The 111,482-nt window shown below is 74.2% G+C and carries 109 protein-coding genes (2 of these 109 running past the window's edge); 50 read left to right on the top strand and 59 right to left on the bottom strand.

Going from position 1 to position 111,482, the window contains the following annotated elements:
- A protein-coding gene (locus tag KYT88_RS00545; protein WP_043582879.1) for a hypothetical protein crosses the window boundary here: on the top strand, positions 1-405 show its 3' portion. The gene continues 96 nt to the left of window position 1, outside the view; only the last 405 of its 501 coding nucleotides appear in the window; the start codon falls outside the window, past its left edge; the stop codon is at positions 403-405.
- Positions 406-438: 33 nt separating this feature from the next.
- Here KYT88_RS00545 and KYT88_RS00550 read toward each other — a convergent pair whose 3' ends face one another.
- The 3 genes from KYT88_RS00550 to KYT88_RS00560 form a co-directional block, all read right to left on the bottom strand.
- A complete protein-coding gene (locus KYT88_RS00550) occupies positions 439-1,299 on the bottom strand; it encodes a helix-turn-helix transcriptional regulator (RefSeq protein ID WP_043582881.1) in 861 nt (286 codons plus the stop codon).
- 135 nt (positions 1,300-1,434) lie between these two features.
- The gene (locus KYT88_RS00555) at positions 1,435-2,118 is read right to left on the bottom strand and encodes a Fic/DOC family protein (protein WP_043582882.1); all 684 of its coding nucleotides are present in this window, start codon (positions 2,116-2,118) and stop codon (positions 1,435-1,437) included.
- Positions 2,119-2,128: 10 nt separating this feature from the next.
- Complete coding sequence (locus KYT88_RS00560) at positions 2,129-2,320, bottom strand: antitoxin VbhA family protein (RefSeq protein WP_043582883.1); 192 nt, start codon at positions 2,318-2,320, stop codon at positions 2,129-2,131.
- 114 nt (positions 2,321-2,434) lie between these two features.
- Here KYT88_RS00560 and KYT88_RS00565 point away from each other — a divergent pair, with 114 nt between their 5' ends.
- Positions 2,435-3,814, top strand: a complete 1,380-nt coding sequence (locus KYT88_RS00565) for an NAD-dependent succinate-semialdehyde dehydrogenase (protein ID WP_043582885.1) — start codon at positions 2,435-2,437, stop codon at positions 3,812-3,814.
- An 82-nt stretch (positions 3,815-3,896) separates the two neighbouring features.
- Positions 3,897-4,253, top strand: coding sequence for a hypothetical protein (locus KYT88_RS00570; protein ID WP_043582891.1), 357 nt, complete (start codon positions 3,897-3,899; stop codon positions 4,251-4,253).
- Positions 4,254-4,303: 50 nt separating this feature from the next.
- Here KYT88_RS00570 and KYT88_RS00575 read toward each other — a convergent pair whose 3' ends face one another.
- Positions 4,304-5,644: a glycosyltransferase gene (locus tag KYT88_RS00575; protein WP_043582892.1), complete on the bottom strand. Its 1,341-nt coding sequence runs from the start codon at positions 5,642-5,644 to the stop codon at positions 4,304-4,306.
- A 93-nt stretch (positions 5,645-5,737) separates the two neighbouring features.
- Positions 5,738-5,914 carry a hypothetical protein gene (locus KYT88_RS00580; RefSeq protein WP_156032161.1) on the bottom strand — a complete coding sequence of 59 codons (177 nt, stop codon included), beginning with the start codon at positions 5,912-5,914 and terminating at the stop codon, positions 5,738-5,740.
- 197 nt (positions 5,915-6,111) lie between these two features.
- Between KYT88_RS00580 and KYT88_RS00585 the strand changes: the two genes are divergently transcribed.
- From KYT88_RS00585 to KYT88_RS00605, 5 genes are all read left to right on the top strand, one after another.
- Entirely contained in the window at positions 6,112-7,413 is a 1,302-nt protein-coding gene (locus KYT88_RS00585; protein ID WP_081840870.1) for a MalY/PatB family protein, read from the top strand.
- Complete coding sequence (locus KYT88_RS00590; RefSeq protein ID WP_237583720.1) at positions 7,410-8,597, top strand: cobalamin-independent methionine synthase II family protein; 1,188 nt, start codon at positions 7,410-7,412, stop codon at positions 8,595-8,597. Before KYT88_RS00585 ends, KYT88_RS00590 begins: the two co-directional genes overlap by 4 nt.
- Positions 8,598-8,599: 2 nt before the next feature.
- Positions 8,600-9,958 carry an O-acetylhomoserine aminocarboxypropyltransferase/cysteine synthase family protein gene (locus KYT88_RS00595; RefSeq protein ID WP_119374113.1) on the top strand — a complete coding sequence of 453 codons (1,359 nt, stop codon included), beginning with the start codon at positions 8,600-8,602 and terminating at the stop codon, positions 9,956-9,958.
- Between the two features lie 2 nt (positions 9,959-9,960).
- On the top strand, positions 9,961-11,268 hold the full coding sequence (locus KYT88_RS00600) for an LLM class flavin-dependent oxidoreductase (protein WP_043582895.1): 1,308 nt from the start codon (positions 9,961-9,963) through the stop codon (positions 11,266-11,268).
- Positions 11,269-11,359: 91 nt separating this feature from the next.
- On the top strand, positions 11,360-12,646 hold the full coding sequence (locus KYT88_RS00605; RefSeq protein WP_043582896.1) for a Fic family protein: 1,287 nt from the start codon (positions 11,360-11,362) through the stop codon (positions 12,644-12,646).
- 18 nt (positions 12,647-12,664) lie between these two features.
- Here KYT88_RS00605 and KYT88_RS00610 read toward each other — a convergent pair whose 3' ends face one another.
- The gene (locus KYT88_RS00610) at positions 12,665-13,420 is read right to left on the bottom strand and encodes a TetR/AcrR family transcriptional regulator (RefSeq protein WP_237583721.1); all 756 of its coding nucleotides are present in this window, start codon (positions 13,418-13,420) and stop codon (positions 12,665-12,667) included.
- Between the two features lie 80 nt (positions 13,421-13,500).
- Here KYT88_RS00610 and KYT88_RS00615 point away from each other — a divergent pair, with 80 nt between their 5' ends.
- From KYT88_RS00615 to KYT88_RS00630, 4 genes are all read left to right on the top strand, one after another.
- Positions 13,501-15,039, top strand: a complete 1,539-nt coding sequence (locus tag KYT88_RS00615; RefSeq protein WP_182480779.1) for a DHA2 family efflux MFS transporter permease subunit — start codon at positions 13,501-13,503, stop codon at positions 15,037-15,039.
- Between the two features lie 84 nt (positions 15,040-15,123).
- Entirely contained in the window at positions 15,124-15,978 is an 855-nt protein-coding gene (locus KYT88_RS00620; RefSeq protein ID WP_043582898.1) for an alpha/beta fold hydrolase, read from the top strand.
- Positions 15,971-16,555, top strand: a complete 585-nt coding sequence (locus KYT88_RS00625; RefSeq protein ID WP_043582899.1) for a TetR/AcrR family transcriptional regulator — start codon at positions 15,971-15,973, stop codon at positions 16,553-16,555. The genes KYT88_RS00620 and KYT88_RS00625 overlap by 8 nt, the downstream gene beginning before the upstream one ends.
- Positions 16,552-16,989 (top strand): hypothetical protein, encoded by a 438-nt coding sequence (locus tag KYT88_RS00630; RefSeq protein ID WP_043582900.1) that lies wholly within the window; start codon positions 16,552-16,554, stop codon positions 16,987-16,989. Before KYT88_RS00625 ends, KYT88_RS00630 begins: the two co-directional genes overlap by 4 nt.
- On the opposite strand, the gene KYT88_RS00635 is transcribed toward KYT88_RS00630, so the two are convergent.
- Together KYT88_RS00635 and KYT88_RS00640 are read right to left on the bottom strand one after the other, a co-directional pair.
- Positions 16,986-17,381 carry a hypothetical protein gene (locus tag KYT88_RS00635; RefSeq protein WP_147362442.1) on the bottom strand — a complete coding sequence of 132 codons (396 nt, stop codon included), beginning with the start codon at positions 17,379-17,381 and terminating at the stop codon, positions 16,986-16,988. The two genes, KYT88_RS00630 and KYT88_RS00635, sit on opposite strands and share 4 nt — an antisense overlap.
- Positions 17,382-17,391: 10 nt before the next feature.
- Positions 17,392-18,141 (bottom strand): TetR/AcrR family transcriptional regulator, encoded by a 750-nt coding sequence (locus KYT88_RS00640; RefSeq protein ID WP_043582902.1) that lies wholly within the window; start codon positions 18,139-18,141, stop codon positions 17,392-17,394.
- Between the two features lie 111 nt (positions 18,142-18,252).
- Between KYT88_RS00640 and KYT88_RS00645 the strand changes: the two genes are divergently transcribed.
- From KYT88_RS00645 to KYT88_RS00665, 5 genes are read left to right on the top strand one after another with little or no spacing between them, the layout of a single operon-like run.
- A complete protein-coding gene (locus KYT88_RS00645; RefSeq protein WP_043582904.1) occupies positions 18,253-19,341 on the top strand; it encodes a Gfo/Idh/MocA family protein in 1,089 nt (362 codons plus the stop codon).
- Positions 19,338-20,150: a hypothetical protein gene (locus KYT88_RS00650; RefSeq protein ID WP_043582906.1), complete on the top strand. Its 813-nt coding sequence runs from the start codon at positions 19,338-19,340 to the stop codon at positions 20,148-20,150. Before KYT88_RS00645 ends, KYT88_RS00650 begins: the two co-directional genes overlap by 4 nt.
- Positions 20,151-20,204: 54 nt before the next feature.
- Positions 20,205-21,527 carry an ABC transporter substrate-binding protein gene (locus KYT88_RS00655; RefSeq protein ID WP_043582908.1) on the top strand — a complete coding sequence of 441 codons (1,323 nt, stop codon included), beginning with the start codon at positions 20,205-20,207 and terminating at the stop codon, positions 21,525-21,527.
- A 42-nt stretch (positions 21,528-21,569) separates the two neighbouring features.
- A complete protein-coding gene (locus tag KYT88_RS00660) occupies positions 21,570-22,565 on the top strand; it encodes a carbohydrate ABC transporter permease (RefSeq protein WP_043582910.1) in 996 nt (331 codons plus the stop codon).
- Entirely contained in the window at positions 22,562-23,443 is an 882-nt protein-coding gene (locus KYT88_RS00665; RefSeq protein WP_043582912.1) for a carbohydrate ABC transporter permease, read from the top strand. Before KYT88_RS00660 ends, KYT88_RS00665 begins: the two co-directional genes overlap by 4 nt.
- A gap of 101 nt (positions 23,444-23,544) precedes the next feature.
- On the opposite strand, the gene KYT88_RS00670 is transcribed toward KYT88_RS00665, so the two are convergent.
- From KYT88_RS00670 to KYT88_RS00680, 3 genes are all read right to left on the bottom strand, one after another.
- Complete coding sequence (locus KYT88_RS00670) at positions 23,545-25,410, bottom strand: glycoside hydrolase family 2 protein (RefSeq protein WP_051629171.1); 1,866 nt, start codon at positions 25,408-25,410, stop codon at positions 23,545-23,547.
- Positions 25,411-25,508: 98 nt separating this feature from the next.
- Positions 25,509-26,699 carry a Gfo/Idh/MocA family protein gene (locus KYT88_RS00675; RefSeq protein ID WP_043582914.1) on the bottom strand — a complete coding sequence of 397 codons (1,191 nt, stop codon included), beginning with the start codon at positions 26,697-26,699 and terminating at the stop codon, positions 25,509-25,511.
- Between the two features lie 56 nt (positions 26,700-26,755).
- Complete coding sequence (locus KYT88_RS00680) at positions 26,756-29,377, bottom strand: MMPL family transporter (protein WP_043582916.1); 2,622 nt, start codon at positions 29,375-29,377, stop codon at positions 26,756-26,758.
- Between the two features lie 67 nt (positions 29,378-29,444).
- On the opposite strand from KYT88_RS00680, the gene KYT88_RS00685 reads away from it, so the two are divergent.
- Positions 29,445-30,023: a TetR/AcrR family transcriptional regulator gene (locus KYT88_RS00685; RefSeq protein ID WP_237583722.1), complete on the top strand. Its 579-nt coding sequence runs from the start codon at positions 29,445-29,447 to the stop codon at positions 30,021-30,023.
- On the opposite strand, the gene KYT88_RS00690 is transcribed toward KYT88_RS00685, so the two are convergent.
- Together KYT88_RS00690 and KYT88_RS00695 are read right to left on the bottom strand one after the other, a co-directional pair.
- The gene (locus KYT88_RS00690; protein WP_043582919.1) at positions 30,020-30,658 is read right to left on the bottom strand and encodes a LysE family translocator; all 639 of its coding nucleotides are present in this window, start codon (positions 30,656-30,658) and stop codon (positions 30,020-30,022) included. The two genes, KYT88_RS00685 and KYT88_RS00690, sit on opposite strands and share 4 nt — an antisense overlap.
- A gap of 96 nt (positions 30,659-30,754) precedes the next feature.
- A complete protein-coding gene (locus KYT88_RS00695) occupies positions 30,755-31,612 on the bottom strand; it encodes a 3-hydroxyacyl-CoA dehydrogenase (protein WP_043582921.1) in 858 nt (285 codons plus the stop codon).
- 204 nt (positions 31,613-31,816) lie between these two features.
- Here KYT88_RS00695 and KYT88_RS00700 point away from each other — a divergent pair, with 204 nt between their 5' ends.
- Genes KYT88_RS00700 through arfB form a run of 3 tightly spaced genes read left to right on the top strand, consistent with a single transcriptional unit; the run spans position 31,817 to position 33,404 of the window.
- Positions 31,817-32,674: a phosphatase PAP2 family protein gene (locus KYT88_RS00700; RefSeq protein ID WP_043582923.1), complete on the top strand. Its 858-nt coding sequence runs from the start codon at positions 31,817-31,819 to the stop codon at positions 32,672-32,674.
- A gap of 28 nt (positions 32,675-32,702) precedes the next feature.
- A complete protein-coding gene (locus KYT88_RS00705; RefSeq protein WP_043582925.1) occupies positions 32,703-32,942 on the top strand; it encodes a hypothetical protein in 240 nt (79 codons plus the stop codon).
- 39 nt (positions 32,943-32,981) lie between these two features.
- Positions 32,982-33,404 carry an alternative ribosome rescue aminoacyl-tRNA hydrolase ArfB gene (gene arfB, locus KYT88_RS00710; protein WP_043582927.1) on the top strand — a complete coding sequence of 141 codons (423 nt, stop codon included), beginning with the start codon at positions 32,982-32,984 and terminating at the stop codon, positions 33,402-33,404.
- Between the two features lie 27 nt (positions 33,405-33,431).
- Here arfB and KYT88_RS00715 read toward each other — a convergent pair whose 3' ends face one another.
- A complete protein-coding gene (locus tag KYT88_RS00715; protein WP_043582929.1) occupies positions 33,432-34,481 on the bottom strand; it encodes an LLM class flavin-dependent oxidoreductase in 1,050 nt (349 codons plus the stop codon).
- Between the two features lie 135 nt (positions 34,482-34,616).
- Here KYT88_RS00715 and KYT88_RS00720 point away from each other — a divergent pair, with 135 nt between their 5' ends.
- Both KYT88_RS00720 and KYT88_RS00725 read left to right on the top strand, forming a co-directional pair.
- The gene (locus KYT88_RS00720; protein ID WP_043582931.1) at positions 34,617-34,958 is read left to right on the top strand and encodes a DUF2200 domain-containing protein; all 342 of its coding nucleotides are present in this window, start codon (positions 34,617-34,619) and stop codon (positions 34,956-34,958) included.
- A gap of 201 nt (positions 34,959-35,159) precedes the next feature.
- Complete coding sequence (locus KYT88_RS00725) at positions 35,160-35,465, top strand: hypothetical protein (protein WP_200871128.1); 306 nt, start codon at positions 35,160-35,162, stop codon at positions 35,463-35,465.
- Between the two features lie 108 nt (positions 35,466-35,573).
- On the opposite strand, the gene KYT88_RS00730 is transcribed toward KYT88_RS00725, so the two are convergent.
- From KYT88_RS00730 to KYT88_RS00745, 4 genes are all read right to left on the bottom strand, one after another.
- The gene (locus KYT88_RS00730) at positions 35,574-35,834 is read right to left on the bottom strand and encodes a Txe/YoeB family addiction module toxin (protein ID WP_043582935.1); all 261 of its coding nucleotides are present in this window, start codon (positions 35,832-35,834) and stop codon (positions 35,574-35,576) included.
- A complete protein-coding gene (locus KYT88_RS00735; RefSeq protein WP_043582937.1) occupies positions 35,831-36,082 on the bottom strand; it encodes a type II toxin-antitoxin system Phd/YefM family antitoxin in 252 nt (83 codons plus the stop codon). The genes KYT88_RS00730 and KYT88_RS00735 overlap by 4 nt, the downstream gene beginning before the upstream one ends.
- Positions 36,083-36,145: 63 nt before the next feature.
- Positions 36,146-36,373: a DUF2283 domain-containing protein gene (locus KYT88_RS00740; protein ID WP_043582939.1), complete on the bottom strand. Its 228-nt coding sequence runs from the start codon at positions 36,371-36,373 to the stop codon at positions 36,146-36,148.
- A complete protein-coding gene (locus KYT88_RS00745) occupies positions 36,373-36,948 on the bottom strand; it encodes a TetR family transcriptional regulator (protein WP_043582941.1) in 576 nt (191 codons plus the stop codon). The genes KYT88_RS00740 and KYT88_RS00745 overlap by 1 nt, the downstream gene beginning before the upstream one ends.
- Positions 36,949-37,044: 96 nt before the next feature.
- Between KYT88_RS00745 and KYT88_RS00750 the strand changes: the two genes are divergently transcribed.
- A complete protein-coding gene (locus KYT88_RS00750) occupies positions 37,045-38,166 on the top strand; it encodes a zinc-binding alcohol dehydrogenase family protein (protein WP_043582943.1) in 1,122 nt (373 codons plus the stop codon).
- A 32-nt stretch (positions 38,167-38,198) separates the two neighbouring features.
- Here KYT88_RS00750 and KYT88_RS00755 read toward each other — a convergent pair whose 3' ends face one another.
- Complete coding sequence (locus tag KYT88_RS00755) at positions 38,199-39,389, bottom strand: sensor histidine kinase (RefSeq protein ID WP_147362324.1); 1,191 nt, start codon at positions 39,387-39,389, stop codon at positions 38,199-38,201.
- A gap of 246 nt (positions 39,390-39,635) precedes the next feature.
- Between KYT88_RS00755 and KYT88_RS00760 the strand changes: the two genes are divergently transcribed.
- From KYT88_RS00760 to KYT88_RS00770, 3 genes are all read left to right on the top strand, one after another.
- Complete coding sequence (locus tag KYT88_RS00760) at positions 39,636-40,328, top strand: response regulator (protein WP_051629158.1); 693 nt, start codon at positions 39,636-39,638, stop codon at positions 40,326-40,328.
- A 107-nt stretch (positions 40,329-40,435) separates the two neighbouring features.
- Positions 40,436-40,735, top strand: coding sequence for a rhodanese-like domain-containing protein (locus KYT88_RS00765; protein WP_043582947.1), 300 nt, complete (start codon positions 40,436-40,438; stop codon positions 40,733-40,735).
- Between the two features lie 8 nt (positions 40,736-40,743).
- Complete coding sequence (locus tag KYT88_RS00770) at positions 40,744-41,328, top strand: YdeI/OmpD-associated family protein (protein ID WP_043582949.1); 585 nt, start codon at positions 40,744-40,746, stop codon at positions 41,326-41,328.
- Positions 41,329-41,340: 12 nt separating this feature from the next.
- Here the strand turns inward: KYT88_RS00770 and KYT88_RS00775 are convergent, their stop codons facing one another.
- From KYT88_RS00775 to KYT88_RS00785, 3 genes are all read right to left on the bottom strand, one after another.
- Positions 41,341-41,925: a GNAT family N-acetyltransferase gene (locus tag KYT88_RS00775; RefSeq protein ID WP_043582953.1), complete on the bottom strand. Its 585-nt coding sequence runs from the start codon at positions 41,923-41,925 to the stop codon at positions 41,341-41,343.
- A 169-nt stretch (positions 41,926-42,094) separates the two neighbouring features.
- Complete coding sequence (locus KYT88_RS00780) at positions 42,095-42,802, bottom strand: hypothetical protein (RefSeq protein WP_147362461.1); 708 nt, start codon at positions 42,800-42,802, stop codon at positions 42,095-42,097.
- A gap of 131 nt (positions 42,803-42,933) precedes the next feature.
- Entirely contained in the window at positions 42,934-43,596 is a 663-nt protein-coding gene (locus KYT88_RS00785; RefSeq protein WP_043582957.1) for an HAD-IA family hydrolase, read from the bottom strand.
- A gap of 84 nt (positions 43,597-43,680) precedes the next feature.
- Between KYT88_RS00785 and KYT88_RS00790 the strand changes: the two genes are divergently transcribed.
- The 4 genes from KYT88_RS00790 to KYT88_RS00805 all read left to right on the top strand — a co-directional run bounded on the left by KYT88_RS00790 (position 43,681) and on the right by KYT88_RS00805 (position 46,617).
- Positions 43,681-44,865, top strand: a complete 1,185-nt coding sequence (locus tag KYT88_RS00790; protein ID WP_043582960.1) for a glycosyltransferase — start codon at positions 43,681-43,683, stop codon at positions 44,863-44,865.
- 86 nt (positions 44,866-44,951) lie between these two features.
- Entirely contained in the window at positions 44,952-45,188 is a 237-nt protein-coding gene (locus KYT88_RS00795) for a hypothetical protein (RefSeq protein ID WP_043582962.1), read from the top strand.
- Positions 45,181-45,375: a hypothetical protein gene (locus KYT88_RS00800; protein ID WP_043582963.1), complete on the top strand. Its 195-nt coding sequence runs from the start codon at positions 45,181-45,183 to the stop codon at positions 45,373-45,375. Before KYT88_RS00795 ends, KYT88_RS00800 begins: the two co-directional genes overlap by 8 nt.
- Positions 45,376-45,471: 96 nt before the next feature.
- A complete protein-coding gene (locus KYT88_RS00805; RefSeq protein WP_043582964.1) occupies positions 45,472-46,617 on the top strand; it encodes an FAD-dependent oxidoreductase in 1,146 nt (381 codons plus the stop codon).
- A gap of 37 nt (positions 46,618-46,654) precedes the next feature.
- On the opposite strand, the gene KYT88_RS00810 is transcribed toward KYT88_RS00805, so the two are convergent.
- From KYT88_RS00810 to KYT88_RS00880, 15 genes are all read right to left on the bottom strand, one after another.
- Positions 46,655-47,332 (bottom strand): hypothetical protein, encoded by a 678-nt coding sequence (locus KYT88_RS00810; RefSeq protein ID WP_237583723.1) that lies wholly within the window; start codon positions 47,330-47,332, stop codon positions 46,655-46,657.
- Between the two features lie 134 nt (positions 47,333-47,466).
- Positions 47,467-48,426, bottom strand: a complete 960-nt coding sequence (locus tag KYT88_RS00815) for an acetylxylan esterase (protein WP_043582966.1) — start codon at positions 48,424-48,426, stop codon at positions 47,467-47,469.
- Positions 48,427-48,506: 80 nt separating this feature from the next.
- Positions 48,507-49,190: a TetR/AcrR family transcriptional regulator gene (locus tag KYT88_RS00820; protein ID WP_043582967.1), complete on the bottom strand. Its 684-nt coding sequence runs from the start codon at positions 49,188-49,190 to the stop codon at positions 48,507-48,509.
- Complete coding sequence (locus tag KYT88_RS00825; protein ID WP_051629159.1) at positions 49,187-51,247, bottom strand: CocE/NonD family hydrolase; 2,061 nt, start codon at positions 51,245-51,247, stop codon at positions 49,187-49,189. Before KYT88_RS00825 ends, KYT88_RS00820 begins: the two co-directional genes overlap by 4 nt.
- A complete protein-coding gene (locus KYT88_RS00830) occupies positions 51,244-52,983 on the bottom strand; it encodes a dipeptide ABC transporter ATP-binding protein (protein WP_043582968.1) in 1,740 nt (579 codons plus the stop codon). Before KYT88_RS00830 ends, KYT88_RS00825 begins: the two co-directional genes overlap by 4 nt.
- On the bottom strand, positions 52,980-53,810 hold the full coding sequence (locus tag KYT88_RS00835) for an ABC transporter permease (protein ID WP_237583724.1): 831 nt from the start codon (positions 53,808-53,810) through the stop codon (positions 52,980-52,982). Before KYT88_RS00835 ends, KYT88_RS00830 begins: the two co-directional genes overlap by 4 nt.
- A gap of 47 nt (positions 53,811-53,857) precedes the next feature.
- Positions 53,858-54,877 carry an ABC transporter permease gene (locus tag KYT88_RS00840; RefSeq protein WP_043582972.1) on the bottom strand — a complete coding sequence of 340 codons (1,020 nt, stop codon included), beginning with the start codon at positions 54,875-54,877 and terminating at the stop codon, positions 53,858-53,860.
- The gene (locus KYT88_RS00845) at positions 54,874-56,529 is read right to left on the bottom strand and encodes an ABC transporter substrate-binding protein (RefSeq protein WP_182480730.1); all 1,656 of its coding nucleotides are present in this window, start codon (positions 56,527-56,529) and stop codon (positions 54,874-54,876) included. Before KYT88_RS00845 ends, KYT88_RS00840 begins: the two co-directional genes overlap by 4 nt.
- Before the next feature lie 100 nt (positions 56,530-56,629).
- On the bottom strand, positions 56,630-57,229 hold the full coding sequence (locus tag KYT88_RS00850; RefSeq protein ID WP_234424822.1) for a hypothetical protein: 600 nt from the start codon (positions 57,227-57,229) through the stop codon (positions 56,630-56,632).
- Complete coding sequence (locus tag KYT88_RS00855) at positions 57,226-58,125, bottom strand: hypothetical protein (RefSeq protein ID WP_043582973.1); 900 nt, start codon at positions 58,123-58,125, stop codon at positions 57,226-57,228. The genes KYT88_RS00850 and KYT88_RS00855 overlap by 4 nt, the downstream gene beginning before the upstream one ends.
- A gap of 97 nt (positions 58,126-58,222) precedes the next feature.
- Positions 58,223-60,211: an APC family permease gene (locus KYT88_RS00860; protein WP_043582974.1), complete on the bottom strand. Its 1,989-nt coding sequence runs from the start codon at positions 60,209-60,211 to the stop codon at positions 58,223-58,225.
- A gap of 222 nt (positions 60,212-60,433) precedes the next feature.
- Positions 60,434-60,787, bottom strand: a complete 354-nt coding sequence (locus KYT88_RS00865; RefSeq protein WP_043582975.1) for a hypothetical protein — start codon at positions 60,785-60,787, stop codon at positions 60,434-60,436.
- Positions 60,788-60,876: 89 nt separating this feature from the next.
- Positions 60,877-61,347, bottom strand: a complete 471-nt coding sequence (locus KYT88_RS00870) for a GNAT family N-acetyltransferase (RefSeq protein ID WP_051629160.1) — start codon at positions 61,345-61,347, stop codon at positions 60,877-60,879.
- 35 nt (positions 61,348-61,382) lie between these two features.
- Positions 61,383-62,042, bottom strand: coding sequence for an HAD family hydrolase (locus KYT88_RS00875; protein ID WP_043582980.1), 660 nt, complete (start codon positions 62,040-62,042; stop codon positions 61,383-61,385).
- A gap of 190 nt (positions 62,043-62,232) precedes the next feature.
- Positions 62,233-63,462 (bottom strand): multidrug effflux MFS transporter, encoded by a 1,230-nt coding sequence (locus KYT88_RS00880; protein WP_043582984.1) that lies wholly within the window; start codon positions 63,460-63,462, stop codon positions 62,233-62,235.
- A 153-nt stretch (positions 63,463-63,615) separates the two neighbouring features.
- Between KYT88_RS00880 and KYT88_RS00885 the strand changes: the two genes are divergently transcribed.
- Together KYT88_RS00885 and KYT88_RS00890 are read left to right on the top strand one after the other, a co-directional pair.
- Positions 63,616-64,446, top strand: a complete 831-nt coding sequence (locus KYT88_RS00885) for an oxidoreductase (RefSeq protein ID WP_043582986.1) — start codon at positions 63,616-63,618, stop codon at positions 64,444-64,446.
- Between the two features lie 20 nt (positions 64,447-64,466).
- Positions 64,467-65,000: an isochorismatase family protein gene (locus tag KYT88_RS00890; protein WP_051629161.1), complete on the top strand. Its 534-nt coding sequence runs from the start codon at positions 64,467-64,469 to the stop codon at positions 64,998-65,000.
- Here the strand turns inward: KYT88_RS00890 and KYT88_RS00895 are convergent.
- The 5 genes from KYT88_RS00895 to KYT88_RS00915 all read right to left on the bottom strand — a co-directional run bounded on the left by KYT88_RS00895 (position 64,997) and on the right by KYT88_RS00915 (position 67,652).
- The gene (locus KYT88_RS00895) at positions 64,997-65,440 is read right to left on the bottom strand and encodes a VOC family protein (protein ID WP_043582990.1); all 444 of its coding nucleotides are present in this window, start codon (positions 65,438-65,440) and stop codon (positions 64,997-64,999) included. The genes KYT88_RS00890 and KYT88_RS00895 overlap by 4 nt on opposite strands.
- Before the next feature lie 8 nt (positions 65,441-65,448).
- A complete protein-coding gene (locus KYT88_RS00900; protein ID WP_043582991.1) occupies positions 65,449-65,709 on the bottom strand; it encodes a hypothetical protein in 261 nt (86 codons plus the stop codon).
- Between the two features lie 70 nt (positions 65,710-65,779).
- Complete coding sequence (locus tag KYT88_RS00905) at positions 65,780-66,028, bottom strand: hypothetical protein (RefSeq protein WP_043582996.1); 249 nt, start codon at positions 66,026-66,028, stop codon at positions 65,780-65,782.
- Between the two features lie 440 nt (positions 66,029-66,468).
- Entirely contained in the window at positions 66,469-67,095 is a 627-nt protein-coding gene (locus tag KYT88_RS00910) for a methylated-DNA--[protein]-cysteine S-methyltransferase (RefSeq protein WP_043583001.1), read from the bottom strand.
- The gene (locus tag KYT88_RS00915; protein ID WP_081840874.1) at positions 67,092-67,652 is read right to left on the bottom strand and encodes an RNA polymerase sigma factor; all 561 of its coding nucleotides are present in this window, start codon (positions 67,650-67,652) and stop codon (positions 67,092-67,094) included. The genes KYT88_RS00910 and KYT88_RS00915 overlap by 4 nt, the downstream gene beginning before the upstream one ends.
- Positions 67,653-67,998: 346 nt before the next feature.
- Between KYT88_RS00915 and KYT88_RS00920 the strand changes: the two genes are divergently transcribed.
- From KYT88_RS00920 to KYT88_RS00955, 8 genes are all read left to right on the top strand, one after another.
- Entirely contained in the window at positions 67,999-68,736 is a 738-nt protein-coding gene (locus KYT88_RS00920; protein WP_043583006.1) for a response regulator transcription factor, read from the top strand.
- A 288-nt stretch (positions 68,737-69,024) separates the two neighbouring features.
- A complete protein-coding gene (locus KYT88_RS00925; RefSeq protein WP_043583008.1) occupies positions 69,025-70,314 on the top strand; it encodes a hypothetical protein in 1,290 nt (429 codons plus the stop codon).
- Positions 70,315-70,489: 175 nt separating this feature from the next.
- Positions 70,490-71,704, top strand: coding sequence for a Gfo/Idh/MocA family protein (locus KYT88_RS00930; protein ID WP_182480780.1), 1,215 nt, complete (start codon positions 70,490-70,492; stop codon positions 71,702-71,704).
- 162 nt (positions 71,705-71,866) lie between these two features.
- A complete protein-coding gene (locus tag KYT88_RS00935) occupies positions 71,867-72,430 on the top strand; it encodes a matrixin family metalloprotease (protein ID WP_043583014.1) in 564 nt (187 codons plus the stop codon).
- Positions 72,431-72,441: 11 nt separating this feature from the next.
- Complete coding sequence (locus tag KYT88_RS00940) at positions 72,442-73,104, top strand: hypothetical protein (protein ID WP_147362431.1); 663 nt, start codon at positions 72,442-72,444, stop codon at positions 73,102-73,104.
- A 90-nt stretch (positions 73,105-73,194) separates the two neighbouring features.
- Positions 73,195-73,905 (top strand): hypothetical protein, encoded by a 711-nt coding sequence (locus KYT88_RS00945; RefSeq protein ID WP_237583725.1) that lies wholly within the window; start codon positions 73,195-73,197, stop codon positions 73,903-73,905.
- A 175-nt stretch (positions 73,906-74,080) separates the two neighbouring features.
- Positions 74,081-74,764, top strand: coding sequence for a YcnI family protein (locus KYT88_RS00950; RefSeq protein ID WP_043583016.1), 684 nt, complete (start codon positions 74,081-74,083; stop codon positions 74,762-74,764).
- Entirely contained in the window at positions 74,761-76,233 is a 1,473-nt protein-coding gene (locus tag KYT88_RS00955) for a PepSY-associated TM helix domain-containing protein (RefSeq protein ID WP_043583017.1), read from the top strand. Before KYT88_RS00950 ends, KYT88_RS00955 begins: the two co-directional genes overlap by 4 nt.
- A gap of 49 nt (positions 76,234-76,282) precedes the next feature.
- Here KYT88_RS00955 and KYT88_RS00960 read toward each other — a convergent pair whose 3' ends face one another.
- From KYT88_RS00960 to KYT88_RS00975, 4 genes are all read right to left on the bottom strand, one after another.
- Positions 76,283-77,296 (bottom strand): LacI family DNA-binding transcriptional regulator, encoded by a 1,014-nt coding sequence (locus KYT88_RS00960; RefSeq protein ID WP_043583018.1) that lies wholly within the window; start codon positions 77,294-77,296, stop codon positions 76,283-76,285.
- Between the two features lie 62 nt (positions 77,297-77,358).
- A complete protein-coding gene (locus tag KYT88_RS00965) occupies positions 77,359-78,135 on the bottom strand; it encodes a Pr6Pr family membrane protein (RefSeq protein WP_237583726.1) in 777 nt (258 codons plus the stop codon).
- Entirely contained in the window at positions 78,132-79,331 is a 1,200-nt protein-coding gene (locus KYT88_RS00970) for a glycosyltransferase family 4 protein (protein WP_043583028.1), read from the bottom strand. Before KYT88_RS00970 ends, KYT88_RS00965 begins: the two co-directional genes overlap by 4 nt.
- Positions 79,332-79,557: 226 nt before the next feature.
- A complete protein-coding gene (locus KYT88_RS00975) occupies positions 79,558-79,809 on the bottom strand; it encodes a DUF4287 domain-containing protein (protein WP_043583032.1) in 252 nt (83 codons plus the stop codon).
- A gap of 146 nt (positions 79,810-79,955) precedes the next feature.
- Between KYT88_RS00975 and KYT88_RS00980 the strand changes: the two genes are divergently transcribed.
- A complete protein-coding gene (locus tag KYT88_RS00980) occupies positions 79,956-81,425 on the top strand; it encodes an MFS transporter (protein WP_043583034.1) in 1,470 nt (489 codons plus the stop codon).
- A gap of 13 nt (positions 81,426-81,438) precedes the next feature.
- The gene (locus KYT88_RS00985) at positions 81,439-81,858 is read left to right on the top strand and encodes a hypothetical protein (RefSeq protein ID WP_043583035.1); all 420 of its coding nucleotides are present in this window, start codon (positions 81,439-81,441) and stop codon (positions 81,856-81,858) included.
- A gap of 67 nt (positions 81,859-81,925) precedes the next feature.
- Here KYT88_RS00985 and KYT88_RS00990 read toward each other — a convergent pair whose 3' ends face one another.
- The 11 genes from KYT88_RS00990 to KYT88_RS01040 all read right to left on the bottom strand — a co-directional run bounded on the left by KYT88_RS00990 (position 81,926) and on the right by KYT88_RS01040 (position 105,376).
- Complete coding sequence (locus tag KYT88_RS00990) at positions 81,926-83,239, bottom strand: NAD(P)/FAD-dependent oxidoreductase (RefSeq protein ID WP_043583038.1); 1,314 nt, start codon at positions 83,237-83,239, stop codon at positions 81,926-81,928.
- Positions 83,236-84,015, bottom strand: a complete 780-nt coding sequence (locus tag KYT88_RS00995) for a 4'-phosphopantetheinyl transferase family protein (RefSeq protein ID WP_237583728.1) — start codon at positions 84,013-84,015, stop codon at positions 83,236-83,238. The genes KYT88_RS00990 and KYT88_RS00995 overlap by 4 nt, the downstream gene beginning before the upstream one ends.
- Positions 84,006-85,943, bottom strand: a complete 1,938-nt coding sequence (locus tag KYT88_RS01000; RefSeq protein ID WP_237583729.1) for an acyl-CoA dehydrogenase family protein — start codon at positions 85,941-85,943, stop codon at positions 84,006-84,008. Before KYT88_RS01000 ends, KYT88_RS00995 begins: the two co-directional genes overlap by 10 nt.
- Positions 85,936-87,606, bottom strand: coding sequence for an acyl-CoA dehydrogenase family protein (locus tag KYT88_RS01005; protein ID WP_237583730.1), 1,671 nt, complete (start codon positions 87,604-87,606; stop codon positions 85,936-85,938). Before KYT88_RS01005 ends, KYT88_RS01000 begins: the two co-directional genes overlap by 8 nt.
- Positions 87,603-89,252, bottom strand: coding sequence for a PfaD family polyunsaturated fatty acid/polyketide biosynthesis protein (locus tag KYT88_RS01010; RefSeq protein WP_081840871.1), 1,650 nt, complete (start codon positions 89,250-89,252; stop codon positions 87,603-87,605). Before KYT88_RS01010 ends, KYT88_RS01005 begins: the two co-directional genes overlap by 4 nt.
- Positions 89,249-96,094, bottom strand: coding sequence for a beta-ketoacyl synthase N-terminal-like domain-containing protein (locus KYT88_RS01015; RefSeq protein ID WP_051629163.1), 6,846 nt, complete (start codon positions 96,092-96,094; stop codon positions 89,249-89,251). Before KYT88_RS01015 ends, KYT88_RS01010 begins: the two co-directional genes overlap by 4 nt.
- Positions 96,091-102,399, bottom strand: a complete 6,309-nt coding sequence (locus KYT88_RS01020; protein ID WP_051629164.1) for a type I polyketide synthase — start codon at positions 102,397-102,399, stop codon at positions 96,091-96,093. Before KYT88_RS01020 ends, KYT88_RS01015 begins: the two co-directional genes overlap by 4 nt.
- Entirely contained in the window at positions 102,396-103,271 is an 876-nt protein-coding gene (locus KYT88_RS01025; RefSeq protein ID WP_043583048.1) for a thioesterase domain-containing protein, read from the bottom strand. The genes KYT88_RS01020 and KYT88_RS01025 overlap by 4 nt, the downstream gene beginning before the upstream one ends.
- Before the next feature lie 4 nt (positions 103,272-103,275).
- Positions 103,276-103,536, bottom strand: a complete 261-nt coding sequence (locus KYT88_RS01030; protein WP_043583231.1) for an acyl carrier protein — start codon at positions 103,534-103,536, stop codon at positions 103,276-103,278.
- 402 nt (positions 103,537-103,938) lie between these two features.
- Entirely contained in the window at positions 103,939-104,586 is a 648-nt protein-coding gene (locus KYT88_RS01035; RefSeq protein ID WP_051629165.1) for a MerR family transcriptional regulator, read from the bottom strand.
- Between the two features lie 196 nt (positions 104,587-104,782).
- The gene (locus tag KYT88_RS01040; protein WP_182480767.1) at positions 104,783-105,376 is read right to left on the bottom strand and encodes a YdcF family protein; all 594 of its coding nucleotides are present in this window, start codon (positions 105,374-105,376) and stop codon (positions 104,783-104,785) included.
- A 179-nt stretch (positions 105,377-105,555) separates the two neighbouring features.
- Here KYT88_RS01040 and KYT88_RS01045 point away from each other — a divergent pair, with 179 nt between their 5' ends.
- Genes KYT88_RS01045 through KYT88_RS01065 form a run of 5 tightly spaced genes read left to right on the top strand, consistent with a single transcriptional unit; the run spans position 105,556 to position 108,171 of the window.
- A complete protein-coding gene (locus tag KYT88_RS01045; RefSeq protein WP_043583049.1) occupies positions 105,556-106,095 on the top strand; it encodes a fluoride efflux transporter FluC in 540 nt (179 codons plus the stop codon).
- The gene (locus tag KYT88_RS01050) at positions 106,092-106,472 is read left to right on the top strand and encodes a fluoride efflux transporter FluC (RefSeq protein ID WP_043583053.1); all 381 of its coding nucleotides are present in this window, start codon (positions 106,092-106,094) and stop codon (positions 106,470-106,472) included. The genes KYT88_RS01045 and KYT88_RS01050 overlap by 4 nt, the downstream gene beginning before the upstream one ends.
- A complete protein-coding gene (locus tag KYT88_RS01055; protein WP_043583055.1) occupies positions 106,469-106,954 on the top strand; it encodes a GNAT family N-acetyltransferase in 486 nt (161 codons plus the stop codon). The genes KYT88_RS01050 and KYT88_RS01055 overlap by 4 nt, the downstream gene beginning before the upstream one ends.
- Positions 106,951-107,574, top strand: coding sequence for a class I SAM-dependent methyltransferase (locus KYT88_RS01060; RefSeq protein ID WP_043583235.1), 624 nt, complete (start codon positions 106,951-106,953; stop codon positions 107,572-107,574). The genes KYT88_RS01055 and KYT88_RS01060 overlap by 4 nt, the downstream gene beginning before the upstream one ends.
- A gap of 9 nt (positions 107,575-107,583) precedes the next feature.
- Positions 107,584-108,171, top strand: a complete 588-nt coding sequence (locus tag KYT88_RS01065) for an NUDIX hydrolase (RefSeq protein WP_043583057.1) — start codon at positions 107,584-107,586, stop codon at positions 108,169-108,171.
- A gap of 9 nt (positions 108,172-108,180) precedes the next feature.
- Here KYT88_RS01065 and KYT88_RS01070 read toward each other — a convergent pair whose 3' ends face one another.
- Positions 108,181-109,188: a D-alanine--D-alanine ligase family protein gene (locus KYT88_RS01070; protein WP_043583059.1), complete on the bottom strand. Its 1,008-nt coding sequence runs from the start codon at positions 109,186-109,188 to the stop codon at positions 108,181-108,183.
- A 176-nt stretch (positions 109,189-109,364) separates the two neighbouring features.
- On the opposite strand from KYT88_RS01070, the gene KYT88_RS01075 reads away from it, so the two are divergent.
- Positions 109,365-109,898 carry a hypothetical protein gene (locus tag KYT88_RS01075; protein WP_043583061.1) on the top strand — a complete coding sequence of 178 codons (534 nt, stop codon included), beginning with the start codon at positions 109,365-109,367 and terminating at the stop codon, positions 109,896-109,898.
- 83 nt (positions 109,899-109,981) lie between these two features.
- On the opposite strand, the gene KYT88_RS01080 is transcribed toward KYT88_RS01075, so the two are convergent.
- A complete protein-coding gene (locus tag KYT88_RS01080; RefSeq protein WP_043583063.1) occupies positions 109,982-110,533 on the bottom strand; it encodes a dihydrofolate reductase family protein in 552 nt (183 codons plus the stop codon).
- A gap of 228 nt (positions 110,534-110,761) precedes the next feature.
- Here KYT88_RS01080 and KYT88_RS01085 point away from each other — a divergent pair, with 228 nt between their 5' ends.
- A protein-coding gene (locus KYT88_RS01085; protein WP_043583065.1) for a sugar ABC transporter substrate-binding protein crosses the window boundary here: on the top strand, positions 110,762-111,482 show its 5' portion. The gene runs 521 nt beyond the window's last position; 721 of the gene's 1,242 nt are visible here — the first part of the coding sequence; its start codon is at positions 110,762-110,764; its stop codon lies off the right edge, out of view.

Raw genomic sequence — 111,482 nt, forward strand, 5'->3', positions numbered from 1 at the left:
GCCCAGGCCGCTGAGCCGGCGCCCGCTGCGTCCAGCGAGGTGAACAGCCCCATCACGGGCAGCGTCAACCTCGATCCCGTCGCCATCATCGCCGCGGTCAGCGCCGCGGTGAACGACCAGGGCGACCGCAACGGCGCCGTGCTCGCCGCGCTCGACGTGGGCTACTACAACGCGGGCAACCCCGACCGCCTCACGGTCGCGGTCGTCAACAAGAACCAGCCCATCGACGTCACCGGCGCGATCGTCGATGCGCAGCCCATCGACATCAAGGGCGGCAGCTACGTCATCTACTGGTTCGACGGGCCCGGTCGCGTCACCAACAACGGCGACGGCGGCTTCCTGAACTGGGGCGTGCTCGGCAACCAGGTGAAGACGGACAACGTCATCAGCATCAACGGCGGCTGATCCCCTCGAGAGCGCTGCACCGCGACCGCCCCGTCATCCTCCTGGGATGGCGGGGCGGTCGTCCGTCGTGCCCGTGATGGCCCGGGGCTGCGCCGCCGCGCCGCGGGGTCGCCGCACGCGCCGCGACCGGATCACCCCGCGCACGAACGCGACCGACACCAGCGCCGTGCGGTTCGGCGCGTTCCAGCTGCGCATCAGCCGGCCGAGGTGCCAGGCGACGGCCTGCCTGCTGTACGAGGTGGCCCGCGCGATCTCGTCGTTCGACATGCCGTACGCGGTGAGCGCGAGCATCCGCTCCTCCACGTCGTCGAGGTCGGGGGCGCGGGCCACGAGGTCGAGCTCGGGCTCCGCTGCCGGATCCGCGGCGGCCGGCCCGGGCACGGTCACGACGACCGGCACGGCGGCCGGCACCGCAGGCCGGGCGGCGTCCTCCGCGCGGTGCTGCGCCCACGCCTCCACCCAGCACGTGCCGAGCTCGTGCGCCACGTGCGAGGCCCGGGCCATCGCGACGATGAGCATCCCGTTCCGCTCGGCGACGGCAGCCTGCATCACTAGCGCGAAGACGCGGAGCGCGGGCAGGGCCCCGCGGAGGGCGACGGAGAGGTCCACGTCGGGCTCGGCGGCGCTCCGCCGGGCGACCTCGCGCAGGTCGTCGAGGCAGGCGGCGGGGAGCGGGCGGCCGTGCTCGACGGACGAGAGCGCGGATCCGAGCACCAGCGGCACGATCTCCTCGTATCGCAGCCGCAGCCAGTCACGGCCGGCGGGCCGGACCTCGTCGAGCGGGCACTGCAGCAGCAGCGCGTGGAACTCGTCGACGCGGGCGTCGAGCCGGAGCCCCAGCGGCTGTCCCGGGCGCATGGCCCTCGTCTGCTCGGCACCCCGGACGTCGCTCATCGGATCCCCCCCCAGGAATGCGCGCGGGGCGACGACGATGCGTCCTCCCCTCCATGAACGTCCCACAGACCCGGGCCCGGCTCAAGGGCAGGGACGTGAACGGGGCGGTGGGGGTTCCCCGTTCCCGCACCCGGGTCAGCGCCCGCGGTCGGTGTCCCGAGCCGGGCCCCGGCCACCCGGCCTGCTCCGATCCCGAGCAGCGGCGGCCGCTCGGGGCCGGGGAGCTGCAGGGACGACCACCGTCTCGAGCATCGCGCACAGGGGACCGAGGTCACGGCTCTCGGACGCGATGCGCGACGCCCGGTCGTTCTCCGCGCCGGACACGCGACGCCAGTCCAGCTGCCACCCGGCATCCCGAGCCACGCGATCCCAGAAGAGCCTCTGAGTCCGCCCGTTCCCCTCGCGGAAGGGGTGGATGTAGTTGAGCTGGTCGTAGTGATGCGCGAGCCTCTGCACGAACCGCTGGCGGTCGAGTCCCCGGAGCATGCCGTCCGCGCGGAGCTCCTCCGCCGTGAAGGAGGCCGCCCGGTCGATCATCGAGACCGGGAGGAAGAACTCCGCGCCCTCCGCGTCCTTGCGGATGTCGACGGTGCGGATCTCCCCGGCCCAGTCGTACACGTCGGCGAACAGACCCCGGTGGATGGCGCGGAGCTCCGTGAGGTCTCCCGTCGGACGCGGCGGTCGGGTCAGGAGCTCGATCATCGCGGCGAAGGAGAGGTCGCCCTCCGCCCGGTCGAGCTCGGCGCGCGTCCGCGCGCCCACGCGGTTGCGGAGGATCCCCGTCGCCGGGTCCACGTACGGATCGACGAAGCCGTCCATCGCGCGTGGGTCAGCCGATGCCGTATCGGGCGCGGACGCGCTCGCGCAGCTCCGCGGCGTCGATGCGCCCCGCGACGTACTCGCCGGCGTCCTCCGACGTGCCGGGGGTGAGGTGCAGCCCCTCCATCTCGCCGCTGTGCGCGGCGTCCTCCACACGACGGCGGCGTTCCTCGCGCCCGGCGCCATCCCGATCCTCCGGCATCCGCACTCCGATCCTCGATGCCCGATCGTACCGGCGCGACCCCGGCGGAACCGGGGCCGCTCGATATCGTGGGCCCACCCGCGTGACCCGCGCGGCGTTCGAGGAGGAGCCCCCATGAGCAGCTACGCCGTCACCGATCCGACCACCGGCGAGACCGTCGCCGAGCATCCCGAGATCACCGACCAGGAGCTGCAGGAGGCCATCGGCGCGGCCGAGGGCGCGTACCGCGGCTGGTCGCGCCGCACCACGATCGCCGAGCGCGCCGCCCTCGTCGCGCGCGTCGCCGAGCTGCACATGGAGCGCCGCGACGAGCTCGCCCGGATCATCGTGCGCGAGATGGGCAAGCCGCTCGACCAGGCCCTCGGCGAGGTCGACTTCGCCGCCGACATCCTCGGCTACTACGCGCGCAACGCCGAGGAGTTCCTCGCGGACGAGGCCATCGAGCTCGCCGACGGCACCGGATCCGCGTTCGTGCGCCGCTCGGGCCTCGGCGTGCTGCTGGGGATCATGCCGTGGAACTTCCCCTACTACCAGGTGGCCCGGTTCGTCGGACCCGCGATCGTGACCGGCAACGCGATCCTGCTCAAGCACGCGCCGCAGTGCCCCGAGTCGGCCGCGGCGATCCAGAGGATGTACCGCGACGCGGCCGCCGAGCTCGGCGCCGACGCGGGCGTCTACGTGAGCGTGCTCGCGTCGAACGCGCAGATCGAGGGCGTCATCGCCGACGCGCGCGTGCAGGGCGTCTCCGTCACGGGATCCGAGCGGGCGGGCGCCGCCGTCGCGGAGATCGCCGGCCGGCACCTCAAGAAGGTCGTGCTCGAGCTCGGCGGATCCGACCCCTTCATCCTGCTGTCGACCGACGACCTGGACGCGGCCGTCACGGACGCCGTCAACGCGCGCCTCGACAACAACGGCCAGTCCTGCAACGGCGCCAAGCGCTTCATCGTGATCGACCACCTCTACGACGAGTTCGCGGCGCGATTCACGGCGCAGCTCACGGCGGCCCAGCCCGCGGATCCGATGGCCGACGGCACCCTGCTCGGCCCGCTCTCCTCGCGCGCCGCGACCGAGCGCCTCACGGAGCAGCTGTCCCGCGCGGTGGCGCAGGGCGCGACCTTCCTCGCGAGCGGCGAGCCCGTCGGCAACCTCTTCCCGCCGGCCGTGCTCGCCGACGTGACCCCCGAGATGGACGCCTATCGCGAGGAGTTCTTCGGCCCGGTCGCCGCGCTCTACCGCGTGCGCTCCGAGGAGGAGGCGGTCGCGCTCGCCAACGACACCCCGTTCGGTCTCGGCTCGTACGTCTACACGACGGATCCGGAGCAGGCGCTGCGGGTGGCCGACGGCATCGACGCGGGCATGGTCTGGGTCAACCTCGTGCTGGGCGACGCGGCCGAGCTGCCCTTCGGCGGAGTCAAGCGCTCGGGCTCGGGCCGCGAGCTCGGCCGCCACGCGGTCGACGAGTTCGCGAACCGGAAGCTGATCCGCATCGCGTGAGGCGCGGGCGGGCGTCGGCGCACGGGCCGCGGCGGGGGCGCGCAGCCGTCCGTGAGGCGCGGGCGGCGAATACCCTTCACCCGTGACGGATCCGCACGACGCTGCTCTCCGCCCCCGATCCCGTGCCTGGCGGCTCGACTGGCTCAGCCTCATCGGGCCGGCGGGGGTCGCCGCGTCGATCACGGGCGCCTGGCTGGTCCCCCAACCGCAGCTCCTGATCGGGGCGGTGCTGTTCGCTGCCGTGTCGATCGCCACGTTCGTGATCGGGATCGTGGGCGTCAGGCGGGGGATCGGCGAGGCGCGACGGCATCCGGCGGAGCGGCCGCGTCTCATCGGGGGCGGCATCGCGGTGTCCTCCGTCGGGCTGCTCGCGTCCGGTGCCGTGGTGCTCGCGATCGGCGGGATCCTCTACGCGCTCTCGCAGTACCGGCCGTACTAGCCAGCTAGCCAGCTAGCCGGCCAGTCAGCTCGCAGCTGCGCCCGGCCCGCTCACGCGCCGTGCGTCGCCGACGGGCCCCGCCGCGCCGCCACGGCCGCGTCCAGCCCGGCGGCGATGACGTCCAGCGGATCCGGGAGCGCGGCGATCGCGGTGGCGAGCTCCCGGCTGCGCGCGCGGTACGACGGCGTGGTCAGGACGTCGCGCACCGCGCTCCGGATGGCGCTCGGGCGAGGCTTCCCCGTGCGCAGGTCCCTGCCGCACCCGGCCCAGGCGACGCGTGCCGCGACCTCGGGCTTGTCCTCCGTGGATCCCGCGACCACGAGCGGCAGGCCGTGCGCGAGCACCCGCTGCACGCCGCCGAACCCGCCGTTCGTCACGACCGCGTCGCACAGGGGCAGCAGGAGGTCGTAGGGGAGGAACTCCGCCACGCGCGCGTTGGCGAGGAGCGGGCCGCCGAACGCGCGCTCCACCTCCTCGACCGGCCGACCGCCCGTGGCCGCGACCACGAGCACGTCCTCGTCGGCGAGCGCGCGCAGCGTCGGGACGATGAGCCGGCCGAGGTCGACGTTGTCGATGGTGCCCTGGGTGACGTGCACGACAGGGCGGTCGCCGACCAGGTCGGGCCACCAGTCCGGCAGCTCCGCGTCGTGCGCGCCGCCGGTCGTCGGGCGGAGCGGCCCCACGAAGCGCACCGTGTCGGGCAGCTCGCGGCGCGGGTACTCGAGTTCGGCGACGCTCAGCTGGAAGACGCCGTCGTAGGAGAGGTAGGCGAAGTCGAAGGTGTCCGTCTGGGCGGGCGGGGCGCCGATCTCGGCCATCACGACGTCGACCGCCTGACGGAGCGGGCGGGTGAGGCCCGGGCGGATCGCCGCGTTCAGGGCCCGGTCGCGGAGGTGGCCGAGCGGGCCGCGGCCAGGTGGGAGGGCCGCGCCGAACGGCGCCGCGTCGACGCTCGTGAGCGTCACGGGCGTGGTCGCCAGCCCCAGGACGGGGAGCCGCTCGGCCCGCGGCAGGGCCAGGTAGGGAGAGAGCCCGGTGAACGCCGACTCGCTGAGCACCGCGTCGAAGCGGCCCGCATCCAGGAGGGCTCGGAGGGCACGGTGCTGCCCGGGGATGACCCGTACGAACATCGCCAGCATGCCCTCCCGGATCGCCGCGACGCCTCGCGCGGCCGAGGCCTCCGAGAGCAGGCCCTCGAGCTGCGCGTCGTCGAAGTCGACGTCGGCGGGCAGCGGGGCGAAGGTGAGGCCGGCGTCGGTGACCAGCTCGCGGTACTTCTCCCCGGTGAGCAGGGTGACGTCGGCCCCGCGGGCGACGAGTCCTCGTCCCACGGTGACGAGCGGCGCCACGTGGCCGTAGATGGGCGGGGCGCAGAGCAGGTAGGAGGGCATGTCGGGGCTTCCGTTCGAAGGCGGCGCGCGCCGGTCGGGCACGTCGTCGTGGCGTGGCGTGGCGGGGCAGGTGGAGGTGGGCGGTACCGCGACTCAGGTGCAGGCGGCCAGGACGGGCTCGGGCTCGACCGGATCCGCGAGCAGGAGCCGATGCAGCCCGACCGTGCCCGACACGAGGGACGTGCCGACGACCAGGGCGGCCACGCACCCGGCACCGAGGGTGGCGGCCGCGCAGACGAGCGGCAGCCGGCGGTGCAGGGGACGACGCATGCGGGGACTCCTCGGTCGGGTGCGCGGGGAGACCGCGGTCAGGTGGTGCACCGTAGCGAGCGGTCCCGGGATGTCAGCGGATCTGTCCACACGCAGCGCACCGCGGCGTGACCGGGAGGCGGCGCCGACGCCGGCGCGTGTCGTCGTGTGACGCGCTCGCTGGCGGCCGCTGCCCCGCGGGCGTCACCATGGCCGCCATGGTGGAGGTCACGACGGCGCCGATCGACGAGATCCGGGGCCAGCGCACGAGCATCAAGTGGACGCGGTTCCCCGCGGACGTGCTGCCCCTGTTCGTGGCCGAGATGGACTACGCGATCGCCGAGCCCGTCGTCGAGGAGCTGGTGCGCCGCGTGCGCGCGTCCGACGTCGGCTACCTCGACGGGCCCGGCCCGCTCGCCCCCGCCTTCGCCCGGTTCGCCCGCGAGCGCTGGGGGTGGATCGTCGACGAGTCGCGCGTGCGCATCGCCACCGACGTGAGCGTCGGCATCGTCGAGACGCTGCGGCTCGCGGTGCCGCGCGGCGGACGCGTGGTCGTGACGCCGCCCGTGTACCCGCCGTTCTTCGAGCTGGTGGAGGAGGCCGGAGCACGTGTCGAGGAGGTGCCGATGCTCGTCGCGGACGGCCGCGCGTCCCTCGACCTCGCGGGGCTCGAGCGCGCGTTCGCGTCCGGGGTCGACGCGTTCCTCCTCTGCAACCCGCACAACCCGATGGGGCTCGTGCACGATGCCTCGACCCTCGCGGCCGTCGCGCGGCTCGCCGCCCGCCACGACGTGCTCGTGATCAGCGACGAGGTGCACGCGCCGCTCACGCTCCCGGGCGCGACCTTCACGCCGTTCGCGCCGCTGGCCGAGGCGCTCGGCGCGAGCTCCGTGTGCGTCACCTCGGCGAGCAAGGGCTGGAACCTCGCGGGCGCCAAGTGCTCGCTCGTCATCGCGGGGGATCCGCGCACCCACGCCCTGCTCGACGGCCTCGTCGAGGAGGTGGCGTGTCGCACGAGCATCCTCGGGCTGCACGCGAACGTCGTCGCGTTCTCCTGTACCGACTGGCTCGACGATGCCATCGCCCGAATCGTCGCGAACGACCAGCTCCTCGCCTCCCTCCTCGCCGAGCACCTGCCCGGCGTCGTCCACCACCGCCCCGCCGCCGGCTACCTCGCCTGGCTCGACCTCCGCCCGCTCGACCTCGGCGCCGATCCCGCCGAGGTGCTGCTCAAGAGGGCTCGAGTCGCCCTCAACGCCGGCCACTGCTACGGCACCGGAGGCGCCGGCCACGCCCGCCTCAACCTCGCCTGCGATCCCGACGTGCTGCGGGAGGCCGTGCGGCGGATCTCGGCGGTCGTCGGGTCCGGGGCCGCTCCGGATCCTGGCTCCGCGCCCGCTGGCGCCGCGCCCCTCGTCGCTGCCGCGCCCGCGCCCGACGCCCCGCCCGACCCCCTGTGCGCATCCGCCCCCGCCCGCATCCCCGCCCACGTCGCCACCCACCGAGGAGCACCCGCATGACCGACCGCATCCTGACCACGCACGCCGGCAGCCTCCCGCGCACGCCCGAGCTGACCCGGCTGCTCGTCGCCCGCGACCAGCGGCGCGCGTTCGACGCGGACGAGCTCGCGGAGGTCGCCGCGTCCGCCGTCGCCGACACCGTGCGTCGGCAGCTCGAGACGGGGCTCGACATCGTGAACGACGGCGAGGTGCCGCGCGTCGGCTTCTCGACCTACGTGCTCGAGCGCATCGACGGGTTCGGCGGCGCCGGGCACCGGAAGCCCACGCTCGACTCGATCAAGTTCCCCGAGTACGCCGCGTTCCAGGCGAAGCAGATCGTGGAGGGCGCGGATGTGGCGCGGGTGTGGGATCCGCCGGTCGCCCAGGGCCTCCTCGAGTACGACCCCGCGCTCGCCGGGATCACGGAGGACCTCGACGGCTTCGACCGCGAGCTGGCCGTGCAGGCCGGGCACGGACTCCGGCCCGCGGGCACCTTCTTCTCCGCGGCGACCCCGGGGATCGTCTCGACGACGCTGCTGCTGGACGCCGCGAACCCGCACTACGGCGACGACCGCGCCTACGTCTTCGCGCTCGCCGACCAGCTCAAGCTCGAGTACGACGCCATCGTCGCGCGCGGCCACACCCTGCAGCTCGACGCGCCCGACCTCGCGATGGAGCGGGTGATCCAGTTCGGCGACGCCACCCTCGAGGAGTTCCTCGCGGCGGTCGACCTGCACGTCGACGCGCTCAACCACGCGATCCGGGACATCCCGCGCGAGAGGGTGCGCCTGCACGTCTGCTGGGGCAACTGGCAGGGCCCGCACCAGGATGACGTGCCCGTCGACGTGCTGCTCCCGCACCTGTACCGGGCGAACGTCGGCGCGTTCAGCTTCCCGCTCGGCAACCCCGCGCACCAGCACGAGGCGCCGTCGTTCCGCGCGCACCCGCTGCCGGAGGGCGCGGTGCTCATCCCGGGCGTGGTGGACGTGACCACCAACTACCTGGAGCACCCGCAGGTGATCGCCAACCGGATCCTCGAGGTCGTCGACGCCGTGGGCGACCCGACCCGCGTGATCGCCGGCACCGACTGCGGCCTCTCGACCTTCGCGAGCTACGAGTTCGTCGCCACCGACGTGGCGTGGGCGAAGCTCGGCGCGCTCGTCGAGGGCGCGGCCATCGCCTCGCGTCGGGCGTTCGGCGCATGAGCGTGCTGGACGGGATCCGCGCCGCCGCGCCGGTCGACGCCGCCGCCCCGGTCGCCGAGGCCCCGGCCGCCGCCGGCTTCACCACGCGCCAGGTGCACGCCGGATCCGCGATCGACGGCGACCACGGCGCCCGCGTCTCGCCCGTGCACCTCAGCGCCGGCTTCGTCTTCGACAGCTTCGCCGAGGCCCGCGACCGCTTCGCCGGGGTCGACGAGGGCTACCTCTACACGCGCAACGGCAACCCGACCACCGACGAGGTCGAGAAGCGGCTGGCCGAGCTCGAGGGCGGCACCGAGGCGATCCTCCTGGCGAGCGGCCAGGCGGCGACCACCACGGCGCTGCTGTCGATCCTGCAGGCCGGCGACCGGATCCTCTCCTCGAGCAGCATCTACGAGGGCAACCGCGGCCTCTTCCGCCAGAACCTCGGTCGGCTCGGCATCGGGGTCGACTTCGTGGACGACCACGGCGACCTCGACGAGTGGGCCAGCCGGATCACGCCGGAGACGCGCGTGCTCTTCGGCGAGCCCATCCCGAACCCCAAGAACGACCTGCTCGACCTGGCGGGCATCGCCGACGTCGCGCACCGCCACGGCCTGCCGTTCGTGGTCGACGACACGCTCGCGACCCCGTACCTGCTGCGGCCGATCGAGCACGGCGCCGACGTCGTCGTGCACTCGACGAGCAAGTTCCTCGCGGGCCACGGCTCGGTGCTCGGCGGCGTGGTGGTGGACGGCGGATCCTTCGACTGGGCCGCCCGTCCCGACCTCTTCCCGCACCTGAACCAGCCCGAGCGCTCCTTCGGCGGCGCGAGCTGGGCCGACCGCTTCGGCCGCGGCGCGCTCATCGCGTACGCCCGTGAGATCGTGGCCTCCCGCTTCGGCCCGACGCCCGCGCCGTTCAGCTCCTTCCTGCTGCGTCAGGGGATCGAGACGCTGTCGCTGCGGGTCGAGCGCCACTCCGCCAACGCGCTCGCGGTGGCGCGCTTCCTGGAGGCGCGGCCCGAGGTGTCGTCGGTCGACTACGCGGGGCTGGAGTCGAGCCCGTCGCACGACCTGGCGCTCACGTACCTGCCCGACGGGCAGGGATCCGTGTTCTCGTTCACGCTCGCGGGCGGCGAGCCCGCGGCGGAGGCCTTCACCGACGCCGTGCGGCTGTTCAGCCGCATGACGCACCTCGGCGACGTGCGCTCGCTCGTGCTGCACCCGGCGTCGACCACGCACGCCGGCCGCACGCCCGAGGAGCGCGACGCCGCGGGGATCTGGCCGGGGCTGCTGCGCGTGTCCATCGGCATCGAGGACATCGCCGACATCCTCCGGGACCTCGAGCGCGGCCTCGACGCCGCGCGCGCGATCGGATCCTGACAGTGGCCCGCCGCCAGCACCTCGGCTGGTTCCTGTCCCGCGGCTTCGGCCCGCAGGGCTGGGGCCACCCGTACCGCGAGTGGAACCACGACTGGACCCGCCCGGATCTCTACCAGCAGTCCGCGCGCGAGCTGGAGCAGGCCGGCTTCGAGCTCATCGTGATGGAGGACGCCGTCTCCCTCGGCTCACCCGAGACGCTCGACCTCCGGGTCCGCGGCGCGTACGGCGGCCCCAAGCACGACCCGCTGCTGCTCGCGCCGTGGCTCTTCGCGGCGACCTCGCGAATCGGCCTCGTGCCGACGGTCAACGCCGGGATCACGCCGCCGTACCTCGCGGCCCGGCAGGCGCAGACGCTGCAGCACCTGAGCGCGGGGCGGTTCGGGATCAACCTCGTCACCGACGTCGGCAGCGCCCGGCACGTGGGCCTCGCGCCGCTCCCGCACGACGGCGCGTACGACCGCGCCGACGAGTGGATGGAGGTGGTCCGCCGCCTCTGGCACAGCTGGGACGGCGGCGCGCTCGTCGAGGATCCGGCCACCGACCGCTTCGCCGACGGATCCCTGCTCGACGCGTTCCAGCACCGCGGCGCGCACTTCTCCGTCGACGGGCCGCTCAACGCCGTGCCGTCCGAGTTCGGCGACCCCGTGATCGTCTCGCCCGGCGGATCCCCGCGCGGCCTGTCCTTCGCCGGCACCCAGTCCGACGTGCAGCTCGGCCTCGCGCCCCTCGAGCCGGCGAAGCTCCTCGCCTACCGCGCGAAGGTGCTCGACGCGGCGGCCGCGCACGGGCGCGGGCCGGGCGACATGCGGATCCTCTTCGTCGTGAAGCCCGAGATCGTGGCGAGCGAGGAGGAGGCGCGCCGGGTCGTGGACGCGTCGCGCCACCCGACCGACGCGCAGCTGCGGGCGATCGCGCTCGGCTGGTCGAGCGATCTCGAGACCGACCTCACGGGCCTCGACCTCGACCGGCCGGTGGACCGCGGCGTCTTCGGCGAGCACGTCTCGCACGGCACCATCGCGGGCCTCTACGGCGGCACCGAGGATGCGCCGCTCCGCGAGCTGCTCACCCGCAAGGCGCGCAAGGGCCTCGTCGCGGAGCGCGCCGGGTTCGTCGGCACGGCCGAGGCGTTCGCCGACTTCGTCGAGGAGCTCGGCGACGACGCCGACAACGACGGCCTGCTCTTCTCGGGCGACCTGCACCCGGTCACGCTGCACCGCATGCTCGACGACCTCGTGCCCGTGCTCCGCCGCCGCGGCATCCTCCGCGACGAGCTGGCGTCGGGCGGCCTGCGGGCGAACCTCTTCGGCTGAGGCGGTAGGCATGCATCGCGTCGGCTGCTGATACTTCTATTAGTACTAAAGTTAATAACCACGACGAGGGGGAGACGGAAGGGGGCCGCAGGTGTCGTACGTCGAGCTCGTCTGGGATCCGCAGGACTCCGCCCACCTCAGCCGCCGTGATCGCGCGCGGGGCGTCTATCGGGCGTTCGTGCCCGAGGAGCTCCCCACTTCCCTCCCGCAGCTCGGGCGCGAAGCGGAGGATGCCGCGACCGACGCCCTCGCGGTGTTGGCGAGAGCCGACGAGCGGATCGGTCGCCGAGCCGGCTACCTCAACCACCTGCTCATCCGGTCGGAGAGCATCTCCTCGTCATGGATCGAGGGGAACCGCGTCACTCCGAAGCGACTCGCGATCGCCGAGCTGCTGCAGCAGGGCACGCGGGTCGCCCTCGACGTCATCGCCAACGTGCGGGCCACCGAGGACGCGATCGCCGCCCTCGCGGATCGACAGCGCAGGATCACCGTCCCGGACTTCGAGGCGCTCCAGCACGTCATCGAGCCCTCGCTCGCCGAGGGGATCCGGACGGAGCAGAACTGGGTCGGGGGATCCGGCTGGTCCCCGCTGCGTGCGGACTTCGTGCCGCCGCCGGAGGGCGAGGTCCGCCGTCTCCTCCAGAATCTCGCCCGCTTCTGCACGTCCACGGAGGGGAACCCGGTCGTGCGGGCGGCCATCGCGCACGCCCAGTTCGAGACGATCCACCCCTTCATCGACGGGAACGGCCGCACGGGTCGCGCGCTCATCCACACGGTCCTGCGGCGGGGTGACGCGGTGCGGGACATCCTGATCCCCATCTCGACGGTCCTCTCCGCGGACGCGGGCGCCTACATCGCGGGGCTCACCGCCTTCCGAGCGGGCCGCGTCGACGAGTGGGTGCGTGCCTTCGCCGAGGCTGCGGAGCTGGCCGCCGGCACCGCGGTGCGCCTCGCGGAGGACGTCGCCCGGCTCGACCGGGAGAGCGTGGAGCGACTCGTGGAGCATCGGCGCCAGGAGGGCCGGGCCCCTGCGCGACCTCGAGCGGACGCGGTCGTCCTGCGCATCCTCGGTCGGCTGGCCACCGACCCGGTCCTCACGGAGGAGAGCGCCGCACGCACCCATGGTGTGTCACGAGTCGCCGCGCACCGGGCGCTCACCCAACTGGCCGACGCGGGTGTCCTCGCGCGGAACAAGGACCAGAAGGGGCGCCTCGTCTGCTGGACGGCGGATCGCCATCTCGCGCTCGTGGCCCTCAGTGAGCGGAGCAACCGCGTCGGTGGTGTCGATACGGCGGTGCGACGCCCACATGAGGGCCCGCCTGCCCCGGACGAAACCGTGCTCGGTCGATTCCGCGATGGCGATCCGGCAGGGGACTGAGCAGTCGGGATCGGCCGATCAGGCCGCGCCCGTGCCCGCGATGTCGCGCAGCCGGCGGCGCACCGCGGCATAGGACGCGACGAGGGTCGCGTCGAGGCCGGCCGTGCGCGCATCCGCCCACTCGTCGAAGGCCGCGCGCACGGCGACGCCGGCGAGCTCCGTCACGAGGCGGGCCTCCTGCGCCGTGATGCGGCCGCCGAACGCCGTCGTGATCCGCTCGGCCAGCTCCCACGAGCGCGTCGCGTCGAGGGAGACCGCGGTCGACCGCAGCTGCGGCTCCGCGGCCATGAGCCGGCGCACGCGCAGCTGCTGGTGGGCGATGGCGGAGAGGTCGCCGTCGAGGCTCGCGAGCACCTGCTCGTAGACGGCCTCGAGCTGGGGGAGCGGCGCGGATCCGCGGTCGACCTCGGCGAGCCAGGCGTCGAGCGGCGCGTCGAAGACGGGGTGCAGCGTGAGGACCGACTCCTCCTTGCTCGGGAAGTAGCGGAAGCACGTGCGGTCGGAGACGCCCGCGGCCTGCGCGATGTCGTGGATCGTCGTGGCCGCCATGCCGCGCTGCTCGAAGAGCGCGAGCGCCGCCTCGCTGATCTCGGTGGTCGTCGCCATGCGCCGCCGCTCGCGGAGGCCGGTCGCGGCGCCGGTCGCGCCGTCAGCCGTGCCGCCCGCGCTCTCGGCGTCCGCCGTGTCCGCCGTCTCGCTCACCGTGCCCATGCCGTCGTCCGCCTCCCGCGGATCCGACCTGCCGGATCCGCCGTTCGTGTCATAGACTGCCACATGGTCCGAGTCTGACATCTGGATCGTCCCCGCTCCGCAGCGTCGCGTGCGCCCCGCCATCCACTCCCCGGAGACACCCCATGACCACGCCGCCCACCGCCGACACCCGGCGCGACGCCACCTCTCGCGACGAGACGCTGCCCGCCGCGTCCCGTGCCGCGTCCGATCGCGCCGTCTCCCCCGAGGACGAGCGCCTGCCGCACGGCGCCCCGCTCGTCATCGGCCTGCTCGTCGTCGCCGCCTTCGTCGTGATCCTCAACGAGACGATCATGAGCGTGGCGCTGCCGAGCCTCATGGCCGACCTCGACATCACCACCGCGACCGCGCAGTGGCTCACCACCGGCTTCATGCTGACGATGGCCGTCGTGATCCCCGCGACCGGCTTCATCCTGCAGCGCTTCTCCACCCGCCAGGTCTTCGGCGCCGCCATGACGCTGTTCTCGCTCGGCACGCTCATCGCCGCGATCGCGCCCGGCTTCGGGATCCTGCTCGTGGGCCGCATCGTGCAGGCGAGCGGCACGGCGATCATGATGCCGCTGCTGTTCACGACCGTCCTCAACCTGGTGCCCGCCGCGCGCCGCGGCCGCCTCATGGGCGTCATCTCCATCGTCATCGCGGTCGCCCCGGCGATCGGCCCGACGGTGTCCGGCCTCATCCTCAGCTCGCTGTCGTGGCGCTGGATGTTCTGGATCGTGCTGCCCATCGCGCTCGTGGCCCTCACGCTCGGCCTCTGGAAGATCACGAACCTCACCACCCCGCGGAAGCTGCCGTTCGACATCCTCTCCGTCGTGCTCTCCACGCTCGCGTTCGGCGGCCTGATCTTCGGCCTCTCGAGCCTGGGCGAGTCGGCCGAGGGCGACGCGCCGCTGCCGCTGTGGATCCCGATCACGGTCGGCGTGCTCGCGCTCGCCGCGTTCATCACCCGCCAGATCTCGCTGCAGCGCCAGGACCGCGCCCTGATGGACCTGCGCACCTTCCGCAGCCGCCCGTTCGTGGTCGCGATCATCATGGTGAGCGTCAGCATGATGGCGCTGTTCGGCAGCCTCATCGTCCTGCCGCTCTACCTGCAGAACGTGCTGCAGCTCGGCACGCTCGAGACCGGCCTGCTGCTGCTCCCCGGCGGCGCGCTGATGGCGATCCTGTCGCCCATCGTCGGCCGCCTGTTCGACCGCGTCGGGCCGCGCCCGCTCGTGATCCCCGGCGCCATCGTCGTGAGCATCGCCCTCTGGGGCATGACCACGATGCTGCACGAGGGCACGTCCATCGGCTGGGTCATCGCGGTGCACCTGGTGCTCAACGCCGGGCTCGCGTTCATGTTCACGCCGCTGCTCACCTCGGCCCTCGGATCCCTGCCGCCGCGCCTCTACTCGCACGGCAGCGCGACGGTATCCACGATGCAGCAGCTCGCGGGCGCCGCCGGCACCGCGCTGTTCGTCACGGTGCTCACCACCACGACGGTCGCGGGCCTCGCCGACGGTCAGTCGGAGGTCACGGCCACCGCGGCGGGCGTGCAGGCGGCCTTCATGATCGGCGGGTTCATCTCGCTCGCCGCCATCGTCGCGTCGTTCTTCGTGCGTCGCCCGGCGGAGCCGCTGCCGGAGGGCGTCGCGGCGCACTAGGCCACCCGTCGGCCGCCGCGCTTCCCCCCGTCGGCTAATCGTGTTAGCTTCTAGCTACGACGATTAGCTGCCCGGGAGGACACGATGAGCGAGACCCTGAGGATCGGCGCGGAGACCCTCGCCTACGACCTGGACGGCGACGGCCCGCTCGTCGTGCTCGCCCACGGGATGGGCGACAGCCGCCACTCCTACCGCTTCCTCGTGCCGGGCCTCGTTGCCGCCGGCTACCGGGTGGCGAACGTCGACATCCGCGGCTGCGGGGAGTCCAGCACCGGCTGGACCGGCTACAGCCGCGCCGACATCGCGGGCGACCTCGTCGCGCTGGTGCTGCACCTCGGCGGCCCGGCCGTCGTCGTCGGCCAGTCGATCAGCGGCGGCGCGGCCACCATCGCGGCGGCCGACGCCCCCGACGTCATCTCCGGCGTCGTCGAGCTCGCTCCGTTCACCCGCGCGCAGTCGGCCGACATCGGCGGCCTCCTGCGCGCGAAGGCCCACCGGGCGGCGACCGTGCAGCTCGCCCGCGTCCTCCTCGCCGGGAGCCTCGCCGGCTGGATGCGGTACCTCGACCTCGCGTTCCCCACCAAGCCCGCCGACTGGGCTGCCGAGAGCGACCGCATCCGCACGACCCTCGAGCGACCGGAGCGCATGGCCGTGCTGCGGGCGATGGCGAAGACGAGCCCGGCGGACGCGGGCGCGCGGCTCGCCGACGTGCGGTGCCCGGTGCTCGTGATCGAGGGCGGCGCGGATCCCGACTGGGCCGACCCGCGGGCCGAGGGCGGGCGCATCATCGCGGACCTCCCCGCCGGGCTCGGCGAGCTCGCGGTGATCGACGGCGCCGGGCACTACCCGCACGCCGAGACGCCGGATGCGGTGCTGGCGCTGCTGCTGCCGTTCCTCGGCCGCACCCTCGCCGCGACGACCCCGGGCGCCCGTGCCTAGGGCCGGGCTCGACGCCGCGACGGTCACCGAGGCGGGCGCAGCGCTCGCCGACGAGATCGGCCTCGCGGGCCTCAGCATGGGCGCGGTCGCCGAGCGGCTGGGCGTCAAGACGCCGTCGCTCTACAAGCACGTCGCCTCCCTCGCCGACCTCCAGCATCGGATCGCCGTGCTCGCCACCGCCGAGGCGGGCGACGCGATGCGCGACGCCACGCAGGGGCGATCCGGCGAGGAGGCCCTGACCGGCGCCGCGCACGCGCTGCGCGACTACGTGACCGGGCATCCGGGGCGCTATGCCGCGACGGTCGGAGCGCGGTCGACGGGCGCCGGGGATCCGCTCGACCCGGCCCGCGAGCGCGCCCTCGACGCCCTGTCCGCCGTGCTGCACGGGTACCGGCTCGGCGAGGACGACCGGATCCACGCCCTCCGGATGCTGCGGAGCGTGCTGCACGGCTTCGCGACCCTGGAGGTGGCCGACGACTTCCAGATGGCGACCGACATGGACGTGAGCTTCGGATGGATCGTCGCGTTCCTCGACGGCGGCCTGCGGGCGACGGCCGGCGGCGGGCGCGCGTCGTGAGCGGCGGCCGACCGGGGACGCGGACGGCGGCGCGGCCGGGCACGCGTCCGCCTGGGCACGACACCCTCGCCGGCGGCCTGCGCTTCCTCGCCGAGCTGATCGCGTGGGTCGCGACCCCGTGGGCGCTGTGGCCGCACTCGATCCCGCTCGCCGTCGGCGCGGTCGTGCTGCTGATCGCCCTGCCCGCCATCTTCAGCACCCCGGGCGACCGGCCCGGCGGCGACGGCCCGGTCCAGGCGCCGGGCATCGTGACGATGCTGCTCGTGCTGCTGCAGCTGGTCGCGGCGTCGGTGGCGGCGTGGGCGATCTGGCCGACGTGGATCGCCGTGGCCGTGACGGCGCTGTGCGTCGCGGTGGTGGTCACGGAGCAGCCGCGCTGGCGTGCGCTGACGCGGCGTCGCCGACCGGGCGTCGCCGCCGATCGCCGGCGCTAGCGGGCCGCAGCCTCCGGGCGTCGCCACCGCCGGAGCAGCGTGGGCGCGGTGGTCAGCACGAGGATCGCGAACAGGGTCTGGTCCACCACGCCCCACACCGAGAGGCCGCCGATCGTCGTGAACACCGTCCAGTTGACCGCGATGTCGGCGACGATCACGGCGATGCCGAGCGCGACCCCGGTGCGGCGCCGTCGGGCCAGCAGGGCGATGACGAGCGGATCCAGCACCGTGAGCGACAGCCAGAAGGCGCGGAGGGCGAGCGGGAAGCCGGCGTAGACGTCCGCCCCGCCGATCACGATGTCGAGGACGTGGGTGGTGGTGCCGATGCCGAAGCCGGCGATCCAGAGGATCCGGACGATCCGGGGCCCGCGCTCGGGATCGCGGCGGCGCACGTCGCCCACCTCAGCCCCAGCTCGCCGAGCCGGGCGGGACCGCGGCCCGCGTCCCGCCGCGCCACCGGGCGATCGACTGCTCCACGTACTCGCCGACGAGGGCGGGCAGGTCGAGCGTCGGGTTGTGGATCCACTGGATCTCGAGCCCGTCGAGGATCGCGAGGAAGCACGCGGCCTCGTAGTCGAGCGTCGCGTCGTCCATCGGCGGCACCTGCCCGAGCGCGACCGCCTCGCCGAGGCGGCGGCGGATCTGCGCGATCGTGCGCGCGTACCGGCCGCGCATGTACTCGTGCGCCGGGTGCGTCGCGTCGCTGGTCTCGGTCGCGAAGGTCAGGTACAGCTCGAGGAAGCCGCGGTGCTCCACGTGGTAACGCATCAGGTCGACGAAGGCGCGCAGCGCGGGCAGGCCCGGGGCGGCCTCGGAGACGAACGGCTGCTGCCGGTCCCACTGCCGCAGCACCTCCGTCAGCAGCTCCTCCTTGCGGAAGTAGCGGAGCACGGCCGCGGGCGAGACGCCCACCTCGTCGGCGATCTCCTTGATGGTGGCGGCACCGTAGCCGCGAACACCGAACACGCGGACGGCTGCGGCGACGATCTCCGCGCGCCGGCGGACGCCCGTGGAGTAGAGGCCGCGAGCCGTCGATCCGGGGGGCTCGCCCGGGCCCGGAGCCGTGCCCGCATCCGCACCAGCACGCGGAAAGTTTTCCGTCGTGACCGAGGATGCGCGGCGTCGCGGGGCGGCGCTCCTCGACTCGGTCACGATGCAGATCCTCCCTCTTGTGCGTCCATGGACCCGGACGTACAGTGACTCAACCGTAAACGAAGCGTCAGTATTCGTTCTGCGGTGATCATTGCTAGGGACGAGGGCGTCGTGGGCGAAGAGGTGTTCGGTGTGGGCCTTGTCGGGGCCGGGCCGGTCGGGCAGGCCATCCACCTGCCGACCCTGGCGCGCATGGCGGACCGGTTCCGCGTCGTCCACGTGATGGACGTCGACGCGGACGTCGCGGAGCGGGTCGCCGCACGGGCCGGTGCCCGGCACTCGACCGACGCGGACGCGCTCATCCGGGACCCGGCCGTCGACGTCGTCGTCATCGGCAGCCCGAACCGCTTCCACGCCGAGCAGGTCGTCGCCGCGTGCTGCGCCGGCAAGCGCGCCGTGCTCTGCGAGAAGCCGCTCGCCATCTCCGCGGAGGAGGGCCGCGCCATCGCCCGCGCGTCCGCCGAGCACGGCGTCCCCGTGATCGTCGGCACCATGCACGCGTTCGACCCCGCCTGGATCGCCGCGGCCGACGCCTGGGACGCCTCCGGCCGCGCGCCGCACACCGTCCGCATCTCGGCCGTCATCCCGCCGAACCCCGACTCCGAGGACTCCGCCACCGAGATCGTCGGCCGCCCCGCACCGCGCGTGGCCGGTGAGCCGGACGTCGAGGCGCAGGCGCTCGCGGTCACCGGCGGCGTGCTCGGTCTCGCGATCCACGACCTGCCGCTCGCGCGCCGCCTGCTGCCCGAGGAGCGTCCGCGCGTGATCAGCGCGCGCGCCCTCCGGCCGTGGGGCTACGAGATCGTGGCGATGGTGGGCGAGAGCGTGCTCGAGATCCACGGCATCGGCGGCGCCTCGTGGGATCCCGAGTGGACGCTCGACGCCGTCGCGCGCGACCGCTCCCTCCACCTCGACTTCTCCCTCTCCTACGTGCACGCCGGATCCAGCACCGCCACGCTCACGGACACCCGCGGCACCACCGGCTGGGGCCCGTATCCGGACAACGGCTACGTCGGCGAGTGGGAGCATGTGCACGACGTGATCACGGGCCGGGCCGCGCCTGTTCCGATGGGGGCGCAGCTCGCCGACCTCGACCTCGCGACCGACATCGCGGAGCAGAGCGCCGCGATCATCCGCTCGGGCGGCGCCGTCCCCGCGGCGACGACCGTCGACGCACCCCGGACGGAGGTCGCGGCATGACCGCCCTCACCCTCCGCATCGACGGCGGCGGGTCGGCGACCCACGCGCACGCGGCCGTCGCGACCCTCGCCAGCCTGCCCGAGTCCTTCCGCCGCACCGACGACGCGGGCGACGTGGTCGTGGTCGCCGGCGGCGCGGGCTGGGCGGGCCGCGCGACGGCAGCCGCCCGATCCGGCGTCCGCGCGATCCTGGTGCTCGAGCCCGGTCCCGCAGCCGACGCCGAGCTCGCGGATCTGGCCGAAGCCGGCGTCCCCGTCGTGCTCGACGTGCCGTGGCGGCACGACGAGGCCGTGCGCCGGGTCGCCCCGCGGATCCACCGGCTGGCCGCCCCCGGCGCCCTGTTCGAGGCGCGCGCCACCGTCGCGTCGACCGACGACCTCGCAGGCTCCGCCCGCGCGCTCGCCCTCACCGCGCAGGTGCTCGTCGGATCCCCGCTCACCGAGCTCGCGCCCCTCGCGGAGACGCCCGACCACTACATGCTCTCGGGCAGCACCGCGTCCGGAGTGCACGTGATCGTCAGCGCGGTCGTCACCGCCCACGCCCACGCGTGCGCGACCTTCCGGCTCGTCGTCGGCGACCGCGCCGCCCACGTCGTCCTCCCCGCGCCGGGCACGGCAGCACCCGGGCGCGCGAGCGTCACGGACGCCGCCGGCCGCGAGGACCTCCCGGTCGTCTTCGAGTCCGGCCACCGCACGGCGATGCGCCTGGCCCGCGACGCCGCCCACGGTCGATGCGTCCCCGACGACGTCGCCGACCTCCGCTCGCTCCTCGCCGCAGCGCCCGCGCTCGCCGCCGACGCGCGCCCCTAGACCCAGCCCCTTCCCTTCCACCACACACAGCACCACCGGACAACGGAGTCAGAAATGCCACAGCAGTCATCCAGCGCCTTCGGCAACGGCCTCACCCGACGATCCCTCCTGAGCGCGGGCGTCGGCGCCGCGGCGGTCGGTCTCCTCGCCGCCTGCAGCGGCGGCGGCGGAGGCGCGAGCGGCGCCGCCGGCGATCTCAAGTTCTGGAACATGCCCTGGGGAGCGCCCGCGTTCCTCACCGAGGACAAGGTGATCTCCGCCGCCTACAAGCCCGCGAGCGGGTTCGGCAAGGTCAGCTACCAGCAGGTCCAGTGGGCCAACTTCACGCAGACCTTCTCGACCGCGGTCGCCGCCAACAACGGCCCCGCCGTGAGCTCGGGCGGCGGGACGACGGCGTTCCTCTTCGAGTCGCAGGGCAAGATCGCCTACGCCGACGACCTCATCGAGACGTGGAAGGGCAACGGGATCTACGACGACTTCCTCCCCGGCCTCGTCGACACCCTGAAGACCGCCAACGGCTACGCGGCCGTCCCGTACAACCTCGACATGCGCATGTACTGGTACCGCAAGGACCTGCTCGAGAAGGCCGGCGCCGACGTGCCCACCGACTGGGACAGCTACGAGGCCGCGTGCGCCGCGCTCAAGAAGATCGGCGTCTACGGATACGGCACCCGCTCGGGCGCCGGCGCGTTCACCGGCTTCCACCAGATCGTCGCCCACATGATCAACAACGGCGGCGGCCTCTTCGACGCCGACCAGAACCCGGACGTCGTCACCGAGGCCAACATCCAGGCCGTCGAGTGGGTGCTCGGCATGGTGAAGAACGGCTACGTGGATCCCCGCAGCGCCACCTACACCTCCGACAACGCGTACCAGCAGATGGACGCCGGCACCTTCGGCATGTTCTGGGACGGCGCGGGGGCCACGGCCAACGTGACGCCCGAGACCGCGGCGCAGATGGTGGTGGGCGACCCGCTCGTGGGCCCCGGCGGCGAGAAGGGCGCGCTCTACTTCCCGAACAACATCATGATGTACAAGTCGACGCCCAGCCAGGAGAACAGCGAGGCGTTCCTCACGTACTACTACCAGAACATGAAGTCGCTCTGGACGAAGCAGACGGGCATCGGCCTGCCGCCGCTCAAGTCCATCGCCGACGAGGCCTACGCCGACGACCCGAACACCCTGAAGATCCTCAACGACTGGCAGCCCATCTCGAAGACCTGGGGTGCCCCGGGCTCGAACACGGTCTTCCAGAACGTGACCAAGGTCGACGGCACGCAGCCGACGATCTCGTTCGCGCAGGCGGTCCTCGGCGGCACGGTCACCGCGAAGGCGTCCCTCGAGACCCTGCAGAAGGAGCTGGAGGCCGGCGCGTGACCCGCGTCGTCCCCCGGGCCGTGACGTGGACGGGATGATCTGATGGCCGTCGACACCCGCGACACCCGCGTCGCGGACAAGATCGGGCTGGCCCGCCGCGGCGTCGGCGTGGCCGGCCCCGGCCGGCCGCCGAGCGCGCCGCGGAAGGGCCGCGGGAAGACGCCGCTCGGCCGGGCGGGGAAGACGCTGGCGCTGTTCGCGCTGCCGTCCCTCCTCCTGCTCGTGCTGCTCAACGTCTACCCGGTCGTCTACTCGTTCCTGCAGTCCCTCCAGAAGGGCACGCCGTCGACGCTGCCGTGGCAGACGCCGTTCGTCGGGTTCGAGAACTACGCGAACGTGCTCACCTCGGAGTCGTTCCGCAACGCGACCACCTTCACGATCGTCTTCACGGTCGTGGGCGTGTTCGGGTCGTGGATCGTGGGGCTCGCGCTGGCGCTGCTGCTGCGCACCCGGATCCCCGGGAACGGGTTCTTCAAGGTGCTGCTGCTCCTGCCGTGGATCGTCCCCGTGGTCGTCTCGGCGACCTCGTGGAACTGGCTCGTGGCGACGCCGCAGAGCCCGGTGCCGATCATCCTGGAGAGGCTCGGGTTCCCGGACGCGAACTTCCTCGGGGATCCGGTGCTGGCGCAGGTCGTGGTCTGCGTATTCAAGGTGTGGATCAGCTTCCCGTTCATGCTGATGATGATGTCCTCGGCGCTCGCGTCGGTGGACACCAACGTCTACGAGGCGGCGAAGATGGACGGCGCGAGCGCCTGGCAGGCGTTCCGCGGCGTGACCCTCCCGATCATCTCCCGCACCACGTACATCAGCTGGGTGCTGATGACGATCTTCTGCGTCAACGACTTCCCGACGATCTTCCTGCTCACGCAGGGCGGTCCCGTGAACGCGACGACGTCGCTGATCGTGCTGGCGTACCAGCAGGCGTTCCAGAACCTGCAGACCGGCCCGGCGACCGCGGTGGCCTTCATGATGACGGCCGTGCTCGTCATCGTGTCGACGCTGCTGTACCGGCAGATCAAGAAGGCGGACATCGAATGAGCCAGGCACTCGCCGTCGGCGGCGCCACATCGGCGACCGTCGGGGACGTCAAGCGGACCTCCGCGAAGCAGCGCGAGCAGAAGGGCCAGTGGTGGCGGTTCCTGCTCATCGCGGTCATCACGCTCGTGGTGATCACGCCCATCCTCGCGGTGCTGTTCCTCTCCACCCAGCCGGGGCAGAACTCGACGGCGACCGGATTCACGTTCGAGAACTTCGAGCGCGTGCTCGGCGGCACCGACGTGATGATCTGGCTCGGCAACAGCCTGATCGTCGCGCTCGTGACCGTGCTCGTCTCGGTCGTGATCGCGGCGCCGGCCGGGTACGTGCTCAGCCGCTCGCGGTCGAAGCTCGTCTCCGGGTACTCGCTCGTGCTGTTCGTGGTGCAGGCCCTGCCGGTGGTGACGGCGGCGATCCCGCTGTTCATCACGTTCTCGGCGATGGGCCTCATCAACACGCTGCAGGGCGTGGCGATCATCTACATCGGGTCGACCATGTCGGTCGCGATCTGGATGATGGCGGCCTACATCGACTCCATCCCGATCACCCTCGAGGAGGCGGCGTGGATGGACGGCGCGAGCGTGTTCAGCGGATTCATCCACGTGGTGCTGCGGAACTCCCTGCCGGGCATCCTGTCGACCGCGATCTTCTCGTTCCTGCTGGCCTGGAACGACTACCTGATCGCGCTCCTGTTCCTGCAGGACTTCACGAAGTACACCCTCCCCATCGGCCTCAACACGTTCTTCCAGCAGAACGCGGCCGACTGGGGCTCGGTGATGGCGGTCGCGGTCATCATGATGCTGCCGCCCGTGCTGATCTTCGCCCTGCTGAACAAGTACTTCAGCGTCGGCGGGATCGGCGGGTCGCTCGCCGGGAGGTGATGCGGCCGGGGCGCGGGTGAGGCCGCGTCCCGCACGAGAGCCCGCCCCCGTGATCCGGATGGATCTCGGGGGCGGGCTCTCGTCGTGCGTGGAGCGTGCGGCTACGCCTCATCGTCCCGCGCCTCGTACGCCGCCCGCTGCTCCTGCACCTCGCGGATGCGCGCGATGTCGAACTTCGGGCGGCGGTGGAAGTCGTAGATGCCGTTCTGCTCCTGGAAGGTGTCGGTCAGCTGCGTGAAGCAGTAGCCGAACATGAGCGGATCCTCGAGCAGCACCTCGGTGAGGCCGCGGAAGCGGGCGTGCCACTCCTCGACGCTCGCGACGCGCTCGCCGTAGCCCCAGGAGACGGCGCGCGCCGGGTCGCTGGCGTCGGCCTGAGGGCGGTCGATCTCGTCGGGGTTCCACCAGATGCCGCCGTACTCGGAGACGAAGAACGGCTGGCCCGCGTAGGGCACGGAGATCGCGCGGCCCTGGAGCTCGTTGACGAACGGGCGACCTTCGGCGAGGCCGGCCTGCTCGCGGCGGAACGCGTCCGGGTCCTGCTCGTAGGAGTGCGAGTCGTAGACGTCGGAGGAACGCACGCGGTGCGAGTAGCCGGACGCGTCGAGGACGGGACGGCTCGGATCCGCCGCCTTCGTGGCGAGGTACATGCCGGCGGTCACGTCGTCGAGCTGCGTGATGCGGTCGTGGATCGCCTGGTACGTCTCGTTCAGCGGGCACCAGCCGACGATCGACGGGTGCGAGCGGTCGCGCGTGACCGCCTCGATCCACTGGGTGATGAAGGACGCCGTCGGCTGCTGCGCGTCCTTGCCGAGGCCGCCGCCCGCGCCCCAGTCGCCGAACTCGCCCCAGACGAGGTAGCCGAGGCGGTCGGCGTGGAAGAGGAAGCGCTCCTCGAACACCTTCTGGTGCAGGCGGGCGCCGTTGAAGCCCGCGGCCATCGACAGCTCGATGTCGCGGACGAGGGCGGCGTCGTCGGGCGAGGTCATCAGGGTGTCCGGCCAGTAGCCCTGGTCGAGCACGAGCCGTTGGAAGACGCGCCGGCCGTTGAGGAGCACGTCGCGGCCGTCGATCGCGATGGAGCGGAGGCCGCCGTACGAGGCGACCTCGTCGACCACGCGGTCGTCGACGCCCGACCCGTCGACCAGGCGCAGCGTGATGTCGTAGAGGTGCGGGTCCTCGGGCGACCACAGGCGCACGCGGCCCTCGGGGATGCGGAGGGTGACGCGCGTGCCCAGGTCGGCCGCGGGGATCCGCGCCCGGGTGATCTCGCCGGCTGCGTCCGCGAGCACGGCCTCGAACGACAGGCCGGCCGTCCGGTGCGAGAGCTCGGGGGTGACGGTGAACGACGAGTCCGCGCGCTGCGGCTCGATGTGCGCGGAGCGGATGTGCGCCTCGGGCACGGGCTCCAGCCACACCGTCTGCCAGATCCCGGTGGTGCGCGTGTAGAAGCAGGACGTGTTCTCGAACCAGGTCGCCTGCTTGCCGCGGGCCTGCGGCTCGTCGCGGGTGTCGCGGGCGCGGACCACGATGGTCAGCTCCTCCTCGTCGGCCCGCACGCCGAGATCCGCCGTGAACGACGTGAAGCCGCCGCGGTGCCGGGCGACCTCCTCGCCGTTCGCCCACACGGTGGCGTCGTGGTCGACGGCGCCGAAGTGGAGGAGGACGCGGCGGCCGCTCCAGCCCGCGGGGATCCGCACGGTGCGGCGGTACCAGACCGCCGTGAGGAAGTCGACGTCGCCGATGCCCGACGCGGTGGACTCCGGCGCGAACGGCACGAGGATCTCCTCCGCCAGATCCCGCTCGAGGAGCCCGCGCTCGAGGCCGCTGTCGCCGCGGTCGCGCTCGAACTGCCACGGGCCGTTGAGGTTCAGCCAGTCGGGGCGCGTGGACTGCGGGCGCGGGTGCTCGGGCTTGGGGATCGCGGGAGTGGCGGTCGCGGTCGTGGTCGCGGTGCTGTCGGTCATGATCGGGCTTCCTTCTGTCGAGACGGAGGGGAGGTGCGGTCGATGCCAGCCTGCCGCGGCGGGATGGGACGGCGCCGGACGGGAGGCGGGCGCGTCGGTCAGCGGGCGTCGCGCGGGGCGGTCGGAGCGGACGGGGTGGCGGCGGGCGCGGATCCCCAGGCCGGGCTGCGGATGCCGTCCGCCGCGCTCGTCCACGAGCGGAGCAGGTCGGCGACGTCGGCGCTCCGCTCGTCGGCGATCGCCTGGGCGAGCGCGTCCTCGAGCAGGTCGGCGATGACGACGCGCTCGCCGCCCCGCTCGCTGCTGCGGATCGCGCCCTCCACCATCGCGAGGCTGAGCACGTTGTGCCGCACCTCCGTCGGCGGGCTCGTGCCGGCGCGGAGGGATCCGACGAACTCCTCGAGCGACGCGGCGATGCCCTCGGGGTGCTCGGGCACGTCGAACCGGCCGCCCGCGACGTCGAGCCCGACGACCTCGTCGCCGTCCCAGCGCGCGGCGCCGCGCTCGCCGTACGCACGCCAGTCGGCGTTCCACGACGTGGGCATGCCGGGTGTGCAGCGGCTGCCGACGTACGCGAACCGGGCACCGGACGCGAGCTCGAAGTCGGCGGTGGCCGCGGCGTCGCCCGCGAACCAGCTCCACGGCGGGTTCCACGAGCTGCAGCGCACGGCCACGGGCTCCTCGCCCGTCGCGTACCGGAGCTGGTCGAAGTGGTGGATGGACATGTCGACGAGCAGCGGATGCGCCATCTGCTCGCGGAAGCCGGGCTCGTGATCCTCGTGCAGGAACTGCGCGTGCACGACCGCGAGCGGCCCGACCTGCGCGACCGCCTCGCGGAACGCCGTGAGGTGGGTGAAGTAGCGGCGCGACTGGCTGACCATCAGGAGTCCGCCGGTGATGTCGGCGAGCGCGACCTGGCGCAGCGCCTCCGCGACGGTCGGCGCGAGCGGCTTCTCGCACAGGACCGGCAGGCCCGCGCGGAGTGCCTGCTCGTTGACGACGCGGTGCGCCTGCGGCACGGTCACGTTGATCACGGCCCGGGCGCCGGAGTGTGCGGCGACCTCGGCGACGGACGCGCCCACGGCGATCCCCTCGAGCCCCGCGGCGCGCACGGCGGACTCCGCGAGCGGCACGTCGAGGTCGACGACGCCCACTAGCGCGGCGTGCGGGGAATCGGCGAGCATGCGGATCCACAGCGCGCCCATCACGCCGGCGCCCACCACGACGACGGGCAGGCGGTCGGATGCGGGTCCGTCGGCGGCCCCCGGTCGGCGATCGGACGTGGTCATGGTGCTCGCCTCCCGGGCACGACGGCGAGCCCGCTCCGACGATACCGGGCGTGCGCTCAGTCGCGCGGGGCCGCCGCCGTCTCGGCTTCGATGGTGGACGCCGTGGGCGGGGCCGCGTGCGCGCCGTGCCCGCCGTCCGCCGGGAGGCCGGCCGGGAGATCCGGCGCCGACGCCGACGCGTGCGGGTGCGTGCGCTCGAGCGCGGCGCCCTCGATGTCGACGTCCGGCAGGATCCGGTCGAGCCAGCGCGGCAGCCACCAGGCCGAGCGGCCCAGCAGGTGCATGAGCGCGGGCATCAGCAGCATCCGCACCACGAAGGCGTCGAGCAGCACGCCGAACGCGAGGCCGAAGCCGATCGAGCGGATGATCGTCGACTCGGAGAAGACGAACCCGCCGAACACCGAGACCATGATCAGCGCCGCCGCCGTGACGACCGCGCGCCCGGCCCGGAACCCCTGCACCACCGCGAGCCGCGCCTCGGCGCCGTGCACGTACGCCTCGCGCATGCCGCTCGCGAGGAACAGCTGGTAGTCCATGGCGAGGCCGAACAGGATCCCGACGAGGATCACCGGCAGGAAGCTGAGGATCGGGCCGCTGCTCTCCAGCCCGATGAGGCTCGCGCCCCAGCCGAACTGGAACACGGCGACGATGAGGCCGTAGGTCGCGAACAGCGAGAGCACGAACCCGCCGGTCGCGATGAGCGGCAGGAGGATCGAGCGGAACACCACGATCAGGATCAGCAGCGACAGGCCCACGACCACGAGCAGGTAGAGCGGCAGCACGGCGGCCAGCGCCTCCGAGATGTCGATGTTGGTGGCGGCCTGCCCGGCGACGCCGAGCGTGATCCCGCCGTCGAGCGCGGGCAGCGCGCGGATGTCCTGCACGAGCTCCTCCGTCGACGCGCTGTTCGGGCCCTCCTGCGGGAGCACCTGGAACGCGAGCACGGTGCCGTCGTCGGTGTTGGCGACGGGCGCCACGGCGACCACGTCGTCGAGGTCGTGCAGCGCCTGCGCGACGGCGACCTGCGTGGCGAGGAGGTCCGCGTCGGCGAGGCCGGCCGGCACGTCGGCGACCACGAGCAGCGGGCCGTTGGCGCCCTCGCCGAACTCGTCGGCGACCGTCGAGAAGGCGCGCTCGCTGGTGGATCCGGCCGGCTCGCTGGATCCGTCGGGCAGGCCGAGCCGCATCGACAGGCTCGGGATCGCGATCACGAGCAGGGCGACGACCGTGCCGAGCACCGTGAGCACGGCGCGCGCGTTCGACATGGGCTTCAGGGTCTTCGCGGCGTCCTGCGGGCGGGCCGGGTCGGCGGCCGCCGCGCGGGCGCGATCGCGCTTCCGCAGCACGCGCGTCCCGGCGAGGCCGAGCACCGCGGGCGTGAGCGTGATCGCGACGAGCACGGCGACGAGCACGCACACCGCGCCGACCGTGCCCATCAGCGCGAGGAACGGCACGCCCGTGATGTTGAGCGCGAGGAGCGCGACGATGACGGTGGATCCCGCGAACACGACCGCCGTGCCCGACGTGCCGTTCGCGAGCCCGATCGACTCCCGCACGCCCGTGCCGGCGAGCATCTGCTTCCGGTGCCGGTTGACGATGAAGAGGGAGTAGTCGATGCCGACCGCGAGGCCGAGCATCACGCCCAGCACCGGGGTCACCGACGCCATGTCGACGATCCCCGAGAACGCGAGCGAGGCCGTGACGCCGACGCCCACGCCCACCACCGCGGTGACGATGGGGAGCGACGCGGCGATGACGGTGCCGAGCATCACGATGAGCACGATGGCCGCGAAGACCAGGCCGACGACCTCGCCGATGCCGAAGATCTCGGGCACGCCCTGCGCGAGGTCGGTCGCGAAGTCGACGCTCGTGCCGGCGACGGGGGAGTCCTGGAAGTGCGCGATCGCGGACTCCTTGGTCTCCTCGGAGAGCTCGAGGCGCGGATCCGTGAAGGAGACGTTGACGATGGCCGTCGAGCCGTCCGCGGAGACGACGCCGATGCCGTCCGTGAGGCCGAGGAGCGTGCGGCCGAGCTCGGCCTGCTCGGCGCCGGACTCGAGCTGCGTGCGATTGGTGTCGACGGTCGCCTGCTGCTGCTGGAGGGCCTGGGTCTGCTGGTCGAGCTGGGCCTGCTGCGCGTCGAGCGCGGCGATCTGCGCCGCGGGCGCGCCTGCGGCCACGGCCTGCTGGCGCGCGGCGGTGAGCTGCTGCTGGCCCGCGTCGAGCTGGGCTTTCCCGGCGTCGAGCTGCTGCTGCGCGGCGTCGAGCTGGCTGCGGCCCGCGGTGATCTGCGCGTCGCCGCTGGTGAGCTGCGCGGCCTGGTCGGCGCGCTGCTGCGTGACGGCGAACGGATCCACGACGCGCGCGACGCCCGGCAGGTCGCCCGCGCTCGCCGCGAGTGCGGAGATCGCTTGCTCCTGCGCCGCGGTGAAGGCCGAGCCGTCGGTGGTGCGGTAGACGACCGTGCCGGTGCCGCCCGCGGTGTCGGGCAGCGTCTGCGCGAGCTCGTCGGTGACCGCGCCGGATGCCGTGCCGGGGATGTCGAAGCTGTTGCCGAGGGTGCCGGCGAACGCGAGGAACGAGCCCACGCCGATCCCGAGGATCACCACCCACGAGACGATCACGAGCCACGCGCGACGCGCGGCCATCGAACCGAGCCGGTACAGCACTGACGCCATGTCATCTCCCTCAGACGCTTCGACGATACGCTACGTCTCGTCTAGTTTCTGGAGCTACCCTGTGCAGGTGAACGAGCACCGAACCGGACGGGTCCGCAGCGAAGCAGCCCGCGAGGCGATCCTCGGCGCGACCGTGCGCCTCATCCACGCCGTCGGCTACGACCACCTCACGATCGAGGGCGTCGCTAAGGAGGCCGGCGTCGGCAAGCAGACGATCTACCGGTGGTGGCCGTCGCGCGGCGCGCTCATCGCCGAGTGCATGACCGAGGGCCGCCTGATGCCCGTGGAGTTCGCCGTGCCCGACACGGGTGACCTCCTCGCCGACATCGAGCGCTGGCTCACCCACGTGCTCGCTGAGATCGACGCGCCCACCGGCGGTCCGCTCGTGCGCTCGCTCGTGGCCGCCGCCGCCGAGGACGCGGCCGTGGGCGACAGCCTGAGCGCGAGCCTCGGCGTCGACCGCGACCTGTCCGAGCGCCTGGCCTCGGGGATCCGCGCGGGCCAGCTCCCCGCCGACGCGCCCGTCGACGAGCTCGGCCAGGCGATCCTCGGCGTCATCGTGCTGCGCGTGCTCGGCCGCAAGGGCGACCACGCGGAGAGCGTGACGCGGCTGGTGCGGTTCGTGCTGGGTGGCGGCGGCGCCTAGGCCGGCGCTGGCGCCTCGACGGCGAGCTTCACGCCGACCGCCCCGAGGAGCCCGCCGGTGGCCCAGCGCTGCCAGCGCATCCACCGCGGTCGGCCCCGCAGGAAGACGGCGATCGAGCCGGCCGCGAGGACGATCCCCGCATTGACCGCCATGCTCACCAAGATCTGCACCGCCCCGAGCTGGAAGCCCTGCGCAACGACGTCGCCCGCGCCCTGGTCGACGAACTGCGGGATGAGCGCGAGGTACATGATCGCGGCCTTCGGGTTGAGCAGGTTCGTGACCAGCCCCATGCGGAAGAGCTTCGCGGTGGAGTCGCGCGGCAGGTCCCGCGTGTCGAAGACGGAGGAGCCGCCCGGTCGCAGCGTCGAGTACGCGAGCCACAGCAGGTAGGCCGCGCCGGCGACCTTGAGCCCCGTGTATAGCCACGGCACCACGACGAAGACCGCGGCCAGGCCGACGTTGGCCATCGTCATGTAGATGACGAAGCCGAGACCGGTGCCGGCCAGCGAGACGAGCCCCGCGCGACGCCCCTGGCTGATGCTGCGCGAGACCAGGTACATCATGTTCGGGCCCGGAGTGAGGACCATGCCGAGGGCGACGACGGCCATGGCGGATGCGGCGGTCAGGGTGATCATCCGGGTCCTCCTCGAGGGATCGGCGGCGGGTGGTCCGCGGCCGGAGGGACCAGCTTGGCGCATGCGCGGAGTGGGGCCGGCGCGGCGCCCGTCGCATCACCCGTACGTGTAGAACCCCTCGCCCGACTCCCTGCCGAGCTTGCCCTTGTCGAGGTACTCGCTCTTGAGGTGGGCCGCCCACGCCTGCGCGCCCGGGTCGTCGCTCGCGGCGGAGACCGCGTAGGCGGTGCGGAGGCCGATGAGGTCGAAGATCTGGAACGGGCCGAGGGGCGCGCCGGTCGCGATGCGCCAGGTGGTGTCGACCGTCTTCGGATCCGCGACGCCCGTCAGCACGAGACCTGAGGCCGCCGCGAGCAGCGGCACGAGGAGCGAATTGAGCACGTAGCCGGGCTGCTCCTTCTTCAGCGGGATCGGGACCATGCCGATCTCCTCCGCGAACGCGACGACCCGGTCGAACACCTCGGGCGACGTCCGCTCGGTGCCCATGATCTCGGCCGTGTTCTGCACCCACACGTGGTTCGCGAAGTGCAGGGCGAGGAAGCGGTCGGGGCGGCCGGTGGAGTCGGCGATGTCGCTCGGGAGCAGCGTCGACGAGTTGGTCGCGAAGACCGTGCGCTCGGGCGCGGCGTCGGCGATGCGGCGGTAGACGTCCTGCTTGAGGTCGAGGCGCTCGGGGACGGCCTCGATCACGAGGTCGGCGTCGGCGACGGAGGCGGCGAGATCGCTCGTCAGGATGATCCCGGCGGCCGCCGCGGTGGCGGACTCCCGGGTCTCCTCGCCGGACTCGGACACGAACTGCGCGACGATCGCGTCGAGCCGCCCGCGCGCGGCCTCGAGCGCGGCGTCGTCCACGTCGTAGCTCGTCACGGTCTTGCCGTGGTTCGCGGCCTGGAACGCGATCTGCGCACCGAGCACCCCGGCTCCGAGGACTGTGACCTTCGTGATGTCGGGCATGCGGACTCCTTCGTCGGCGGACGCGCGGTGCGGTGCGGTGCGGGCGGGTCCCGCGTGCGGCGTCCGCTCCAGCGAATCACCGGGCGGCGTCGGTCGGGCCGCGCGTGCGGCCAGCGGACATCCCGCGGCTGCCTGCCCGGCTCATCCCCGGCCGGCACTCGGTAGCGTCGAGGAGCGGATCCCTCCGCCGAGCAGGAGGACCCCATGAGCGAGACCCCGAGGCGCCGGCCCCTCGATCCCCTCGACCCCGCCGACCAGGGCGTCGCGGGCGAGCTCCGCCGCGACCGCTTCCTCGGCGGCCGTGACCTCACGCGCTGGGCCACCCCGATCGGCCGCGCGCTGGTGCGGCTCGTGCAGCGGATCGTGCGGGCGCTCGGCCCGTACGCGGCCCTAGTCATCACGCTGCTGGTGGGCCTCGTGCTCGCGTTCGGACTGGTCGCGATCGCCGGGCAGGTCTACGACAACGTGACCGACGCCGACGGGGTCGCCGGCCTCGACCGGCCGCTCCTCGCCTTCATGATCGGCATCCGCACGCCGTGGCTGAACGACGCGGCGACCGCGTACACGGACGTCGCAGGCGTCGTCGGCATGCCGATCATCGCCGTGGTCACGATGCTGTTCCTCGCGGTGCGCCGCCGCTCGTGGACCCCGGTCATCCTCGTGCTCGCGGCCGGCGGCGGATCCCTGCTGCTCACCATCGCGGGCAAGGACATCATCGACCGCGCCCGCCCCGCGCTCGCCGATGCGGTGCCGCCGTACGAGACGTCGCCGTCGTTCCCGAGCGGCCACACGCTCAACGCGGTGGCGATCGCCGGGATCCTCGCCTACCTGCTCCTCCTCCGCCAGCACCGCCGCGCGACCCGCGTGCTCTCGGTCGCGGTCGCCGTGATCTTCGCCCTGACCATCGGCGCCACCCGCGTGTACCTCGGCCACCACTGGTTCACCGACGTGCTCGCGGCCTTCTTCCTCGGCGGCGCGTGGCTGTCGCTGGTGATCACGGCGCATCGGCTGTACCTGACGGCGCGGCGGCCGGACGCGGCGTCGGTCGTCGGGGCCCGGTGATCCGTCCGGCCTGTGGGACGGTGGGGAGATGGATGACAGGCGCAGGTTCGAGGACGACTCCGCGGCACGGCAGCGGCTGACGGGTGAGCTGTCCGCGCGTCAGGTGCTCGTGCTCATCGCGGTGACCGCGTTCATGTCCGCGTCCGCCCTCGCGTTCGTCGAGCTCGAGTCGGTCACGCGGATCGTCCTGATGATCGTCGTGATGCTGGTGCTCGTGCTGATCGGCCGGGTCGTCATGCGCCGCAGCAACCTCCGCCGGAACCGCTAGCCCGCACGCGCCAGGGTCGCTCCGTGCGAACCTTGCCGCATGGATCTCGAGGTTGGCCCCGCGCTGACCATCCCCGCCGCCGAGCTGCAGTGGCGGTTCTCGCGGTCGTCCGGGCCCGGCGGTCAGCACGTCAACACGTCGGACAGCCGGGTGCAGCTCACGTGGGATGTCGCCGGATCGCTCGTGCTCAGCGACCGGCAGCGGGAGCGGATCCTCGACAAGCTCGGCCGGCGCCTGGTCGCCGGCACCATCACGGTCACGGTCTCCGAGCAGCGGTCGCAGCTGCGCAACCGGGTCGCCGCGATCGACGGGCTGCGTCAGCTCGTCGCCGACGCGCTCGCGCCCGACGCCGCGCCACGACGTCCGACCCGCCCCACGAAGGGATCCCAGAAGAGGCGCCTCGCGGCCAAGACGCAGCGCTCCGCGACGAAGCTGCAGCGCAAGCGGCCGACCGGAGACTGAGCGCGCGGACGGGCAGGCGTCAGCGGATCAGGCGGACGCCCCCACTGCCACATCCGACCGGTCCCACCCCAGCGCCTCCCCGATCTGCTTGATCGCGGCGAGCGAGCGCAGGTTGAAGTCCACGCCGAGCTGGTTGGGGATCGTGACGAGGAGGGTGTCGGCCGCGGCGATCGCCTGGTCCTTGCCGAGCTCCTCGATGAGGCGCTCCGGGGTGCCGATGTAGGAGCGGCCGAAGCGCCACTTCTCGCCGCCGACCTCGCCCACCTGGTCGCGGCCCTCGATCTGCGACCGCACGCCGAAGTACATCTCCGACTCGTCATCCACGATTGGGATGATGCTGCGGCTCACGCTCACGCGCGGCTCCCACGCGTGCCCGGCGGCGGCCCAGCCGTCGCGGAACAGCTGGATCTGCTCGGCCTGCAGCACGTCGAGCGGCACGCCGGTGTCCTCGGAGAGGAGCGTCGACGACATGAGGTTCATGCCCTGCTCGGCCGCCCACTGGCCGGTGGCGCGCGTGCCGGCGCCCCACCAGATCCGCTCGCGCAGGCCGGGCGACTGCGGCGTGATCGCGACACCGCCCGCGATGATGCCGCGCTGCGGGGCCGCGGTCGCGAGCTCCTCGCCCTCGAGTGCGCGGAGGAAGAGGCCGGTGTGGCGGCGGGCCATGTCGGCGTCGGTCTCGCCGTCGAGGGGCACGTAGCCGAACGACTCGTAGCCGGCCTCGACCTGCTCGGGCGATCCGCGGCTGATGCCGAGCTGCACCCGGCGGTTGGAGATGAGGTCGGTCATGGCCGCCTCCTCCGCCATGTAGAGGGGGTTCTCGTAGCGCATGTCGACGACGCCGGTGCCGATCTCGATCCGGCTGGTGCGGCTCGCGATGGCGGCCAGCAGCGGGAACGGCGATGCCTGCTGCGGCGCGAAGTGGTGCACGCGGAAGTACGCGCCGTCGATGCCGATCTCCTCGGCCGCGACCGCGAGGTCGATCGACTGGAGCAGCGACTCCTGAGCGGTGCGCACGCGGGATCCCCGCACGTCCTGCCAGTGGTTGAACGACAGGAAGCCGATCTTGGTGGCCATGGGGCGCTCCTCGGTGCTCGACGGCGGCGCATCCGGGTGGATGCGTCTGCATGGAAGTGAACGGCGGCCCCGCGCCCGTCTATTCCCGCGCCGGCCGCTCTGGACCTCGCCGCGACGCGCGCCTACGCTCCGGACATGCACCGCATCTACACGACGCCGTTCGCGTCGGTCCACGTGCTCTACGTGAAGAAGGTCGAACGCAAGGGCCGCACGCGCGCGGAGGTCGACGAGGCGATCACCTGGCTCACCGGCTTCGACCAGGCCGAGCTCCAGCGCCACCTCGACGTGGAGACGACCTTCCAGGACTTCTTCGCGGCGGCTCACCTCACCCCGCTCGCCGACCAGGTGCGCGGCGTGATCTGCGGCGTCCGCATCGAGGAGATCGAGGACCCGCTGATGAAGGAGATCCGGATCCTCGACAAGCTCGTCGACGAGATCGCGCGCGGCCGGCCGATGCAGAAGGTGCTGCGGGGCTAGCCGATTCGCAGCACATCCGCCAGCCCCGTGAGGGCAGCACCGCGCGGGCGTCGAGCAAAAGGTGCGTAATCGAAAAGCAGGTCGATCCTCGCGGCCCAACGGCCCGGCGGCTTAGGTTCATCTTAGGAAGCTCCGCCGCCGGTGGACCTCCAGTGACTCAACGAGGTGCTCGGCATGCAACTGCCTAATCACGATCAGATTGTGGCCGCCATCGAGGATCTGCGCGAGGTGCGAGTGTCGTTCCGCTCGAAGGAGGACGGCGGCGCGGTTCTCGTGCGTCGGTGTGCACCTATGGACTACGCGCCCGCTAGCCGTGCACTCGACAAAACTCCGCGGTACCACTTCTGGGACTGGCAGAGTGACGGCCCGCGGACTCACACGCTCTCCCTGCTGGCGAGTCAGATCGTCTCTGTGGAAATTTTGGACTCAGCTTTTGACCCTGCGTCATTCGTCACCTGGTCGACTGGCTGGTCCATTCCTCGCAACTCCTTGGGCAGCTTCAACTGACGGGGTGTTTACCTGAAATAAATCAGGGTCGTCACTGCATGCGCCTTCGTGCTGGCGAGGAGTGGGCTTGCGCAACTCACGGCAGAGCTGGCGCGTCCCTGGCCGGAGCTAGTAGTGGTCGCGCGCTTGGAGGATCACGATGTGCGTGTCCGTGACCAGGTACACCAGGCGATTCGCCTCGTCGATGCGCCGCGACCACGCGCCCGAGAGGATGTGCTTCAGGGGCTCGGGTTTGCCGGGCCCTTCGAACGGATCGCGCATCACATCGCGGATCAGAGCGTTGATCCGCTTGAGGGTCTTGCGATCCTGGCCCTGCCAGTAGGTGTAGTCGTCCCAGCCGTCGGCGTCGAAGGCGAGCTGCCGGCTCACTCGTCGATCAGCTCGTGCGTCTCGAACTCGCCTCGGCGTGCCCGCTCCAGGGCGCCCAGCAGCCGCTGCGCGCCCTTCGCGTTCCGGAGCAGGTAGGCCGTCTCCGTGATCGCGTCGAAGTCGTCCTTCGAGATCAACACGGCGTTGCCGTGCTTCGAGACGACCTCCACGGGGGAGTGATCGTCGTTGACCTGCTGGATGAGGCCGAACAGGTTCCGACGCGCGTCGGATGCGGTGATGGCGGACATGGCGCGGCTCCTCAGGGTGGTACCGAAAAGCGTACCACTCGTGCCTCGACCCGCGGGGGCTTCCTAGCCGATCCGCACGGCCTCCGCGAGCACCGCCGCCGGCAGCACCGCGCTCGCGTGCAGCACCTCGATGCCGAGCAGGCGGCCGTCGGCGTCGAAGTCGAGGGCGACCTCGCCGCGGCCGCCGGGCGTCGAGATCGAGTGGATCGTCGTGGCCGCCTCACCGTCGCCGAGCGGACCTGCGAGCTCGACGTACGCGGCGTCCGCCACCGCGTCGTACGTGACCCGCATCACGCGCCCGCCCCCATCACCCGGCGGAACGCGTCGAGCGTCTCGTGCAACACCTCGGCGAGGTCGGTGGTGCCGCCCTCGTCGGAGAGCCAGCGGCCGATGGAGACGCCGAAGACCGTCGCGGTGGCGTGGGCGACGAGCATGGCGGTGAGCGGATCCGACCCGCGCTCCACGAAGCCCGCGCGCACGGCCTCCTGCATCGCCTGGACCTTGCGCATCTCGCGCTCCTGCAGCCCGGCGTCGGCGCCGATGATGCGCTTGCGGGCGAGCAGGGTGTCGCGCCCCTCCGCGAACTGCGACGCGACGACCTCGGGGAAGCCGTCCTCGACGACCTGCAGCGGCGAGCGGTCGGGCGCCGCCTCGCGGATGATGCGCGTCACGAGCGCCGGCAGCTCGTCCTCCTCCGCGAAGAGCACCTCGCGCTTGTCGGCGAAGTGGCGGAAGAAGGTGCGGGTCGTGAGGCCGGCGCGGGCGGTGATCTCGGGCACGGTCGTCTCCGCGAAGCCCCGCTCGCGGAACAGCTCGAGCGCGGCGGCGGCCAGGCGCTCGCGTGCGTCCGGCTGCCATCTGCTCATGCGTCGATCCTAGTGATGACACGGCATGCCATGACTGTGTATGGTGATGACACGCGATGTCATCGGGCAGCGCGATCCTCAGATCGGAGATCTGCTGTGCCCACCGAAACCGCCGCCTGGCTCGCCTCGTCCGCCGCCGACCTCACCGTCGGATCCGCGCTGCGCACCGCACCCCGCGAGGGCGAGGTCGCGATCCGCGTGCGCGCCGTCGCGATCAACCCGCTGGACAGCATGAAGCAGCACATGGGCGACCTCATGTACCGCTGGCTCCCGCACCCCGCGGTGCTCGGCGAGGACGTCGCGGGCGTCGTCGAGGAGGTCGGCCCCGGTGTCACGCGCTTCGCCGTCGGTGACCGGGTCGTCGCGTACGCGGTCGGCATGGAGAAGGGCCGTCGGCACCAGGCGGAGGGCGGGTTCCAGACGCGCGCCATCGTCCGCACCGAACTCGCGTCGCCGATCCCGGACGCGATGCGCTTCGAGGACGCCGCCGTCCTGCCGCTCGGCATCTCCACCGCCGCCTCCGGTCTGTTCGGTGCCGGCCAGCTCGGTCTCCGCATGCCCGACGCGACCACGCCGCCGACGGGCGAGACGGTGGTGGTGTGGGGCGGATCCACGAGCGTCGGCCTCAACGCGATCCAGCTCGCGGTCGCCGCCGGGTACGACGTGGTGACCACCGCCTCGCCGCGCAACCACGAGCTCGTGACGGGCCTCGGCGCGAGCCGCGCGTTCGACTACCGGAGCCCGACGGCCGTGCGGGACATCGTGGCGCACCTCGCGGCGAGCGGCAGGAAGGTGGCGGGCGTGCTCGCCATCGGCACGGGATCCGGCGGCCCGGCCGTCGACATCGCCATCGCCACGGGCGCGACGCGGGTCAGCATGGCGAGCCCGCCGGTGTCGTTCGAGACCCTCCCGCGCGGCGGGCGCATCGGCCTGCCGCTCGTGCGCCTCGGGATCCGCATGGGCACCGCCACCCCGGCCCTGATGATCCGCGCGCGCGTCCGCGGCATCCGGGCGACCTTCATCTGGGGCAGCGCCCTCATGCACGACGAGGTCGGCCCGATGCTCTGGGAGCGCTTCCTGCCGGCCGCGCTCGCCGAGGGCCGCTACGTCGCGGCGCCGGCGGCCGAGGTCGTCGGGACCGGGCTCGAGGCGATCCAGCCCGCGATGGACCGGCTGCGCCAGGGCGTCTCGGCGCGGAAGCTCGTGGTCGCGCTCTAGCGGCAGGCCGCGTCAGGCGCTCGCCGCGAGGCTCAGCAGCGCGGGAGGCGGGCCCGCAGGACCCAGGATCCGTCGACGACCCGGGCGTCGAGCTCGCCGCCGAGCAGCGTGACCCGCTCGCGCATCCGGTGGATCCCGTAGCCGGACGACGGGATCGGGCTCCCGCCGTTGCGGAAGGGCAGGCTGCTCGCGACGGAGACCGCGACGTCGGCGGGACCTGGCTCGAAGTCCACCCGGACGTCCGGGCGGGTGGACGCGTGCTTCGCCACGTTGGTGGCCGCCTCCCGGAGGAGACGGACGATCGTCCTCTCGATGGCGTTCGAGACCTCCATCCCGCGGAGCGAGCCGATGTGCACCCGCGCTCCGAGTGCCTCGAGGTCGCGTCGGACGGCGTCGACCGTCTCGGCGAGGGTGTCCCCGTCTCCTCCCAGGTCCTCCCCGGCGACGGCAGCGCGATCGTCGCGCACGACGCGGAGCACGCGCCGGATGTCCGCGAGTGCCTGGTCGGCGCTGTCCCGGATCGCGGCGACGGACTGCGCCTGCAGCGCGGGATCATCGACCCGCTCGAGGACGCGTACGTGCATGGCCACCAGGGTGACGTCGTGGGCGATGATGTCGTGCAGCTCGTCCGCTATGCGCTGGCGCTCGGACTCGAGCTCCGTCGCGCGGATGCGCTCGAGGTCCTCGAGGTCGACGGCGAGGCGCAGCTCACGCCGGAACGAGGACCGCAGAGTCCACCCCACGACGGCCGCGAGCGCTCCGATGAGGAGGACGACGGGCAGCGCCGATGTCGTGAGCTCCTCCGTGGTCGACCACTGCAGCACGATGAGGGTCGTGGCCGTGATGGCGTACAGCGTGCTGAACCAGCGCGGGCTCGTGTAGACGACCAGCCCCATGGCGGCCGCGAGGTAGACGGCGAGACCGCCGCCCTGGACCCCGGCGGTCTCCAGCAGCGCCGCCACGAGCAGGCCGATGGATGCGGCGGGCGGCGACCACGCGAAGAGCGCGACGGCCACGGTCGGCGCCTCCTGCGCGACCAGCACGCGCCACGACGATGCCGGGTCGTCGATGAAGCCGACGAGGTCGACGATCAGCACCAGCGTCATCACGGCCACGAGCGCGATGCGTCCACCGAACGGCAGGGACGAGAAGCCCGCCTCGCCCCCGCGCAGGGCGTCCGGCAGCCCGGCCATGCGGCGTCGGAGGTCCGCGGCTCTCGTCACCCGCCCATCATGACGGGTCGTCGGCCCGATTCACTTGCAGATCCCGAGGAGCTTGCACGCCTCGTTCCAGAATCCCGTCGGCCGGATGATCTCCATGAGCGCCAGCAGTGCCTGCATCGTCGTCCCCTTCTCCGTGGCTCTCGAGAAGCGTGGCTGCGGGGGCGTCGACCGCGATGCATCCGAAGGTCGCGGATCGCGAGACTTGCGTATGGCGGTCGGCGACGAGCGGCCGCATACACTCGCGACATGGATCCCATCCGCGTCCTCATCGCCGACGACGAGGCGCTGGTGCGGCATGCGCTGCGCATCTTCGTGCAGTCCGACCCCGGCATGACCGTGGTGGGCGAGGCGAGCGACGGCGTGCTCGCCGTCCGCGCGGCGGAGGAGTTGCGCCCGGACGTCGTGCTGATGGACCTGCAGATGCCGCGCATGGGCGGCATGGAGGCGACCCGGCGGATCACGGCGATGCTGCCCGACACGCGCGTACTCGCCGTGACGACGTTCTCGTCGGAGCGGCACGTGGTGCCCGCGTTGCGGGGCGGGGCCTCCGGCTACCTGGTCAAGGACAGCGAGCCGGACGACATCCTGCATGCCATCCGCGAGGTGCGGGCGGGCCGCTCCGTCATGTCGCCGCGGATCACGCGCGACCTGATCCTATCCCTCCGCGACGAACCGGCCACCGGCTCCCCGTCCACCTCGGCCCATGAGCCGCTGACGCCGCGCGAGGACTCGATCGTCCGCCTCATCGGCCGGGGCATGTCCAACGCCGAGATCGCCGGCGAGCTGCACCTCTCGGAGCCCACGATCAAGGCGAACCTCAGTCGGGTCATGACCAAGTGGGACGTGCGGGACCGTGTGCAGGTGCTCATCCACGCCGTCCGCCACGGTGTCGTGGACCTCACTCACCACGAGGCGCGATCGGAGGCCGGATCGCGCTGAGGGCCATCGCCGTCCCCCGCCGCCGCGTCGTCCGTCGACGGGGCTCCCTGGCTTGCTCTGGTGAGGACGCGCGAGACTGGGCACACCGACACCCGAGGAGCACCCGCATGAGCCGCATCACCGTCGACCAGCTCGCCGCCCTGGACTCGCCCGTCCTCATCGACGTGCGCGAGCCCGACGAGTACGCCGCGGGCCACGCGCCCGGCGCAGTCAACCTGCCCATGTCGCAGCTCGACGCGCGCGTCGACGAGGTGCCGACCGATGGTCCCGTGCACGTGATCTGCCAGTCCGGTGGGCGCAGCGCGCGCGCGACCGAGGCGCTCGCGGGCCGCGGCATCGACGCGGTCGACGTCGAGGGCGGCACGAGCGCGTGGAGCTCCGCGGGGCACCCCGTCGACTGCTCGTAGGCGGATCCATGCCCGCCGCCGCGCACGACCTCCTCACCGTCCCCGACCGGGCCGCGTGGCGCGCCTGGCTCGACGCGCACGAGGAGACGTCCGACGGCGTGTGGCTGGTGCTCGCGAAGAAGGGCACGACGGATCCGACCTCGCTCATCTACGCAGAGGCCCTCGACGAGGCGCTGTGCAGCGGATGGATCGACGGGCAGACCGCGAGCATCGACGAGCGGATCTTCCGCCGCCGCTTCACCCCCAGGCGGAAGGCGTCGCTGTGGTCGGAGCGCAACATCGGACTCGTCGCGACGCTCACCGCGGAGGGCCGGATGCGTCCGGCCGGGGTCCGCGAGGTGGAGCGCGCGCAGGCCGACGGCCGGTGGGAGCGCGCCTACGCGGGCCAGGCGTCGGCGGCCGAGCCCGCTGACCTGACGGCCGCGCTCGCCGCGTCGCCCGCCGCGGCCGCGACCTTCGCGACGCTGTCCAAGGTCAACCGCTACGCCGTGATCCACCGGGTGTCGACCGCGCCGAACCCGACCGTCCGCGCGAACCGGCTCGCGAAGCTCGTCGCGATGCTCGAGCGCGGGGAGACGCCGCACCCGCAGTGACGAGGCGGCGGATCAGGAGCGATCGGCGAACCAGTCGCGCGCCAGCACCGACATGACGACCTCGTCGTGGAACGCGCCGTCGTGGAAGACCGTCTCGCGGAGCACGCCCTCCTCGACGAAGCCGACCTTCCGGTAGGTCGCGCGGGCGCGGGCGTTGTACGCGAAGACGTGCAGCTCGATCCGGTTCAGCCCCATCTCGCGGAAGCCGTAGTCGACGAGCGTGCGGACGGCGTCGGTGCCGTAGCCGGAGCCCGTGTGCTCGGATCCGATCATGACGGTGAGCGTGGCCGCGCGCGTCAGCAGCTTCGCGCCGAAGAGCGTGACGTGGCCGACGAGTCGGCCGGAGATCCGGTCGGTCACGCAGAACCCCACCGCGCCGGCGGGCTCGTTGTCGCTCCACTTCCGGAACATCTCCGCGACGTCGCCCTCGGGCCGCGGGCGCACCGTGAGCTGCTGGAGCACCGCCCACTCCGGATCCCGCCACCAGCGCACGAGGTCGGGGAGGTCGGCGTCCTCGAGCGCCCGCAGCCGGATCCGCTCGCCCTGCAGGATCCCCGCGCCGTACCGCTGCGGGTCTCCCGCGTCCGTCCACCCCATGCGGCCATGGTGCCAGGGCCGAGAGGCCGGACGGGTGGTGGCACGCGGGAGGGCCGGGCGGGAGATGATCCTGCCGCCCGGCCCTCCGTGGTGCTGTCCGTCGGCGTCGGGAACGGCGTCGTCGCCGTGCCGTGGCCCGCGGATCAGCGCACCGATCGCCCGCTCGCCACTACTCGCAGTGCGAGTTCCAGGTGTCGGGGAGCTTGATGTAGATGCCCTTGCTGCACGGAGCGTGGCCCGTGCTGACCGCGACGATCACGCCGGTCATGAACCCGCCGACGAGCGCGCAGGCCGGCCCGTCGATCGCGAAGAAGGAGCAGACGGCAGCGGTGGCCACGGCGGCGCCGGCCCCGATGAGGCCACGGAGCCAGTCGTGGTTGATGTACAGCGTCGTCCAGTGGGTGAGGTGGTTGTACCAGTGCTTCGACTCCGCGATCGAGCCGCCGGTGGTGGCTGAGGCCGAGATGTCGTCCGCGGTCGGCGAGGCGTGGAGCGCGGCCTTCGCGCTCTCCAGGGAGGCGGCCATCTTGGGGTCGGACGCGGCAGCAGCGCGGAGGCTCGCGGTCTGCGCGTCGGCTGCGGCGGTCTGCTCGGGCGACAGGCTCATCCAGTTGTCGATGTGCTGCCCGTTCACCTCGATGCCGGTCTTCGCCGCGTGGAGGACGTCGGCCTCGGTGATCCTGCCCGACGTGACGTCGTCGAGCAGGTGTCCGCTCTCGATCGAGTGGCCGACTCGGGCCTCGGGGGAGTTGGGGTTGCCGGTCGCGAATGCGCCGCTGCCGGGAGCGGCGACGACGAGTCCGACGGCGGCGACGGCGCCGATGGCGACCGCGGTGAAGATGGAGCGGGTGGTGCGGGTCCGGCGCATGCTTGACATGCGGTTCCTCTCTCTATGAGCGGCGTACATCGCCGCCCTCGGAACCTAGGGCGCACCCGTGCCCCCCGGATGGGGGTCATGGTGTCCAGCCGGCCAACGTCAGACGAACGACTGACGAGACTGCTCGGTCCTCAGTCGGCGGTGCCGAGCGTCAGCGTCAGGATCCCGTCGCGGACCTCGACCGTCGTGCCGCGGTGGTCGTGGACGCGGGGGAGGCCGACGGTCGCGTCGCTCGCGTGGTCGCCGACGACGACCACGCGCATGCCCGCGGCGAGGCCCGCGCGGATCCCGGCCTCGGCGTCCTCGTAGACGATCGCGTCCGCGGGGTCGACCCCCAGGCGCTCCGCCGCGAGCAGGTAGCCGTCCGGGTGCGGCTTGCCGTTCGCGACGTCCTCGGCGGTGACGAGCAGGTCGGGCACGCGGACGCCGGCGCCGGCGAGGCGGGCGCGCGCGAGCTCGCGGCCGGCGCTCGTGACGAGGGCGTGGGATCCCGCCGGCAGCGCGGCCACGAGGTCGCGGGCTCCCGGGATCTCGACGGTCGCCGGGCTCCCGTCGAGCTCGAGCCGGTCGAGCTCGGCGAGGAGCGCGGGCACGTCGCTGCCGGCGGGCGCGAACCGGGCGATGCTGTCGGCGGCGCGCACGCCGTGGATCCGCCGCAGGAGGTCGGCCGGGTCGTGGCCGAAGCGCACGGCGAGCATCGTCCAGATCTCCTCGACGAGCGCGGTCGAGTCGACGAGCGTCCCGTCCATGTCGAGGAGGAGCGCGCGGGCGGTGAGCGTGACGGGGGAGGACATGCGTCCAGTCTCGCGGACGGGCGGACGGCGAGCCGATGTGGAGAGGGTGCTCCCGTATCCGCGAGCACGGGCGATCGTGGTGCCATGCCCCTTCCGCTCCGGATCCTGTTCTCCTTCGCGCGCGGTCAGGGCCACCTGAACCCCCTGCTGCCCTTCGCCCGCGCCGCACGCGCGCGGGGTCACGAGACGGCCCTCGCCGGGCCGCGCGAGAACGTGGCGGGGCGGGCGGACTTCGCGCCCCTGTTCCCGAGCGACACCGGGGCGGCGCGCACCGAGCGGGGCACCGGTCGCCTCGTGGTCGCGGATCCGCGGCGGCCGTACGCGCGGGTGGAGGAGGTGTTCCTGGGCGAGGCGGCGCGGACGGCCGCGCGGAGCGTGGACGATGCCATCGCCGACTGGGCCCCGTCCCTCGTCGTCTGCGACGAGTTCGACTTCGGCGCGATGGTGGCCGCGGAGCGCGCGGGGGTGCCGGTCGTCGTGGTGGAGGTGACCGCCTCGGCGTACGCGGGCTGGCGGCCGTCGGTGGCGCACGCGCTGGATGCGCTGCGGGCGGAGGCGGGGCTCGCGCCGGATCCCGGGCTCGCCATGCTCGCGGGCGACCTCCTCGTCGTGCCGTTCCCGGAGTCCGTGGCCGGTGCGGGGCAGGGCGCGGCGTCCGGCGCGGAGCAGGCGCCGCGGTCCGTGCTGCGGGTGCGACCGGAGGCGCCCGAGACGGCAGACGACCACCCGGCCGTGCGCTGGCTCGCCGCGGGCGACGAGCCCTGGCGCGTCTACGCGACCCTCGGCACGCAGTTCAACACGCGCTCGGGGGACCTGCTGCACCGCATCCTCGACGGCCTCGCGACCACCGAGGCGCGGGTGCTGGCGACGGTCGGGCCGTGCGTGGATCCCGCGACCTTCCCCGGCGCGACCCCGCGCCGCCGCCTCGAGGACTACGTGCCCCAGGGCGCGGTGCTGGATCGCGTGGACGTCGTGATCACGCACGGCGGATCCGGGACCGTCGCCGGCGCGCTCGCCGCCGGGGTCCCGCTCGTCGTGCTGCCCATGGGCGCCGATCAGCGGCTGAACGGCGAGCGGATCGCGCAGCTCGGGGTCGGCCGCATGCTGGACGCGGCGACGGCGACGCCCCAGGAGATCGCCGACGCGGTCCGCGGGATCCGGGACGAGCCGTCCTTCGCGGACGCGGCCGGCCGGATCCGCGACCAGATCGCGGCCCTGCCCCCGGCGGCAGAGGCGCTCCCGGCCTTCGAGGCGCTCGCGGGTCGCTGACGCGGGACCCGTGCGACGGACCTCCACGCGTCGGGCACGATGGGGGGAGCGGCCGGCGTCGGGCGCGACCACGCGAGGGGGACGGCATGCGCGACGACGACGCCGAGGCGGCCAGGGGCCGGACGCTCGCGGGCATCGCCGGCTTCACGCTGATGCTGGGGCTGCTGATCGTGGGGCTCGTCCCCGACCTGTCCACGCCGAGCGGTCGTGCGGGCGGGACGCCCGCCTGGTTCGGCGCGTGCCTCTTCGCGATCCTCGGCCTCGCGGGACTGGGATGGGCGGTCGTCCGCGCGGTCCGGCTGCGGAGGCGGACCCGTGCCTGACGTCGTGGAGAAGGTGCTCCTCGTGGTGGGCATCGTCGGCCTGGTCGGCTTCATGATCGGCTTCGTCCGCGTCATGGCGTACGGGATGGTCGACAACAGGACGCCCACGAGGCGCATGTACCTCACGGCCTTCGCGTTCGGCGCGGTGGGCTGGGGCGCGTTGCTGATCGGCTTCTTCCTGCCCTAAGGGGCGTGCCGTCGGCGGCTGCCCGTCAGTGGCACCACCGGTTACGGCTCCCGCCGGGCCCAGCCGACCGCCGCGGGCCGCACGTAGCCTGGGGGCATGGCGGGATCCACCGGGCGCGGGCGCGCATCGCACCATGTCGTCATCGGCGCGGGGCTCGCGGGGGCGGCCACCGCCTGGCAGCTCGCGAGCCGCGGGCACGAGGTCACGGTGCTGGAGCGCGACCGGCCGGCGGGCATGCTCGGCAGCTCGCACGGATCCGCGCGCATCCTCCGCTACGCCTACGACGACCCCTTCTACGTGCGCCTCGTGCGCGACGCCCGCGTCCTCTGGGACCGCCTCGAGCGCACCACGGGCGCGCGGCTCGTGACCCCGACCGGATCCGTCGACTCCGGCCTCGTGCGCCGCCCCGCCGAGCTCGCGCGCGTGCTGGAGCGCGTCGGCATCGAGCACGAGCTGATGACCGCGCGCGAGGCCGAGGCGCGCTGGCCGGAGATGTCCTTCGACTCCGACGTGCTGTTCCACCCGGCCGCGGGCGTGATCGACGCCGAGACCGCGGTGCGCACGATGCTCGACCTCGCCGTCGCGCACGGCGCCGTCGTGCACGGGGGCTGGGAGGCGGTGTCCGTCGAGCGGATCGGCGCGGGCTTCGCCGTGACCTCCGATGACGGCCGCCGGGTCGAGGGCGACAGCGTGGTCGTGGGCGCCGGCGCCTGGCTGCCCGAGCTGCTCGGCGGCGCGCTGCCGCTGCCGCGTGCCGCGCTCGACCGCATCCCGCCGCTGCGCGTGCGGCAGGAGCAGGTGTTCCACTTCCCGTACGTGGACGGGCCGCCCGCGCGGGCCGTCCCGACCTCCATCCACATGGACGAGCGCATGCAGGTCTACGCGCTGCCCGGCGGCCGCGACGCCGACCACCGCGGCCACAAGGTCGCCGAGTTCGACGGCGGGCGCGTGATCCCGTCGGCCGCGCACCAGGACGGCCGCGTGGATCCGGCCAACCGCGCCCGCGTCGTCGACTGGGTGCGCCGGAACCTGCCGGGCGTCGAGCCCGTGCCGTACGCGGAGGCGACGTGCCTCTTCACGAGCACGCCCACCGAGGACTTCCTGATCGACCGGGTGGACGGGATCACGATCGTCTCGCCCTGCTCCGGCCACGGCGCCAAGTTCGCGCCGCTCATCGGCAGCCTCGCGGCGAACGCGGCGACCGGCGAGCGCGTCGAGCCGCGATTCGCGCTCGCGCCCTGAGGGGCTGGGTCGCCGACAGCCACCCGAGCGCGGAGCGTCAGACCTTCTGCGGGCGCCCCCGGCCGCCGGTGCGCACGCGGGTCCGCGCCGGAGCCCGCTCCTCGGCGCGCTCGGCCGCCCGATCCCGACCCGCCGCCAGCCGCGCCAGCTCGGCGCGCAGCTCGCCGACGCGGTCGTCGCGGCCCTCCTCGGGGAACGCGCCGGGCAGCAGCTGCGGGGTGAGGCGCGCGCGCACGATCTGCTCGAGCGCCGAGTCGCGCGCGATGACCAGCACCTCGCGGAGCGCCTCCGGGTCGCGCGCGAGGGCGCCGAGCCGCTCGACCATCTCCTCGGCGATCTCGGCGCGCAGCCGGAGACCGGGCACGTCGCCCTCGCGGTAGTCGTCGGGCCGGCGTCCCTTGCCGTCGCGCAGCGCCGCGCGGTCGCGGGCCATCCGCAGCCGCTCCGCCTCGCCGCGCTTCTCGCCGATGAGCTCGGCCAGCTCGCCGCGGAGCGCCTCGATGAGCGACTCCTCGTCGTAGGGGCGGCGCTCCCGGAGCGTGCGCAGGATGATCAGGTTCACCATCTGGATCCGCAGCGCGACGCCCACGAGGAGCAGCGCCTCCTCGACGAGCACCTCCTTCTGCGCCGGATCCGCGGCGACGCGGGCGGCCACGGACGGCGGCGGGGCACCGGGCTTGGAGGGCTTGGCGGGGCGGATGCGGGGCCGGGGCATGACGTCCTCCCGGTCCGCTCGCTCCACCGGCGAGGTGTTCCCAGATTACGCGGAACGGCCGACGTCGGGGCGGGCCGCGCCCCCATCCCCGTGCCGATCCGCGGGCGTCACCGGTGATCGGCGTCCGGCAGCCGTCACCCCATCCGGCGCCGCAGGAACGCGAGCGTGCCGAGCTCGTCGTCGATGCCGCCCCCGTCGTGGCCGTTGTACTCCCACTCGACGATCTCCTTCTCGCCGGCGTAGGAGTTGAAGGCGCCGTAGACGGTGGAGGGCGGGCAGGTCGCGTCCATGAGGCCGACCGAGAAGCGGGCGGGCGCGGTGGCACGGCGCGAGAACGCGACGCCGTCGAAGTACCGCAGCACGGCGTGCACGTCCGCGCCGCGACCCCGGTGCGTCTTCAGGTAGTCGACGACCTCGTGGTACGGGTACGCGTCGGTGATGTGCGTCGCCCGCTCGATGTCGCAGAGGAAGGGCACGTAGGCGGAGACGGCCGCGATGTCGTCGCGCAGGCCGGCGACCGCGAGGGCCATGCCGCCGCCCTGGCTGCCGCCCTGCACGGCGATGCGCGCGGGATCCACGACGTCGAGCGACCGCGCCACGTCGACCGCCCGCACCGCGTCGGTGAAGAGGCGGCGGTAGTAGTAGGTCTCGCGGGACGCGATGCCGCGGGTCATGAAGCCGGGGATCGCGGGCCCGGCCTCGCCGTGGTCGGCCGTGTCGCCGGCGCTCCAGTACGAGCCCTGGCCGCGCGTGTCCATCTGGAGGTGCGCGAAGCCGGCGGCCGCGTAGATCAGCGTCTCCTCGGCGCGACCGCGACCGCCGCCGTAGCCGACGAAGGAGACGACGGTGGGCAGCGGGCCGGTCGCGCCCGCGGGGGTGCGGAGCCAGGCGCGCACGTCCGTGCCGCCGGATCCCGCGAAGGTCACGTCCTGCACGTCGACGAGCGCGAGGTCGGTCTCGACCGGCGCGAGCCGCACGTCGAGGTCGTGCTGCGCGGCCTCGGCGAGGGTCTCGGCCCAGAAGGCGTCGAAGTCGTCCGGGTCGACGTGGCTGCTGACGTGCGCGCGGGCGGCGTCGACGGGTTCGATGAGCATGGATCCTCCGGGCGTTCGGCGGTGGGCGGGTCGGCGTCCGCGTGCCGTCGGGCCGCGTCGCCTCGCTCATCATGCCCCGGTCAGCGGAAGAGCGGCTCCCCGGCGGCGGGATCGGCGAGCTCGTGGTCGAGGAAGGTCCAGATCCACTCGAGCGCCCGCGCGTGGTCGAGGCCGGGCACCTTCTGCGAGAGCTGCGTGGCGATGCCGTCGCTGTAGGCCGCGAGCTTGAGCGCGACCTCGGCCGCGTCCACCGTCCGGAAGACGCCGCCCACGACGCCGCGGCGGATCGTGCGGACGAGGCACGCCTCCCAGACGCGGATGCGCTCCAGCCGGTCGGCGGACAGCCCGGGCTGGCGCGCCACGGCGGTCCAGTAGTCCGACCAGAGGCGCCAGTGGGCCTCGGAGGCGTCGGTGCCGGCGAAGAGCGGCTCGACCAGCATGCGGATGCCGTGCACGGCATCCGGCTCGGCGTCCACCTCCTCGACGATCGAGGCGTAGAAGCGGTCGGTCTCGAGCACGACGACCTCGTCGAGGATCTCCGCCACGCTCGAGAAGTGGTACGTCACGGTGCCGACCGAGACGTCGCCCTCGGCCGCGATGTCGCGGAGCCCGGTGGCGGTGAGGCCCCGGCGGAGGATCACGGCGCGCGCGGCCTCGACGATCATCGCGCGCCGCACCTCGGGCTTCTCGCGCTTGCCGCCGCGGCGGGTCGCGGTCGCGGCGGTCGTGCCGGCGGTCGAGCTCGTGCCCGTGCCCGCGCTCACGCGGAGGTCCGCGGCACGAGGTCGTCGAACACGCGGTCGGCGACGAGCACCTCGGGCGCATCCGGGCCGCCCTCGCGCGCCCAGGCCTTGAGCGTGTTCACGACGCGGAACGCGTCCTCGTCGGCGGTCACGCGCGAGGTCGTCTCCAGGCGCGCGCGCCAGGTCGGCTGCTCGAGCCCGATCGCCCAGCGCGACTCGGCGACGGCCGAGGTCGGGTCGCCGTCGGTGATCCGGTACGTCTCGCGGCTCGACTCGGTGAAGACGAGGCCGTCGGGGTAGATCCGTGATCCGCCGTAGCCGGGGTCGACGTCGAGCGTCCACTCGCCGGTCGCGACGTCGTGGGTGACGCTGCGCTCGGGCAGGCCGGAGTCGTCGGGGATCCGCTCGATCGCGATCGGCGTCGACTGCTCGGCCTCCTCGAAGCGCACGCCGTCGTCCTCGGTGCGCGTCCAGACGGGCAGGGTCACGGAGCTGCGGGAGGGCGCGACGGCGAGCGTCGCCTCGCGGGCGTGCGGCCAGATCCACGGCCAGTACGCCGACGACACCGCGATCCGCAGCCGGTGCCCGACCGGGAACGCGTGCCCGGTGGAGACGAGCGGCACGCGCACGGTCTCCTCCTCGCCCGGCACCATCGGGTCGATCCGGGCCCGGTCGATCCGCGTGTTCAGGTTCAGCGCGCCGCGCGTGATCAGGGTGGACGACCCGTCGGGCGCCACGTCGCAGAGCCGCACCACGAGGTTCGCGTCGGGCAGGTCGCTCGTGACCGCGAGGTGGACGAGCACGTTGCCGAGCACGTCGAGCGGCTCGTCGAGCAGCAGGTCGAAGCAGACGGAGAGGCCGTCCTCGGCGCGCTGGTCCGGCGGCAGGTCGGTCGGGTTGCCGAACGGGAAGAAGCGGCCCGCGTCGAGCCCGGTGCGCTGCGGCGAGCGGACCACGACGGCGTCGCCCGCGGCGGCCGGCCCGTGGAACGCGGAGAGCGGCAGCACGGGCTGCGCGGCGACCGACGCGGGCGGCGGCCACGACTCGGCGGCGACCCAGCGCCCGGTGCGCTCGGGGTAGCTCGTGGCGGGCGGCTCGGAGTCGCTGAGGAAGGCGCGGAGCGCGGGATCCGCCTCCACCCCGGTGTCGACGCCCTTCAGCCAGCGGTCCCACCAGCGCAGCGTCTCCTGCAGGAAGCCGATCGACGGGCCCGGCGCGAGGCCGCGGTCCGGGTACTGGTGCGACCACGGGCCGACGATGCCCTTCGCGGGGCCGGGCAGGTTCTCCACGAGGCGCAGCACGGCGTCGCGGTACGGATCCGCCCAGCCGCCGACCGCGAGCACGGCCGCGTCGATCGAGGAGTAGTCCTCGCACACGCTGCCGTGCCGCCAGTAGTCGTCGCGCTCCTGGTGCGCGAGCCAGGTCGGCGTCATCGGCCGGTTCGACTCGAGGCGCTCGCGCCAGCGCTCCACCCAGCCGTCGCCCACGACCTCGGGCCGCGGCGGACGGGAGTTGAATGCGAACATCGTCGCGCCCCACGCGGCCATGTCGATGCCGAGCACCGCGCCGCCCATGTAGTGCACGTCGTTGTCGAAGCGGTCGTCGGTCGAGCACACCGTGACGACGGCCTTCAGGGCCTCGGGCGCGCGGGCCGCGAGCTGCAAGCCGTTGAAGCCGCCCCAGGAGATCCCGAAGATCCCGACCGCGCCCGTGCACCAGTCCTGCGCGGCGATCCACTCGATCACCGCGACGCCGTCGTCGAGCTCCTGCGCGGAGTACTCGTCGACGAACAGGCCGTCGGAGGATCCGGTGCCGCGGATGTCGACGCGGACGGACGCGTAGCCGTGCGCCGCGTACCAGGGGTGCCGCTCGCTGTCGCGCGGGGCGGTCCAGTCGTCGAGCCGGTAGGGGAGGTACTCGAGCAACGCGGGGACGGGTTCGCCGCTCGAGGGCGCCCAGACGCGGGCGTGGAGGTGCGTGCCGTCGGGCATCGGGATCCATACGTCGCGATGCGTCACGCCGTCGCCGGCCTCGGCTTCGGCCTCGGTCGCGTTCGTCTCGTGTGCGGCGTCGGTCATCGTGCGTCCTCCCAGTCCCGGATCCGGTGCCCGTCGCCGAGCTCCCGCCACCCTCCGCCTGCCGCGTCGCGCCAGGTGGCCGTCACGTCCTCGACCGCCGGCAGCTCGGTGGCGCCGGGCTCGAGCGTCGCGGCGAGCAGCTGCCGCGTGTACGGGTGGTTCGGCCCGCCGAACACGCGCTCGGTCGGGCCGATCTCCACGATCCGCCCGCCGGTCATCACGGCCACGCGGTCGGCGACGCCGCGCACGACGGCGAGGTCGTGGCTGATGAAGAGGCAGCTGAGGCCCTTGTCGCGCTGCAGGCCGGCGAGGAGATCCAGGATCTCGGCCTGCACGCGCACGTCGAGCGCGGTCGTGATCTCGTCCGCGATGACGAGCTGCGGATCCGCGGCCAGCGCGCGGGCGATCCCGACGCGCTGCCGCTGCCCGCCCGAGAGCTGGTTCGGGAGCCGCGCCGCGAAGTCCGGCGACAGCCCGACCTCGGTGAGGATCTCGCCCACGCGCTCGGCCGAGGCCCGGCCCGTGAAGAGCTTGAGCGGCCGCGCGATCGCCGCGCCGACGGTCCGCCGCGGGTTGAGCGAGGTGTCCGCGTTCTGGAAGACGAGCTGCACCGCGCGCCGGAGCGCGGGCGAGCGACCCGCGACCGCGGAGGTCAGGTCGCCCTCGACCCTGTCGCCCTGGAAGCGGAACGTGCCGGACTCGGTGGGCACCAGACCCGCGAGGGCCGTCGCGAGCGTGGTCTTGCCGCTGCCGGACTCGCCGACGACCGCGAGGGTCTCGCGCGGCGCGATGGTGAACGACACGTCGGACACGGCGGGCGGGAGGCCGCGCGCGTAGCGGACGACGAGGCCGTCGGCGACGACCATCGGGGCCACCTGGCCCTCAGCCGGGGCCGTGGCCGGGGCCGCGGCGCCGGGGCCGCCCGGGATCGCCGCCAGCAGCTCCCGCGTGTACGCGTGCTCCGGCGACGCGAACAGCTCCGCGGTCGGCCGGTGCTCCACGATCACGCCGTCGCGCATCACGGCGATCTCGTCGACCATCGTCGAGACGACGCCGAGGTCGTGGCTGACGAGCAGCACCGCCATGCCGAGCTCGCGGGCGAGGTCGCGGATCAGGGTCAGCACCGCCGCCTGCGTCACGACGTCGAGGGCGGTCGTCGGCTCGTCGAGCACGAGCACCCGGGGGCGCGCGGCGACGGCCATGGCGATCGCGATGCGCTGCTGCTGCCCGCCGGAGAGCTGGTGCGGGTACCGCCGCACGATGGTCGCGGGGTCGGGCAGGCGCACGAGCCGGATCAGCTCCTCGACCCGCTCGTCCTCGCTCGGCAGGCCGTGGCTCTCGAGCGCCTCGCGGAGCTGGCGGCCGACGCGCATGGAGGGCGTGAGCGCCTGGCCGGCGTTCTGCGCGACGACCGCCGCGGTGCCGCCGCGCAGCTCTCGCGTCGCGGCGGGGGAGAGGGCGAACACGTCGTCGCCGGCGACCTCGACGGATCCGCCCACGATGCGGGATCCGCGGCGCAGGTGCGCGAGCAGCGTCCGCGCGACCGTGGACTTCCCGCTGCCCGACTCCCCGACGAGCCCGAGCGCGCGCCCGGCGCGGATCTCGAAGCTCACCCCGCGGACCACGGGCACGGCGGTGCTCCCGGCCGCGTAGGAGATCGCCAGGTCGGCGACGCGGACGACGGTGCCGAGCCGCACCTGGCCGGTCAGGGTGTCTTCGACGTTGCCGGGCATCATGCGATCCCCCTCTGGGCGCGGTCGACGCCGAGCGACTTGCTGAGCCCGTCGGCGCTGAGGTTGAGGCCGACCACGAGGGTCGCGAGCGCCACGATCGGCGCGAGCGTGCCGAGCGGCACGACCGTGAGGGCGGTGCGGTTCTCCTGCACCATGAGCCCCCAGTCGGGCGTCGGCGGGTTCGCGCCGAAGCCGAGGAAGGAGAGCGAGGAGATCAGCAGCACGATCCACGAGGCCCGCATCGCGTACTCCACGAGCACGACGTCGAGCACGTTCGGGAGGATCTCGCGGAACACGATGCTCAGCGGGCGCTCGCCGCGGGCGCGTGCCGCCGTGACGTAGTCCTGCGTGATCACGGTCCGCGCGGCACCGCGCACCACCCGCGTCACGGCGGGTGCGTAGACGACGGTCACCGCGAGCACGATCACCCAGAGGCCGGATCCGAACACCGTCACCACCACGAGCAGCGCCAGGATCGACGGCACGCTCAGCAGCGCGTCCACGATCCGCATCACGACCTCGTCGAGCCAGCCCTCCGCGTAGGCCGTGACGCAGCCGACGACCGTGCCGACCGCGACGGCGATCGTGGTCGCGAGGAAGGTCACGACGAGCGCGTACCGGCCGCCGTTGAGCGTGCGGGAGAGCACGTCGCGGCCGTACTGGTCGGTGCCGAGCCAGTGCGCCCACGTCGTGCCGGAGAGCACGTCGGTCGAGTCGGTCGCGACCGGGTCGTGCCCGGCGATCCACGGCGCGAGCACGGCGAGCACGACGTGGATCGCGATGATCGCGAGCCCCACGGAGAGCGCCGTCGACGCCCCGAGCGGTGTCATCCACCCGCGTAGGCGGCCGCCTCGGCGGGTGGGCAGGGGCGTCGCGGTCATGCGCGGGCCTTCCGTCGGGGGCTGGTTCGGGCGGCGGATCGGGCGGGCCGGGTGCGGCGCGCGCTCTGCCTCGTGCGGAGCCGCGGATCCAGCGCGAGGGCGATGAGGTCGGCCGCGAGGTTGCAGATCACGTACACGGCGGCGCTCAGCAGCGCGATGGCCTGGATCGTCGGCAGGTCGCGCGTGAAGACGGACTCGAGCATGAGCTTGCCCATGCCCGGGTAGTTGAAGACGTTCTCCACAACGACCACGCCGCCGAGCAGCCACGCGACGTTGAGCGCCACGACGTTGAGCGTCGGCAGCAGCGCGCTCGGCACCGCGTGCCGCCACACCACCTGCCGGGTCGTGAGCCCCTTGAGCTCGGCCGTCGTGACGAACTCGGAGGCCATCACGTCGATGGTCGAGGAGCGCATGGTGCGCACGATGTAGGCCGCCATGGCGAGCGTCAGCACGATCACCGGCAGCGCCACCGAGGGCAGCAGCTCGGCGATCGTGGCGTCGCTCCCGCGGAGGACCACGGCGGGGAAGACGGGGATCGTGATGGCGAACAGCAGCACGAGCACGGTCGCGACCATGAACTCGGGGACGCTCATCACCACGAGGCTCACGACGCTGATCACCGAGTCGCTCGTGCGTCCGCGGCGCACGCCCGCGACGACGCCGAGCACGAGCGACAGCGTCACGCCGACGAGCATCGCCGGCACCGCGATGAGCATGCTGTTGCGGAACGCGACGAGGAGCGCCGGCCCGACCGGATCCCCGCTCACGAGCGAGGTGCCGAAGTCGCCGCGCGCGGCACCGAGCAGCCAGTCGCCGTAGCGGAGCCACACGTTCCGGTCGAGCCCGAGCGATTCGCGCAGCGTCGCGACCGCCTCGGGCGTCGCGTCCTGGCCGAGGAGCTGCTGGGCCACGTCGCCGGGCAGCAGCTGGATCGCGAGGAACACGAACAGCGAGGCCAGCACGATCGTGAGGATCGCGGTGCCCAGGCGGCGGGCGACCTGCGCGGAGACGTTCATCGGCGGAATCCGATCGTGAGGTGGTCGAACTCGAAGCCGAACTCGCGGTAGTTCACGACGTCGCGGGAGATGCCCACGAGCCGGTCGCCGAACATGGGCGTCATGTCGGCGCTGTCCTCCACGACGATCCGCTGGGCGTCCTGGTAGAGCATCAGCCGCTTCGCGTCGTCCATCGTGGCGCGGGCGTCGTCGAGGAGCGCGTCGAAGGTCGGGTTCGACCACGCGCTCTCGTTGTAGGAGGAGCCGGTGCGGAAGATCTGGTTGAGCAGCTGGTCGATGGGCCGGCCGGTGAACCAGTAGCTCACCATGAGCGGCTTCTGCATCCAGATCTCCGTGTAGTACGAGTCCGAGGAGGCGTTCGTGACCGTGAGGTCGATGCCCGCGGCCTTCACCTGGTCGCGGTAGGCGACCGCCATGGGCGTGAACACCGACTCGTAGCTGGACGTGTGGATCGTCGTCCGCAGCCCCGGCACGCCCGCCTTCGCGAGCAGCGCCTTCGCCTGGTCGGGGTCGTACGCGCGCTCGACGTCGACGAACGCGGCGAGCGACGGCGGCACGGGGTTGTCCCAGCCCGCGGTGCCCGTGCCCTGCAGCGCGGTCGCGAGGATCTGCTCGGGGTCGTACGCGAGCTTCATGGCCTGGCGCACGAGCGGATCCTGGAACTCGGCGCTCGTGGCGAGCATCGGGATCGTGTACCACTGCGCGTTCTCGACCCGCGCGACCGTGGCCCGGCTCGACGCGGAGACGACCCGGGCGGTCGCGAAGTCGAGGTTGGTCTGCGAGATGAGGTCGATCTGCCCGGCGAGCAGCGCGTTCACGCGGGCGGTCGTGTCCTGGATGGAGGAGAAGTCGATGCCGTCGAGCACCGGCCGGCCGGCGAAGTGGTCCTCGAAGGCCTCGACGCTGCCGGATCCCGCCGGGTGGAAGGACGAGAGGCGGAACGGCCCCGTGCCGATGCCCGTGCTCCCGATGGTGGCGATCGCGTCGGCCGGCACGATGTAGCACTGGTACGCCGTGAGCAGCGACGGGAACTCCGCGTTGGGGGTCTTCAGCTGGAAGACGAGGGTGTGCGGATCCGGCGCCGACATGCTGCCCGGATCGAGCATGTCGCCGAGCACGCCGCCCTGCGGGGAGGCCGTCGCGGGATCGATGACGTGCTGGATGGAGGCGATCGCGTCGGCTGCCGTGAAGCGCGTGCCGTCGTGGAAGCGCACGTCGCGGCGGAGGCGGAAGGTCCAGGTGACGCCGTCGGGCGACGCCGACCACTCCTCCGCGAGGTCGGGGACCGTCACGCCCTTCTCGTCCAGCTTCACGAGCCGGTTGTAGAGGGCGCCGAGGTACTCGTACGCCGAGAGGGAGCTCGCGGAGTCGAGGGTCTCCGCGGCGGATGCGGCCGGACGCGCGACGCGGAGGCGACCGCCCTGCACGGGCGTGCCGGTCGCGGCGGCCTCGGGGATGGTGGTGCTGCTCGCGCCCGTGCTGCATCCGGTGAGCGCGAGCAGGCCGAGGCCGGCGATCCCGGCGGTGCCCGCGAGGACGGCGCGGCGGCTGGGGGTGCTCGGGTGGCCGGGTCGCGCGGCACGGTCGGCGATGCGGATGGTGCGGGAGCTCGCGTCCGCGAATGCGGTGCGGGTGGTGACGATCGATGGCATCGGGACGGGCCCTCCTCGTTATCGTTCAGGTGAACGATAGGCGAGATGTCAGCCCGTGGCGAATGCGGGGGCGCGGCGGGAGCCCCGCGCTCCGCTCCTGTCAGCCCTCGCCGACGCCCGCGCCCGTGCCCGTCGTCGCGAGGCGGTGCCGTCGATCACGGACCACGAGCGCTGTCAGGAGGAGCAGCGCAGCGAACCCTCCGCTGGCCGCCGCCGTGACCGCGCCGGGGTCGTCGGGGATGCTGACGCAGAGACCTCCCATCGCCATGAGGAATACGGCCGCGAGGACGAGGGGGGATCGCCGGGCATGGCGGAAGCCGTCGAGGTGCCGCTCTCGTCCATGAGATCGCGCTCCCGCCGACGCGCGTCCTTCGAGCATGTCGAGGACGGTCGACAGGCCCGCTGCGATCCCCGTGGTGATCAGCACCACTGCCACGTCGTCGCGTCGTACGAAGGCGATCACACCCGCGGCGGCGAGCATCAGCGGGTGCAGCTCGAGGTAGACGGTGGACCTTCCCGACCCTGACGTCGTGGCGCCCTGCCCTCGTCGGCGTTCTCGCGCGTCGAGGAGGAAGGACGCGAGAGCCCAGCACGCACCGAGCGCCATGACCCGGGACACCCTCTCGGACATGACGAGGCCCAGTGGCGCCGTCGTCGCGAGCGTCAGGTAGTAGAGGATCCGGGATGGCTCCGCCCTCATGCGCAATTCGCGTGCTCCGTCCACACGAACGCGCGACCGCTGCCGATCCGCGTCTGGTAACAGGCGTAGAAGCCGAACCTGTTCGACTGGTAGATGCGGTGGACGAGGTCGACGATCGAGAACACGTTGGGAGATCCGATGGCCGCGCAGAGCCACCCGATGAGCTTCGCCGCGGGAGCTGCGAGACGACCGGCGGCCTTGCAGATGCCGAAGTATCCCGAGCTCAGGAGGAGGGCCGCCACGGCGGCGATCTCCCGCATCTGGGAGCCGAGCAGGTTCACGTAGAACCCGACTCCCTGGGGTGCGTTGGCCAGGCCGAAGGTGACGAGCGGATCCACGACGACAGGGTATGCGGCGCCTTCCGCGTCGATGGTCTGGACCAGGGTGTCGCCTTCGAGGGCGAAGCGCGTCGGGATCGGGCGCCCCGCCGCGTCCACGGCCCACGGGTCCGCGATGTGCCCCGCGCTGATGCTGCCCGAGCCGGATCCGAGCGCGGCGACGATGTCGTAGCCCGCCCCGCGGGGCACGGCCCGGAAGCCATCCGGGAGGTCGAGGGCGAACGACGTGACGTCGGCTCCGTCCCGGAGGACCGTGACCGCCTGCGTCTCTCCCGGTGCGACCCGGACGAGGGAGTCGTCGGTGTCCGAGGGTGTCACGCCGACGTCGCCGCCGGCCGTGTGCGGGAGCGCGGATGGATCCACCGCGTCGGGTGCCGTCCAGTCGGCGGTCGATTCCGCGCCCTGGCCGACGGCGTCGAGCGCGCGGGCGACGAGCGCCTGGGTCGAGGTGTCCCCTGCGGTGTCCGCCGCCGAGGCGGCCTCCGCGGTGAGGCCGTTCGCGGCGACCGCGATCGTGAGGGCCAGGAGCGCGATGGCGCTCCGCGGGCGGATGGGCATGGGGTGTCCGTTCGTCGGGGATGCAGATCGGCATCGCCCGCATGCTAGGACACGGAAGATCGGGTCACGGAGGATCGCTCCACAGGGAGCGCGTGCCTCAGCTCACGTGCACATCCGGCCGCCGCGACCGCACCGGCTCCGCCCTCCGCAGCACCTCGCGCGTGACCGGGGCGACCTCGCCCGTGCCCGTGACGAGGAAGCGGAGGAGGTTGCCGAGGGGCGACCCCTCCGTCCACTCGAAGTAGACGCCGGGCTTCACGCCCGTGAGGTCTCGCACGGCGAGGAGCACGGCGGCGATCGTGTTCGGGACGTTGCCGCTCGTCACCTGGAGCACGCGGAAGCCGCAGCGCACGATGCCGCGCACCACGAGGTCCTCCTCGAACTCCGACGAGTCGCCCGGGGTCACCTCGAGGAAGATCACGGGCGCACGCGCCGGGATCCCGCTGTCGCGCCGCTCGTCGCTCGCCTTGCGGCGGTACTCGGCGATGCGCTCCTCCTCCGTCAGCGCCTCGCCGGGCTCGTCCGGCTCGTGGGCGATGATGCTCACCGCGCCGTAGTCCTCGGCGTCCTCGGTGACGAATGCGCGGGCCCGCTCGTCCATCGTGAGCGAGGTCGCGCGGAGCTGGAACGAGCGCTGCACGCGGCTGACGATCGAGACCACGAGGATCCCGAGGATGAACAGCGCGGCGATCCGCACGCCGTCCGGCCGCTCGATGACGTTGACGACCGTCGTGTACGCGAAGACCGCGGCGATGACCGCGAACCCGATCGTGCGCTTGCGCTGCCCGGCCTTCCTCGCCGACAGCGTCACCGCGACCGACGCCGAGGTGATGAGCACGAGCACGCCGGTCGCGTAGGCGCCCGCCTGCGCATCCACGTCGGCCTGGAAGACGAGCGTCACGATCACGGCGATGGCCGTGAAGACGAGCACGAGCGGGCGCACGGCCGCGGCCCAGTGCGGCGCCATGCCGTAGCGCGGCAGGTAGCGCGGGACGATGTTGAGGAGCCCGGCCATCGCGGAGGCGCCCGCGAACCAGAGGATGCAGATCGTGCTGATGTCGTAGAGCGTGCCGAAGCCGTCGCCCAGGAACTGGTGCGCCAGGTAGGCGAGCGCCCGGCCGCTGGCCTTGCCGCCGTCCTGGAACTCGGCCTGCGGGATCAGCAGGGTCGTCACGAAGCTCGACGTGATGAGGAATGCGCTCATGATGAGCGCCGCCGTCGCGAGCAGCCGCTTCGTGCCGTGGATCCGCGCCCGCGGCACCCCGTCGGCGTCGTCCTCGCCGCGCACCTGCGGCATCACCGCGACACCCGTCTCGAACCCGGAGAGGCCGAGCGCGAGCTTCGGGAACACGATGAGCGCGATGCCCACCATCACGAGCGGGTTGCCGTGCTGCGCCGTGAGCGCCGCCCACCAGTCGTCGATGACGACGAGGTTCCCGGCGACGTGGAAGAGGGAGACGACGATCACGACGGCGTTGAGCGTGAGGAAGACACCCACCAGCACGACCGCGATCGAGATCGCCTCCTTGAACCCGCGCAGGAACACGAACGCGAGCGCGGCCAGCAGCACGAGCGTCAGCAGCACCTCGTTGCCCTGGAACCAGTCCGGCGCGAACGGGTTCTCGACGGCGTGCGCGGTCGCATCCGCTGCCGAGAGCGTGATGGTGATGAGGAAGTCCGTCGCCGCGAACCCGAGCAGCACGAGCACGAAGAGCTTGCCGCCCCACCAGGGGAGGAGGCGCTCGAGCATGGCGATGGATCCCTCGCCGCGGGGGCTCTCGCGCGCCACCCGCCGGTAGACGGGGAGCGCGCCGAGGAGCGTCAGGAGGATGAGGACGAGCGTCGCGAGCGGCGACAGGAGCCCCGCCGCGACCGCCGCGATGGCCGGCTGGTAGCCGAGCGTGGAGAAGTAGTCGACGCCGGTGAGGCACATGACGCGCCACCACGAGTGCGTCTTCTCGACGGTCTCGGCGTGCGGGCCGGGGTGGGAGCCGGACGCGCCGGGCAGTCCGTCGAGGAGCCACGCGGTGATCCCGGCGCGGGCGCGCCGCTGCTCGGGCGCGCGCAGCAGCTTCGGCGCGCTCACGACCGGGCCGCCGAGGTGGCGGAGCGGAGCGGGGACGTCATCTGACCGTGATCCGGGCAGTGCACGGGGGATCCTCCTGAGGCGGCGCCGGGACCCCGTCTCGCGGATGCGACGGTCGGGCCCGGCATCATCGTCGGCCCATCGTGCCACTTCCGGGCGGGAGGCGGGTGGGCGTGGAGGGTGCGGTCATGCGGGGGACGGTTCGCGGATGACGCGGGGAGGTCAGGAGCGCGGCGGCACGGGATCGAAGTGGCCGTCGACGAGCACGAAGCGGCGCTCCTGGTCGGCGCCGGGATCCGTGTCGGGCACGCTGATCCACTCCTCCATGTGGATGGCGAGCAGGCGGAAGGCGGCCGTCCGCGGGCTCGCGTGCCGCCAGAGGCCGCGGCCGCTCGGGCCGAGGACGGCGATGGCTCGCGTGACGGATCCGCGCGGGAGGTCCCAGCGCACGGCGGGCTGGCCGTCGGCGCGGCCTTCCAGGACGACCGAGGAGATGGTGAAGCGGGCATCGGCGAACGACGGCTCCCCGGCGCGCAGGTGCTCGAGGAACAGGCGGCGGTCGTCGTCGGTGTCCATGGGTCGATCCTCGCGGGTACGCGCCCGCGCCGCGTCCGCCGCCGTCGAACGGCCTACTGCCGCCAGCCGCTGCGGCACGGCGCCGTCGTTCAGCGGAGCTGGCGGAGGGGGCGGACGAGGATGAGGGTCGGCCCGGCCCAGTCCAGCCCCGTGTGCTCCTCGAGCGGCAGGAATCCCGTCCGGCGGTAGAACTCGCGCGTCTGCGCATACGGCTCGTCCTCGAACGACGGGCCGACGGTGTGCACCGAGAGGAGCGCGCATCCGCTCGTCGCGAGAGAGCCCGCCGCGTGCTCCACGAGGAGCCGGCCGACGCCTCGCCCCCGTGCGTCGGGCGCGACCGCGATGAGGTGCAGCTCCGCGGCCTCGGCGAAGTGCCGGCGGACGAGGGCGACACCGATGACGCTCGTGCCATCGGTCGCCAGGAAGCTGTCGTAGTCGTCGCTCTCGGAGGCGGCCACGTAGCCCTCGATCGCTTCGGGGTCGCCGAACCAGTCCCGCAGGGCCTGCAGGATGCGGCGGACGTCGGTGCCGCTTCGCCCGCGTGCGACTTCGAGGGTCATGCGGCCATCGTCGCAGCAGGGCGGGTCCGGGGTGCTCAGCGGGGGACGCCTCGCCGGAGCACACGGTCCCGCACACGGCTCACGACGTCGTCGGGCCTGCTGGCCGCGAGGTCGGGCATCCACGTCTCCGGCCACGGCCTGTCGTGGCCCACCCAGGCGGTCGAGAGACCCGCGGCGCGAGCGCCAGCCATGTCGACCGTGACATGGTCGCCGACCATCCACGCGCAGCCGTCGTCGGGTGCGGCTGCTCGGGCGGCGTCGAAGATCCGCCGGTCGGGCTTCTTGGCACCCAGCTCTGCGGAGATGACGCTGGCGGCCACCACGCGGTCGAGACCGGTGCGTCGCAGCTTCATGCGCTGCTGCTCGGACTCGCCGTTCGTGACCACCACGAGCGAGATGCCGGCGCGGGTCATGCGCTCCAGCTCATCGACCACCCCCGGGTAGCACTCGATGACGTCCACGTGCTCGTAGAGGAGTCGATCGACGATGGCGTCCGTCGAACAGGGCGGGGTGAGCCTCTCCTGGATCATCTGCGCCAGTTCCCGTCGCGGCGTGTATCCGCTCCTGTCGGCGTCGATGAGCCACAGCACGTCGCTCTCATCGCCGCCCCACTCGACGACCGCGCTGGCAGCCCACGAGGAGAAGGCGCCGTCCCTGTCGACGAGGGTGTTGTCGAGGTCCAGCAGTACGGGCATGGATGCAGGGTACGAGGGGAGCGGCGGCCCGCGCCGGACCGGCGTCCCTCCGACATCGCCTGGTGGACGGCGCCGCAGCTCCCTCGGCACCTGTCCGCTCCGGCCGAGGACGGCGATGGCTCGGGTGACGGATCCGCGGGGCGATGCGAGCAGACGGCTGAGCGGCTGCCTGCGCGCTCAAGGTGGGGTGTCAGCCGCCGCGCCGCGCCCGGGACGCCCACAGCTGCGCGGCGAGCCCGACCACGATGAAGCCCGACATCAGCGCGCCCATGGCGGTCGCTGTCCCTCCTAGGGCACCCGCGAGCGGCGTCGCGAGCCCACCGAGGCCGAACTGCAGGCCGCCGACGAGCGCCGAGGCCGTGCCGGGGTGGCGGTGGCCGAGCGCCTGCGTGAGGGTGATCGAGCCCGGGATCACCCACCCCCAGCCCGCGGTGACGAGGGCGAGGGCCGGCCAGACCAGCGCGGGGCCGATCCCCCCGACCGCCCCGACGAGCACGAGGGCCGAGCCGATCGCGCAGGTGGCGAGGCCGATCGTGAAGAGGCGGTCCTCGTCGAAGCGCCCGATGAGGCGGCGGAAGACGAGGGTCGAGGCGATCATGCAGGACGCGTTGGAGGCGAACACCAGCGTGTAGAGGCCCTCGCCGAAGCCGTACTGGTCCTGGAACACGAAGGACGAGGTGGCGATGTAGGAGAAGAAGCCGATGGTCGCGGCGCACCCGGTGACGAGGTACCAGCGGAAGCGGGGGATGCGCAGCAGCTCCGCCATGCGGCCGAGGACGGCGCGGAGTGATGTGCCGCCCGTGCTGGTGCGCACGAGGGTCTCCGGCAGCAGGCGAGCCGCGGCGAGGGTGAGACCCAGACCGAGCGCCGCCAGCACGACGAACGCGGCGCGCCACGACCAGGCCGTCAGCACGACGCCGCCGACGAGCGGGGCGACGACCGGGCCGACGGAGTTGACGACCGCGAGCGTCGCGAAGAGGCGGCTGCGGAGGGCGCCGGTGGAGGCGTCGCCGACCATGGCGCGGGCCGAGACCGCGGCGGCGGCACCGCCCAGGCCCTGCACGACGCGGGCGAGGATCAGCGTGGTCACGTCGGGCGAGATCGCGCAGACGATGCTGGCGAGGGTGAAGAGGGCGGTCCCGGCGAGGAGGATGCGACGGCGGCCTGCGCCGTCGCTGATCGGCCCGATGACGAGCTGGCCGACGGCGAACGCGACGAGGAAGGCGGTCAACGTCAGCTGCACCGATGCCGTCGAGGCGTCGAGGTCGGTGGCGATGGCGGGCAGGCCGGGGATGTAGAGGTCGGTCGCGAACGGCGAGATGCCGACGATGAGGGCGACCGTGAGGAGCGGTCCGCGGCGCGCGGTCCAGGACGTCCGCGGGTCGGGGTCGTGATCCGGGTGCGGGGCGTCGTCGCTCATCCGTCCCGACAGTAGACCGGTCGCCGCCGCGCCGGCGGCCAGAGGACGGCATGCCGGTCCCGCTCGCCGGTCGCCGCCGCGCGATGCGCCTAGCCTCGATGAGGGGGCGCCGCACCGTCGCGCCCGCCGCATCCACGAGGAAGAGGAACGCGCATGACGACCTGGCTGATCACGGGATGCTCCACCGGACTCGGGCGCGCCTTCGCCGTCGAGGCGCTGGAGCGCGGGCACGACGTCGTCGTCACGGCGCGTGACGCCGCGAACGTGCAGGACCTCGCCGACACGTACCCCGAGCACGCCCTCGCGCTCGACCTCGACGTGACCGACCAGGCGCAGGTGTCCCTCGCGGTCGACGAGGCGACCTCCCGCTTCGGCGGCGTCGACGTGCTCGTCAACAACGCGGGCTACGGCTACCGCGCGGCCGTCGAGGAGGGCGACGACGAGGATGTCGCGCGCCTCTTCGACACCCAGTTCCACGGCAGCGTCCGCATGATCAAGGCCGTGCTGCCCGGCATGCGCGAGCGCCGCAGCGGCACCATCGTCAACCTCTCGTCGATCGGCGCCGCGCGCACGGGCGCCGGATCCGGCTACTACGGCGCCGTGAAGGCCGCCATCGAGCAGATGACCATGGCGCTGCGCACCGAGCTCGCGCCGCTCGGGATCGTCGCGACGGTCGTGGCGCCCGGATCCTTCCGCACCGACTTCTCCGGCCGCTCGCTCACGCAGTCGTCCACTGTGATCGACGACTACGCCGAGACCGCCGGCAAGCGCCGCAAGGAGAACGACACCACCGACGGCACGCAGCCGAACGATCCGGCGCTCGGCGCGAAGGTCCTCGTGGACGCGGTCGAGCAGGGCGCTCCCTTCTATCTCCTGCTCGGCGGCGACGCGGTCGAGATCGTCACGGGCGCGCTCGACGACCTGCGCGCCGACGTCGACGCGTGGGCGGAGCGCAGCCGGTCGACGGCGTACGACGCGAGCTGACGAGACGGGAGCGACACCGCATGACCGCATCCACCGCCCTCCTCGTGATCGATCTCCAGGTCGGGGTGCTGCCCGGCTGCCTCGACGCCGACGGGGTGGTGGCGCGCACTTCGTCGCTCGTCGGGCGCGCCCGCGCGAACGGGACCCCGGTGGTGTGGATCCAGGACCACCACGGCTTCGCGGTGGGCGACCCCGACTGGGCGCTCGTGCCGCCGCTCGCGCGGGCGGCCGGCGAGCCGCTCGTGCGGAAGGCGCATCGCGACTCCTTCGCCGACACCGACCTCGCCGAGGTGCTCGCGCGGCTCGGGACCACGCGGATCGTGGTCGCGGGCGCCCAGACCGACTACTGCGTGCGCACGACGCTGCAGAGCGCCGCCGCACGCGGGTTCGACGTGACGCTCGTCGGTGATGCGCACACCACGGCGGATGCGCTGCACGAGGGCGTCGCGATCGGCGCGGCGCAGATCGTGGCCCACACCGACCTCTACTTCGCGACGCTGCGGCACCCGGGGATCGTGTCGACCGTCGAGCTGCACGACACCGTGACGCTCTAGAGGTCCTGGGCCCCCGAGGGCTCCGGCGCGACGAAGACGCAGAACGGGTGGCCGGCGGGATCCCGCAGCACGTAGAGGGGCTCGTCCTCATCCGCCGACCGGTCCTGCAGCACCGCGGCGCCGAGCGCGACCGCCCGCGACCGCTGGCGCTCGAGGTCGGCGACGGATCCGACGGTGAGGTCGAGGTGCAGCATCTGCGGCGGCGATCCCTTGGGCCAGCGGGGCGCGGGCATGCCGGGCGCGAGCTGGAAGGCGAGGCGGCGGGATCCGTCGCCGTCGACGAGCACCAGCCAGTCGGGATCCGGCCCCGTCTCCTCGGGCGCGTCGCCCGGCCGGTACCGGAAGCCGAGGAGCTCGCGGTAGAACTCGGCGAGGCGACGCGGATCCGGCGCGTCGAGCACGGTCTGCAGCAGGCGCGGGCGGTCGGGCGAGGTGGTCATGACCCTGTCTACGCCGGCGGGGGCGGGGTGCCGTCCGCTGCAGGGCCGTCGCGCTTCGCCTTGGCAGGGCGCACGCCCATCACGAAGAAGGTGACGCCGAGGATCAGGAACGGCAGCCCGGCGACTCGCGTGTCGTCGAGGGTGAGTATCAGCACGAGGCCGAGCATCCCGAAGACGATGCCGAGCGCGATGTTCGGGTTCGAGTCGGCGGCGTCGTCGTCCTCCGCGGGCGGATCGACGGGGCCGCCGGGCGTCGTCGGATCGCTCATGCCCTCACGCTAGGCAGCAGGGCTGCCCGCCCGCGTCCGCCTCGTGGGGGACGCGGGCACGCGGCCGGGTTCAGGCCTGTCCGTGGCCGCCGCAGTAGTGGGAGATGCGGACGCCGACATGGCCGGGATCGTCGGCGCCGCCGCCGATGGTCCTGTAGCAGTGCGCCGCTCGCGCGGTCGTCTCCGTGACCGCGCCGTGGTGGGCGGGCGCGGCCTGCGCCGCGGAGACCGCGACGGGGGACAGCACGAGCGCGGCGGTGAGCGTGCCGAGGGCGAGCGCGGAGCGCGCGGCGGTGGAGCGTGTGCGGTTGATTGGCATGGGGATCCTGTTCTCTCGAAGGGTGTCGCCCGGGCTTCGCGGGCGTTCGAGGATCGATCCCCGTCTCCCGGTCGCGGACGCGGACGGATGCGCGAGGAATCTAGTGCGCGGCCCCGGCGCCCCGTAAGCGTGCCGCACAGGGGGTGTACACGCCGCAGACGTGCCCGGTCAGCGCCTCGCGCCCCGGCGACGCCACCGGACGACCGTGGACACCAGGAGCACGACCGCGCTCACGACCATCAGCAGGAGCCCGAGGGGACGCAGATCGTCGCGGGCGAGCGTCATGACGACGCCGATCGCGAAGAGGATCCCGAGCGCCGCATCCCGGGGACGGGTGAGGCTGCCGGTCGCGGCGCGGTCGCCGGGTCCCGTCGCATCGTCAATGCCCTCACGCTAGGCGCGGGCGCGCGCCGTCGCGTCCGCCGGATGGGGGATGCCGGTCAGATCCGCCCCTCCAGCTCCAGCAGCGTCGTCTTCGCGGCGAGCCCGCCGATGTAGCCGCCGAGCGTGCCGTCGGAGCGGAGGACGCGGTGGCAGGGGATCACCACGGGCAGCGGGTTGGTCGAGCACGCCGTGCCGACCGCGCGGGTGGCTGCCGGGCTGCCCGCGGTCTCGGCGACCTCGCGGTAGGTGCGGGTGGATCCGTACGGGATCTCCGGCAGCAGCCGCTGCACGCGGTCGCGGAAGCCGGTCGACAGGCGGCGATCCAGCGGCAGGTCGAACGCCCGGCGGCGGCCGGCGAAGTACTCGTCGAGCTCGCGCGCGGCCGCATCGAGGCGCTTGGGGGCGCGCAGGATCCGCGGGCCGAGCCGCCGCGCGAGGTCGCCGAGGACGGTGTCGTGGTCCTCGCGGGAGTAGGCGACGCGGATCAGGCCGCGCTCGGTGGCGGCGAGCAGCAGCGGGCCGACGGGGGAGTCGATCGTGGTGAAGCCGACATCGAGGGCGCCGTCGGCCTCGGCCCGGTCGGCGAGGCGGAGGCGGAGGGCGTCGAGGGCGGGTGCGGTCGGGTCGGCGGCCTCGAGCGCGTCGGCGTCGAGGAAGGGGGCGGTGTCGTCGGGATCGGTCACGGTCGTCCTCCTCGGGCGTCTTCGGGTGCGGGTGCGGGTGCGGGTGCAAGTGCGGGTGCGGGTGATGGCTCGCGCACGGACGAGGGCGGATCCGCCCCCATCGTCCGCCGGAGGCTCGCCACCCCGTCCGCGGCCGCGCGCCGCACGGCCTCGGGCGTCCCGCCGACGATCGACGCCACCTCCGCGTGCGGCAGCCCGCCGAGGTACCGGTACGCGACCGCGAGCCGCTGCCGCTCGGGCAGGGCGGCGACGGCGCGCCAGAGGTCGGGGTCGCGGGAGTCGGGCACGCCGAGGTCCGAGACCCGCTCGGGCACCTCGTCCACGGGGAGCGCGCGGCGGCCGCGGGCGCGGATCGCGTCGAGGGCCTTGCGGTGCGCGATCGTCACGAGCCAGGCGCGCACGTCGGCGCGCGGCCCGAGCCGCGGGTACGCGACGAGCGCCGACAGGAACGTCTCCGACCACGCGTCCTCGGCGTCCGCGTGCCCGCCGAGCACGGCCCGGCACACGCGGAGCACCACGGCGCCGTGCTCGGTCACGACCCTGTCGAACGGCTGCATCATCTCCACACCGGGTAGACGCCGGGGCGGGGTGATCCGTGAGGTCGGCGTGCGGATCAGTCTCGCGGATCCCGCGGCCGGCGCGACAGCCCACCGCAGGCGCACCGCCCGCCTGCGGACGCACCGCCCGCCTGCGGACGCGCCGTGCGCCTCCTCGCCATCTCCGGTGCTCCGCCCGTGCGCGCCGTAGGGACTACCCGTGACGGTCCCCGGGGATGACGACCCGGTGCCTCCCGGTCGCGAGGATGGATGCGCGGCCCACCCCCGGCCGCGCGCTCCGCGAGGAGCATCCGCCGCCGGCCCGTCCCCCCCGGGCCGGCGGCGCACACGACGGAAGAGGATCCGCATGGCCAGCACGCTGAGCTCCGCCGCACGCGACGACGAGCAGGCGGTGCCCGGCGACGCGCCCCGCGTGCTGCGCGTCTTCGTGGTCGACGAGGAGGCGCCCATCACGCAGCTGCTGTCGCTCGCGCTGCGGATGGAGGGCTGGGACGTGCGCGTCTTCGCCACCGGCCGTGCGGCGATCGACGCCGCCGTCGAGGCCGCGCCCGACGCGATCCTGCTCGACATGACGCTGCCCGACGTCTCGGGCGTGGAGGTGGTCGGCGAGCTGCGGCGGGCCGGCGTCGCGACGCCCGTGCTGTTCCTCACCGGGCGCGACTCGCTCGAGGACCGGCTCGCGGCCTTCGGCGCGGGCGCCGACGACTACGTGACCAAGCCGTTCGGCCTCGAGGAGGTCGTCGAGACGCTGCGCGTGCTCTTCCGCCGCCGGGGCCTCGCCCCGGCCACGATCACCGCGGGCGACCTCGTGCTCGACCCGGCGACGGGCGAGGCGTGGCTCGCGGGCGTGCCGCTGGAACTGGATCCGATGGACCTCGTCGTCGTGCAGGCGCTCGCCGAGGAGCCGACGCGCCGGCTCTCCCGCCGTGAGCTCGTGCACCGCCTGACGGACGCGGGCTGGGACCTCGTCGCCCCGCGCGCGCTCCTCGACCTGCCGTCCGTGACCGGCCGCCGCGCGGGCCGCGACCAGGTCGCGCTGCTCGCCGTGGCGGGCGACGACCTGGTGCTCGCGCCCGCCGTCTGACGCGCGGGCCGACGCCTCTGACGCCGCGGCGCCCGAACGGCCGGTCCGTGGTCACCCCAATCCGGGGGCCGGTGCGGCGAGTCACCCCCGCAACTCCGGGGATCACGAGTCACACGCGTCACACTGCGCAAATAATTTCCCCAGGTGAGTAGCGGATGTCCCTACAGTCGGGACCGGGGAGCTGAACCTCCCCGACGCGTCCTCGAGACCCCCGAGCGCGTCCCCTCCACCGCACGATCGCGGCACAGCAATGGCGCGCCCGGGCGGTCCTGCACCACTGGAGCTGTCATGACCCGTCCCACCCCCGCCGCAGGTCGCGGCAGGTCGTTCCGTCGCGCGGCCGCCGGCGCCTGCCTCTCGGCCTCGCTCGTGATCCTGCCCCTCGCGATGGCGCCCGCAGCCCACGCCGAGACGGCCCCGGTCGGATCCGCGCCCGTCGCCGTCGAGACGCCGGCCGTCGAGACCCCCGCGGTCGAGACCCCCGCCGCCACGCCGACGCCCGCCGTCGAGGCGCCCGCCGCCGACGCGACGCCGACCCCCGCGCCCACCGAGACCGCCGAGGAGACGGCCCCCGTCGCCGACGCCCCGGTCGAGACCACGCCGACCCCGGCCGTCCCGACCACCCCCGGCGCGCCGACGACCGGCCTCCCGACGCTCGAGCCGACCGTCCCCGTCGTCGAGCTGCCCTTCACCTGGACCACGCCCGACCGCGGCGTCGCCCTCCCGGTCAACGAGGCCGTGCCGTTCGCCGGCACCGGCACCGCGGGCAGCATCGTCACGGCCAGCTACTTCAACGCGGTGGGCGTCAAGTCGATCGCCGGCATCGGCATCGTCGGCGAGGACGGCACGTACGCGTTCCCCGCGAGCTTCACCGAGCTGCTCCAGGACTCGAAGACCGCGAGCGTCACGCTGACGCAGGTCGGCCTCGACCTCACGATCAAGGGCGAGATCCGCGGCCTCGTGCGCTTCGCCGAGGCGCCCGTCGGCCCGTTCGTCCGCGCCGAGGCCTCGTTCTCGACCATCTCGCCGATCTCCGTCGCCCAGGCCACCAGCATCCTCGGCGGCCTGAAGGTCAACGCCACCGGCTACCTCCGCTACGAGGCCGTCGAGGTCACGGTCACGGCGCCCGACGGCAGCATGATCCAGATCAGCGACGAGAACGGCGGCGTCGGCGTCAGCACCCGCTCCCTCAAGGACCTCGTGCGCGCCGACGTCGACGGCACGTTCGCGCAGCCGATCATCCTGTTCGGCGACATCCAGCCGGGCACCTACCAGGTGTCCGTCGCGGGCCTCGAGTCGGGCCTCACGCAGGGCGGCACCGTCGAGCTGACCGGCGAGGACGCGGGCGGACCGGTCATACCGGGCGTCCCGACCCCGGCGCCGACCACGCCGTCGATCGACCCCGCGGGCACGCCGGCGAAGCCGATCACGAAGCCGGCCGCGAACCACGACGACACCCTGCCCGTCACGGGCACTGACGGCGCCGCGGCCCTCGGCCTCGGCGGCCTCGGCGCGCTGCTGGCCCTGGCCGGCGCGGGCACGCTCGTCGCCCGCCGCCGCCTGCGCCCCGCGGAGTAGCGGAACGGCACCACCCGCATCACGCACGACGACGGCCGGATCCCCGCGGGGATCCGGCCGTCGTCGCGTCCGCGCCCCGCCTTGTCCCGCCCCGCGCCCTCCCCGTAGGTTTGACGTGACCCGCAACGAATCACCCGCACGCGGATCCGCACCCCGTATGAGACGAAGGAGTCCCATGTCCGACACGCAGCCCGCCGCGACGCCCACGGAGACCGGAGGCGCCCTCGGCGTCGCGATGATCGGCCACGGGTTCATGGGCGCCGCCCACTCGCAGGCCTGGCGCGTCGCCCCCGCGTTCTTCGACCTGCCGCTCGCGCCGCGCATGGTCTCGATCGTCGGCCGTGACCGGGCGCGCACGCAGGAGTCCGCGGACCGCTGGGGCTGGGATCGCGCGGAGACCGACTGGCGCGCCGCGATCGAGCGCGACGACATCGACGTCGTCGACATCTGCTCGCCCGGCAGCACGCACGTGGAGATCGCCGTCGCCGCGCTCGAGGCGGGCAAGCACGTGCTGTGCGAGAAGCCGCTCGCGAACACGGTCGAGGAGGCGGAGATCATGGCGGCCGCCGCCGAGAAGGCCGCCGCGAAGGGGATCCGCGCGATGGTCGGCTTCAGCTATCGCCGCGTGCCCGCCATCACGTTCGCGCGCGACCTCGTCGCCCAGGGCGCCGTCGGCGAGCTCCGCCAGGTGCGCGCGCTCTACCTGCAGGACTGGCTGACCGACGCCGAGGGACCCATGACGTGGCGCCTCGACAAGGAGGCGGCCGGATCCGGCGCGCTCGGCGACATCGGCGCGCACATCGTCGACGCCGTGCAGTTCATCACGGGCGAGAACCTCGACGCGGTGAGCGGCCTGCTCCGCACGTTCGTCGAGGAGCGCCCGCTGCTCGCCGAGACGCGCGGCCTCGGCGGCGTCGCGTCGAGCGAGCGCGGGAAGGTGACGGTCGACGACGCCGCCTACTTCACGGGGAAGCTCGCGGGCGGCGCGCTCGCCAGCTTCGAGGCGACCCGCATGGCCACCGGCCGCAAGAACGCGCTGCGGCTGGAGTTCAGCGGATCCGACGGCGCCATCTCCTTCGACCTCGAGCGCCTCAACGAGATCGAGCTGTACGACGCGACCGCGCCCGCCGACCGGCTGGGCTTCCGCCGGATCCTCGTCACCGAGCCCGAGCACCCCTACGCGGCGGCGTGGTGGCCGACCGGCCACGGCCTCGGCTACGAGCACGCGTTCACCCACCAGGTGCGCGACCTCGTGCACGACATCGCCGCGGGCCGCGAGCCGCAGCCCTCGTTCGCCGACGGACTCCGCGTGCAGCGCGTGCTCGACGCCGTGGAGCGCAGCTCGGCCGACGGCAGCGCGTGGGTGCAGGTGGACTCCACCCGAGGCTGATCCGGCGCGCGGGGTCGGCCGGCTCCCCGCCTGCCGGCCTCGTCAGACGATCGCCTGGGAGCGATCTGCGCGCGGGAGGGCGGGCAGGTTCTACCTTCGGCGCGCGGGGAGGCACGGGCGGGGACGTCGGGATGCACCCGCTCCATCGCTCCCGGAGGTCCCATGAGATCACCCGCCCCTGCCCGCCGACGCGGTCGCGTCGCCCTGCTCGCCACCGCGGGCCTGGCATCGCTGGCCGCCCTGGCCGTCGCCGCACCGGCCCAGGCCTTCAACCGGGAGGGCCCGCACTGGCCCACCGCGAAGCTGACCGTGGACACGACCGCGGTCCCCGCTGGCACGTTCCACGACGCCCTCGCCGACGCGGCCGCCGAGTACACCGCGCGCACCCACGCGTCGGTCACCACGGAGGACACGACGGGCTCGCCGTGGAGCGCGCAGGTCATCGACGCCGGGGACGACGGCTACGAGGGCTACTCGACGTGGAGATACGAAGGGGGCGACCTCACCTACACGGCGTCCATGCACCTCAACACCGAGTACCTCGACGACTCGATGCCGACCACGCGCCTGAAGGTCGTGTGGGAGCACGAGACGGGCCACGTGCTCGGCCTCGCGCACGTCCCCGGCATCGACCACGTCATGTACTACCGGGCATCCGACGCGTACGACGACGGCGTGGACGGCCTCACCGACGACGAGGTCGCCGGGATCGACTCCCTCTACTGATGGGCACGCACATGAGCACGAGCACGACCGCACCGACGATCCGCCTCGCCGCCCTCGCCCTGGGGGCCGGCGTGCTCCTGCTGGCCGGCTGCACGGCGGCGCCGACGGACGCCTCCCCGGCCGCTCCCGCGGACGACGCCTCGACGACGGCGCCGATGGATCCCGGCATGGACATGCCGATGGAGGCGGGGCCGGGGTCGCACACCCACGGATCCCGCCACACCCTCTACGGCTCGCTCGCCGCGCTCGCGGACGACAGCATCGACATCGTCACGGGCGCCGTCGTCGCGCAGCGCGAGGTGGCGGACCTCGGGCCGAGCGCCCCGGCCACGGTCTCGACGGTGCGGGTCACGTCGGTCGCGAAGACCGCGCGCGGCGTCACGGTCGGCGACGAGATCGAGGTGCGGCAGATCGGCACGGCCGCGGAGCCGGGCCCGGCGGCGATGCTCGCGAGCGGATCCGCGTACCTCCTCTACCTGCGGCCCTCGCGACTGCCCGGCGACGCGGCGTCCCAGTCGTTCGTCACGGGCGGCTCCGCCGGCATCTTCGCGGCCCCGGACGCGGGCGTGCAGGCGGACGGCGCCACGGGGTCGTCGGCGACGTTCGCGCGGATCGACCACGAGCAGGGCGACGTCCTGCCCGAGCGCGTCGCCGCGGATCACGCGCTCGGCTGAGCGGGACCGGGTCCCGGTGCCGGTCCCGTGCCGTCGCGGCGGCGCCCGGGCGCTCCCGTACCCTGGAGCGGACGACCGGGAGGCGGACGGGTGCAGGCACGGCAGGAGCGGACGCTGCGCGCCGCGCTGTCCGCATCCGTCTGCACGCTCGTCACGGCGACGCTGCACGCGGCGGCCGGCGGCGGGATCCCGCATCCGCTCGTCCTCGCGCTCGCCCTCGTGCTCGGCGTCGCGCTGTGCTTCGGGCTCGGCGGTCGCCGGGTGACGCTCGCGCACCTCGTGCTCGCGATCGGCGCGACCCAGGGCGTGCTGCACGCGGCGTTCACGTTCGGCGGATCCGCGATCGGGTCCGTCCCCGGATCCGGCATGGACATGGGCGGCGCGGCCTCCGCTGCCGCGTCCGCGTCCGTCGGGCACTCCCACGCGCACGCCGCGGCCGACGCCGCGCGCGCCCTCGCCGGGTCCTCCGCGATGGCCGGGATGCCCGCCGAGCACGACGGCGCCATGCTGCTCGCCCACGTGATCGCCGGCCTGGTCAGCGTCTGCTCGCTCCGCGCCGGCGCCGACGCGCTCCGCCGGGTCGTGCGCGCACTCGCCCTGCGGGTCGGTGGCGCGCTCACCGGAGCCCTCGGCGCGCTCGTCGGAGCGGCGGTCGCGCTGGCCGCCGCGCTCGCCGAGCCGGCCACCGCACCCCGGCCGCGCCGGCTCGAGATCGACCTCCGTCCCGCGCGCCCGGTCGCGCTCCTCGCCGTGCGGATCCAGGGCCGCCGCGGTCCGCCGCTCGGCGCGCTCGCCGCCTGATCCGCGCCCGCCGCCGCTCCCTCGGAGCCCGGGCGCGGTCCCGCGCCGTCGCGCCGACCCGCCCATCCCGCATGCCGCGCACCCCGCGGCCGCGGGTGTCCGTCGTCGTGCCGCCGCGCGCCTCCCGCACGCCCGGATCCCGCACGGACACCCGTGCCTCCACCGAAGGACAGCCATGCCCTCCCGCACCACCACCGCCACGCGCCGCATCCTCGCGGGCGCCGCCGTCGGCCTCGCGCTCGCCCTGTCGGCGCCGCTCGCCGCGTCCGCGCACGTCGAGCTCGACGCCTCGTCCACCGCCCCCGCCACGCTCAGCGTCCTGACCTTCGCGGTCGGCCACGGCTGCGAGGGATCCGCCACCACGTCGCTCGCGATCCGCTTCCCCGCGGACGTGCAGGCCGTGAAGCCGACCCTCGCGCCCGGCTGGTCGGTCGCCGAGCAGGAGGCGGCCGACGGCACGACCGTCACCTACACGGCAGACACCCCGCTGCCCGACGCCCTGCGCGCCACCGTGCAGGTCGAGGCGCTGCTCCCCGTCGACGGCGCGGCCGGCGACGTCGTGACGTTCCCGACGCTGCAGACCTGCGTCGCCGGATCCACCGACTGGGCCGAGGCGCCCGCCGCGGGCACCGAGCCCGACCACCCGGCACCGGCGATCACGCTCACCGACGCCGAGAGCGGCATGGCCGGCATGGGATCCTCGGCGACGGCCGCGGAGGCCCAGGCCGCCGCTCCCGCCGCCGCGCCGGTCGACCCGGTCGCCCGCCTCCTCGGCCTCGGCGCCCTCGTGGTGGGCGTCGTCGCCGTGATGCTCCTCACCATCGGCATGCGCCGCCCGCAGCAGGGCGGCCGTCGATGACCGCCGTGGACGACCGCGCGGACGCCGCCGGCCCCGCCGCCACGCCCGAGGTCGGCCCGCCCGTCGCGACCCCCGCGGTCACCCGCCCGCAGCGCGGCTGGTTCATCCCGCTGCTGCTGCGCCTCCACTTCCTGGCGGGGATCCTCGTCGGCCCGTTCATCCTCACCGCGGCCCTGAGCGGCGCGGCCTACGCGCTCGCGCCGACCGCCGAGCAGGTCGTCTACGCCCACGAGCTGCACGCGCCCGCGACGGGATCCACCGTGCCGCTCGCCCAGCAGGTCGAGGCCGCGGAGGCCGTGGTCGGCGGATCCGGCACGCTCGTCGCCGTCCGCCCCGCCCCCGCGTCGGGCGACACGACGCGCGTCATGTTCACGGGCGAGGGCCTCATCCCGAGCCAGACGCGCGCGATCTTCGTCGACCCGGCCGACGCGTCCATCCGCGGCGACCTCCCCGTCTACGGCACGAGCGGCGCCCTGCCGCTGCGCACGGCGATCAGCGACTTCCACCGCCGGCTCGGGCTCGGCGATGCCGGCCGGATCTACAGCGAGCTCGCCGCGAGCTGGCTCGGCATCGTGACGCTCGCGGGCCTCGGCCTGTGGGTCGCGCGCTGGCGCCGGTCGCCGCGGAAGCGCGACCTCGTGCGGCCGGACGCGCGGGCCACCGGCTACCGGCGGATCCTCTCCTGGCACGCGTCGACGGGCGTGTGGCTGGTCGCGGGCGCGCTGTTCCTGTCCGCCACGGGCATCACGTGGTCGCAGTTCGGCGGGCAGAACGTGACCGACCTGCGCGCCGCCCTCAGCTGGCAGACGCCGGCCCTCGCGACAGCGCTCCCGGGCGCGGGTGCCGGCGCGGTCTCCGCGGCGGATCCGCACGCCGGCCACCACGCGTCCGCCGCGCCCTCGACGACGCCCGCCGTGGATCCCGCGACCTTCGACGAGGTCCTCCGGGTCGCGCAGGGCGTCAACGTGAACACGGGCCTGGTGGAGATCAAGCCGCCCGCGGATGCCGGCCAGGCGTGGACCGTGAGCGAGATCCAGCGCAGCTTCCCGACCGAGGTCGACCAGGTGTCCGTCGACGGCAGCACGCTCCAGGTCGTGGGCCGCACCGACTTCGCCGACTACCCGCTGCCCGCGAAGCTCGCGCGCTGGGGGATCGACACGCACCAGGGATCCATGTTCGGGCTGCCGAACCAGCTGCTCCTCGCGGTGACCGCGCTCGGCATCGCCGCGATGGTCGTCTTCGGCTACCTGATGTGGTGGAAGCGCCGGCCGGGTGTCGCACGCCCCGGCCGAGCGGCTCCTGCGGGCGCGCTCGTGCGGGCGCCGTGGTGGGGGATCGCGGTGGTCGTCGCGGTCGGCGTCGGCGTGGGGCTGTTCCTGCCGCTCGTCGGGATCCCGCTGGTCGGCTTCGTGCTGCTCGACGCGCTGATCACCGCGGCGCGCGTGCACCGGGCGGGCGCCCCCGCCTGATCCGGCCCGTCCACCCGTGCCGGCCCGTGGAGGCCCGGTCGCCCGCGACTCAGCGGGCGGCCGGCGCCGGCCCGGTCGACGCGGCCACGTGCAGGAGGCACGGCAGCAGCGCGTGCGGCAGCTCCGTGGACGTGCCGTCGAGCCGCGCGAGCAGCATCTCGACGGCGAGGCGGCCGAGCTCCGGGCCGGGCGCGTCCATGGTGCTGAGGGCGGGCTCGACGAGCGCGCCCACCTCGGTGGACGACGCGAGCGACAGGATCGAGATGTCGTCAGGCACGCGCCGCCCCGCCGCGTCGAGCCCCGAGATCAGGCCGCGCGCCGCCTGGTCGTTGAGGAGCATGACCGCCGTGATCCCCGGATCCGCCGCCAGCAGCTCGCCCGCCGCCGCGCGTCCGCCCACCGGCGTCGGCGCGCACCGGACCACGTGGCCGCCGAGCCCGCGCGCCGCCGTCTCGCGGAGGAACGCCGACTCGGTGCGCGTGGTCGGCCCGTACCCGCGGAGCGGCCCGCCCTCGAGGTCCTCCACCATGAGCCCGAACCGGCGGTGGCCGAGGCCCTGCAGGTGGTCGAGGCCGTCGGCGACCGTGCGCTCGAAGTCCATGTCGACGAACGGCAGGTCGTGCGTGTCCGCCGTGCGGCCGATGGAGACGAACGGCACGTCGAGCGCGGCCAGCTCGCTGATGCGCGAGTCGTCCATGCGCACCTCCATCACGATGACGCCGTCGACGAGACGGCCGCTCACCAGGTCGGACACGTCGTCGGGCGACGTGCCCGTGGGCCAGAGCACGAGGTGGTACCCGAGCTCGGATGCGCGCGTGGCGGCGCTCATGAAGATCTCGAGGGCGATGCGGCTGAGGCGCTGCACGTCTGCGGGGAACAGCAGCGCGACGATCCGGGTGCGCTTGCTCGCGAGCGCGCGGGCCACGACGTTGTTGCGGTATCCGAGCTCCCGCATCGCCTCGGTGACGGCGCGGCGCGTGGGCTCGGAGACGGCCTTGGTGCCGTTGACGACGAAGGAGACCGTGGCGATCGAGACCCCCGCGCGCGCGGCGACCTCTCGCATGGTCGGGATGGCGGCTCCTCGCGGTCGGGCGGCGCCGGGCGGGGCAGCGGCCGGGCGCGTGCTCAGCGTATAGCGGAGGCCGCGGCGCGGTGCGGGTCGGTGGGGGAGCGCCGGCGCGAGACGAGGATGAGCGCGCCCGTGATCGCGCAGACGGCGAGCGTGAGGCCGACCACGTACGCGGCGACCGTGCCGTACCCGCCGGGCGACGAGTCCGGGTTGAGGAACCCGTACGGGTAATAGGTGGCGGTGCGGAAGACCTCGTCGCCGGTGAACGGGCCGCGGACGAGCGTGACGAGGATCCACGCGAGGGGGAACGCGATGACGCGGCCGATGGCGCCCGCGCGGAGCGGCCGGCGGTCGGGCGCGAGGATCCAGTCGAGCAGCACGATCAGCGGCACGGCGACGTGCACGATCTGGTCGGCCCAGTCGAGCTTCAGGGGCTCCGGCTGGGGCTGGCCGCGCAGCAGCAGGTTCCAGACGATGCCCGTGATGACGAGGTACACCGTGGACGCGAGGCGCAGCGTGACCCAGCCGACCCCCGGATCCGCCAGGCGGCCCCGCGCGAGCCGCACGCCGCCGACGGCCAGCACGACCGCGCCGAGCAGGTTCGCGTCGACGGTGAAGAACAGGGCGAAGTCGAGCGACTTGCCGGCGATGCCCGGGATGCCGAGGTCCTGCCAGTAGGCGTAGTTCACGTGGTACTGGGCGATGACGCCGATGACGGCGGCGATCGCGGTGGCGATGCGGACGACGGAGAAGAGGATGCGCACGGATGAGGTTCCCACGATCTCGCCCTCGCCGACGCCGGACGCCCCCGGCCGGGCGGTCGGGTCGCTCACGCCGGGGTCGATCCGCGTCGGGCGCCGGCCACGCGACGGCAGGCCTCCTCGACGCCGCGGGCGTGCGCGGCGGGGGCGACCTCGGCCGCGAGCTGGCGGGCCTCGCGGGCGGGCCCGTCGAGCAGGCGCCGGTCCGCGGCCAGCCGGAGGATCGACGCGGCCAGCCCCTCCGCGTCCGTGTCGTCGGCGAGCAGCACCGCCCCGCCGAACTCCGCGGCGAGGACGGGATCGCTGACGAGCGCCGGGCGTCCCTCCGCGAAGGCCTCCATGGCGATCATCGGCTGGTTGTCGAAGCCGAGCGACGTGATCACGGCCGCGTGCGCCCCGCGGAGGAGCGCGGTCACCGTGGCGGTCGACACGCGGCCGTGCGCCGTGACGCCGGGCGGGACGGCGCCGCGCGGCCGGCCTCCGGCGAGGTCGAGGTGCACGGCGTCCGGCCCGGACAGCTCGGCGACCAGCGCCATCGCCTCGAGCATCACGTCGAGGCGCTTCTCGGGCGCGAACCGCGCCGCCCAGACGAGCCGCAGCGCGCCGCTCGCGGGGAGCTCGGCGGACGCCCCGCGCGCGGTGCAGCTCGTGTTCGAGAGCACCTCGACGGCGGGCAGGCCCGCACGGCGCAGCGCGACGGCCTGGTGGGCGGAGGGCGAGAGCACGAGGTCGGCCTCGCAGCAGACGGCCAGCGTCATGCCGCGGAGGGCGCTGTCGAGGCGGCGCGGGGCCAGCTGCACCCGCGGATCCGGCAGCCCGGTCATCGCGCGGTGGACGGCCGTGACGGCGGGTGCGAGGAACCCGCCCCAGGCCGGGCCGCGCATGAAGAAGGTGTGGACGGTGTGCATCGTCGGGATCCCCCGCTCGCGCCCGAGCCGCAGGGCGGTCGCCGCGAGCCCGTGCTCGGAGTGCGTGAGGACGAGGTCGGTGCCCGACCGGTCCATCAGCGCGCCGAGGTCCCGGCGGGTGGCGGCGTCGGCGCGGATCACCGGCAGGCCGAGGAGGCACACGGGCAGGGTGGGCGCGACGTCGTGCAGGGTGACGCCCGTTCCGTGCAGCTCGCGGACGGACGTCGCGTCGGGTGCCGCGACGGTGACCGCGTGGCCCGCGCGCGCGAGCGCGAGCGCCTGCTGGACGACGGCCGTCTGGGCCCCACCGAGGTAGGAGAAGGCGTAGTCCATCACGAGGAGGGGTCGGAGGGTGTTCATCGCGGCTGACGCTAACCGTCCGCGAGGAGAAGCGGCGGACGCCTGGGGAGACGCGGCCGATTCGGGATGATCCGCGCGCGCGGGCGACGGATCTGGTACTGCGGCGCGCGCCAGCACGCGCGCCAGCACGCGCGCCAGCACGCGCGCCAGCACGCGCGCCAGCACGCGCGCAAGCAAGCGCGCCAGCACGCGCGCCAGCGGGATCCCGCGCCGACCGGGGCGCGCGTCAGGCGGAGCGCGCCGCCTTCACGAACGCGACGACGGCGTTGGCGTGCCCGTGCCCGAGGCCGTGCTCGGCCTTCAGCCAGGCGACCACCGGCATGTGCGGCTCGACGTCGAGGCGCGCGTCGGCGAGGTCGATCCAGTGCTGGACCGGCTGCCCGTACGTCGTCTCGATGCTCGGGAAGTAGGAGGCGGGCCCCTTCGCCCTCTGCCCGTCGGGCGGCGGGGGCGGGGCGACGATGCCGTGCGGGCTCATGCTGCGACGGTACCTGCGGCGCCCGGTCGCGGCCAGGGCGGGTGTCCGCCCCGGCGCGCGACCCGACCCTGTCGGCCTTCACTAGGAAGTGCTACTATCCAGCTGTTCGTCCACCGCCTCATCCACCCCTCATCGATGGGAAACCGATGTCTCGCGACCTTGCAGAGCGACCGCCCCGCGGAGTGGTCCTCGCCGTCACCGCCGCCTCACTGCCGATGTTCATGGCAGCCCTCGACAGCCTCGTCATGACCTTCGCGCTGCCGATCATCAAGCAGGACCTCGACGCGACCGTCGAGCAGCTGCAGTGGTTCGTGAACTCGTACAGCGTGGTGTTCACCGCGTTCATGCTCCCCGTCGCCGCGCTCGGCGACCGGATCGGCCGCCGCCGGGTGTTCCTCGCCGGCGTCGCGCTGTTCACGCTCGCGTCCATGGGCGCGGCGCTCTCCACGAGCTCCGACATGCTCATCGCCATGCGCGCGCTGCAGGGCCTCGGGGCCGCGGGCATCGTCCCGCTCTCCCTCGCGCTCGTCTCCGCGTCCACCACGCCGAAGGCCAGGCCGATCGCGATCGGCGTGTGGGGCGGCGTCAACGGCCTCGGCATCGCGGCGGGGCCGATCATCGGCGGCGCCGTGGTGGAGGGCTTCACCTGGCCCGGCATCTTCTGGCTGAACGTGCCGATCGGCGTCGTGACCATCGCGCTCGTGGCGCTCGCGCTGCGGGAGTCGAAGGGAACCGGCCTCGGGTTCGACGGCGCCGGATCCGTCCTCGGCATCGTGTTCACCCTCCCGCTCATCTGGGCGGTCGTCGAGGGGGAGGAGCGCGGCTGGTCGGCGCCGGAGATCATCGGCGCGTTCGCCGTCTCGGCCGCGGGTCTCGCCGCCTTCATCTGGCACGAGCACCGGAGCCCGCGGGCGTTCCTGCCGCTGCGCTTCTTCCGGGAGCGGGCGTTCGCGCTCGCCAACGTGGGCGGCCTGCTCTTCAGCGCCGGCGTCTTCGGCGCGATCTTCCTGCTCAGCCAGTTCCTGCAGGTGTCGATGGGCTACGGCGCGCTCGAGGCCGGCCTCCGCGCGGCGCCGTGGACGCTCGCGCCCATGGTCGTCGCGCCGCTCAGCGGGTTCATCGTGCAGCGGTTCGGCGTGAAGCCCGTGCTCATCACGGGGCTGGCTCTGCAGGCGGGCGCGATCCTCGTCATCGCCTCCGTGGTGGAGGCGCAGACCGAGTACGGCACCGTCGTGATCCCGATGGTCGTCGCCGGCATCGGCATGGGGCTCACCCTCGCGCCGCTCGCCAACGCGGTGCTCATGGGGCGCCGGGACTCCGAGCACGGCATCGCGTCGAGCGTGAACAGCACGCTCCGCCAGCTCGGCATGGCCGTCGGCATCGCCCTGGCCACCGCGATCTTCGTCGGCAACGGCGACTACCTGCCCGGCCAGCCCTTCGTGGACGGGATGCGCCCCGCGCTCATCACGTGCGGGATCATCACGGGCGTGGGCGCCATCGCGATGTTCGCCCTGCCGCGCACCGCCAGGTCCGCGGCCGCACCGACCCCGAGCAGCACCGGAGGCGACGCCGTCGCCGATCCGGCCCGGCCCGCCCGCGCGGGCGCCACCGTGTGAAGGAGGAACGACCATGCCGATGATCCCCTGGACCTCCGGGCCCGCATCCCGCACCGCGTCCGCGTCCGGGTCCGCCTCCGCCGAGGTCGTGATCATGGCCTCGCGGTTCGAGCTGACGACCGTGCGCGCGGTGCCGGCGTTCTTCGTCCACTCCATCAGGGCGTGGCTCCAGGCGCGTCGCGCGGCGGGCAACGTCGGTGTCGCGCTCCAGGCCCTGCCGCTCAAGCGCGAGTTCTGGACGCTGTCCGCGTGGGAGTCGAAGGAGGCGATCTACGCCTACGCGCGCCAGGAGCAGCACGCCACGGCGCAGCGGAGCCAGACGGCGAGCATGAAGTCGAGCGTGTTCGTCTTCTGGGAGGCGCCGAAGGCGTCGCTCCCCGCCGAGTGGCCGGAGGCGCGCACGCGCGTGCACGCGAGGCTCGCGGAGCGGTAGCGCGCGACGGGCGCGGAAGAGGGGCGGCGGGCATGAGCCCGCCGCCCCTCTCGCGTGCGTCCGCGGATCAGGCGGGCACGGCGTCCGAGGGGGCCGCCGCCGGGGCTGCCGCGGTCCGCGCAGCGAGGAGCGTGCGGGCCGCGCGCGTGCCCGAGGTGAAGCCGGCCTCGTGGGATCCGATGACGTCCCAGCCGAGGTCGGAGGAGTGGAAGTACGAGCCCGCCAGCGCCACGCGGTCGCTCGTCGTGAGCCGGTGGATCTCCTTCTGCAGCTGCCGGAGCGGCAGGTCGATGATCGGGTGCTGGACCCGGTGGTCGGCGATGACGTGCTCGGGCCCGATCTCGCCCGCGTAGTCGAGCGTCACGACGTAGTCGGTCGCCGACTCGAAGCCCTGCAGCTTGTTGAGGTACCACGCCACGTAGGGCACGGGCCCGTCCGCGCCCTCGGCGTCGCCGTAGTTCCAGCTCGTCCAGCGCGCGCGATCCGCGGGCAGCACGCTCGTGTCGGTGTGCAGCACCATGCGGCTCGTGGAGTACCGGATGTCGGCGAGCGCCTGGCGCTGGCCGTCGGTCGGCGTGGCGAGGATCCCCCGCGCGGTGTCGCCGTGCGTCGCGACCACGACGGCGTCGAAGCGCTCGACGTCGCCCGCCGCGGTCGTGACGGTGACGCCGTCCGCGTCCTCGGCGACCGCGGAGACCGGGGTCGCGAGCCGGAGGTCAGGGCGGATGGCGGCGATGGCGGCGTCGACGTACCGGCGGGATCCGCCCGTGACCGTCTCCCAGCCCACGCCGCGCCCGCCCAGCGAGCTGTTGCCGTGCGCGAGGAAGTACGCGATGACCGTCGCGGCGGGCATGTCCCAGATGAGGTCGAAGGGGGCCGACCACACGGCCGTGCTGAGGCGCACGATGTAGCCGTCCTGGAACGAGCGCGCGTAGCCGTGCGTGTCGAGGTACTCGCGGAGCGGCATGTCGGCCTGGCCGCGGAGGAAGTCGCGGCGGCCCTCCCGGCCGAAGCGCTCGGACTCGCGCCAGATCAGGGCCAGCTCCGGATCCTCGGGCTCGGTCTCCGACTCGAGCTCCGGGGAGCCGTACACGCGGCCGCCGACGTGGTCGAAGAAGGTGAACTCGCCCGTGTGCGGCGTCGTCTCGACCCCCAGCTCCGCGAAGAACGCGGACAGGCGCGGGTAGTTGGGGCGGTTGAAGACCACGAAGCCCGTGTCGAGGCCGATGCCGTGGTCGACGTCGATGGAGCACGCGTGCCCGCCTGGCTGGTCGGCCGCCTCGTACATGACGATGCGGGCGCGGTGGCGAGCCTCGTAGGCGGCCGCGATGCCGGAGATGCCGGCGCCGATGATCGCGAGCCGGGGGAGTGCGTCGGTCATGGTGTGCCTCTTCCTGGGAGGGTCGGGGATGCGGGGGATCGGGGGGTCTCGTCGGGGAGGCGCAGGCGGTCGCGGAGGGTGCCGACCTCCACCTCGTGGGGGGCGCACGGGGCCGTGGCGAAGGCGAGGGCGGATCCGTCGTCGAGGTCGTGCACGAGGATGCGCGCCGAGCGGCCCGTCGCGGGATCCGTGACCGAGGAGCCGCGGCCGTCGGTGCGCCAGGCGAGGGCGTCGACCCCCACGGCGAAGCCCGTGCCGTGCCACTTGAGGCCGGCCTCCACAGACGCCCACATGCGCGTGAAGCGGCGGGTGGGGTCGGGGCCGCGATCCAGGTGGCCGATCCAGCCGGGCGGCAGGAAGCTCTCGAGGATCACCGGCGGGAAGCGCGCGGGATCCACGGGCGACTGCACGTCGACGCCGCAGCTCGGGCTCGACGACACGGCCACGGCGATCCACGTGTCGGTGTGGGAGATGCTCACCGAGAGGCCGCAGCCCTCCGGGAGCAGCGGTCGGCCGCGGCGGTCGGCGGTGATGCGCGGCGTGCCGGGCATGCCGCGGCGGGCGAGGAGCTCGGCGGCGAGGGCGCGGCTGGCCGTGAAGCGGGTGCGCGCGCGCTCGGACCGCATCGCGTCGCGCCGCTCGCGATCGGCCGCGTGCGCGAGCGGACGGCGGGCGAGCTCCCGCATCTCGGCGGCGCCCGCGAGCAGGACGGACGCGCGGGGGGCGGACTGCGGCGCGGCGGCCGCGGTCGCGGAGCGGCCGCGCATCAGGCCCACGACGGCTCCTCGGCCTCGGGCGCGAGCTCGACGGGCAGGTACGAGAACAGGCGGCCCTCGTCGTGCAGGCGCTCGGCGACGCGCGCGACCAGCTCCACGACGCCCGGGTCGACGTCGTCCGCGGTGCCCGCGTCGAGGGCGAGGCCGAGCGCGAGGACGGCGAGCGTGTCGCGCTCGCTGCCGAGGGCGGTGGGGTTGCCGGACCAGGCGGCGGCCGCGCAGCCGGCCATGACGATCCCGCAGCCGAGCTCGGCCGTGCGCAGCGGCCCGGCCGAGGCGAGGTACCGGGGTCCCTCGGCGGCGAGGGCCTGGGCGTGGCGCGCGCGGGCGGCTCGGCCGCGCTCCCAGATGCGGGCGAGGTCGTCGGATGCGCGGCGGGCGAGGGCGGACAGGGCGGGACCGGCGGTGTCGCTGTCGCCTTCCACCGGATCGGCGGCGACGGCCGCGAGCGCCGCGAGGCGGCGCGCCGCTCCCGCCAGCGCGGCGGTCGCGACGTCCGCGCCCTGCGGGGCGATCGTCTGGCGCTGGGGGTGGAAGGCGGGCAGCTCCGCGGAGAGGTCGGCGACCCGGGCGAGGGCGTCGCGCGCGTCGGCGGTCGGGTCGGCGGACGGATCCCCGGGGTCGGTGATCGCGTGATCCCCGGGCAGCACGCGGTCGAGCGCCGCCGCGACGGCCTTGAGGACCACGACCGCGTTGCCGTCCGCGAAGTGCGCGACCCGGCCGTCGCGCACGGCCTTGGCGTGCGGGGTGAACCGGGGGTGCTCGCGGTCGAAGTGGCGGGCGCCGATGACGTCGGTGAGGGTGTCCTGGATCGCCGTCAGCCGCCGGGGGATCGCGTGCTTCACCGCGCTGCTGAGCACGACCGCCTGGCCGGGGAAGGCCTGGATCCCGCGGATGGCCGCGGTGTTGCCGCTCTCCGCGAGGATCAGCCGGGCGAAGCACTCGGCGAGCTGGCGGCGCGTGTACGGGTTGTCGGAGACGCGCCCGCCGAAGATCCGCCGCCGGCGCGCGAAGTCGAGCGCGAGGCGGAGCGAGGTGTCGGTGCCGCCGAGGGGCAGCGCGGTGATGAGCGCCCGCGCGACCTGCCCGGAGCGCAGCAGCGTCTCGAGGCCGTGGCCCTCGGGGGCGACGAGGGCACCGTCCGGCACGCGGGCGTCGTGGAACGACACGTCGCCGAGGGCGAAGCCGCGGAGGCCCGTCATCCGCCAGGTGCGGGCGTCGCGCACGGCGTCGGCGGCGCCTGCGCGGTCGCGGTCGACCAGGAGGATCGACATGCTGCCGGGGCCGGGCCGGGATCCCGTGCGCGCCACGCACGTGAAGAAGCGCGCGTGCTCGGCGTTGCCGATGCCCTCCTTGGATCCGGTGACGCTCCAGCCGCCGCCTCGGCTGTCGCGGCCGTCGCCGTCGCCGTCGCCGTCGCCGTCGCCGTCGCCGGGGACGCGCGTCGCGACCGTCGCGTTCGCCAGCACGTCGCTGCCGTGCGCGCGCTCGGACAGCGCGAAGCCCACGCGGTCGCCCGCGAGCACCCGGGCGCCGAGGTCCGCCCGCTGCGCGTCGGTGCCGCCCACCCACACCGGGAGGTAGCCGACCGTCGTGGCCATTGCCGTGACCGCGAGCGTCTGGTCGCGGCGGGAGAGCAGGCGGGCGAGGAGGAACGTCTCGTCGACGTCGACCGCCTCGCCGCCCGCGGAGGCGGGCACGGTCCAGCGGACGAAGCCCGTCGCGAGGAGCGCCGTGTATTCGGGGCTCGCCTCGCGCTCGGTCTCGTCGCGGATCAGGGCGGCGGGGAACCCGAACGGGCCGTCGCCCCACGCATCGCCCATCGCGGACTCGAACGCGCGGCCGAGCGCGAGGCGGCTGGCGCGGCCGTCGGGATCCGCGGGCGGCGACATCGGGGTCAGCTCGGGCGTCGGGGCCGGCTCAGGCATCGTCGCCCCACTCCCGCAGCTCGTCGTCGCCCGCGTCCAGGAGGGCGCGGCCGAGGTCGGCCGCCTCCGCGACGGAGGGCTCGACGCCGTCGATACCGGCGCCCTCCAGCAGCGCGGCGACGGCGAGCGGGATGCTGCATCCGCCGATGCGCGCGGCGACCGGGCCGACGAGCCCGGAGCGGCGCGCGACCACGGCGCTCGCCGCGCTCGACAGCCAGGCGTGGCGCCTTGTCTCGGCGAGGAGGGCAGCCGGCCGGAGCTCGCGCGCGGCGGAGGCCGCGGCGCCGATGCGGCGGGCCGAGTCGTCGAGCGCGGCCACGAGCGCGCCGATGGGGGCGCGCGACGCGCCGTCCGGCGTCGCCCGGATCGCGTCCTCGTCCCGGCGGAGGAGCGCGACGGCCTCGTCCCGACGGGGCGGGGTCATCGCGACGCGGGCCGGGTCGAACCGGCGCGGATCCGCGTCCCGGTCGCCGGTCGGCGGCTCGTCGCCCGCGTCGGCGACGCAGCGCGGGAGGAACCCGGCGACCGTGCGGAGGGTCGCCAGCGGGCTGCCGTCGATGACGCGGATGGCGCGCGCGTCGCTCACGACCTTGTCGTGCATCCCCCAGGCCCCGTCGCCCGCGATGCCGCGGGTCGAGAGCGCGTCGCCGACGAGGTCGTGCACCTCCTGGGTGCAGCGCGAGACGACGTGCTTGGCGAACGCGGAGCGGAGGACCGCGGAGGCCGGATCCGTCGCCATCTCGCGCAGGGCGGCCTCGGCCACCGCCTCGGCGGCGAGCACCCGCGCGGCGATCCGCCCGACCTCGGCGAGGAACACGACGTCGTCGCGCAGCGCCTTGCCGCCGCGGATCTCGCGGGAGAGCCGGGTGAGCAGCAGCCGGTCGGCGTCCATGCAGGCCAGCGCGGCCGGCAGGCTCAGCGTCCGCACGATGGACTGGGAGGTGAGCACGGCGCCGAGCGCGGCACCCCGCTCGCCGAGGAGGGCGGATCCGGGGACGACCACGCCGTCGAGGTCCACGTCGCTGAACTCGGTGCCGCGGAACCCGGCGGTGGCGTGCGGCGGGCGCACCGCCAGGCCGAGCGCGGGGGCGGGCACGTCGTAGGCCGAGAACGCCAGCGGGCCGCGCTCGCCGCTGCGCGCGATGACCACGAAGCGCTCGGCGGTCGGCGCCTGGCCGACCCACCACTTGCGGCCGGTGAGGGTGATGCGCTCGCCGTCGTGCTCGGCGCGCGTCTCCAGGTTCAGGAGGTCGGATCCGTGCCGCCGCTCCGAGAGCGCGTAGCCGACGTGCCCGCCGCGGACGACCGTGGCGACCACGTCGGCGCGCTGCGCGTCGTCGCCGAGGAGGCCGGTGATGAGCACGGGCGTGAGCGACATGAGGAGGTTCGTCATGATGTCGGCGTCGCGCGCCACGAGCGTGCGGGCGATGCGGCCGGCCGCGACGGGATCCTCGAGGGCGCCGCCCCAGATCCGGGGCGTGTAGATGAGGTGCAGGCCGGCGCGGCGGGCGCGCTCGAGGACCTTGACCGGCCGGACCCCGCGGCGGGACCGCGCGACGGCCTGGGCGAAGCCGGCCGGGTTGTCGGGGGCGAACGGGTCGCCGAGCCAGCCGAGGTCCGTGTTCGGGGCGCGCGTCTCGGGCGGGGGAGCGGTGAGCGTCATCGGTGCGCTCCGCTCGCGGCGGCGGCGGCTGCATCGGGGACGGTATCGGGGCCTGCGGCGGGCGCGCCGACCGCGCCGACCGCGTCGAGGAGCCGCCGGGCGTCCACCGCGCCCGTGCGCACGCCGCTCGCCGTGAGGACGGTGGCGCGCGTCGCGACGGCGGCGCCGCGGAGGAGCACGTCGGCCACGAGCGCGACGCGTCGGCCCTCCGGCCGCTCCAGCGGCGTGCCCTGGACCCACGCGTTGAAGGCGCCGAGGGCCGGTCCCGCCCAGACCTGGTAGTCGGCCTCGCGACCCGGCTCGCCGACGGTCGCCCAGCGGGACGCCATGCCGAGGTACCAGCGGAAGACGAGCGCCATCCGGCGCCGGGGGTCGCCTGCGGCGCGCGTGAGCTGATCCGGATCCCGCCGGGTGAAGTACTCCACGCAGCTCGCCCAGACCTCCTCGATCGGCGCCCGCAGCACCACGCGCTCGAGCCACTCGCGGTCCTCAGCGGCGAGCCCCTCCAGGGACGCGGCCGCCCGGTACATGGTCAGCAGGCGGGACGCCCGCATCGGGAACATGGTGCCCTTCCTGAGCACCTGCAGCTCCACCCCGAGCTCGAACATGTCGGCCGCCGGGGCCATGGCGAAGTCCGTGAGCTCGGCGCCGGCCAGCATGGCGCGGGCCGCGTCGCTCGTGCCCGACTCGACGCACGACTGGTTCACGGATCCGGTGACGACGTACTCCGCGCCCATCGCGAACGCCGCCGCGAGCGCCTCGGGTGTGCCCAGACCGCCGGCGGCTCCCACGCGCGGGCCGACGGTGCCCGCTGGCGTGAGGCGGTCGCGCAGCAGGATGATGCTCGACAGCAGCGGCAGGAGCGGCCGCCGGTCGGTGTGCCCGCCCGAGTCGGCCTCGGCGGTGATGTCGTCGGCCATGCGCACGTGGCCGGCGAGAGCTGCCTCGTCCGCCGTGATCGCGCCGCGCTCCTCCAGGCGGCCCACGATCGCGGCGGGCGGCGGCTGGAGGAACAGGCGGGCCGTCTCGGGCCGCGACACCTTGGCGATCACCCGGTTCGGCGCCACCACGCGCCCGTCGGCCGTGCGGTGCAGGCCCGTGAGCCGGTAGCGCACGAGGGCCTCCGTGAGCTCGAGGTACGCCGACGCCTCCACGAGGTGGACCCCACGGCGCAGCAGGACGTCGACCACGCCGTCCTCGAGGGCCGCCTCGCTCGGGCTGTGGATCACGTTGACGGCGAAGGGGCGCCCGGGCGCGGCCTGGCGGATCCGCTCCACCGCGTCGTCGATGTGCGCGGGGAGCTGGCCCGCCGCGCCGTAGGAGGCGAGGTGCCCCGCGTTCGCGAGGGCCGCGACGAGCTCGACCGAGGCGATCCCGCCGGCCATCGCGCCCGCCATGTACGCCGCGCGCACGCCGTGGTCCGCGCGGAACGCGGCCGAGCCGAGGGCGTCGGGATCCACCCGGCCCGCCGCGGCGAGCAGGCGCGCGGTCGGCTGGGCCGACAGCCCGCCCGTCGAGGCGACGGCCGGACCGTCGGGCGTGTCGACCACGAAGACGGGTCGCTCCACGTCGTGCAGGGCCCGGGCGAGGGCCTCCGGCGAGGGCTCGGGGGTGTCGGGGCCGGTCCAGCCCCAGGTGTCAGTCATGGTTCGTCTCCTCGAGGGTGCGGTCGGTGGGGGGGGATGCCGTGGGTGTCGGTGGTGCCGTCGTGGATGCGGATCGCGAGCCCGGTGACGGCGTAGATGCGCAGGTCGCCCTTCCACAGCGAGCTGTCGGCGACGACCGTGACGGCGCCCGGCTCGCGGTCGACGCGCGTGATGTCGACCTCCACCTGGCAGTCCGTGTCGGTCGTCGCGACCTGGCCGCGGTAGGACCAGGTGGTCGACACGCCCTGCGCGAGCTCGATGCGCGGATCCCGGAACCCGTCGACGAGCCCCTTCTCGACCGCGAGCACCTGCAGGGCCTGCAGCATCGACTCGATGCCGAGCGAGCCGGGCTGCACGGGGTCGCGGTGGAAGTGGCGCGTGAAGTACCAGTCGTCGGGCGTCACGTCGCGGCGGCCCCAGACGGAGCCGAGGCCGGCGGGGCCCTGGTCGAGGTGGATCCGCACCTCGTCCAGCAGCGCGAGCCGGCCACCCGGGAGCGCGAGCCGGTCGGGCCGCTGCCGGTGGCGGGCGTCGAGGGCGGCGGCGTCGAGGACCAGGTCGGGGGCGTCGGATCCCGCGGCGAGCGACCGCGGCACCGTGCGCGCGCCGGCGTCGAGGCCGGTCTGCGACGCGAGCGCCTGTTCCGAGAAGTACCCGAAAATCGACTCGCCGCGGTAGAACACCCCATCAGGGCCCGCGAGCTCGTAGCGGAACTTCTGCAGCACGTTGCCCTCCACGGCCGAACTGAAGAGGAGCGTCGTGGTCTGCCGGATCGTGCTGCCCAGCGCGGGGAAGGGGCCGGTGAGCTCGGCGGATCCGTCGAGGTTGCGGATCGCGAACTCCACGGTCGGCTGGTCGAGCGTCGCGCCCTGGTAGTAGCCGAGCAGGATCGCGGCCTGCAGCGACGACTCGAGGATGACCGCGTGCGGCATGATCCCCGCCGGGTTCTCGCGGTAGTACCAGCTGTCGGCGTGCGCGTCGTACTCGCTCACCATCACCATCCCGGGCGCGAGCCGGCCGCGCTCGCCGGTGACGCTCTCGATCCGGTCCACGAACTGGAAGTCGCGGTTCGGGATGTGCGGGGCGCGCCGGTCGCCGTAGACGTCGAACTCGGGCCCCATCGCGGTGCCGAGGTCGCCGCGCGCGGCGTGCGCCAGCTGCAGCTCGTTCACCACGGTGGGCACGCCGCGGCTCGAGAGGCGCCCGAGGAACGGGGAACGACCACCCGTCCCCGGGCGGTACGGGGAGCCCTCCTTCTCGCGGATCTGCACGCCGAAGTCCCGCATGCGCACGACCGGCTGGTCGTCGCGGAACACGAGCACGTCGGCGATCACCGTCGGTCGGGGGAGCAGGGTGAGCTCGCGGATGTCGAGCTCGTAGCGGAGCCGGGCGTCGCCCGGCACGATCTGGCCGCGCACGGCGACGTCGGTGTGGATGCCCGGGATGGTCTGGAAGCGCGCATCCGGCAGCACCAGGTGGAAGCCCTCGTGCAGCAGCAGCACCTGGAGCGCCTGCACGGCGCCCTCCGCCACCAGGGATCCGGCGAGCACCGGGTCGTCGGTGAAGTGGCAGCGGAAGTACCAGCCGTCGGGATCGAGGTCCAGGTGCGCGGTGACCTTGCCGAGCCGGTGGGTGCCGCCTTCGGGATCGATCTCGAGGCGGTCGATCATGCGCAGCTGCGCGGTCGGCAGGCGGAGCCCCGGATTCGTCCCCGCGGGCTGGCCGTGCCGCGGGCCGAAGACGCCCGCGACGTCGCCCGCGGCGAGCCGGGCGAGGTCGGCGGCGTCGAGCTCGTGGTGGTCGGTCTGCTCGACCGGCTTCCGCCACGGGCGGTCGGGCCCGGTCGCCGGGACCTCGGGTCCGGCGGGCTCCGGCAGGATCCCGAGCGGCGCCTCGAGCTCCTGCCGGCTGAAGAAGCCCGCGGTCGCCCTCGTGAGCTCGAGGATCAGGACGCCGTCGGCGTAGCAGCGGTACCCGAAGTAGAACAGGGTCGTCGGGCCGTTGCGGATGAACCGCTCGATCGTGATCTCGTAGCGCAGCGTCTGCCCGGCCCGCGGCAGGTCGCCGTGGAAGACGAGCGTGCTGTCGAGGAGGCGGTAGGTGCGGAGCCCGCGGTTCTCCGCGTCGATGCCGAGCCAGGAGACGAGGAGCAGGTCGCCCTGCCCGGCCTCGATCGTCACCGCCGCCGGCACCCCGTCGTCGACCAGGTACCAGGCGTCGAGCGGCACGTCGTACTCGGTGGTGATCGTCGAGCGCTCGAACCGGCCGCGCTCGCCCTGCACGTCGACGACGCGCGAGACGAAGTGGTACGGCGGCGCGGGGAGGCGCACGCGCGTCGCGAACCCGTCGATCTCGGCGTAGTCGGGGCCGAAGACCCGGGCGATGTCGCCGGTCGCGAACTCGAGGAGGTCCTGCTCGTCCCAGATGGCGGTCGGGGTCGCCGGGTCGGACGCGGTAGCGGCTGCCGGCGCGGTCGCGGGGGCCGGATCGGGCGCGGCTGCCGAGGGTGCGACGGCCGGCCGGCCACGCGGGTCCTCCGGGAGGGCGCGCGCCGCCTCGACGAGCATCGCGTGCTGGAAGCGCAGCGTGTCGCGGTGGGCGCGGATGACCTGGCGGACGAGCTGCTGGCGGCCGTGGAGCACGAGGTCCGCGATCTCGCCGCGCGGGCCCGTCGGGACGGCGGGCGCGGCGGTGCCCGGTCTCCACCACGGGCCGAGGGCGGCGGCGCGGGGATCCCAGGACAGGCGCGCGGGCTCGGGCGCGACGGCGGGCTCGGGCGTCGGCGAGGGCACGGGCTCGGGCGCTGCCTCCTGCTGCGGCGCCCGCCCGCGCGCGAACGCGGCGGCGACGTCCCGCCGGATCGACGTGGTGCGCCCGACGAGGGGTCCGGTCGGGGGCGCGGGGACGGGATCCAGGCCGAACGCGTCGATCTCCACGTCGACGCCCTGCGTGATCAGCTCGGCCAGGAACGCCGGCCACGTGCTGCCGAACGGCGCGCCGCGGTGGTCGGGAGCGAGGGCGCGGAGCCCGGGGACCGCGGTGTCGGTGATCCAGCGCGCGCAGGTGCCGCCCGGGCCCGCCTCGAGCACGAGGTCGGCGTGCTCGGCGATCGCCTCGACCAGCCGCGGGAAGTCCACCGGCTCGATCACCGAGCGGGCGATGGAGCGGGCCAGCTCCTCCTCGTCGGCCGTGGGCGGGATGGGCCGGCCGTCGACCGAGTCGAGGAGGAGCGCATCCGTGCCCTCGCCGAGCGGGAAGCGGTGCAGCGCCACGAGCTCGTCCGCCCACTCCTCGGCGAGCGGGGAGTGCAGGGGGGAGACGACGGGCGACGGCGCGGTGCGGAAGCCGCTCTCGTGCACGAGGGCGTGCACGTCCGCCGCGGGACCCGCGACGACGACCTCGCCCGGGGTGTTGACGTGCGTGACGTGCAGCCGCGGGGATCCGGCGACGCGCGCCGCCACCTCGTCGGCCGGCGCGAGCACGACGACCGCGCGCCACACCTCGGACAGCGGCGTGGACGCGTCCATGCCGAAGGCGCGGCGGACGGTGAGGAGCTCCCCGGCCAGCTCGTCCTGGAAGACGGGCGACGCGATGATCCGCCGGAGCGCGCGGCGGTGCCGGTCCCAGCGGCGGGTCGCGAACAGCATCGAGGACGCGCCGAGCGAGTACCCGACGGTCGACGTGGGCGGCGTGCCCGTCAGGCCCGTGAGCAGGTCGGCGTAGACCATGGCGAACGTCGTGCCGACGCCGAGCATGAACGGCACGTCGCGCTGCAGCTCCTCCTCGTAGCGCATCAGCTCGGCGGGCGACGCGGCCTCGTGGCGCCACGGGTGCAGGCGGCCGAGGCGGACCTCCTCGGACGACTCGGCCACGATCGCGTCGAACGCGTCCATCGCCCGGGGCAGCATCCGGAGAAGGTCGGCGCCGAAGCGCGGGTAGGCGGTGAAGGCGCCCGGGAACGCGTAGCCGATGCGCGGCGGGTCCGCCGGATCCACGGTCGCGTACCTGCTGCCGCCCGGAGCCGCCCAGCGTGCGCCGGGAGTGAGGGAGGCGATGGCGTCGCGGGCGCGCGCGGCCTCGCGGGGGAGGGTCGCGCGGTCGCGGCAGACGAGCACCAGGCGCTCGGGACCGCCCGGGGTCGCGGGCAGATCCTCCGGCGCGACGCCGTCGGCGAGGCGGCCCAGCGCCCGGGCGAGGTCCTCCCGCGTGGCGGCGTCGAGGCGCACGAGGCGTCGGCCGCCGCCCGCGCGCCAGGCGGCACCGGGATCCACCTGCCGTCGTCGTGGCGGTTCGACGACCCGGAGGGCGGCGGTCGCGCCGTCGTGGCCGAGCACGCGGATCAGGCCGCTGCGGGGCGCGTCCCGCCGGGCGAGCCAGGGCGTGCCGGGGACCGCCTCGCCGCTCGACGCCGCGTCGAGGCGCAGGCGCAGGTCGGCGGGCAGGTCGAGGTCGGCGAGCGTGGCGGGCGTGACGCGGGCGTGGATCCCGAGCACCGTGCGCAGCAGCATGAGGCCGGCGGCGGCGTTGGCGGCATCGCCCCAGGTCTCGCGGGTGCTCGTGACGGCGATCCCCGTGGCGCCGGGGTGAGCGTCGAGGACGTCGGCGACGAGGGCGGCGCGCTCCGCGGCGGTGGGCGCGTGCACGTCGACGGCCTGCGGGGCCGGATCCGCGCCGGGGCCCTCGCCTGCGGCGGGGACGTCGACGAGCGCGTACGCGTCCTCCGCGTCCTCGGGTCGGCGCAGGACGAACGCGGTCGCGGCGTCGAGCGGCCGGGCGGATGCGCCGGGCAGGAGGGCGCGCTCGGCCGTGACCGCGAGATCCACGCCCGCCACGACGACCGCCTCGATCGTCGGATCGGCGAGGAGGAGCTGCGCGGCCTCCACGGCGCGGATCACGCCGAGCGGCCCGCCGGACACCGTGAACGACGGCCCGGTCAGGTTCCAGGTGGAGCTGATCCGCGACGCCGTGATGCTGCCGATGTAGCTCATCACCTCGGTCGCGCTGAGGGGCGAGTGCAGGGCGTCGCGGACCGTCCGCACCGTGGCGGGGTCGACGTCGTCCTCGTCTGCGTCGAGGATGCGCGCGAGCAGCTCGTCGGCGCGCAGGTGGGCGAGGCGCTCGTGCGCGCGGGCGTCGAGGTCGAGCGCGACGACCACGGCCGTGCGCGATCCGAAGCGCCGCGCGGCGCCCTCCGCCGTGCCCTCGATGCGGTCGGCGTCGGCGAACGCGTCGCCGACCGCGCGCGCGACGGCGAGCGGCGCGGGGTTGAGGTGCGGGATGTCGCGCGGCGGGATGCGGTCGCCGATCGGGTCGAGCGCGATGGGGCCGAGGGCGCGGCCGTCGGCGGGAGTGCCGTGCAGGCGCGGGACCGTGTCGGCACCGGCGAGAGCGGCGATGTCGCCGCTGCCCTCGGCGTGCGCGAGGTCCGCGACGCGCGCACCTGCGCCCACGTAGGCGCCGACGCCCGTGACGGCGACGGCGGGCAGGCGCCCGGATCCGGTCGGTCGCGCAGCGTCGTCCGCGGTCGCCTCGGCCGCGCCAGCCGCCCGCTCGCCCGCCGGGTCGTGCGACACCACGAGGTGCGCGTTCGCGCCGCCGAACCCGAACGCGGAGACGGCCGCGCGGCGCGGTCCGTCCGTCGCGGGCCACGGGGTGGGCGCGCCGACCACGCGCGGGTGGAGGAACGGGGCGTCGGTCGCGCCGCCGACCGTGGGCGGGATGGTCCCCGAGCGCATCGCGAGCACGACCTTGATGAGGCTCGTGATCCCCGCGGCGGTCAGCAGGTGGCCGATGTTGCCCTTCACGGATCCGAGCAGCGGCATCCGCTCGCCGAAGGCCGCCGTGAGCGACGCCAGCTCGGTGCGGTCGCCCACGGGCGTGCCCGTGGCGTGGCACTCGATGTAGTCGACGTCGGTCGGCGCGAGGCCCGCGTCGGCGTAGGCGAGGTCGTAGCAGGTGCGCTGCCCCGCCTGGCCCGGCACGAGCGGGTGCTGGCCGGCGCCGTCGTTGACGAGGGCGGATCCCTCGATCACCGCGAGCACCTCGTCGCCGTCGCGCAGGGCGTCGTCGAGCCGGCGGAGGACCACGACCGCGGCGCCCTCGCCCGTGAGGATCCCCGTGCTGTCCGCGCGGAACGGCGCCGAGGCGCCGCGCCCGTACGCGCCGAGGTCGGAGAAGGAGAGGTGGAGCAGCGGCAGGTCGGGCGCGCAGACCGCGCCCGCGACGACCGTGTCGGCCGTGCCGAGCGCGAGCGCGTCGCAGGCGAGGCGCACGGCGTAGAGGCCGGATGCGCACGCCGCGTCGAGCACGAGGCGCCGGCCGCCGAGGCCCGCGGCGTCCGCGACCGCGTCGGCCACGGATCCCGCGGCGTCGACGTGGCCCGGATCCGCGCTCGTGGGCACCGTTCCGGGCACCGTGGCGAGGCCCGCGTCGCGGATCCCCGCGCGCACCTCCTCCTCGATGAGCGGCAGGGAGACGGCGGCGGAGCGCTCGGTCGGGAAGGTGTAGCAGCCGAGGACGAGGCCGGTGCGCGAGCGGTCCGGCGTGGATCCGCCCACCCCGGCGAGGGCGCGGCGGACCACGAAGGTGGCCCAGCAGCGCGCGTCGTCGGCGTCGGGGCCGAGCCCGCTCTCGGCGCGGGCCCGGGCCCGGTCGTCCGCGTCGAGGAAGCCGCCGCGGCGGGACGCGAAGGCGGAGCCCGCGGCGGAGTCGGCGCGCGGGAGGCGCGGGTCGTCGGCGCCGCGCGCGTCGCGGCCGTCGGTCAGCAGCTCCGCGAAGGCGTCCACCCCGACGGCGCCCGGCAGCAGGCAGTCCATCGCCACCACGGCGATCCGGGTGCTCATGCGCGGATCGCCGTCTGCGTCGTCGTGGCGTGGATCTCGGCGGTCGTCGCCGAGGCGGCGGCCGCGGCGGCCTCCGCGACGGGCTCCGGCGAGGGCTCCGGTCGGCGGGTGACGACGACGCCGTCCAGCACCGCGAGCAGGCGGCCGCCCGCGCGCGCCTCGAGGTCCATCCGCACGCCGTCCGGCCGCTCCTCGATGCGGGTGGCGCGGACGGTGAGCGGGTCTCCCGGCGAGGCCTCCCCCGTCCACCGCAGCGCGCCGATGGCGGACGGCAGCGTCCGCATCCCGGTCGCCTCGTGGGCCGCGACCAGCGCGGCCTGCAGGAGCACGTCGAGCGTCGCGGCGTCCAGCGGGGGCGCGCCGGTGGTCTCGGCCGGCCGCGGGATCCGCGGATCCACCGCCCCGACGATCACGTCGGCGCCGTCCCGGGCGATCCCCGTGACGGCGCGCAGCGCGTCGCCGTGGAAGAGCAGCCCGGAGGCGTAGGGGTCGATCGGGCGGAGCGGCGGGATCGCGCCCACCTGACCTGTCGGGGCCGATCCCGCGAGGCCCGCCGCTCCGGCCGACCCGCTCACGAGCACGGCCGTGAACCGGGGCCGGTCGGCACCCGCCGGCCCATCTCCGACGCTCGCGAGGACCGCGCGAACGGTGGCGGATCCGTCCGCCGCGGCCGGCCCCTCCGAGAGCGCGACGGCGAAGGAGGCGCCAGTGCCCTCCTCGACGCCCGCGGTCACGCGGATGTCCTCGATCCGCGCGATGCCCCGTCCGGTGTGGCGGATCGCGGCGCCCGCCAGCAGGCACACGCCCGCGGCCGTGGGCAGGATCCGCCGCCCCTCCAGCGCGTGGGCGCGCACCAGCTCGGAGTCGAGCAGCTCGCCCATCGGCAGGGCGCTGCGCGTGGGGCGCAGCGGCGCCGGATCCCCGGAGAGCGGCTCGGCCGGCCCGAGCAGCACGTGCGTCTGGCCCGTGCGCGCGGATCCGAACTGCTCGACGAACAGGCGCGCCCCGTCGTCCTGCCCCACGAGCGCGTACCCGCGGGAGCGGAACAGCTCGCGGACCGCGTCGGAGACCATGCCGCCCTCCCACGCGCCCCAGTCGATGGCGACGACGTGCGCGTCGGGCAGGCGGTCGGCGAGCGCCTCCGCCCAGCGGTCGAGCACGGCGTTGGCCATGGCGTAGTCGGACTGGCCGCGGTTGCCGAAGAGGCCGGCGACCGAGGAGAACAGCGCCACGTGCCGGAGCCGATCCGTGCCGCCGAGCGCGGAGATCGCGTTCTCGAGGCTGCGGACCTTGGTGGAGACGACGCGGGCGGCGTCCTCGCGGGTCTTGTCGACGAGCAGCCGGTCGGCGATGGCGCCGGTGCCGTGCACGATGCCGACGATGCGGTCGGCGAACGGCGCGAGGGCGCGGGCGGTGGCGTCGCGGTCGGTGAGGTCGACGCTCGCGTAGTGCGCCTCGGTGCCGCCCGCGCGGAGCCGGGCGAGCTGGTCCCGCACCTGGCGGCGCGCGGCGACGGACGCCACGAGCGCGCCCACGGAGCGCGGCGTGGGGCGCCGGTCGGTGCTCCGGAGGTGCTCGGTGGCGGCGGCGCGGAGATCCGCCTCGTCGGCGAGGTCGCGCGACCAGCCGTCCTCGTCCTCGAGCGGCGTGCGTCCGACGAGCACGAGCCCCGGGCCGGGGCGCGCGGCGGCGAGGTCGCGGATGCAGCGGGCCGTGATGCCCTGCGCGCCGCCCGTGACGAGCACCAGGTCGTCGGATCCGAGGTCCGCGTACGCGGCCCGGCCGGGGGCGCCCGCGTCGTGGGCGGGCGCCTCCGGCTCGACCACGGGCGCCTCGCGCCGGCCGTCGCGCCACCTGACGGTGTCGAGCCCGTCGGCGGTGTCGTCGAGCTCCCACGCGATGAGGGCGGCCGCGGTGTCGTCCGCGCCGCCATCGAGGAGCAGCGCGCGGGCGCGGATCCCCGGGTGCTCGATGCGCAGCGTGCGGACGAGGCCCGCGAGCCCCGCCGCGGCTATGCCGCGCGCGTCGGTGCTGTCCCGGTCGTCGACGAGCCCGACCGCGAGCAGCTGCGGGGCCGCGTCGGTGCCGTCTGCGCCCGGCCCGGTGGCCGGCCCGGTGGCCGGCCCGGTGGCCGCGCGATCCGCGACGGTCACGGCGAACGCGCGGACCGCGTCGAGCGCGTCCACGAGCGTCTCCGTCGCGTCGGCGTCCGGGCGGGGGCCGACGATCAGCACGAGGTCGGCGGCGGCGTCGGCGTCGTCGGGGCGATCGGGGGTGTCCCCGTCGATCCGCACGTCGTGCCCTGCCGCCCGGAGCTCGTCCCGCAGCCGGGGCGCGATGCCCGACGCGGATCCGTCACGCACCCGGACCACGCGGGGCGCCACGGTCACCGGGAGGTCGGGTCCCGCGATGGGGGCCCAGCGCACCGTCGACCTGCGGATCCCTGGCGCAGCCTCCTCGTCGTCCGCGGCGGACGACGCGCGGCGCTCGCGGCTGGTGCCTGTGGTCTGGCCGCGCAGGGCCTCCACGATGTCGCCGAGGGTGCGCAGCTCGGCGACCTCCTCGGGCGAGAACGGCGCGCGGCCGGGGAAGCGCTCGCCGATGGCGCCCAGGATCTCGACCCGCTTGATCGAGTCGATGCCGAGGTCCGCCTCGATGCCCATGTCCGACTCGAGGATGTCGGCCGAGTAGCCGGTCTTCTCGGCCACGATCTCGCGGACGAGCGCGTCGACGTCCACCTCGGCGGCCGGATCCGCGGCGGCGGGTGCCGACGCGGCCGACGCGGCCGCGGGGGCCGGCTCCTCGACGGGAGCGGGAGCGGGAGCGGGGACGCGCGCGGGAGCGGGCTCCGGGGCCGAAGCGGGCGCCGGCGCGGGGACGGGGTGCAGCCCGGCGGCAGGAGCGGCGGCAGGAGCGGCGTCAGCGTCGGCACCCGCGGGAGCGCCCGCGTCGGTCGACGGCGCGGGCGCCCCCACCGTCGCCTCGACCCGCGGCCGCGCGAGGAGCGCACCGCCGTCGATCGACGTCGGCAGGCCGTGCGCGGGGGACGCCCCGCCGTCGCCGACGCCGGTGATCAGCCGGTTGACCTGCACGTGCGCGTCGCCGACGGCGATGCACTGCGCGACGATCTCGCGCATGCCGTCCACGGAGAGGCGGCCGGCGCCCCCGTCGAGCATCGCGAGCAGGGACTCGCTGACGTTCTGCTGCCCGGAGAGGAACGCGGCGTGCACGTGCAGCTGCTCCTTCGCGAGGTCGAGCTGATCGGCGGTGACGGGGGCGGTCCGGGTGGCGGTGGATGCGGTGGTGACGCTCATGGTGGATGACTCGCTTCGCGGGAGGTACGGGATGGGGGTGGTGGGCACGAGCTCCGCGCGAGGGCGCGGGCTCGTGGGGTCGTCGGCCGGGGTCGACGGGAGCAGGGGCGCGGGGGAGGCGTCCTGCTCGTGGGGGGCGTCCGTGCGGAGCGCGTACGGGGTGGCGAGGAGCTCCTCGAACGCGGCCGCGCGGTCGGCGGACACGTGGTTCACGCCCGCGAGCATCACGGCGGGGCCCTTGCCCGGGCGGGCCGCGGGTCGCGCCCGCAGGCCGGCGCTCTGCCAGCGCGGGAGCGCCCCCGCGACGGCCAGCTGCGCGACAGCGGTGGCGAGCGCGTGCTGTGCGGTCTCGGGGTCCCCGCCGTCCGCGCTCACGACGAGCACGTCGGGGTCGTCGGCGAGGATGCTCGTGGCCAGGCGGCCGAGGACGTTCCCGGGGCCGCACTCCACGAGGATCCGGATGCCGTCGTCGTGCATGCGCCGCACGGCCCGCTCGAACTCCACGGGCCGGGCGAGCTGGTCCGCGAGGATCCGGGCGTTCGCCTCGGCGTCCTCCCCGTACTCCTCGTCGGCCGTGTTCGCGTAGACGCGTCCCCGCGTCGGGGCGCCCACGCCGTGCGATCGCACCGCCTGCCCGAACGCGCCCACGGCGCCCGCGACGGCGGGCGTGTGGAACGCGGCGGACACGGGCAGCTCGACCACGCGGATCCCGTCGGCCTCCGCCCGGCGCACGAGCTCGGCGACGGCCGCGACCGGTCCGCCGACGACGTGCTGGCGCGGGCTGTTGGCGTTGCACAGGAGCGCGCCCTCGCTCGCGGCGATGAGCCGGTCGACGGTCTCCCGGTCGGCGAGCACCGCGGCCATGGATCCGGCGTCGCCGTGCGCGCCCGCCGCCTCGGCCATCGCCCGGCCGCGTTCGCGGGCCAGCGTGAGGAAGGTCGAGTGGTCGAACGACCCGGCCGCCCACAGCGCCGCCAGCTCGCCGAAGCTGTGCCCGACGAAGCCGGATGCGGCGAGCCCCAGCCCCTGCTCCCCGAGGAGCCGGTGGTGGGCGGCGGACAGCGCGCCGATGGCGGGCTGCGCGTTCTCGGTCGCCCGGAGCGTGCGCTCGGCCTCGGCAGCGGCCTCCGCGTCGGCGGGCGGCGGCGGGTACGCGACGGCGGCCAGGTGCTCGAGGCCGGGGGTCGCGTACGCGTCCTCCAGCGCGTCCATCAGCAGGGGCTCGCGGAGCACGGCGCCGAGGCCGGCGTCGACGTGCTGGCTGCCCTGGCCCGAGAACAGGATCCCGACGCCGCCGCCGAGGGCCGACGGCCGGTGGTGGATCCCGCGCGGATCGGACCACGCGCTGCCGGGCGACTCGCGCAGGCGCCTGGCGGCGGCCGGCAGGAGCGCGTCGCGCTCGGCCTCCGTGATGGCGACCACGGCGATGCGGGGCGCGTCCGCGGAGATGGCGGTGCCGGACGGCGTGGGCGCCGCTCCCGCATCCAGCGCGGCGGCGAGCTCCTCGGCGGTCGGCGCGGTCCAGAGCCACACGGTCGGGCGGTCGAGCGCGTTGCCGAGCTCCCGCGACCTCGGGTGCTCCTCGAGCACGATGTGGAAGTTCGTGCCCCCGAAGCCGAAGGCGGACAGGCCCGCGCGGCGCACGGGCCGCTCGGGCGTCCGGAACCACGGCCGCGTCCGCGTGGCCACGTGCAGCGGGCTGCCCGTGAACGAGTCCGCGGGCTTCTCGACCTTGATGGTGGGCGGCAGGATCCGGTGCTGCAGCGCGAGCGAGAGCTTGATGAGGCCGGCGGCGCCCGCCGCGGCCTTGGTGTGCCCGATCTGCGACTTCACGGATCCGATGCCGATGGACGACTCCGACGCCCCGCTGTCGGCCAGCACCTCGGCCAGCGCGCTGAGCTCGGTGGCGTCGCCGACCGCGGTGCCCGTGCCGTGCGCCTCGATGATCGACACCGACGCGGGGGAGCAGTCGGCGTCCTCGTACGCCCGGCGGAGCGCGAGCTGCTGCCCGCTCGCCCGCGGCGCGTAGATGGACTTGTAGCGGCCGTCGCTCGCGGAGCCGATGCCGCGGATCACCGAGTAGATCCGGTTGCCGTCGCGCTCGGCGTCGTCGAGGCGGCGCAGCGCGAGCATGCCGATGCCCTCGCCGATCAGGGTGCCGTCGCTGGAGGCGTCGAACGGCCGCACGTCGCCCGTGGGGCTGAACGCGGGCGTCTTCGAGAAGCACAGGTACATGAAGATCGTGTTCTCGGCGTCGCAGCCGCCCGTGATCATCGTGTCGGCGCGGTGGTCCACGAGCTCGGCCGCGGCGGCGCGGAGGGCGCCGAGCGAGCTGGCGCAGGCCGCGTCCACCGTCATGTTCATGCCGCCGAGGTCGAAGCGGTTGGCCACGCGGCCGGCCACCACGTTGCCGAGCATCCCGGGGAACGAGTTCTCCTCCCAGGGGGCGAACCCGGCGCTGAAGCGGCGGGCGAGCTCGTCGGCGTCGGCCTCGCTCAGCCCGATCGAGCGCGCCGCCCGGCGCACGGCGGGGGTCTGCAGGCGGGCCGAGAGCGGCTGCGTCAGCTGGTTGGCGCCCGTGACGCCGAGCACGATGCCCGTGCGCTCGCGGTCGTACCAGCCGCTGCCCTCGGCGCGCGCGTCCTCCAGCACGTCGCGGGTGACGACGAGGCTGAGCAGCTGCAGCACGTCGGTGACGTCGAGCTGTGCCGGCGGGATCCCGAACTCGATCGGGTGGAACGGCACCGGGTCGATGAAGCCGCCGCGCTTGGCGTACGTCTTGTCCGGCGCCGACCGGTCCGCCGAATAGTGGTCGTCGACGTCCCAGTGCCATTCCGGGATGTCCCGGATGGAATCCACGCGATCGACGATGCCGTTCCAGAAGCCCTCCACATCGGAGGATCCCGGGAACAGGCTCGAAATGCCCACCACGGCGAGCGGGGTGCGCGCCAGGCGACGGTCGAGTTCCGCGTCGTCGGTATTCTCGTTCATTCTTCTCCCAATCGAGATGATGACGTCCGCTCGACGCCCGACGGGCGCGAGGTGAATTCATTTGACATCGCCGGCTGCATTCCCGAGGCGCGTGCGCGGATCTCCTCCGCGATCACCGCGCGACTCGCCGGGTCGGAGAGCATGGAATAGTGGTCGCCCGCGCAGGGAATCACCTCGACGGAATCCGCCGCGTCCTCCCAGCCGTTCGCCGCGCTTTCCGGGAGGAGGCCGTCGACGGGTTTCACGAGCGATATCCCGTCGGGCCTCGGCCATTCCCACGATGCGGTCATCCGCACGTTTCGCTCGAGTCCGCCCGTGTACGCGCGCGCCAGGGCGAGGAACCCGCCGCGGCTCACGTCGGGGGCGATGGCGCCTGCCTCGATGGCGGGTCCGTGCAGGGCCGCGAGGGGATCCCTGCCGTCGTCGGCATCGGCGGGAGGGGCGGCCAGAGGGCGGCCCGCGCGGGAGCCGAGGTAGTCCGCGAACCAGCGCGCGAGGTGCGCCCGCGATCCCTGGACGTCGATGGTGGGCGCCACCGTGTCGAGCAGCAGGACGGCGGGATCCCGGGGCAGGCGTTCCCGGAGGGCGAGCGCGACGAGGCCGCCGAATGACCAGCCGACCAGGAGATCCGCCTGCTCGATGAGGGCCCCGTCGTCGTCGAGTAGGCGCGTGACGAGGTCATCCATCCGCGAGTCGGATGCGGCCGGGTCGAAGCCGGCGTGGGCGTAGTCGCGGCGGGTGCCGAGGTCGCTCACGCCCCAGTCGACCCCCGTGCACGCCTCGCCCAGCGGCCCGTAGACGGACGCCGGGACGGTGCCGGGGTGGATGACGTGGACCCGGGGGCGCCCCGGGGGAGGCGTGTCGGTGGACACGGTCTCAGCGGGGGACGGACTCGGGTTCGGAGGAGCTCGCCACGTGCTCGGCGAGCTTCTCGATGGTGGGGAAGTACCAGAGGGCCGTGGGGGCGAGCGCGAAACCCAGCCATTCCTCCAGCTCGCCCGCGAGCACCAGCGCCTCCGTGGAATCCAGGTCGAATTCGTCGAAGAACATGTCGGGGCGCACGTCCTGCTTCTCCGAGCCCGTGCGCACGGCGATCTTCTCGATCAGCCATTCTCGTACCTCGTGCGTTTCGACCATTTCCCGCATCCCTCTTCCTGTGTCGTTCTCCGGGAGGTGCCTCGGCGGGTGCCGGCGGCTTCGAGCACGAAGCTAACCGATGGTAGGTCGAGGCTGTCAAGGGGTCATGCGAACGCATGGAACGTGGTAGTTGAACGCTAAAGGTCCGATTGTGGACGGGATCGTGAGCGGTGCCCGACGACGAGTGGGCTCATGATCCGACGCGAGGGCACAGGACCCTGGGGATCGCCTGGCGGAACGCGGATGCAGCGATTCCCGACGTTCGACGAGCGCATCTCGGGGCGCTATTTCCAGACGCTGTCCAATGTCCCCCGTTCTGGGGGTATTGCATGGTGATGCAACCAATGCACGTGGCGTGGGAGCAGTCTTCCGTGCCCCGGTCGGGGGCGCATGCCGGGCCGGTCAGGCCTCGCCGCGCTCCAGGGTGAGGCCCTTCTCGTGGTGCGCGACGCGGCGGAGGGCGAGCAGCACGGGCTCGTAGAGCGCCGTGCCGAGCACCGCGAACTCCACGGCGCCCTGCGGGTCCGACCAGGGGACGCGCGAGAAGTCGGCGTCCGCGATGTCCCGCACCGCGTCGACGTAGGTGCGGATCTGCGACTCGTCGAGCGGGATCCCCGCTTCCTCCGCGAGCTCGAGGGCGCGATCGAGCTGCGCGACGGGCACGGAATCGGCCGTGTGCTGCACGCCCAGGCGGTCCAGCAGGGCCTCGGTCGCCGCGGTGGAGCGCGCCGGGGCGGCCTCGCCGGCGGCGGAGCTCGAGCGGTCGCCGGTGGGGAGCGCGGCCGTGGCCTTCCGCATCGCGCCCACCACGCTCTGGTCGGGATCCGCGACGAGGTCGAGGATCGTCCCTGCCTGCTCGACGGTGACGCCGACCACGTGGATGAGGCCGCGGACGAGTCGCAGCCGCGCCAGGTGGGTCTCGTCGAACGCGGTCCGGCGGGCGTTGACCTTGACGCCCGGGTGGAGCAGCCCCTCGCGCAGGTAGTACTTGATGGTGGCGACGGAGCAGCCGGATCGCTCGGCGAGCTCGGATATGGGCAGGGCGGTCATCCTCGAATGATAGGGAAACTATCTAGAGGGCGCCCGAGAGGACGTCACGGGGACATCACGGTCGTGCGTCGCAGGCCATTCCCGGCCTGTTTCCGCAGGTTGCGGGAATGCACGCATCGCATCCCGCGTCGTCCCCTGTGGAAAATCCCAACACCTGCGGGCGATTCGAGCGGGGGACGGATATCCCGCCGTCCGCTTACGCCCAGCCCCAGCGCTTCAGCAGGAGCACGACGAGCACGGTCGGCTTCATCCACGGCACCTCGCCGACGCGGTACTCCTCGGCCCGCGCGAGGCGCTCGGCGAGGTCAGGCCGCAGCTCCCGGAGGTAGGGGCGGGCCTTCGCGGCGTGCACCGAGTCGGAGACGATGCGGATGGTGTCGGCGTCCTCGAGGAACGGGATCGCGTTGGCGATGTTCTCGCGCGTGCTGGTGCTCGTGTCCTCGAGGACGAGCGGGCCCCGGTAGCCGAGCTCGTCGCGGGCGTACCTGGCGAGGATCCGCGCCTCGGGCTCGGTGCCCATGACCGATCCGCCGCAGAGGATGAGGGTGCTCGAGGTGGCGCGCGGATCCATCGAGCGCAGCCCCGCCCGGACCCGGTACCGGTTGATGGCGTTGGCGCGCGGACCGCGGTTGCCGTAGCCCAGCACCACGATCGCCTCCCGGCCCACCTCGGCGCCCGGCCGGCTGCGGTCGAGCCCGCGCGTGCTGGCCAGGCGGTGCGCGACCTCGCTGGCGACGAAGGCGACCGCGGCGGAGGCCCCGATCGCGACGAGCAGGGGGCGGGTCCGCATCCGCCCAGGCTACGCGCCGGGACCCGCCCGACCCTCGTGGTTCAATGGTCCCGCCTCCCGCGGGAGGGGCCTCCCGCGGGAGGCACGGCGGTGGGGCTCGCCGTACCCGAACCTCGACACCCTCGTCGACGACAGTCCCTGTCTCTTGGCTAGCCATGCCATCCGAGATGGGAGACCCCATGACCGACCACCCGCAGCCCGACCGCGGCGCACCCCGCGACAGGGCGCCTCACGACGACGCGCCCCTCGACAGCGACGTCGAGGTGGACGACGACCCGGGCCGCCCGGTCCACCTCCGCTGGTCGTCCCTCGGCCTCGTGGCGATCGGCGGCGCCGTCGGCACGGGCGTCCGCGAGGCGCTCGCGCTCACGTGGCCGGCGCCCGCCGGGGGCATCCCCGTCACGATCCTCCTGATCAACGTGGTCGGCGCCTTCGTGCTCGGCGCCCTGCTGGAGTCGCTCGCCCGCCGCGGGCCCGACGAGGGCCGACGCCGCGCGATCCGCCTGCTGGTGGGCACGGGCGTGCTCGGCGGCTTCACCACCTACAGCTCGCTCGCGACCGACGCGGCATCGCTCACGGGATCCGCGCTCGGCGTCGCGTTCGCGTACGCGGGGCTCTCGCTCGTGCTGGGCGCCGCGGCGTCCGCCGCCGGGATCGCCGCGGGCGCCGCCATCCACCGCCGCACCGCTGCCCGCCGCGCGACGGGGGCGGCGTCGTGACCGGCCCGCTCGTGTTCGCGCTCATCTGCGTGGCCGGCGGCGTCGGATCCGCCCTCCGCCTGCTCCTCGACGGCGCCATCCGCGGCCGCCTCGGCGCCGCGTACCCATGGGGCACGACCGTCATCAACGTCACGGGATCCCTCGGCCTCGGCCTCCTCACGGGCGCCGCCGCGCAGGCGGGCCTCCCGCACGACCTCCTCCTCATCCTCGGCGGCGGCCTGATGGGCGGATACACGACCTTCAGCACCGCGAGCCTCGAGACCGTGCGGCTCGCGCAGGCCGGCAGGGTCGGCGCGGCGCTCGCGAACGGACTGGGGATGCTCGTCGTCTGCATCGCGGCGGCGGGCCTCGGGATCGCGGTGGGCGGGGCGCTGTGACGGCCTTGTCGGCCGTCGCCTCCGTGGCCGACGACGAGGCGCTGCACGCCTTCCTCGCGGCGGCGGACCTCACGGTCACCGGGCTCGACGACCCCGGCGTGCGGCTCTGGATCCAGCGCGACGCCGACGGGCGGATCACCGGCAGCACCGGGTTCGAGCTGAGCGCGGACGGGCGGCACGCGCTGATCCGCAGCGTCGCGGTGGATCCCGCCCTGCGGTCCGCGGGCCTCGGCTCGACGCTCGCCCGGCACGCGCTCGCCGAGGCGGCCGCCGCCGGCGCCGGGCGCGCCTGGCTGTTCTCGCGGAGGTCCGGTCCGTTCTGGCAGGGCCTCGGCTTCCAGGAGGCCGATCGCGACGCGCTCGCCGCCGTGCTGCCGGACGCCCGCCAGGTCGTCGCGTTCCGCGCGAGCGGGCAGCTGGCGCGCGAGGTCGCGTGGTCGCGCCCGCTGGGATCGGCCGCGGACCCGGAGCGCCGGGGGTGACGGGCCCCGTCGCCGATGCCTACGCCGCGCGCGCCGCCGAGTACGCGGAGCGCCTCGGCACCCTCGACGCCGTGCACCCAGCCGATCTCGCGCTCGTGACGACGTGGGCGCACGGGATCACGGGCTCCGTGCTCGACGCCGGCTGCGGACCCGGCCACTGGACCGCGCTCCTCGCCTCCCGCGGCCTCGACGCGCGCGGCGTGGACCTCGTGCCGGCCTTCGTCGCGCACGCCCGCGCCGCGCATCCGCGCGTCCCGTTCGAGGTCGGCGACCTGGACGCGCTCGACGCCGGGGACGGCGCGCTCGGCGGCGCGCTCGCCTGGTACTCGCTCATCCACCACGCGCCCGACCGCATCGACGTGCCGCTCGCCGAGCTGGCGCGGGTCGTCCGGCCGGGCGGCGGCCTGCTCGTCGGCGCGTTCGCGGGCCCCGACGGGATCGCGGACGCCGAGCCGTTCGACCACGCCGTCACGCGCGCGTGGCGCTGGTCGCCGGATGAGCTGGCCGCGCGGATCGACGCCGCGGGCTTCGAGGTGGACGAGGTGCACACGCGCATCTCGACCCGGCAGCGGCCGCACCTCGCCATCGTCGCGCGCCGTCGCACGGACGCCCGCGCCTAGGCTCGCCGGATGAGCAGCGCGGACGCCCAGCCCGAACCCGAGCGCACCTGGGCCACGACCGCCCGCCGCGACCTCCACCGCGGCCGGGTCGTCCTCGTCGAGCACGACGTGCTGCTGCCCGACGGGTCCGCGTCGCGCTACGAGGTGGACGAGAGCGTGCCGTTCGCGGTCGCGACGCTCGTGATCGACGGCGACGCCGTGATCCTGTCGCGCCAGTACCGGCACCCGCTCGGCCGGTGGATCCTCGACCTCCCCGGCGGCGCGGGCGACGCCTCCGAGCACCCCGTCGACGCCGCCCGCCGCGAGCTCGAGGAGGAGCTCGGCCTCGTCGCGCCCGACCTCCACCCGTTGCGGACCTACGCGGTGAACCCCGGCCGCGCGTCCTGGCTCGTGCACGTCTTCGCCTGCACGACCCCGACCACCGCCGGCACCGCCGACCGCTCCGACCCGTCCGAGCAGGTGCGCCTCGTCCGCATGCCCGTCGCGGAGCTCGACGCGCTCATCGCCGCGGGCGGCATCGAGGACCCGACCCTGCTTATCGCCCGCGCGGCCGCCGCCGAGCAGGGGCTGCTGCCGCCCGTCGCACCGGCGGGATAGCGGGACCGGTCAGCCCGCGCGCCCCCGCAGCGCGACCCGCGCGATCCGCTCGCACAGGTCGGCGTACCCGACGCCGACGGCCGCCGCCGACTGCGGCAGGAGGCTCGTCGCGGTGAGGCCGGGGAGGCTGTTGGCCTCGATGATCCAGAGGACGCCGGAGTCGTCGAGGCGGAAGTCGGAGCGGCTGTACCCGGCGAGCCGGAGGATCCGGTGGGCGGCCAGCGCAGCCCCGCGCGCCTCCTCCGCGACCGCGTCGGGCAGGTCGGCCGGGAACGTCTCCGCGATCGCGCCCGCCTGGTACTTCGCGGCGTAGGTGAACGCCTCGTCCACCGGCACGCCGATCTCGCCGACCGCGAGCGCGTCGCCGTCGAGCACGCCGACCGTCAGCTCGCGGCCGCGCACGAACCGCTCGACCATCACGGTCCCGTGCCGCCGCGCCAGCTCGAGCGCGGCGGGCAGATCCGCGGCGGCGCGCACCACGGAGAGCCCGACGGTGGATCCCTGCCCGGTCGGCTTCACGACCACCGGGAACCCGAGCGCCGGCTCGACCGCATCCGGCTCCGGGTCGATCAGCCAGTCGGGCGTCCGCACGCCGCCGGCGCGCAGCAGCGTCTTGGCGACGTCCTTGTCCATCGCGAGCGCGCTGCCCAGGGAGCCGGAGCCCGTGAACGGGATGCCCGCGAGCTCGAGGAGCGCCTGCAGGCGGCCGTCCTCGCCGGATCCGCCGTGCAGCGCGAGGAACACCAGGTCGCTGTCGCGGAGGTCGGTCGGCAGGCGCAGCACCGCGCCGGATCCGCCCGCGCTCGCGGTGGCCAGCTCCGCGGAGGTCGGCGGGCGGAGGCCGACGTCGGGCGTGAGGATCCGCGTCTCGGCGGAGGCGTCCAGCGCCCCGCGCGCGGTGTCGACCGCGACCACATCGTGCCCGAGCGCCCGGAGCGCCGGGACGACCTGCGCGGCGCTCGCGATGGAGACGTCGCGCTCCTCGCTCTCGCCGCCGAAGAGCACAGAGATCCGCATCCCGCGACCCTATCGGCGGCCCGCCCGTCCCCGTCGAGGCTCGGGCCCGACCTCCGGTGCGCCACCTACCCCCTCTTCACCAGACGTTCGTCTGGCTGACCGATGCGAGCACGGTCGCGGCCCTACCGTCGTCCCGCGGGTCGCCGCCCGCATCCCCCACCCGATCGGAGAACCCCGTGCACGCTCGCACCACCGCTCCTCGTCCGCGCCGCACCCGCGTCGCCCTGGCCGCCCTCGTCATCGCGGGCTCCGCGCTCGTCGGCGTCGGCACCGCACCCGCCGCGCAGGCGTCCGCCGCCCCCGTCGCCGCACCGGCTTCCGCGACCACCGTCGACTACGGGACCGCATCCGCCGCGCCCGCCGGCGATCCGTCCGCATCCGCATGGCGGCCCGACCGCATCACCCTGCACCTCGAGACGCAGATGTTCCGTCGCGGGTTCGTGGTCACCTCCGTCCTCCTCCAGGGGCCGAGCCCGGAGAACGGACGACCGGGCTGGTCGCGCTGCGTCGACCTGCCGCAGTCGGGCCAGGACCGGTGGGTCGGGCTCGACGTGCGCGTGTACCGCGGCAGCTACCGGGCGACGGCGTACAACGACTTCGCCTGCTCGCCCGAGTCCGCGTACGTCGGCTCGATCGGCTACATCGACACCCATGTCTTCCGCAACTGGGCCGTCTACACGTCGCGCAACCCGAAGCCGACCCTGCACTAGCCGCCCGCCGCGCTCGCCCGACGCCCCCGATGCCGCATCGGGGGCGTCGCGCGCGTCCGGCCGGCGTCCGCGCGGCGAGCTGATCAGCCGGCGGCGCGCAGCGCGTAGGTGAGCAGCGCGTTGCCCGCGCTCGTGATCTCCGAGCGCCGCAGCTCCAGCCGCGTCACCGGATCGCTCGGCTCGAACAGGCGGCGGCCGGCGCCCGCGACGACCGGGTGGATCATCAGGGTCAGCTCGTCGAGCACGCCCGCGAACAGCAGCTGGCGCACGAGGGAGATGCTCGCGAAGACGCCGATGTCGCCGCCGTCCGTGCGCTTCAGCTCCGCGAGGGCGTCCACGACGTCACCCTCGATCAGGGTCGCGTTCCAGTCGAGCCCGCCGGTGAGGGTCCGTGACGCGACGAGCTTCTCGATCGGGTTGATGAACGCGCCGAAGGCGTCGTCCGCGGGCGCCGCCGGCCAGTACGAGGACCAGTCCTCGTAGCCGCGCCGCCCGAGCACGGCGGTGGTCACCGTCTCCATGAGACGGGTCATCCCGGCTCCGAGCTCGGCGTCGAAGCTGTCGAACTGGAACAGGTTCGGCGCCTCCACGACGCCGTCGACGGACGTGAACAGGCCTGCGGTGAGTCGTCTCACGGGCTCCTCCTCGAGCTTGCGGGTGTGGTCGCCATGATCCGCGCTGTCGTCCGCGGCGTCTACGGGCGCGTCGAGCGCATCTGCGGTTAACCGCTTTACAGGCATGGTGGCGCGGTGTTAGCGTCGCCGCCATCGGGTCAGCGACGACGCCACCGGATGCGTGCGAGCTGCGGATCACGGCGTCGTCGCGCCCCGGATCCACCGCCACCTCAAGGAAGAGACCACGCGATGTCCCCTCGATCCGCCGCCGCCCGCCGCCGCCTCGTCGGCGCCGCCGCCCTCGCGGCCACCGTCCCCCTCGTGCTCGCCGGCTGCTCCGGCGGCGGGGGAGGCGGATCCTCGTCCGGCGGTGATCCGACGACGGTCAACGTCACCGACTACTACAACGAGGGCAACGACGACGCCGTCATCGGCGACACCCTCACGAAGTGCGGCGAGTCGCTCGGCGTCACCATCAAGCGCACGTCGATCCCGGGCTCGAGCCTCATCCAGAAGGTGCTGCAGCAGGCGTCGTCCAAGACGCTGCCCGACGTGCTGATGCTCGACAACCCCGACCTGCAGCAGATCGCCGCGACCGGCGCGCTCGCCCCGCTCGAGGACTTCGGCATCTCCACCGACGGCTACGCGAAGGGCGTCGTCGACGCGGGCACCTACGAGGGCAAGACGTACGGCCTCGCGCCCACCGTCAACACGATCGCGCTGTTCTACGACAAGCAGATGCTGGCCGACGCCGGGATCCAGCCGCCCACCACGTGGGACGAGCTGAAGACCGCGGCCGCCGCGCTCAAGGACGGCGACCGCTACGGCATCGCGATGGACGCCAACGCCACCTACGAGGGCACCTGGCAGTTCCTGCCCTTCATGTGGTCGAACGGCGGCGACGAGAAGGACATCGCCACCCCCGAGACCGCGGAGGCGCTCCAGCTCTGGACCGACCTCGTGAAGGACG

Origin of the sequence: Clavibacter sp. A6099 (genome assembly GCF_021919125.1) — a bacterium.
In the GTDB taxonomy this organism is placed as follows: Bacteria; Actinomycetota; Actinomycetes; order Actinomycetales; family Microbacteriaceae; genus Clavibacter; species Clavibacter seminis.

Bases quoted from the DNA above. Each gene is read 5' to 3' on its own strand.
- KYT88_RS00550 (WP_043582881.1), bottom strand. From the start codon at position 1,299: ATGAGCGACGTCCGGGGTGCCGAGCAGACGAGGGCCATGCGCCCGGGA.
- KYT88_RS00555 (WP_043582882.1), bottom strand. From the start codon at position 2,118: ATGGACGGCTTCGTCGATCCGTACGTGGACCCGGCGACGGGGATCCTC.
- KYT88_RS00560 (WP_043582883.1), bottom strand. From the start codon at position 2,320: ATGCCGGAGGATCGGGATGGCGCCGGGCGCGAGGAACGCCGCCGTCGT.
- KYT88_RS00565 (WP_043582885.1), top strand. From the start codon at position 2,435: ATGAGCAGCTACGCCGTCACCGATCCGACCACCGGCGAGACCGTCGCC.
- KYT88_RS00575 (WP_043582892.1), bottom strand. From the start codon at position 5,644: ATGCCCTCCTACCTGCTCTGCGCCCCGCCCATCTACGGCCACGTGGCG.
- KYT88_RS00580 (WP_156032161.1), bottom strand. From the start codon at position 5,914: ATGCGTCGTCCCCTGCACCGCCGGCTGCCGCTCGTCTGCGCGGCCGCC.
- KYT88_RS00585 (WP_081840870.1), top strand. From the start codon at position 6,112: ATGGTGGAGGTCACGACGGCGCCGATCGACGAGATCCGGGGCCAGCGC.
- KYT88_RS00590 (WP_237583720.1), top strand. From the start codon at position 7,410: ATGACCGACCGCATCCTGACCACGCACGCCGGCAGCCTCCCGCGCACG.
- KYT88_RS00615 (WP_182480779.1), top strand. From the start codon at position 13,501: ATGACCACGCCGCCCACCGCCGACACCCGGCGCGACGCCACCTCTCGC.
- KYT88_RS00620 (WP_043582898.1), top strand. From the start codon at position 15,124: ATGAGCGAGACCCTGAGGATCGGCGCGGAGACCCTCGCCTACGACCTG.
- KYT88_RS00650 (WP_043582906.1), top strand. From the start codon at position 19,338: ATGACCGCCCTCACCCTCCGCATCGACGGCGGCGGGTCGGCGACCCAC.
- KYT88_RS00655 (WP_043582908.1), top strand. From the start codon at position 20,205: ATGCCACAGCAGTCATCCAGCGCCTTCGGCAACGGCCTCACCCGACGA.
- KYT88_RS00660 (WP_043582910.1), top strand. From the start codon at position 21,570: ATGGCCGTCGACACCCGCGACACCCGCGTCGCGGACAAGATCGGGCTG.
- KYT88_RS00665 (WP_043582912.1), top strand. From the start codon at position 22,562: ATGAGCCAGGCACTCGCCGTCGGCGGCGCCACATCGGCGACCGTCGGG.
- KYT88_RS00670 (WP_051629171.1), bottom strand. From the start codon at position 25,410: ATGACCGACAGCACCGCGACCACGACCGCGACCGCCACTCCCGCGATC.
- KYT88_RS00675 (WP_043582914.1), bottom strand. From the start codon at position 26,699: ATGACCACGTCCGATCGCCGACCGGGGGCCGCCGACGGACCCGCATCC.
- KYT88_RS00680 (WP_043582916.1), bottom strand. From the start codon at position 29,377: ATGGCGTCAGTGCTGTACCGGCTCGGTTCGATGGCCGCGCGTCGCGCG.
- KYT88_RS00690 (WP_043582919.1), bottom strand. From the start codon at position 30,658: ATGATCACCCTGACCGCCGCATCCGCCATGGCCGTCGTCGCCCTCGGC.
- KYT88_RS00695 (WP_043582921.1), bottom strand. From the start codon at position 31,612: ATGCCCGACATCACGAAGGTCACAGTCCTCGGAGCCGGGGTGCTCGGT.
- KYT88_RS00700 (WP_043582923.1), top strand. From the start codon at position 31,817: ATGAGCGAGACCCCGAGGCGCCGGCCCCTCGATCCCCTCGACCCCGCC.
- KYT88_RS00705 (WP_043582925.1), top strand. From the start codon at position 32,703: ATGGATGACAGGCGCAGGTTCGAGGACGACTCCGCGGCACGGCAGCGG.
- arfB (WP_043582927.1), top strand. From the start codon at position 32,982: ATGGATCTCGAGGTTGGCCCCGCGCTGACCATCCCCGCCGCCGAGCTG.
- KYT88_RS00715 (WP_043582929.1), bottom strand. From the start codon at position 34,481: ATGGCCACCAAGATCGGCTTCCTGTCGTTCAACCACTGGCAGGACGTG.
- KYT88_RS00720 (WP_043582931.1), top strand. From the start codon at position 34,617: ATGCACCGCATCTACACGACGCCGTTCGCGTCGGTCCACGTGCTCTAC.
- KYT88_RS00735 (WP_043582937.1), bottom strand. From the start codon at position 36,082: ATGTCCGCCATCACCGCATCCGACGCGCGTCGGAACCTGTTCGGCCTC.
- KYT88_RS00740 (WP_043582939.1), bottom strand. From the start codon at position 36,373: ATGCGGGTCACGTACGACGCGGTGGCGGACGCCGCGTACGTCGAGCTC.
- KYT88_RS00745 (WP_043582941.1), bottom strand. From the start codon at position 36,948: ATGAGCAGATGGCAGCCGGACGCACGCGAGCGCCTGGCCGCCGCCGCG.
- KYT88_RS00760 (WP_051629158.1), top strand. From the start codon at position 39,636: ATGGATCCCATCCGCGTCCTCATCGCCGACGACGAGGCGCTGGTGCGG.
- KYT88_RS00765 (WP_043582947.1), top strand. From the start codon at position 40,436: ATGAGCCGCATCACCGTCGACCAGCTCGCCGCCCTGGACTCGCCCGTC.
- KYT88_RS00770 (WP_043582949.1), top strand. From the start codon at position 40,744: ATGCCCGCCGCCGCGCACGACCTCCTCACCGTCCCCGACCGGGCCGCG.
- KYT88_RS00775 (WP_043582953.1), bottom strand. From the start codon at position 41,925: ATGGGGTGGACGGACGCGGGAGACCCGCAGCGGTACGGCGCGGGGATC.
- KYT88_RS00780 (WP_147362461.1), bottom strand. From the start codon at position 42,802: ATGTCAAGCATGCGCCGGACCCGCACCACCCGCTCCATCTTCACCGCG.
- KYT88_RS00785 (WP_043582957.1), bottom strand. From the start codon at position 43,596: ATGTCCTCCCCCGTCACGCTCACCGCCCGCGCGCTCCTCCTCGACATG.
- KYT88_RS00790 (WP_043582960.1), top strand. From the start codon at position 43,681: ATGCCCCTTCCGCTCCGGATCCTGTTCTCCTTCGCGCGCGGTCAGGGC.
- KYT88_RS00795 (WP_043582962.1), top strand. From the start codon at position 44,952: ATGCGCGACGACGACGCCGAGGCGGCCAGGGGCCGGACGCTCGCGGGC.
- KYT88_RS00805 (WP_043582964.1), top strand. From the start codon at position 45,472: ATGGCGGGATCCACCGGGCGCGGGCGCGCATCGCACCATGTCGTCATC.
- KYT88_RS00810 (WP_237583723.1), bottom strand. From the start codon at position 47,332: ATGCCCCGGCCCCGCATCCGCCCCGCCAAGCCCTCCAAGCCCGGTGCC.
- KYT88_RS00815 (WP_043582966.1), bottom strand. From the start codon at position 48,426: ATGCTCATCGAACCCGTCGACGCCGCCCGCGCGCACGTCAGCAGCCAC.
- KYT88_RS00825 (WP_051629159.1), bottom strand. From the start codon at position 51,247: ATGACCGACGCCGCACACGAGACGAACGCGACCGAGGCCGAAGCCGAG.
- KYT88_RS00830 (WP_043582968.1), bottom strand. From the start codon at position 52,983: ATGATGCCCGGCAACGTCGAAGACACCCTGACCGGCCAGGTGCGGCTC.
- KYT88_RS00835 (WP_237583724.1), bottom strand. From the start codon at position 53,810: ATGACACCGCTCGGGGCGTCGACGGCGCTCTCCGTGGGGCTCGCGATC.
- KYT88_RS00840 (WP_043582972.1), bottom strand. From the start codon at position 54,877: ATGAACGTCTCCGCGCAGGTCGCCCGCCGCCTGGGCACCGCGATCCTC.
- KYT88_RS00845 (WP_182480730.1), bottom strand. From the start codon at position 56,529: ATGCCATCGATCGTCACCACCCGCACCGCATTCGCGGACGCGAGCTCC.
- KYT88_RS00850 (WP_234424822.1), bottom strand. From the start codon at position 57,229: ATGAGGGCGGAGCCATCCCGGATCCTCTACTACCTGACGCTCGCGACG.
- KYT88_RS00855 (WP_043582973.1), bottom strand. From the start codon at position 58,125: ATGCCCATCCGCCCGCGGAGCGCCATCGCGCTCCTGGCCCTCACGATC.
- KYT88_RS00865 (WP_043582975.1), bottom strand. From the start codon at position 60,787: ATGGACACCGACGACGACCGCCGCCTGTTCCTCGAGCACCTGCGCGCC.
- KYT88_RS00870 (WP_051629160.1), bottom strand. From the start codon at position 61,347: ATGACCCTCGAAGTCGCACGCGGGCGAAGCGGCACCGACGTCCGCCGC.
- KYT88_RS00875 (WP_043582980.1), bottom strand. From the start codon at position 62,042: ATGCCCGTACTGCTGGACCTCGACAACACCCTCGTCGACAGGGACGGC.
- KYT88_RS00880 (WP_043582984.1), bottom strand. From the start codon at position 63,462: ATGAGCGACGACGCCCCGCACCCGGATCACGACCCCGACCCGCGGACG.
- KYT88_RS00885 (WP_043582986.1), top strand. From the start codon at position 63,616: ATGACGACCTGGCTGATCACGGGATGCTCCACCGGACTCGGGCGCGCC.
- KYT88_RS00890 (WP_051629161.1), top strand. From the start codon at position 64,467: ATGACCGCATCCACCGCCCTCCTCGTGATCGATCTCCAGGTCGGGGTG.
- KYT88_RS00895 (WP_043582990.1), bottom strand. From the start codon at position 65,440: ATGACCACCTCGCCCGACCGCCCGCGCCTGCTGCAGACCGTGCTCGAC.
- KYT88_RS00900 (WP_043582991.1), bottom strand. From the start codon at position 65,709: ATGAGCGATCCGACGACGCCCGGCGGCCCCGTCGATCCGCCCGCGGAG.
- KYT88_RS00905 (WP_043582996.1), bottom strand. From the start codon at position 66,028: ATGCCAATCAACCGCACACGCTCCACCGCCGCGCGCTCCGCGCTCGCC.
- KYT88_RS00915 (WP_081840874.1), bottom strand. From the start codon at position 67,652: ATGCAGCCGTTCGACAGGGTCGTGACCGAGCACGGCGCCGTGGTGCTC.
- KYT88_RS00920 (WP_043583006.1), top strand. From the start codon at position 67,999: ATGGCCAGCACGCTGAGCTCCGCCGCACGCGACGACGAGCAGGCGGTG.
- KYT88_RS00925 (WP_043583008.1), top strand. From the start codon at position 69,025: ATGACCCGTCCCACCCCCGCCGCAGGTCGCGGCAGGTCGTTCCGTCGC.
- KYT88_RS00930 (WP_182480780.1), top strand. From the start codon at position 70,490: ATGTCCGACACGCAGCCCGCCGCGACGCCCACGGAGACCGGAGGCGCC.
- KYT88_RS00935 (WP_043583014.1), top strand. From the start codon at position 71,867: ATGAGATCACCCGCCCCTGCCCGCCGACGCGGTCGCGTCGCCCTGCTC.
- KYT88_RS00940 (WP_147362431.1), top strand. From the start codon at position 72,442: ATGAGCACGAGCACGACCGCACCGACGATCCGCCTCGCCGCCCTCGCC.
- KYT88_RS00950 (WP_043583016.1), top strand. From the start codon at position 74,081: ATGCCCTCCCGCACCACCACCGCCACGCGCCGCATCCTCGCGGGCGCC.
- KYT88_RS00955 (WP_043583017.1), top strand. From the start codon at position 74,761: ATGACCGCCGTGGACGACCGCGCGGACGCCGCCGGCCCCGCCGCCACG.
- KYT88_RS00960 (WP_043583018.1), bottom strand. From the start codon at position 77,296: ATGCGAGAGGTCGCCGCGCGCGCGGGGGTCTCGATCGCCACGGTCTCC.
- KYT88_RS00970 (WP_043583028.1), bottom strand. From the start codon at position 79,331: ATGAACACCCTCCGACCCCTCCTCGTGATGGACTACGCCTTCTCCTAC.
- KYT88_RS00975 (WP_043583032.1), bottom strand. From the start codon at position 79,809: ATGAGCCCGCACGGCATCGTCGCCCCGCCCCCGCCGCCCGACGGGCAG.
- KYT88_RS00980 (WP_043583034.1), top strand. From the start codon at position 79,956: ATGTCTCGCGACCTTGCAGAGCGACCGCCCCGCGGAGTGGTCCTCGCC.
- KYT88_RS00985 (WP_043583035.1), top strand. From the start codon at position 81,439: ATGCCGATGATCCCCTGGACCTCCGGGCCCGCATCCCGCACCGCGTCC.
- KYT88_RS00990 (WP_043583038.1), bottom strand. From the start codon at position 83,239: ATGACCGACGCACTCCCCCGGCTCGCGATCATCGGCGCCGGCATCTCC.
- KYT88_RS01000 (WP_237583729.1), bottom strand. From the start codon at position 85,943: ATGCCTGAGCCGGCCCCGACGCCCGAGCTGACCCCGATGTCGCCGCCC.
- KYT88_RS01005 (WP_237583730.1), bottom strand. From the start codon at position 87,606: ATGACGCTCACCGCTCCCCCGCCCGAGACGCGCGCCCCGAACACGGAC.
- KYT88_RS01010 (WP_081840871.1), bottom strand. From the start codon at position 89,252: ATGACTGACACCTGGGGCTGGACCGGCCCCGACACCCCCGAGCCCTCG.
- KYT88_RS01015 (WP_051629163.1), bottom strand. From the start codon at position 96,094: ATGAGCACCCGGATCGCCGTGGTGGCGATGGACTGCCTGCTGCCGGGC.
- KYT88_RS01020 (WP_051629164.1), bottom strand. From the start codon at position 102,399: ATGAACGAGAATACCGACGACGCGGAACTCGACCGTCGCCTGGCGCGC.
- KYT88_RS01030 (WP_043583231.1), bottom strand. From the start codon at position 103,536: ATGGTCGAAACGCACGAGGTACGAGAATGGCTGATCGAGAAGATCGCC.
- KYT88_RS01035 (WP_051629165.1), bottom strand. From the start codon at position 104,586: ATGACCGCCCTGCCCATATCCGAGCTCGCCGAGCGATCCGGCTGCTCC.
- KYT88_RS01040 (WP_182480767.1), bottom strand. From the start codon at position 105,376: ATGCGGACCCGCCCCCTGCTCGTCGCGATCGGGGCCTCCGCCGCGGTC.
- KYT88_RS01045 (WP_043583049.1), top strand. From the start codon at position 105,556: ATGACCGACCACCCGCAGCCCGACCGCGGCGCACCCCGCGACAGGGCG.
- KYT88_RS01065 (WP_043583057.1), top strand. From the start codon at position 107,584: ATGAGCAGCGCGGACGCCCAGCCCGAACCCGAGCGCACCTGGGCCACG.
- KYT88_RS01070 (WP_043583059.1), bottom strand. From the start codon at position 109,188: ATGCGGATCTCTGTGCTCTTCGGCGGCGAGAGCGAGGAGCGCGACGTC.